Genomic DNA, 111,946 nt, shown 5'->3' with positions numbered 1-111,946 from the left:
ACATGCCGCCCGTCTTCGCCCACGGCCGACTGCGCCTCTATCTGCTCAAGCTCCTCGACGAGGCCCCCCGCCACGGGTACGAGGTGATCCGGCTCCTGGAGGAGCGCTTCCAGGGGCTCTACGCCCCCTCGGCCGGCACGGTCTATCCGCGGCTCGCCAAGCTGGAGGCCGAGGGCCTGGTCACGCACGCCACGGAGGGCGGCCGCAAGGTCTACTCGATCACCGACGCGGGCCGCGCGGAGCTGGCCGGACGCGGCGGCGAACTGGCCGATCTGGAGCTGGAGATCCGCGAGTCGGTCTCCGAGCTCGCCGCCGAGATCCGCGACGACGTGCGCGGGGCGGCGGGCAAGCTGCGCAGCGAGATGCGCGCGGCGGCGAGCGAGACCCGGCAGAAGGACTCCTCGTTCGCCGACGCCAAGGAGGAGCTGCGCCGCGCCAAGCAGGAGTGGCGGGAGCAGACCCGCCAGGCCCGCGCGGAGGCCCAGTCGGCGCGCCGCCAGGCCAAGGAGTTCCAGCGGATCGCCAAGCAGGTCCAGGACGAGGTCCAGGACCGCTTCGCGCGCGGCGACTGGCCGAAGGGCGTCTGGGAAGGCATCTCGGACATCACGGCCCAGCTGGGCGGCCTGGTCACCGGCACGACGCACCCCAAGGCGGCGGCGCCCGACCCGACGGCGCCGGCGGCCTCCGACGAGGCCGCCTCGGAGTGGGCCGCCGACACCGAGTCCACCGGCGACCCGGCCCGTGATCTCGACCGGCTCCTGGACCGCTTCCGCGACGACATCCGCGATGCGGCCCGCGACCACGGGGTGACCGCGGCGCAGCTGGCGGACTCCCGCCGCCACCTGTCCACGGCGGCGACGCACATCACCGCGCTGCTGCACCCGCACAAGGGGAAGCAGGCCGGCTGATCCGCCCCGGGGCCGGTCCGTGTCGGGTGGCCGTCCGTGCCGGGGCTGCCACCCCGCCACGGACGGCGCCGTGCGCGCCCTCAGCCCCGGGTGACGGTGACCGTCACCCGGGCTCCCGGCGCCGCCACCACCCAGGCCCGACCCGCGTCCTTGCGGAGCACGACCGCCTTCCCCCGGGCCGCCACCTGCCAGGCGCCCGGGGGAAGGGACAGCTCCGTCACCCGGGAGCCGCGCCGCCCGGAGTCGTACTCCAGGCGGTAGACCCCGGTCCCGGAGTCGTACGCGGAGGAGCGGACCGCGCCCGCGACGGCCTCCGCGTACGGCTGCGCCGTCAGCTCCTTGTTCGTACGGAAGGTCCCGGCGCCGTCCACCGCGCAGTACCCGCCGCCGTAGCACCACACATAGCCGGCCCACCCGCTGCCGTACCGGCCTAGGGAGGCCATCGCGTCCCGGTAGAAGCGGTTCATGTTCGGCAGGGAGTTGTTGAGCGGCCCCCACTCCCCCACGAGCACCGGGACCTTGTACTCCTTCGGGTACCGGGTCACGGCCTGTTCGTACGTCTCGATCCAGCCGGCCGCCGGGTCGTAGTCGGCGCCCGCCTCCATGGCGGTGTTGTAGAAGTGCGGGGCGTAGACGACCTTCGGGTCGTCGATCCGCCCGAGCCCCGTCGGCACGCCCTCGCCGACGATCGGCGTGGGCTCGACGAAGACCCAGGTGTCCCGGTCCACTGAGCGGACCGCGTCCGCGAGCCGGTTGTACATCGGCGTCAGATGGTCACGTTCGATCCGCCGGGCTGCGGTCGGCAGGTCCTCGCCCTCGCCGAGCTCGCCCATCGGTTCGTTGATCAGGTCGTAGCCGAGGACGGCCGGATGGTCCTCGAAACGGTCGGCGAGGACACGCCACATCCTCGCCTGGGCGCGCCGCAGGTCCTCGTCCTCGTAGAGATGGGTGAAGGCGCGCTGCACTGCCGGCTCGAAGTACTCGGCGAACCAGTCGTCGGGGTGCGGGGTGAAGGGCAGCCCGTCCGTCCTGGTCGCCCACTCGGGCACGCCCCGGTGGCCGAACGCCGGCCCGAAGACGTCCTGATGGGCGTCGATGAGGACGTGGACGTCGTACTTCTCCGCCCAGTCCAGGATGCGCTCGATCTTCCGCAGATAGGCCTGGCTGTACCGGCCCTGTTCCGGCTCCAGGTCGTCCCAGAAGACGAGCAGCCGGGCGAAGTTGAAGCCCTTGGCGCGCATGTCGCGGAAGTGCCGTTCGGTGACGGCGGACAGGGCCTGGTCGCCGCGGTTCGCCTTGTCCTCGACGTTCCAGCCGCGCAGGGTGAGGGCGCGGCCGCGTTCGTCGGTGAGGACGGGTATGCCGCCCGGGCTCTCGGCGTGGGCGGCGCCGGTCGGGGCGAGGAGCGCGGCGACAACGGCGCCCGCGGCAAGGGTCGTTCGCAACAAGGGAACCTCCGGCACGACGGTGTGATCGCAGTGCCGGAGATCCCATCAGCAGATCTGACGATCCATCAAGAGGTCGTCAGGACGATCTTCCCGAAGAGTTCGCCCGAGGCCATCTTCTCGAAGCCCTCACGCGCCCGGTCCAGCGGCAGCACCTCGTCGATCACCGGCCGTACGCCCGTGGCGGCGCAGAAGGACAGCAGGTCCTCCAGCTCGTCCTTCGAGCCCATGGTCGAGCCGACGACCTTGAGCTCCAGGAAGAAGATCCGGGTCAGCTCGGCGTGCGAGGGGCGGTCGCCGCTGGTGGCTCCCGAGATGACCACGGTGCCGCCGGGCCGGAGCGACTTGACCGAGTGCGACCAGGTGGCGGCGCCGACGGTCTCGATGACGGCGTCCACGCGCTTCGGGAGCCGCGCGCCCGGCTCGTACGCCTCCACGGCGCCCAGCTCGACGGCGCGCTTGCGCTTGGCCTCGTCGCGACTGGTGGCGAAGACGCGCAGGCCGGCGGCCTTGCCGAGCACGATCGCGGCGGTGGCGACGCCGCCGCCCGCGCCCTGCACGAGGATCGAGTCACCGGGGCGCACCCCGGCGTTGGTGAAGAGCATGCGGTACGCGGTGAGCCAGGCGGTCGGGAGGCAGGCGGCCTCCTCGAACGAGAGCTCCTTGGGCTTGGGGAGCACGTTCCAGGACGGCACGGTGACGCGCTCGGCGAAGGTGCCCTGGTAGCGCTCGGTCAGGATGGAGCGCGGCTCGTCGGGACCCACTCCGTGTCCGGTCTGGCCGATGACGGAGTGCAGGACGACCTCGTTGCCGTGCTCGTCGATGCCGGCGGCGTCGCAGCCGAGGATCATCGGCAGCTTCTCCTCGGGTAGCCCGACCCCGCGCAGCGACCACAGGTCGTGGTGGTTGAGGGAGGCGGCCTTGACGGTGACGGTGGTCCACCCGTCCCGCACCTCGGGCTCGGGCCGTTCCCCCAGCTCAAGGCCGTTCAACGGCTGGTCGCGGTCGATTCGGGCGGCGTAGGCAGCGAACATGACCATGAGCGTAGGGTCACCCACCCGCGCGACGGAACCAGGCGCTGCTGTGACGCACGTCCCCCCTCCTTTTTGGCGCTCGGTTCGCCTCCGGGCGCCCCGTGCGGGCGTCGACGGTCGATCGTGCTCGGTCCCTCGTTCCTCGGGACCTGCGCGTTCTCCCTTTCGACGCCCGCGGCGCCCTTCGGCTCACTCGCGAGGCCCCTGGGGGCAATGCAAGAAGGGCCCCGCCCTCGCAAGGAGGACGGGGCCCTTGTCTGCGTACCGGCGTGTCAGCGGCGCGCCACGCCCTCGGCGCGGGCCGCGGCGGCCACGGCGGCCGCGACGGCCGGGGCGACGCGCTCGTCGAACGGCGACGGGATCACGCAGTCGGCGGCGAGCTGGTCGCCCACCACGTCCGCGATCGCGTTCGCCGCGGCGATCTTCATACCCTCGGTGATCCGGGAGGCCCGGACCTGGAGGGCGCCCGCGAAGATGCCGGGGAAGGCGAGCACGTTGTTGATCTGGTTCGGGTAGTCCGAACGGCCGGTCGCCACGACGGACGCGTACTTGTGCGCGACGTCGGGGTGGACCTCCGGGTTCGGGTTGGCCATGGCGAACACGAACGCGTTCGGCGCCATGGACGCGACCGCGGCCTCCGGGACCGTACCGCCGGAGACGCCGATGAAGACGTCCGCGCCGGCCAGCGCGGTCTCCAGGGAGCCGGTGAGGCCCGCCTTGTTCGTGAGCTCGGCGATCTCGCGCTTGACCTCGGTGAGGTCCTCACGGTCGCGGCTCACGATGCCCTTGCGGTCCGCGACGGCCACGTCGCCCAGCCCCGCCTCGAGGAGGAACTTGGCGATGGCCACACCGGCCGCACCGGCGCCGGAGATGACGGCGCGCAGGTCACCGAGGGTCCGGCCGGTCAGCTTCGCCGCGTTGCGGAGGGCGGCGAGGGTGACGATCGCGGTGCCGTGCTGGTCGTCGTGGAAGACGGGGATGTCGAGGCGCTCCTGGAGCTTGCGCTCGATCTCGAAGCACCGCGGCGCCGAGATGTCCTCCAGGTTCACTCCTCCGAAGGAGGGGGCGAGCCGGACGACGGTCTCCACGATCTCGTCGGTGTCGGTGGTGGCGAGCGCGATCGGCACCGCGTCCACGCCGCCGAACTGCTTGAAGAGGATGGCTTTCCCCTCCATGACCGGAAGCGACGCCTCCGGGCCGATGTCGCCGAGTCCGAGCACCGCCGTACCGTCGGTCACGACCGCGACGACCTGGGACTTCCAGGTGTAGTCGTGGACCAGTTCCGGCTGCTCGGCAATCGCGGTGCACACCTTGGCGACGCCGGGCGTGTACGCGAGGGACAGGTCGTCCTTGTCGCGCAGCGGCACCGTGGCCGAGATGGCCATCTTGCCGCCGCGGTGCAGCGCGAAGGCCGGATCGAAGGGCTCCTGAGCCCCTTCCGTACCGCTCTCGCTGCGAGGATTGACGATCTCCGCTGCCATTGGGTTGACCCCTTAAGTCTTCTTCATTTGAGGGTGGCCACTCCTTGTTGAGGAGGGGTGGGCGGGTCCCGCAGTCGCCGTGTCTGGCAACCGCGCGGGCGCGCCGCACAACGCGCCCTGAGCCCCGGATGAGGGGTGTAAGGATCCTTCTTACCGGACGTACGTCACCGTAGACGAGTCCAATACGGAGCGGTGATGCGACTCATACAGCCGCATTGGCACCTTGCGCAGAGCAGGCGCGTCGCCGCATGTCCGGATACGTTCGGTCGTACACCGGAACGTGGAGTTCGTGTCGTCCGGATGGCGAGATCAACCGGAGATTTTCCGGTGGGATGGAGGCTTCTCGAGAGAAGGTCCGGCCTTGATCTACCGGCCTGTCGGGATTCGGGGGTCACCCGTTACCCGATTTTGACATGAGAGGCCGTCCGTTTCAGGAGGTCCGAATGGCAAGATGCGCGTAATCACACGAGGTCGCGACACCCGAAGGTGCGTGCGCGGCCTATGGCAACTCCCTCACACGCCGGAGGAACCCGACCATGACCGCACGCTCCACGCGCTGTACGACCGCCGCCAAGACCCGTACGTCCCGTCTTGCCGCGGTCGCCGCCATCGCGGTCGCCGGCTCCATGCTGCTGACCGCCTGCGGCGACCAGACCGAGGGCGGCTCCACCCCCGAGGGCGGCAAGACCGGTGCCGTCTCCAACGCTCCGCTCTTCTCCAAGCTGCCCGCCGACATCCAGAAGGCCGGCGTCATCAAGGTGGGCACGGACGCCACGTACGCCCCGATGGAGTTCAAGGAGGGCGCGAAGATCGTCGGTGTCGACCCCGACATCGCCGCGGCCCTGTCCAAGCAGCTCGGCGTGAACTTCGAGTTCACCAGCGGCACCTTCGACACCCTGCTGACCGCGCTGCCGACCGGTCGTACGGACATCGTGATGTCCTCGATGACCGACACCAAGGCCCGCCAGGAGGGTCTGGACGACAAGGGCCAGAAGACCGGTACCGGTGTCGACTTCGTCGACTACTTCACCGCCTCCACCGGCATCCTGGTGAAGAAGGGCAACCCGGAGAACATCAAGTCCCTCGACGACCTGTGCGGCAAGAAGCTCGCCGTCCAGCGGGGCACGACGTACGAGCAGGCCGCCAAGGACCAGGCCGAGAAGTGCAAGAAGGACGGCAAGCCCGCCCTCACCTTCGAGTCCTTCCCGACCGACGCCGAGGCCCAGACCCGCGTCAAGGCGGGCGGCGCCGTCGCCGACCTGAACGACTCGCCGGTCGCCGCGTACATCGCGAAGACCGCGGGCGGCGGCAACGACTTCGAGGCCATCGCCAACAAGACGGACGCCGGCCTCTTCGGCATCGCCGTCGACAAGAAGAACACCCAGCTGCGCGACGCGCTCAAGGAAGCCCTCGACGCGATCATCAAGGACGGCACCTACAAGGCCGCCCTGGACAAGTGGGGTGCCGCCGACGGCGCCATCCCCGCAGCCAAGATCAACGGCGGCTCCTGACTCCCACGTACCACTGAAGGGCAGTCGTTGTGACTGACAAGTTCGACAAGGTTCCCGCCGGGGCGTCGCCCGCCCCGGCGGGGGTCCCGCCGGAGGCCATCAAAGCCATTCCGGTCCGCCACTACGGACGCTGGGTCGCCGGCGTGGTCGTGGTCGCGTTGCTGGCACTCCTCGTCTACGCCTTCTCCCAGGGCAACGTGCGCTGGGCCACCGTGCCCGAGAAGCTGTTCGACCCCAGCATCCTGTCCGGCCTGGGCAACACCATCCTGATCAGCGTCGCCTCCATGGCGCTGGGCCTGGCGCTCGGCGTGCTCTTCGCCGTCATGCGCCTGTCGAAGAACCCGGTGACCAGCTCCGTCGCCTGGCTCTACATCTGGATCTTCCGCGGCACCCCGGTCTACGTACAGCTGCTGATCTGGTTCAACCTCGCCCTGATCTTCCCGATCTTCAACATCGGGTTCTACAAGGACGAGATGACCGACGTCATGACCCCGTTCCTGGCCGCCCTCCTCGGGCTCGGCCTGAACGAGGGCGCCTACATGGCCGAGATCGTCCGGGCCGGCATCCAGTCGGTCGACGAAGGCCAGACCGAGGCCTCCCACGCGCTGGGCATGAGCCAGGCCAAGACCATGCGGCGCGTGGTACTCCCCCAGTCGATGCGGGTGATCATCCCGCCGACCGGGAACGAGTTCATCAACATGCTCAAGACCTCCTCCCTGGTCGTGGCCGTGCAGTACCCCGACCTGCTGCGCGCCGCGCAGGACATCGCCTCGACCTCCTTCGCGGTCATGGAGATGTTCTTCCTCGCCTCGATCTGGTACCTGATCCTGACCAGCGTGTTCAGCGTCGGCCAGTTCTACCTCGAGCGGCACTACGCCCGCGGCTCGCTGCGCGCGCTGCCGCCCACGCCGTGGCAGAAGGTCAAGGCGAACCTCGCCCGATTCTCCAACCGTGAGGCGGTGGCCAAGTGACTGCCATGGTGAAGGCCGAGGGCGTCCACAAGTCCTACGGCCCCGCGCACATCCTCAAGGGCATCGACCTCGAGGTGAACAACGGCGAGGTGTTCTGCCTGATCGGCCCGTCCGGTTCCGGCAAGTCCACCTTCCTGCGGTGCATCAACCACCTCGAGAAGATCAACTCCGGACGGCTCTACGTCGACGGCGAACTCGTCGGCTACCGCCAAAAGGGCGACAAGCTCTACGAGCTGAAGGACAGCGAGGTCGCCGCCCAGCGCCGCGACATCGGCATGGTCTTCCAGCGCTTCAACCTCTTCCCCCACATGACGGCCCTGGCCAACGTCATGGAAGCCCCCATCCAGGTCAAGGGCGAGTCCCGGGCCGTCGCCCGCGAGCGGGCCGAGCGGCTCCTGGACCGGGTCGGCCTGGCCGACAAGGCCGGGAACTACCCCACCCAGCTCTCCGGCGGCCAGCAGCAGCGCGTCGCCATCGCCCGCGCACTGGCGATGGAACCCAAGCTGATGCTCTTCGACGAGCCCACCTCCGCGCTCGACCCCGAGCTCGTCGGTGACGTCCTCGACGTCATGCGCGACCTCGCCGAATCCGGCATGACCATGGTCGTCGTCACCCACGAAATGGGCTTCGCCCGCGAAGTCGGCGACAACCTCGTCTTCATGGACGGCGGCGTCGTGGTCGAGTCGGGCCACCCGCGCGACGTCCTGACCAACCCGCAGCACGACCGGACGAAGGCATTCCTGTCCAAGGTGCTGTAACAGGCAGTACGAACGCGGAGGGGCGGTACGGGACACCCGTACCGCCCCTCCGCGTACACGGGCTACTTCACCGCGAGCACCAGCGTGTCCGAGGGCGAGGCCCAGACCGGCCGCGCCTCGGCGAAGCCCGCCGCGCGGAGGATCTCGGCGTGGCTGCGGGCGGAGGGCGCGTCGCCGTCCGCGTGCTCGCCGTAGATCTCGAAGCGGCGGGCGGTCGGCTCGGCGAGGACCGGGTCCTTGGCGGCGACCGCCCACCACTCCGCCCAGTCGAGGGCGCCCTCGGCCTTGGCGCGGTCCATGGCGGCGTGGCGGTGGGCGCGCTCGGCGGCGTTGATCCGGGGGGTGGTCTCGTCGATCATGTGGTCGGCGTTCATGAAGACGCCGCCGTCGCGGACGAGGCCGGCCAGCTGCCCGTACAGCGCGGTGAGCGGCTCGGTGTGGAGCCAGTGCAGCGCGGTGGCGGTGAGGACGGCGTCGTACGAGTCGTACGGAAGCCGGCCGACCCACTTCGGGTCCTTGAGGTCGGCGGTCAAGAAGGTGACGCGCTCGTCGCCGGCGAAGTACCCCTCCGCGATGGTGAGCAGGGCCGGGTCGAGGTCGACGCCGACGCTGGTCGCCCTCGGGAACCGCTGGAGCAGCCGATCCGTAATACTCCCTGTACCGCACGCCAGGTCGAGGACGCGGGGCTCCGGCCCCACCACGGCCTCGACCATGTCGAGCATCACGCGGAACCGCTCCTCGCGGTCCGGCATGTACCACTCCTGCTGACGGTCCCAGCTCTGCTGCCAGGCCGCCCAGTCGGTTCCGGTCGTCGCCGCGTCCGTCATCTCCGCTCCTCACCACTTCGTAATACCCTCGAAGGGGAAACAGCTGTTACCCCTCCCGTCACCGACCCTAGACCGCCGGAGTAAGGACTACAAGTGGAACTGGCCTATTACTCGGATTACGCCGTACGTCTGGTCAACACCGAGGAGCCGGCCCGCAGCAAGGACTCCCTCACCTCGGTCGAGGCGGTCCGCGAGCTCTTCGGCACGGCTTCCCAGATGGCCCGGCGGGTGACGGACCACGATGTGACGCGCTTCCGCTCGGTACGGGCCCGGCTGCGGGCGGTCTTCACCGCGGCCGACGAGGGCGACCACACGCAGGCGGTGGACCTCCTGAACTCGCTGCTGCTGGAGTTCCCCGTCTCCCCGCAGATCTCGGGCCACGACTACCTGGACGACGAGGGGCACCCGCGCTGGCACATGCACCTCGCCGACCACCCGTCGAACGCGACCGCGGGGTACGCGGCGATCGCGGCGATGGGCCTCGCCTTCCACCTCACGGAGTTCGGCGCCGACCGCCTCGGCCTCTGCCAGGCCTCCCCCTGCCGCAACGCCTACCTCGACACCTCGACCAACCGGTCCCGCCGCTACTGCTCGGACCGCTGCGCGACCCGCGCCAACGTGGCCGCCTACCGCGCCCGCAAGCGCCTGGAGGCCGAACGGTCCGACCCGACCGGCCTGATGGACGAGAAGAGCCAGGAGAGCACCACACCGGCCGACCGCTGACGCCCGGGCATGACGGGCCGGTACCTCGCCCGTACCCGCCCCAGCACCAGCTCGGCCGGCACGGCGCCGAAGACCCGGCTGTCCCCCTCGGTGTCCGGGTTGTCCCCGAGCACCCACCAGCCGGCGTCCTGTCGCTCGATCAGACGCTTCACGATGAGCAGGTCCTGCTGGAGCGGGTGACGCAACACGGCGATGCCGCCGGGGCGGAGCCGTCCGCCGTAGTGCACGAGCAGCCGGTCGCCGTGGAGCAGCGTGGGCACCATGGACACCCCTGTCACCTCGGCGATCCCGAAAAGGGGCCCGGAACCCCGCCCCGACTCCCGCCCCGCGTCCGTCATCCGGCACCTCCCGGTCCGATCGTCCACTCGTACACGAGTCCCATGGTGACCCTGGACTTTTGTCCTAAGCCCCAGGGGGCGCTCGCGAAAACAGCCTTCTCGGGGAGTAATCTCCCACCTGAGAAGACGATCACGAGGAAGGACAGCTCAATGCTCTCCCGCCTGTTTGCCCCCAAGGTGAAGGTCAGCGCCCACTGCGACCTCCCCTGCGGTGTCTACGACCCGGCCCAGGCCCGGATCGAGGCCGAGTCGGTCAAGGCCGTCCAGGAGAAGTACCAGGCCAACGAGGACGCACACTTCCGCGCGCGTGCCACGGTCATCAAGGAGCAGCGCGCGGAGCTCGCCAAGCACCACATCTCGGTGCTGTGGAGCGACTACTTCAAGCCCCCGCACTTCGAGAAGTACCCCGAGCTCCACACGCTCATCAACGACACCCTGAAGGCCCTGTCGGCCGCCAAGGCGTCGACGGACCCGAAGACGGGCGAGAAGGCGCTGGAGCTCATCGCCGAGGTCGACCGGATCTTCTGGGAGACCAAGAAGGCCTGACCTTCGTCCCACAAGCACCGCCCGAAGGGGCCTGGCCGGCAACCCCGGCCGGGCCCCTTCGGTATTCCGGCTGCCGAAGGGGCGGGGTCAGTTCACCGGGAGCGAGTAGCGGAGTTTCTGCTTCGAGGTGGCGCCCAGGCGGTCGTAGAAGCGGATCGCGCCCTCGTTCCAGGTCGGGGTCTGCCACTGGATCTCGGTGAGGCCGAGCGCGCGGGCCTCCGCGCGCAGGGCGGCGATGAAGAGCGGGCCGAGGCCCAGGCCGCGTTCCGTCGCGGAGAGGTAGAGGCAGTCCATGTGGAGGTACTCGGCGCCGTCCCAGGTGGACAGCTCCGGGGCGCACGTGGCGTAGCCGACGAGGCGGCCGTCGGGGAGCTCGGCCACCAGGCAGCGCAGCCGGGGCGGTTCGGGGCCGAAGAGGAGGCGGGCGAGGCGGTCCGCGAGGCCCGGGGCCGGGGGCGCGGCCTTCTCGTACGCAGCGTGCTCGGCAGCCAGCTCCGCCACCCGGTCGAGATCCTCCGGACGGGCGTGGCGCACGCGTGCGGCGCTCGACGCCTCCCCTGTCTCCGCCTGCGCCATCAGCGCCGCCCCCTCCACACGTTCCGTCATGCCGTCATCATGCCCGGCCCCACCGACATCCCGTTCCGGCTGAGCCACTGCCGGTACGGCGCCGCCCGCAGCGCCGCCTCCCGGTAGGCCTCCGAGAGGTCGGCGTACAGGGGGTCGAGCTGCGCGCCCTCGCGGGCGTACAGCAGCAGACGTACCGCCAGGGGGTCGTCCTTCAACGGCCGGATCGCCATGTCCTCGCGTGGCAACGATGTCGGCTGGCAGGGTGCCACGGCCTCGCCGAGGACGATCAGCGAGGCGGCCGTGTGGTAGTCGCCGTGCAGCAGCGGCGGGTCGATGCCGGCCCCGCTCAGGACGCGGCGCAGCCCGTCCCACTCGCCGTCCACCGTGGGGTCGACCATCCAGCGGTCCTCGGCGAGGTCGGTGAGGTCCACCACGGGCCGCCCGGCCGCCGGATGGTCCGGGGCCATCGAGACGAACTGCGGCTCCCGTTCGACCAGGACCCGCGCCTGGAGGCCGTCGGGCACGCGCAGCGGGCATCCCTCGACCTCGTGGACGAAGGCCACGTCCAGGTGGCCCGCGGCGAGGGACCGCAGCAGGGCGTTGGCGGAGACGTCCATGTGGAGCGCGATGTCCGTGCCGGGCAGGCCCTGGCGCAGTCGGCGCAGCCAGCCCGGCAGGGCCCTGCTCGCGGTCGACCCGACGCGTAGCCGCGGCCCGTCGGTGCGCGCCGCGGCGGCCCTGGTCTCGGTGATCAGCATGGCCATCTGGTCGACGAGCGGCCGGGCCCTGCTGAGGACCGAGCGGCCGAGCGGTGTGGGCCGGCAGCCGGTGCGGCCGCGCGCGAAGAGCTCCGCGCCCAGGGAGTTCTCGATGCGGCGCAGCTGGGTCGTCAACGAGGGCTGACTCATGCCCAGTTGTCGCGCCGCCTTGTGCAGACTGCCCGTCTCCGCGATGGCGCAGAGCGCGCGCAGATGCCTCACCTCCAGCTCCATGCCCCGAGAGTAGGACGGCACCTCCCGTCGCACCAGACACCCTCGTCGCACCAATTCCCTGTGATTCGAAGGCAGTTCGGCCCGCGCGGATCGGATGGTGATGCGTTCGGGCTATCGCCTGCTGCCATCATCCGCACCCACCCCGGCTCCCCCGACACTCTCTCCAACCGACCAGGAGGAGCCCCCCCCATGAGACACCCCAAGGTCCTCACCGCCTCGCTCGCCGCGACCCTCGGCCTCGGCCTCGCCGCCGCGCTCGGCGCCGCACCCACCGCCTCGGCCGCACCCGCCGTCCCCGCGGCGCCGGCTTCCGGGTACGCGGCCTACGCCGGGTCCGCCGAGGACGCCAAGGCGACCAAGGCCTTCCACGAAGCCGTGATGAAGTCCGTGGCGAAGAAGCGGGCCGCCAACCCCGGCGCGGCCGCCGTCACCGTCGTCTACAGCGCCTCCAACGCCCCGAGCTTCCGCACCCAGATCGCCCGGAGCACCCAGATATGGAACAGCTCGGTGGTCAACGTACGGCTGGTGGAGGGCAGCAACCCGGACTTCCGCTACTACGAGGGCAATGACTCGCGCGGCTCGTACGCCAGCACCGACGGTCACGGCAACGGCTACATCTTCCTCGACTACCGGCAGAACCAGCAGTACAACTCCACCCGCGTCACCGCCCACGAGACCGGGCACGTCCTCGGCCTCCCCGACCACTACTCGGGCCCGTGCAGCGAGCTGATGTCCGGCGGCGGCCCGGGCACGTCCTGCCAGAACGCCCAGCCCAACTCCCAGGAGCGGGCCCGCGTCGACCAGCTCTGGCGCAACGGCCTCGCCTCGGCCGTCAAGAACTTCTGAGCCCACAGGGCACACCGCGGCGGGGCGGGCGGCTGCGGCCGTTCGCCCCGCCGTACGCGTTCCGCGCGCCGAGGGCGAACATCCTTGGATCCAGGCGGTGTTGTGTGAATGCTGGGAGGACACATCCCGGATCCCGGAGGCGTTCCATGACCGCCGAGCACACGAACACCCTGTACGAGGCCGTGGGCGGTGCCGACGCGCTGCGCCGGCTCTCCGACACGTTCTACGAGGCCGTCCTGGCCGACCCCCTTCTCGCACCCGTCTTCGCCGACTTCACCCCCACCCACGTCGAGCACGTCGCCGTGTGGCTGGCAGAGGTGTTGTCGGGGCCCGCCGACTTCACGGCGAAGCTGGGCGGCCATCAGGCGCTGCTCCGCGCCCACCTCGGGCTCTCCATCACCGAGGAGCAGCGCTTGCGCTGGATGGAGCTGATGACGGCGGCGGTGGAGAAGGAGCTGCCGGACGACGAGCTGCTGCGCCGCCGGGTCGTGGAGTACTTCGACTGGGGGACCCGGATCGCGAAGGACGTCTCGGCCTCGGAGCCGGGCACGGATCTCGGCGAACCCGGCCCCACCCCGCGATGGGGGTGGAACGGCCTCGTCTGACCGCCGTCGGGCCGCATGAGGACCGCCATCGGGGCCGTCCGAAGACCGCCGTAGGGGCCCGTCCGACCGCCGTCGGGCCCCGTGCGCCGGGTCACGCCCCGGGGTCGGGTCAGGCGGCCTGCAGAAGCCTCCGGCCGAACTCGGCCCCGGCCGGCAGCTGACGCCTCACCCGGGCGAGGGCCTCGTCGAAGTCACCCCCGGCGATGCCCGACTCGTAGGCGGCGCCGCCGTAGTGCAGCGTCAGGCTCAGGTCCACCCGCTCACCGAGCGTCAGCAGGCAGCTGAGGGTGGCCTGCTGCGCGGCGCCGTCCATGACGACGGGGAGCGGCAGGTCCCACTCCAGGACGCATCCGGTGAGGGCCGCGCCGCCCTCGTCCGTCGCGCGCAGGGCGGCGAAGGTCGCGCCCGTGTACTCGATTCCCCTGATGCGGGTGGACACCTGGCTCCCGCCCGCCGTGATCACGATCGCTTCCGCGCCGCTGCGGTCCCGGTACCAGCCGGTCCAGACTTCTGACGACTCCGATGACATGCGCGGACTGTAGCGGTCTGACCGGCTCCTTCGCGCGTCCGGTCACCCCGGGGCCGGACTTCTCCCGGTCTCGCCGTTCTTGCCGGTCACGTGCGCGGTCGTGGCTTCCGCACCACCCTCGGGCGCGTCGTCCCGGGCCCCCTCCGGGCCGTCGTCGTCCCGGTCGAGGCGCTCGGGGTGGACGTACCGCTCGCACCGCGGGTTGCGGCACGGCTGCACTTCCCATTCCGGCACCCAGGCCCCGAGGACCTTGTGCCGCTTCGCGACGATTTCAAGGGGCTGTCCGCAGGCCGGGCATGTGGGCGCGGCCTGCGGGTCCCGTACCGTACGCGGGGTTTCGCTGCCCATACCTCCAAGGGTAGGGCGCCCCACTGGTCACCGCTTCCTGGTGTACGTACGAACGAGCACCCCGTTGTCGAAGGTGCGCACCGCGCCCAGTTCGAAGTCGCGGGGCTCGAAGTCGGCGCCGAACATCGGCATACCGGAGCCGTAGACCTGCGGGTAGGTCTTGATGATCAGCTCGTCGATCTCGTCGATGAGCTCACCGGCGATCGTGGAGCCGCCGCAGAGCCAGATGTCGAGCGGGCCGTCCTCGGCCTTGAGCGCGCGGACACGGCCGACGAGGTCCTCGGCGATCAGCTCGACGTTGGGGTCGGGCGACTCGGCGAGCGAGCGGGTCGCGACGATCTCCCGCAGGTGGGCGTAGGGGCTGGTGATGCCGACGTCCAGGCCGACCTTGTACGAGTTCAGGCCCTGGATGACGGTGTCGAAGCGGCGGTTCTCGGTGCCGGGATCGATACCGACGATCGGCCACCCGGGGGCCGCGATGGTCTCCGGGTACTCGGCCTTCATGTACTCCAGGTATTCGCCGACCACGTAGGAGTACGTGGACGTGGCATCGCCCTTCGGGTCACCGATGAAGCCATCGATGGTGCAGGCGATGAAGTAGGTGAGCTTGCGCAAACCGGTCCTCTTTGTCTCTGGGATAGCGGCTGCGATTGCAACCACGACGGTTATAGTGCTTCACCTGTAGTGGTTGCGCAAGATCTATTGTCGACGAGAAGTGGAACCAGGAGGTCCGGTGGCAAGGAACCCCGAGCGGCGTGCGGCCCTGCTCGACGCGGCGATCGAGGTGCTCGCGGAAGAAGGTGCCCGTGGGCTCACCTTCCGGGCGGTCGACGCCCGGGCGGGCGTCCCCACGGGCACCTCGTCCAACTACTTCACCGACCGCGACCAGCTGCTCTCCGAGGTCGGGGACCGGATCTTCGTCCGGCTCACCCCGGAGCCGGGCTCCCTGGACACGGCCATGCGGCCCGAACCCAGCCGGCAGCTGGTCGTCGAGTTGATGCGCTGGCTCGCCCGGCGGATGACGGCCGAGCGCACCTGCTACCTGGGCCTGTTCGAACTCCGCCTGGAGGCCACCCGCCGCCCGGAGTTGCGCAACCAGCTCACCAAGGTGCTGCGCGCGGACCTCGACTACAACATCCGCCTGCACGTCGACTCCGGGATGCCGGGAGACGCGGACACGGTCCGGCTGCTCTACTTCGCCCTCACCGGGCTGCTCTTCGACCACTTCACGGTCCCCGGCCTGCACGAGGTCCGGGAACTGGACGACCTCATCGAGACCGTGGTCAGCCGGATCGTGCCGGAGGACTGAGCGCCGGCCCGCTCCGGGGGCCGAGCCTCAGCGGGTCCGGCGGGTGACGAACTCCGCGAGGGCCAGCAGGTCCCCCGCCGCCGCCAGATCCGGTACCGCCCGGGAGAGCTGCTGCACAGCCCGGGCCATCCGCTCGGCCGCCTGGGTCTGTGCCCAGTCCCGGCCGCCCGCCCGCTCGACCGCGTCCGCCGCCGCCCGGAGGGCCGGGGCGTCCAGTGCCGTACGGGAGTACAGCGCGGCCAGCTCCTCCCCCGCCTCGGTCCCCGAGGCGAACGCCGCCACCACCGGCAGCGACTTCTTGCGCGCGACGAGATCCGCACCGGCCGGCTTGCCCGTGCGCTCGGGGTCGCCCCAGATCCCGATCAGGTCGTCGATCAGCTGGAACGCGAGCCCGGCCTCCCGGCCGAACGCGTCCATCGCCGCGACCTCCTCCTCGCCCGCGCCCGCGTAGAGCGCGCCCAGGGCGCAGGCGCACCCGAGCAGGGCGCCCGTCTTGGCGGTGGCCATCGCCAGGCACTCGTCCAGCGAGACCTCGAGCGGTCCGCGCTGCTCGAAGGCGCAGTCCGCCTGCTGGCCGGCGCAGAGCTCGATGACACAGGCGGCGAGCCGTGCCGAGGCGGCGGCGGAGGCCGGGTGCCCGTCCTCGGCCAGCAGCCGCAGGGCGAGCGCGAGCATGGCGTCGCCGGCCATGAGCGCGTCCGGGATGCCGGAACACCGTCCAGGCCGTGGCCCGGTGCCGGCGGGTCGGGTCCTCGTCCACGATGTCGTCGTGGAGCAGCGTGAAGTTGTGGGCGAGCTCCACCGCGGCGGCAGCGCGCACCGCCGGCGCCGGGTCGCCACCGAGCGCACGCGCGGCGGCGAGCACCAGGGCGGGCCGGATCGCCTTCCCCGCCTGTCCGGCGTCCGGGGAGCCGTCCGCCCGCTCCCAGCCGAAGTGGTACATCGCCACTCTGCGTATGGAGCCCGGCAACGATTCGACGGTCGAACGCAGTTGGGGATGGACGACGGCCCGTGTCTGGTCGAGGAGCGCCCCGGCCCCCTGGTTCTCGGCCACGCCGTCCGCCCGGATGACGGTCACGTTGGTTCCCCCTCTTGCCGTGGTTCCTGGTCCTGCGGCCGGGGCGGAGGGCCGGTCGGCACGGTCCTCCGCCCCGGATCACCCGGTCACCGGGTCAGCGCCAGCGGCTGACCTCCACGTTCTCCAGGACTCCCAGCGCGTCGGGCACGAGCACCGCCGCCGAGTAGTAGGCCGTGACCAGGTACGAGATGATCGCCTGCTCGTCGATCCCCATGAAGCGGACCGACAGGCTCGGCTCGATCTCGTCCGGGAGGCCCGTCTGGTGCAGCCCGATCACGCCCTGGTCGGACTCGCCCGTACGCATACAGATGATCGACGTGGTCCGGGCGTCCGAGACCGGGATCTTGTTGCACGGATAGATCGGCACGCCGCGCCAGGTCGGGATCCGGTTGCCGTTGATCTCGATGGACTCGGGGACGAGGCCGCGCCGGTTGCACTCGCGTCCGAAGGCGGCGATGGCGCGCGGGTGGGCGAGGAACATCTTGGAGCCCCGGCGGCGCGACAGGAGCTCGTCCATGTCGTCCGGGCTGGGCACCCCGTCGTGGGGCTGGATCCGCTGCCCGTAGTCGCAGTTGGAGAGGAGCCCGAACTCGCGGTTGTTGATGAGCTCGTGCTCCTGGCGCTCGCGCAGCGCCTCGACCGTGAGCCGCAACTGCTGCTCGGTCTGGTTCATCGGCTGGTTGTAGAGATCGGCGACGCGGCTGTGGACCTTCAACACGGTCTGCGCGACGGACAGTTCGTACTCGCGCGGGGACGCGTCGTAGTCCACGTACGTGTGCGGGACGATCGCCTCGCCGACGTGGCCGGCGGAGAGGTCGATCGCGGCCTCCCCGTACTTGTTGGTGCGCTGGTGGGGCAGCGCGGCGACGCTCGCGAGGTGGTCGGCGAGCGACGGGACCCGCTCGGCGAGGTTGCGCACGTCGTCGTGGGTGAGCTCGAGGACGGTGCAGGTGGTGGCCGCGCGGGCGGTCCACTCCCGGGTGGCGTCCGGGTGGGTCAGCGCGCTGTCGCCGAAGTGCGCGCCGTCGGCGAGGACTCCGAGGATCGCCTCGTCGCCGTACGGCCCCTCGCCGATCTGCTCGACCTTTCCGTGCGCGAGGAGGTGCACGCGGTCGGTGGGCTCGCCGGCGGTGGCGATCACCTCTCCCGCCGCGTACTCGCGCTGACGGCACCGCGCCGCGAGCTCGGCGAGCGCCTCCTCGTCCTCGTAGCCCCGCAGCGCCGGGAGTTCGCCGAGCTCGGCGGGGATCACCGTGACGCGCTCTCCGGTCTGCACGAAGGTGACGCGACCGTCACCCACGGAGTAGCTGAGCCTACGGTTCACCCTGTACGTACCGCCCTGGACCTGCACCCACGGGAGCATCCGCAGCAGCCACCGGGAGGTGATCTCCTGCATCTGCGGGGCCGACTTGGTGGTGGTCGCCAGGTTCCGCGCGGCGGCGGTACCGAGACTCTGCTGCGGGCTTGCCTGTTCCGCGCGGACCTCGTCGCCAACCGAACCAACGGACATGGAACTCCCTCTCGATATGACTGACCTGCGAGAGGAAGCCTTTCAGCACGGAGAGTGCGCGCGCCATTACACAAATGAGTGGGAGTGGATCTCCTCCGACTGGGCATGTCACCCGGTTTCCACTCGAACAGCTCAGCCACGCCCGCCTCGTGGCGCAGTGTCCGGATCGGCTCGCACACGATCCGAACAGGTGGCCCGGAGCCGAGCACTCCGGTACTCCGGTACTCCGGATCCGTCCCGTTCCGCTCACCCGAAGGAGTCGGCCATGGCCCCACCCATGTCCGCGAGCAGGTTCCTCGACGCACTGCGCGACGAGGGCCTGACGGTCGTCCAGGTCGGCGACTGGCGCACCCACAACCGCAACCACAAGGGCCCCTGGGGCCCCGTCCACGGCGTGATGATCCATCACACGGTCACCCGCGGCACGGCGAACACCGTCCGGATCTGCCGGGAGGGCTACAGCGGTCTGCCCGGGCCGCTCTGTCACGGCGTGATCGGCAAGGACGGCAGGGTGCATCTGGTCGGCTACGGCCGCGCCAACCACGCCGGAGCAGGCGACGACGAGGTCCTGCGGGCGGTCATCGCCGAGCAGCACCTCCCGCCGGACAACGAGGCCACGACCGACGGCAACCGCCACTTCTACGGCTTCGAGTGCGAGAACCTCGGGGACGGGAAGGACCCGTGGCCGAAGGTCCAGCTGGAGGCGATCGAGAAGGCCGCGGCGGCGCTGTGTCGGGTGCACGGCTGGACCCAGCGTTCGGTGATCGGCCACCTGGAGTGGCAGCCGGGCAAGGTGGATCCGCGCGGCTTCACGATGGCCTCCATGCGCGAGCGGATCGGGGAACGCCTGCGCTAACGAGCGGTGGACAATGGCCGGGTGAACGCGTTCGACCTCTCCCGGCTGCGGCCCCGGCTCCCGTCCCCCCTGGAGCCGGTCGAGGACGAACGTTTCACCCGCCACGGCCTGCGGCTGCTGCTCAAGCGCGACGACCTGATCCACCCGGACCTGCCGGGCAACAAGTGGCGCAAGCTGGCGCTCAACCTGAGGGCGGCCGACGGCCGCCCGGTGCTCACCTTCGGCGGCGCGTACTCCAACCATCTGCGCGCGACGGCCGCGGCCGGCCGTCTCCTCGCCTTCGACACGATCGGGGTCGTCCGCGGGGACGAGCTGGCAGGCCGGCCGCTGAACCCCTCGCTGGCGCGGTGCGCGGCGGACGGGATGCGGCTGGTGTTCGTGGACCGGTCCACGTACCGGGCGAAGACGGATCCCGCGGTGCTGGCCGGACTGCTCGCACAGTCCCCTTCGGGGACGTACGTGGTCCCCGAGGGCGGCAGCAACGCCCTCGCCGTCGAGGGCTGTGCGGAGCTCGGGCGCGAGCTGCGCGGAGCCGCCGACGTGGTCGCCGTCGCCTGCGGCACAGGGGGCACGCTCGCGGGCCTGGCAGCCGGTCTGGACCCCGGACAACGGGCGCTCGGCGTCCCGGTCCTCAAGGGCGGTTTCCTGGGCGAGGAGATACGCGCCCTCCAGCGCGCCGCGTTCGGCGGCCCCCGCGGCGACTGGAGCCTCGACGAGCGCTTCCACGGCGGCGGTTATGCCCGTACGACCCCCGGGCTCGACGCGTTCGCCCAGGACTTCGAGGCGCGGCATGGACTCGCCATCGAGCGACTGTATGTCGCCAAAATGCTCTACGGACTTGTCGTCCTGGCCGAGGAGGGCGCGTTCGCCCCGGGGACGACGATCGCGGCGGTGGTGACGGGCGCGCCCTCCTGACCGCGGGCCGCCGGCCTCACGGCGTCTCCTCGCGGTACGCCGCCGCTTCCTCCAGGTCCAGCCGGCGCAGCAGGGTGCGCAGCATCTCGTCGTCGATCCGCCGCTCGTCGCGGAGCCGGACGAAGACCTCGCGCTCGGCGTCGATCATCTCCCGCGCGAGCCGGCGGTAGGTGTCGTCCGCCGTCTCTCCGGTGACCTCGTTGACGGCGCCGAGGCGCTCCCACACCGCGTTGCGGCGGCGCTCCAGGACCGTGCGGAGCCGGTCGGCCAGCGGCTGGGGCAGGGCGTTGCGCTCGTCGGTCAGCAGGGCGTCGAGCCGCTCCTCCGCCGCGCGGGACGCCTCGCTCTGGGCCTGGGCCTCGGCCAGGGTCTCCTTGTACGTGTCGCGCCGCGGCAGCTTGAGGAGCCTGATGAGCGGCGGCAGGGTGAGGCCCTGGACCACGAGCGTCCCGATCACGGTGGTGAAGGTGAGGAAGAGGACGAGGTTGCGCGCGGGGAACTCCACCCCGTCCGTCACGACCGGGATCGAGAAGGCGATGGCGAGGGAGACCACGCCCCGCATCCCGGCCCAGCCGACGATCAGCGGCGCCTTCCAGTCCACCCCCGGCTCGCGCTCCCTGATGCGCTCGGACATCCAGCGGGGCAGGAAGGTGGCCGGGTACACCCAGACGAACCGGACCACGACCACGGCCACGAACACGCCTACGGCGTACCCGATCGCCTCGCCGATCCCGTACCGCCCGAGGCCCTGGACGACGTACGGCAGCTGCAGTCCGATCAGGGCGAAGACGGCGGACTCCAGGATGAAGGCGACCATCTTCCACACGGCCTCCTCCTGGAGGCGGGTCGCGAAGTCCACCTGCCAGTTCCGGTGCCCGAGGAAGAGGCCGACGACGACCACGGCGAGGACTCCGGAGGCGCCGACCTCCTCCGCCGCGGCGTAGGCGGCGAAGGGGATCAGCAGCGAGAGGGTGTTCTGCAGCAGGGCTTCGCCGAGCCGGAGGCGGAGCCAGTGGATGGGGACCATGAGGACGAGGCCGACGCCGATCCCGCCGATCGCCGCGAGCGCGAACTCGCCGACGCCGCCCGCCCAGCTGATGCCCTCCCCGACCGCCGCGGCGAGGGCGACCTTGAAGGCGGTGATGGCGGTGGCGTCGTTCACCAGGGACTCGCCCTGGAGGATGGTGGTGATCCGGTTCGGCAGTCCGAGCTTGCGGGCGATCGCGGTCGCCGCGACGGCGTCCGGCGGCGCGACCACCGCGCCGAGCACGAGCGCGGCGGTCAGCGGAAGGTCGGGGACGAGCACGTACGCGAGCCAGCCGACCGCCACGGTCGCGAAGAGGACGTACCCGACGGAGAGCAGGGCGACGGGCCGGATGTTGGCGCGCAGATCGAGGTACGAGGACTCCACCGCGGCCGTGTAGAGGAGCGGGGGCAGGATGAGCGGCAGGACGATGTGCGGGTCGAGCGTGTAGTCCGGGACTCCCGGGACGTAGGAGGCGGCGAGCCCGACCGCCACCAGGAGCAGCGGCGCCGGCACCGGCGTCCGGCGGGCCAGACCCGCCACCGCGGCGCTCGCCGCGACGAGTGCCACCAGCTGCAGTGCGTCCATCCCTCGGCCCCGTCCCCGTCTCGTTCCACCACGTAACCTGGCCATCATGAGCGAGTGCCCGCACGTTGCCGAAATGCCGCGCCCCGAACCGGTGCCGCTGGCCGACACCTGTCCGGAATGCCTGGCCGACGGCACCCACCCCGTCCAGCTGCGGCTCTGCCTCACCTGTGGGCACGTCGGGTGCTGCGACTCCTCGGCGGGGCGGCACGCGACCGGGCACTTCTCGACCACCGGGCACCCCGTGATGCGGACCTTCGAGCCGAACGAACGCTGGCGCTGGTGCTTCGTGGACGGTTCGATCGTCTGAGGGCTGGGTACGACACCCCGGCAATCTGCTGCCGATCGCCGCGCAATTGGGCCCCGCAGACCCCTAGCCACTGTCCGTACTCGTGGCCTTACCATGAGTGACAGACGGGGGCGGGGTCCCGCCGGGGACCCACGGCGACACGGCAGCATGGATCGCGATAGCGTCACGGCGGATTGCGCAACCGACTGCGTACCGCCCGGTTCGGGGGGCTTTCTCCCCCCGGGCCCCGAATGAGCTTGTGCCACCTTGGAGGTGAGGGTGTCCCAGATCGCAGGCGAGCCCGGGACCCAGGACTTCGTGGAAGTCCGGCTGCCCGCTGCGGGTGCCTACCTGTCCGTGCTGCGTACGGCCACGGCCGGCCTCGCGGCGCGCTTGGACTTCACCCTCGACGAGATCGAGGACTTGCGGATCGCGGTCGACGAGGCGTGCGCCATCCTGCTCCAGCAGGCCGTCCCGGGCTCCGTCCTGAGCTGCGTCTTCCGCCTGGTCGACGACTCGCTCGACGTGACCGTGTCGGCCCCGACGACGGACGGCCGGGCGCCGGAGCGGGACACCTTCGCGTGGACCGTGCTCTCCGCGCTGGCCGGGAAGGTCGAGTCGTCCGTGGCGGACGACCGGACGGTCTCCATCAGCCTGTACAAACAGCGCGGCGCGGGGCCAGGCCCGGCGTGAGGAGCGGGGACGCGACGGCCGGCTTCCCTGAGCAGCAGGCGCGGCCGCATCCGGAGGTCGAGGTCGAGGTCGCTACGGAGCAGGCGGTCCAGATGAGCGAGCACGAGCAGCACAAGCAGGTCACCGAGGAGCAGGAGGCTCCGGATCCGCACGACCGGAGCGGGGCGCGCGCGCTCTTCATCGAGTTGCGCAAGCTTCCGGAGGGCTCTCCCGAGAAGGCGGAGCTGCGCAATCAGCTGGTACGGATGCACCTGCCGCTGGTCGAGCACCTGGCCCGGCGCTTCCGCAACCGGGGCGAGCCGCTCGACGACCTGACGCAGGTCGCGACGATCGGTCTGATCAAGTCGGTGGACCGGTTCGACCCGGAGCGGGGCGTCGAGTTCTCGACGTATGCGACGCCGACGGTCGTGGGCGAGATCAAGCGCCACTTCCGGGACAAGGGCTGGGCGGTCCGGGTGCCGCGCCGCCTGCAGGAGCTGCGGCTCTCGCTGACGACGGCGACGGCGGAGCTCTCCCAGCTGCACGGTCGCTCGCCGACGGTGCACGAGCTCGCGGAGCGGCTCGGCATCTCGGAGGAGGAGGTCCTGGAGGGCCTGGAGTCGGCGAACGCCTACTCGACGCTCTCGCTGGACGTCCCGGACACGGACGACGAGTCCCCGGCTGTCGCGGACACGCTGGGCGCGGAGGACGAGGCCCTGGAGGGCGTCGAGTACCGCGAGTCGCTCAAGCCGCTTCTGGAGGACCTGCCGCCCCGGGAGAAGCGGATCCTGCTGCTGCGCTTCTTCGGCAACATGACGCAGTCGCAGATCGCGCAGGAGGTCGGCATCTCGCAGATGCACGTCTCCCGCCTGCTGGCCCGCACGCTGGCGCAGCTCCGGGAGAAGCTCCTCGTCGAGGAGTAGACCCGGGGGCGGGTCGGGTAAAGCAGGTCGGTACGGATCCGACGCTGTCGTGACGTCACGCCTCGCCGCGACGGCCGATGCCCAGGGCCTCGGTCGTCGCCGGGTTCACCAGGAGGACCAGGCCGGTCACGGCGAGGACCGCGAGGGCGATGCCCGCCGGGATCATGGCGCTGTTCGCCTGGAGGAGCTGCCAGGCGACCGGCAGGGCCAGGATCTGGGTGATGATCGCGGGCCCGCGGCTCCATCCCCGGCGCAGCAGCAGACCGCGTGCGGCCGCTCCCGGGATCAGGCCGAGCGCGATCAGGGTCGCTCCGCCGGTGACCGCCTGGGTCAGGCTGTCGGGGTTGCCGGTGAGCCCGGTGACGAGCACGTAGACGCCCCCGATCACCAGCGCGAGGGCCTCGATCCCGGCCACCGCCGCGGCGGCGGTCAACCGGACAGGGCGGGGATTCTGCTCCGTACTGCTCATACCCGGCAGGGTAGCCGGGGCCGGGTGCGGGGCCGTCCGCCAGGTGGCCGGGACTGGGCCCGGTACCGCCATGTAGGTACGCTGGCGGTCATGCGCGCACTTCTTGTGGTCAATCCGGCAGCCACCACGACCAGTGCCCGCACGCGTGACGTCCTCATCCACGCGCTCGCGAGCGAGATGAAGCTGGAGGCCGTGACCACCGAGTACCGCGGCCACGCCCGCGATCTCGGCCGGCGGGCCGCGGACACCGACGACATCGACATGGTCGTGGCCCTGGGCGGCGACGGCACCGTGAACGAGGTCGTCAACGGACTCCTCCACGACGGGCCCGACCCCGACCGGCTGCCCCGTCTCGCGGTGGTCCCCGGCGGCTCCACGAACGTCTTCGCCCGCGCGCTCGGACTGCCCAACGACGCCGTCGAGGCGACCGGCGCGCTGCTCGACGCGCTCCGTGAGCGCCGTGCACGCACAGTGAGCCTCGGGCTCGCGTCCGGCACCCCCGGGACCGAGGACGAGGGCGTCCCGGCTCGCTGGTTCACCTTCTGCGCCGGCTTCGGATTCGACGCCAGTGTCATCGGGCGAGTCGAACAGCAACGGGAACGCGGCAAGAGATCGACGCACGCGCTGTACCTGCGCCAGGTGGTCCGCCAGTTCCTCGGGGAGCAGAACCGGCGGCGCGGCACGATCACCCTGGAGCGCCCCGGCGAGGACCCGGTCGAGGAGCTGGTCCTGTCGATAATCTGCAACACCTCCCCCTGGACCTACCTGGGCAATCGCCCGGTGTACGCGTCCCCGGAGGCATCCTTCGAGACCGCCCTGGACGTCCTCGGACTGAGCCGGCTCTCTGCTCCCGCGGTGGCCCGGTACGCCACCCAGCTGCTCACTTCGTCCCCCGAGCGGGGCCCTCACGGCAAGCACGCCCTGACTCTGCACGACCTGACCGACTTCACCTTGCATTCGAAGGTTCCGCTCCCTCTGCAGATGGACGGAGACCACCTGGGACTGCGTACGAGCGTGACGTTCACAGGCGTTCGCCGTGCACTGCGTGTGATTGTGTGAGTGGAAGGGCCGAAAGTCCTTTCACTCGAACGTTTAGGCTGCCATCCACCCCTTAGAAGTACGGCTGTGACCTAGCCGACACCGAGGAATCAAAAAAAACTTTCCGGAAGGGGTTGTATCCGCTGCTGGGGTTTGGGAGTCTCTTCTTGGCGATCGGGACGGCCCGCAAGACCGGCCTCCACTGAGAGCCAGAACCCCTCCTCAATCCAAGGACCACGCCAGTTCACCTGGCAGTCGGCCCTTCCCTTGCGGGGGGATTCGTGAAAGCGTTCACATTCACAAGCAACCCGCACGTAATACCAAGAGAGGTAGCAGCCATGGACTGGCGTCACAACGCCGTTTGTCGTGAGGAAGACCCCGAGCTGTTCTTCCCCATCGGCAACACCGGTCCTGCGCTGCTGCAGATCGAGGAAGCCAAGGCCGTCTGCCGCCGCTGCCCCGTCATGGAGCAGTGCCTGCAGTGGGCGCTCGAGTCCGGCCAGGACTCCGGCGTCTGGGGTGGCCTCAGCGAGGACGAGCGCCGTGCGATGAAGCGCCGCGCCGCTCGCAACCGGGCGCGCAACGCCAGCGCCTGAACACCCTGACAAGCCTGAGGCAAGCGGCGCGTACATCGCGTACGCAATCACCGCTCCCGAGCCGCAGCGCGCAGCAGTAACCCACAGCATTCGAGCCCCGGACCGATCTCCTCGGTCCGGGGCTCGCTGCTGTGTACGGACGCGTGCGGTCGCGTGCGATCAGGCGATCACTTCTGCGGCTGTACGGGGATGTCGAGGACGACCTTGGTCCCGCGCTCCGCGCCCGGCTGCATGTCGAAGGTGCCGCCCAGCTCCCCCTCGACCAGGGTCCGCACGATCTGCAGGCCGAGATTGCCCGCGCGCTGCGGGTCGAAACCCTCGGGCAGGCCGCGGCCGTCGTCCCGGACGGTGATCAACAGCCGGGAGTCGGCGCGGGGTTCACCGCGGACGGCGGTGACCTCGACCGTGCCCTGCTCCCCCGGCGCGAAGGCGTGCTCCAGGGCGTTCTGCAGCACTTCGGTCAGGACCATCGAGAGCGGGGTGGCGACCTCCGCGTCCAGGATGCCGAAGCGGCCGTTGCGCCGGCAGGTCACCTTGCCAGGCGAGATCTCGGCGACCATCGCGATCACGCGGTCGGCGATCTCGTCGAACTCCACGCGCTCGTCCAGGTTCTGGGAGAGCGTCTCGTGCACGATGGCGATCGAACCGACCCGGCGCACGGCCTCGTTGAGGGCCTCGCGCCCGCGGTCGGAGTCCATCCGGCGGGCCTGGAGGCGCAGCAGCGCGGCCACCGTCTGGAGGTTGTTCTTCACCCGGTGGTGGATCTCCCGGATGGTGGCGTCCTTGGTGATCAACTCGCGCTCGCGGCGGCGCAGTTCGGTGACGTCGCGGAGCAGCACGAGCGAACCGATGCGGGTGCCCTTGGGCTTGAGCGGGATCGCCCGCAGCTGGATCACACCGCCGTTGCCCTCGACCTCGGCCTCGCGGGGGGCGTAGCCGGAGGCCAGCTTGACCAGGGCCTCGTCGACGGGGCCGCGGGAGGGGGCGAGTTCGGCGGTGATCTGGCCGAGGTGCTGACCGACGAGGTCGGCGGCGAGGCCGAGCCGGTGGTACGCGGAGAGGGCGTTGGGCGAGGCGTACTGGACGATGCCGTCGGCGTCCAGGCGGATCAGGCCGTCGCCGGCGCGCGGCGAGGCGTCCATGTCGACCGCCTCCCCGGGGAAGGGGAAGGCGCCGGCGGCGATCATCTGCGCCAGGTCGGAGGCGGACTGGAGGTACGTGAGCTCCAGCCGGGACGGGGTCCGCACGGTGAGCAGATTGGTGTTGCGGGCGATGACGCCGAGGACGCGGCCCTCGCGGCGCACGGGGATGGACTCGACCCGTACCGGGACCTCCTCGCGCCACTCGGGGTCGCCCTCGCGCACGATCCGGCCCTCGTCGAGGGCGGCGTCGAGGAGCGGGCGGCGGCCGCGCGGAACGAGGTGGCCGACCATGTCGTCCTGGTAGGAGGTGGGGCCGGTGTTGGGCCGCATCTGGGCGACGGAGACGTAACGGGTGCCGTCGAGGGTGGGGACCCAGAGAACGAGGTCGGCGAAGGAGAGGTCGGAGAGCAGCTGCCACTCCGAGACCAGCAGGTGAAGCCACTCGAGGTCGGACTCACTCAGAGCGGTGTGCTGGCGGACGAGCTCGTTCATGGAGGGCACATCAGCGAGCGTACCTGCGGAATCGAGGGGCGATGAACCTGGATCTCAGGGCGTTCGTGTTGGAGGATGGACCGGGAACGCAGGCTTGCCGATGGATGGACAGACAAGAATGGTCTAGTCCACAATGGCAGAGCAGCATTCCTGTGAAGACCTCCGCCCTCCCCGCACAGGAGGGCGGACGAGGTGATCGACGCTCTCTGCCCTGACTGCGTCGAGACCTCCCCTTACGGCCGCGGGACCGCACATCCCCGGCCGGGCAACTCCGGGCTGCGGTGCCGGACGGGTTGAGGGTCCCGTCGGGCGCCGTAGCCCGCGGGTGTTTCCGGGGCCTTCAGCCCCCCGACCGGCGCCGCCGGCATCGCCGCCTCCGCCACCGCCTCCAGCTCCGCGCGGGTCGCCCCGTCGCGCGCCCGCCGGGACATGCCCTGAAGGACCGCGCCGTACAGCCTCAGCAGGCCTGGTTCCGGTGGCTGCGGAGGCCGTCCCGTTCGACCATGGGGATGGCATCGTCCAGCGGCCGGAAGGGCCTGAGCGGACGGCCTCCGCTCTGCTAGATTGAGCTTTGATTGGTCTATACCACCAGGCCCCTCACCAGCCCCTCACCAGATCGGCAGGCAAAGCGTGGAAGTTGTCATCGTCCCGGACGCCACGGCAGGCGGAGAGCTCATCGCGGACGGCATCGTCGGCCTCCTGCGCCGCAAGCCCGACGCGCTGCTCGGCGTTGCCACGGGTTCGACTCCGCTGCCCATCTACGAGGCCCTGATCGCGCAGGTCAAGGCCGGTTCCGTGGACGCCTCGCGCGCCCGGATCGCTCAGCTGGACGAGTACGTCGGGCTGCCCACGGGGCACCCGGAGTCGTACCGCTCCACCGTGCTGCGTCAGGTCGTGGAGCCGCTGGGGCTCTCCCAGGAGGCCTTCATGGGGCCCGACGGCGCGGCCGAGGACGTCCAGGCGGCCTGCGAGGCCTACGACCGGGCCCTGCGCGACGCCGGCGGGGTGGACCTGCAGATCCTCGGCATCGGGACCGACGGGCACATCGGCTTCAACGAGCCGTGCTCCTCGCTCGCCTCGCGGACGCGGATCAAGACGCTCACCGAGCAGACCCGGGTCGACAACGCGCGCTTCTTCGACAACGACATCGAGCAGGTGCCGCACCACGTCATCACCCAGGGCATCGGCACCATCCTGGAGGCCCGCCACCTGGTCCTCCTCGCCACCGGCGAGGGCAAGGCCGACGCCGTCGCCCAGACCGTCGAAGGACCGGTCGCCGCGCTCGTACCGGCCTCCGCGCTGCAGCTGCACCCGCACGCGACGGTCGTCGTGGACGAGGCCGCCGCGTCCAAGCTGAAGCTCGCGGACTACTTCCGCCACACCTTCGCCAACAAGCCCGCCTGGCAGGGCATCTAGGGCGTACGCGCGCCCGTACGACGAAGGGCCCGGTACCTGGTTCAGGTGCCGGGCCCCTCGCGTACCGGTCTCAGAGCCCGGCGATGGCCTCCGCCGCCGCCCGGCCGCACACGCGGGCGGCGCCGTGCGTGGCGATGTGCAGGGCGCCACGGGGCTCGGCCTGGTTCAGGCCCATCTCCACCACGACCGTGTCCGGTCGGGCCGCGAGCAGGGCGTCCAGGGCCTCGGTCATCCACGCGTGGCGGTGGGCGTCCCGTACGACCGCGACGATCCGTCGCTCCCCCGCGGCGGCGAGGACCGCGTCCACCGAAGGCTCGTCGTACGAGCCGGTCTGGGTGCCGGGCAGCAGCCGCTCCAGCTCCGCCGCGACGCCCCACGGCGTCTCGTCGCCGACGGCGATGTTGGCGACCGGTGTGAAGGCGGCGACATAGGGAGCACTGGTCATCGGCGTGTAGGGCCGCTCCCCCGTCGTCTGCACGGCCCGGCGGGCGGCGACCAGTCCGATGTCGGTGCCGGGCGCGGTCCCCTCCTGCACTGCCGCGCCCGGCCCCGATACAGCCCCCCTGGCCCGGTGCGCCTGGGTCCAGGCCGCCAGGGCGCGTACACGCGCCGCGGCGTCGGCCAGCCGCTCCTCGGGCAGTTCGCCGGTCCGTACCGCCTCGACCAGCGCGTCGCGCAGCCGCAGTACGGTGTCCTCGTCGGCCAGCCCGCCGCCGACGCAGATGGCGTCGGCGCCCGCGGCGATCGCGAGGACGGATCCGCGCTCGATGCCGTACGTCGACGCGATGGCCTGCATCTCCATGCCATCGGTGACGATCAGCCCGTCGAAGCCCAGCTCCTTGCGCAGCAGACCGGTCAGGATCTGCGGGCTCAGGGTCGCCGGACGGTCCGGGTCGAGCGCGGAGAGCAGGATATGCGCGCTCATCACCGCTTTGGTACCCGCGGCGATCGCGGCGCGGAAAGGCAGCAGCTCACGGGCGTGCAGTGTGTCCGGATCCACATCGATGCGGGGCAGCGCGTGGTGCGAGTCCACGTTGGTGTCGCCGTGTCCGGGGAAGTGCTTGGTGCAGGCGGCGACGCCGACGGCCTGGAGGCCCTCGACGTACGCCACGGTGTGCCGGGCGACGAGTTCGGGGCTCGGGCCGAAGGACCGGACGCCGATGACCGGGTTGTCGGCGTTGGAGTTCACGTCGGCCGAGGGCGCCCAGTTGAGGTCGACGCCACAGGCGGCGAGCCGGCGGCCGAGCTCCTCGGCGACGGCCCGGGTGAGGTGCACGTCGTCGACCGAGCCCAGCGCGTAGTTGCCGGGGAAGGACGATCCGCGCCGGACCTCCAGGCGGGTGACGTCTCCGCCCTCCTCGTCGATGGCGACGAGGACGTCGTCCCGCTCGGCCCGCAGCCGCGCGGTGAGCGCGGCGAGCTGCTCGGGAGAGGAGATGTTCCGGCCGAACAGGCCGACGGAGGAGAGCCCCTGACCGATCCTGCGGAGCAGCCAGTCGGGCGCCGTCGTGCCCACGAAGCCGGGCTGGAGGACGGTGAGCGCGTCACGGGTCAGGGTGTCCGAGGCGCTGACGAGTGTGGTCATGATGCGGCGTTATCCCTTCACCGCGCCGGCCGTCAGGCCGGCGGCCATCTTGCGCTGGACGAGGAGGAAGAGGATCACGATGGGAACGGCCATCATGGTGGAGCCCGCCATCATCGGGGCGTACTCCGTGCCGTTCTTCGTGATGAAGTTGCCGAGCCAGACGGTGGCCGTCTGGTTCTGCTGGCTCATCAGCATCAGCGCGTACAGGTACTCGTTCCACGCCTGGATGAAGCCGTAGACGGAGGTGGCGACCATGCCCGGGGCGAGCAGCGGGAAGACGACCCGGATGAACGCGCCGGTGCGGGTGCAGCCGTCGACCTGGGCTGCCTCCTCCAGCTCCTTGGGGATGTTGACGATGAAGCCACGCAGCGTCCACACCGTGAAGGGCAGGATGAAGGTCAGGTAGGTGATGATCAGGCCGGTGATCTTGTCGTACTGGCCGAGGTCGTTCAGCATCAGGAAGACCGGAATGATCATCGCGACGAGCGGGACCATCTGGACCGCGAGGATGCCGACGATCACGATCTTGCGGCCGCGGAAGGCGAAGCGGGAGATGGCGAGCGCCGCCAGCATGCCGACCACGATGCCGATGACGACGACCACCGACGAGACGATGAGGCTGCGGGTGACCGGTCCCCAGAAGTCCGCGATCTCCAGTGCGCGCTTGAAGTTCTCCACCGTGAACGTGGTGGGGAAGAAGTGCGGGTTGGGGTCGATGGCGTCCTTCGCCGGCTTGAACGCCGTGTTCACCATCCAGTAGACGGGGAAGCCGACGACGACGAAGACGAGGAGCCCGAGCAGGTTCCAGCCGAGCTTGGACTTGCGGCGGCGGGTGACGGCGGGGGCCGCGGTGGTCGTGGTCACTCCACCTCTCCGATCTTGAGCATCTGACGCATGTACACGGCGACCACTCCGAGCAGCAGGAGGACCGTGACGAGAGCGATCGCGGAGCCGGTGCCGTAGTCGTTGACGACGAACGCCTTGTCGAACGAGTACGTGGTGAGCAGCTGGAACTCCGCCTCGGGGTGGCCGTTGCGCATCACGTAGACCTGCGGGAAGACGCCCATGTCCCAGATCACCGAGAGCGTCGTCAGCATGACGATGATCGGCTTGAGGATCGGCAGGGTGACGAAGCGGAACACGCCCCAGGCGCCGGCGCCGTCGAGGCGGGCGGCCTCTTCCAGCTCCTTGGGGACCTGGGTCAGACCGGCGCTCAGGGTGATGACGACGAAGGGCACGGCGCCCCAGACGACGAGCAGCATGATGACGGCGAGGCCCTGCGGGCCGCTGGCGAACCAGTTGTGGCCGATCATGTCGACGCCGGGCAGCTTGCTCAGCAGCCAGTTGAGGACGCCGTAGTCGGCGTCGAAGAGCCACTTGAAGATGGCGGTGGCGACGATGATGGGCATGCCCCAGCTCGCCACGAGCACGATGTTGATGAGGGCCTTGACCCAGCCGGAGACCCGCTGGAGCAGCAGGGCGATCAGCATGCCGAGGACCATCGTGAGGACCACGGCGCCGCCCGCGAAGATCACGGTGCGCAGGACGACGGCCCAGAACTCGCTGTCACCGAGGATCTTGGTGAAGTTGGCGAAGCCGGCCGACTCCGCCTCCTGGAAGCCCCAGAGCTGCGGCTGTCCGAAGTGCTGGAAGGAGAGGGTGACCAGCCGCACCAGCGGATAGCCGAGCACCAGGAGCAGGACGAGCAGGCACGGCGCGAGCAGGAGCCAGGGGACTCCTCCTCCGCCGTTGGTGGGCTTCTTCCCCGGCTTCGGGGCACCGGCCCCCGGGCCGGATGGTGGCGATTGCCGCACCGGCGGCACCTTCGCGGTGGTTGTGTCTGCGGCACTCATCCCGTGCTCCTCAGCGATCCCTCTCGTGGTACGGGAAGCAGGGCCCCGTCGCCCCTATTTGAGGCTCGGCTCACTCGCCGGGGTGACGGGGCCCTGCCCATAGGTCACTTGGTGTTGATGACCTTGTCGATCGCGGTGTCCGCGTCCTTGGCGGCGGCCTCGACCGACTTCTTGCCGTTGGCGATGTCGATCAGCATCGTCTTGAGGATCTGGGCCTTCTCGACCTGGCCCCAGCCCGGAGCGGTCGGGACGAACCAGCTGGACTCGGCGGCGGTGGCCGCGACGGTGGTGGCCGGGTCGGACTTCAGCGGGGCGAGGTCCGCCTTGTTGTTGGGCAGGTTGCCCTTGGCGACGAGGCCCTTCTGGCCCTCGGCGCCGGTGTAGGCGTTGATCCACTCGGCCGCGAGGCCCTGCGCCTTGGACTTGACCGGGATGGCCAGGTCCGAGCCGCCCAGGAAGACGGGGAGGTTCTTGCCGGACGGGCCGGGCATCACGAAGTTCTCGAGCTTGTCCAGCAGCCCGCCGACCTTGTCGCTCTTCGGGTCGGCGGCGGTGGCGCCCTCCCAGCCGGCGGCGAACATCGTGGCGGCGTTGCCCTGGCCGAAGACGACCGGGCGGTCGGCCTCGTCCTTGGTCTTGTCGCCGTGCATGTACGTGTCGAGGATGCTCTTGTACTCGTTCAGGCCCTTGACGGACTCCGGCGAGGAGAGGTTCGACTTCCAGGTCTCGCCCTCCTGCTTGGCGATGGAGCCGCCGGCGTCGAAGACGAAGGACATCGCGGCGTACCAGTCCGGCGACGGCTGGTACCAGGCGCTGAACTTGTCGCCCTTCTTCTTCTGGATGGCGTCGAGCGCGGCGGTCAGCTCGGCCCAGGTCTTCGGGGCGGCCTTGACGCCGACCTCGGCGGCGATGTCCTTGCGCCAGGTGCCCACACGGCCACCGGCGTAGTAGGGGACACCGTAGGTCTTGCCGTTGTAGGTGACCGAGTCCTTGAGGGCGTCGAGCCACTTGTCCGAGTTGTCGAACTTCGAGGCGTCGACCTCGGCGAAGGCGCCCTTGGCCATGTAGCTGATCATCTCGGAGTTGCCCATCTCGACAACGTCCGGGGCCTTGTCCGTGGCGAGCACCGCGTCGAGCTTGGTGTTCTTGTCCGGCCAGCCGTAGTACTCGTGCTTGATCTTGACGCCCGGGTGCTTCTTGGTCACCGCGTCGTCGGCGGCCTTGACCAGCTCGGGCCAGTTGTTCTGGGCGTCGACCGTCAGCCAGACGGTGAGCTCCTTGGCGTCGCCGCCGGCGTTGTCCCCGCTCTTGTCGGAACCGCACGCGGCGATGCTGACCATGATGCCCGCGACGCCGATCGCCGCGATGAGCTTGCGCTTCACGCCACCCTCCTCAGGGATGCCTGCAACCCCCCCACCGCGCGAAGACATACGTCGAGTAGTGCTCGTGGGGCTGGGACCTGGTCTTTAATGGTTTAGACCAGTACCCGGAGCTTGGCCTAGACCTTTAGGGGTGTCAAGGGTGTATAAGAAGGGCAGTCGCGTCCGTTATCGGACCGACACCTGAGGGAGGGCGACGACCCGTGACCGGTCCGTGCCACCATGTGAGCCGCGACAGACGGAGGAGCCGGTGACGGCAGCAGCACAGGAGTCGGGAAGGCAGGCCATGGCCACGGACGCGGGCGGCACGGAGAAGGACAGCGGGGTCACCACCCGCACCGCGCGCGTGCCCAAGTACTACCGACTGAAGCGGCACTTGCTCGACATGACGGAGACCCTGCCGCCCGGCACACCGGTCCCGCCGGAGCGCACGCTCGCCGCCGAGTTCGACACCTCGCGCACCACCGTGCGCCAGGCCCTGCAGGAGCTGGTCGTCGAGGGCCGGCTGGAACGGATCCAGGGCAAGGGCACGTTCGTGGCCAAGCCCAAGGTCTCGCAGGCGCTCCAGCTCACCTCGTACACCGAGGACATGCGGGCCCAGGGCCTGGAGCCCACCTCGCAACTGCTCGACATCGGGTACGTCACCGCCGACGACACGCTCGCCGGCCTGCTCGACATCTCGCCCGGCGGGCGCGTGCTGCGGATCGAGCGACTGCGGCTCGCGAGCGGCGAGCCGATGGCCATCGAGACCACGCACCTGTCGGCCAAGCGCTTCCCCGCGCTGCGCCGTTCACTGGTGAAGTACACCTCGCTCTACACGGCGCTCGCCGAGGTGTACGACGTGCACCTCGCCGAGGCGGAGGAGACCATCGAGACCTCCCTCGCCACCCCGCGCGAGGCCGGCCTGCTCGGTACGGACGTGGGCCTGCCGATGCTGATGCTCTCCCGCCACTCGCTGGACGCGCAGGGCGAGCCGGTCGAATGGGTGCGCTCGGTGTACCGCGGCGACCGATACAAGTTCGTTGCGCGACTCAAGCGGCCCAACGGCTGACAAAAGGCCCATCACGTCCGTCCGTTATTCGGACGGGGGTTCCATAGAGCGGAACCGTCCCCTAGATTTCCTGCGCATTACACAGGTGATCAGCGAGGGGACGGTTCCGTCGTATGTCGGAAGAAACGCAGGGAAGACAACCAACCGTCACACCCGTGCGGGTCGTGGTGGCGCTCTGCCTGATCGCGCCGTTCGTGGCGATGCTCTGGGTGAGTTCCTACGCCAAGGTCGAGCCGACCTTCATCGGCATCCCGTTCTTCTACTGGTACCAGATGGCCTGGGTCGTGATCTCGACCGCGCTCACCATGGTCGCCTATCAGCTGTGGCAGCGTGACCAGCGCGCCCGCAAGGGGGGTGCGTCGAAGTGAAGGACGGCGTGAACGGCGTCGCACTCGCCGTCTTCATCTTCTTCTTCCTGGCCGTCACGGTCATGGGCTTCCTCGCCTCGCGCTGGCGCAGGGCCGAGAACGAGAACAGCCTCGACGAATGGGGCCTGGGCGGCCGGTCGTTCGGCACCTGGGTGACCTGGTTCCTGCTCGGCGGCGACCTCTACACCGCGTACACCTTCGTCGCCGTCCCGGCGGCCATCTACGCGGCGGGCGCGGCCGGCTTCTTCGCCGTCCCGTACACGATCCTCGTGTACCCGCTGATCTTCACCTTCCTGCCCCGCCTCTGGTCGGTGTCGCACAAGCACGGCTACGTCACCACCTCCGACTTCGTCCGCGGCCGCTTCGGCTCCAAGGGCCTGTCGCTGGCGGTCGCCGTCACCGGCATCCTCGCCACCATGCCGTACATCGCGCTCCAGCTGGTCGGCATCCAGGCCGTCCTGGACGTGATGGGCGTGGGCGGCGGCGAGAACACGCACTGGTTCATCAAGGACCTGCCGCTGCTGATCGCCTTCGGTGTCCTCGCGGCGTACACCTACTCCTCGGGTCTGCGCGCACCGGCGCTCATCGCCTTCGTCAAGGACACGCTGATCTACATCGTCATCGCGGTGGCGATCATCTACATCCCGATCAAGCTGGGCGGCTTCGACGAGATCTTCGCCAAGGCCGGCGAGGCGTACGCGACGATCAACCCGGCGACCGACAAGCCGCGCGGCGCGCTGGTGCCGGGCGAGATGGGCCAGTGGGGTTATGCGACGCTCGCGCTCGGCTCGGCGCTGGCGCTCTTCATGTACCCGCACTCGATCACGGCGACGCTCTCCTCGCGCAGCCGTGACGTGATCCGCCGCAACACCACGATCCTGCCGCTGTACTCGCTGATGCTGGGCCTGCTGGCGCTGCTCGGCTTCATGGCGATCGCCGCCGGCGTGAAGGTGACCAACGGCCAGCTCGCGATCCCGCAGCTGTTCGAGAACATGTTCCCGGACTGGTTCGCGGGCGTGGCCTTCGCCGCCATCGGCATCGGCGCGCTGGTGCCCGCCGCGATCATGTCGATCGCCGCCGCCAACCTCTTCACCCGCAACATCTACAAGGACTTCCTGAAGCCGGACGCCACTCCGGAGCAGGAGACCAAGGTGTCCAAGCTGGTGTCGCTCCTGGTGAAGGTCGGCGCGCTCGCCTTCGTCCTCACCATGGACAAGACGGTCGCGATCAACTTCCAGCTGCTCGGCGGCATCTGGATCCTGCAGACCCTCCCGGCGCTGGTCGGCGGTCTGTTCACCCGCTGGTTCCACCGCTGGGCGCTGCTCGCCGGCTGGGCCGTCGGCATGGTCTACGGCACGGCGGCGGCGTACGGCGTGGCCAGCCCGACCCAGAAGCACTTCGGCGGCTCGTCCGCCGAGATCCCGGGCATCGGCGAGATCGGCTACATCGGCCTCACCGCCTTCGTCATCAACGTGGTCGTCACCGTCGTCCTGACCTTCGTCCTGAAGGCCGTGAAGGCGCCGGACGGTGTGGACGAGACCTCGCCGTCGGACTACACGGCGGACGCGGGCGACGCGGGAGTCCGGACCGAGCTGCCGAAGGTCGGCGCCGGCTCGCACTGACGCCGAGGAGCACAGCGCGGGGCCCGGGATTCCGAACGGAAATCCCGGGCCCTTCGCCGTACCCCTGGGGCAGACTGCGCCGCATGGACTTCACCATCAGGACGGTACGACCCGAGGAGTACGAGGCCCTCGGCGACCTCACCGCACGCGCCTATCTGGACGACGGACACCTCGACTTCGGCGAGGACGACGACTATCTGCATCTGCTGCGGGACGTGGCCCGGCGGGTCGCCGAGGCGGAGGTGCTGGTGGCGGTGGACCGCGCCGGCACCGTGCTCGGCGGGGTCACCTTCGCCCTGGGCGACGAGGAGTGGGCCGACATCGCGCGCGAGGGCGAGGCCGAGTTCCGGATGCTCGCCGTGGCGAAGGACGCGCGGGGGCGGGGCGTCGGCGAGGCGCTCGTACGGGCCTGTGTGGAGCAGGCGCGGGAGATCGAGGGGTGCCGGCGCATGGTGCTGTCGACCCAGCCCCGCATGGCCTCGGCGCACCGGATCTACGAGCGGATGGGCTTCGTCCGCACCCCCGAAAGGGACTGGAAGCCGATTCCGGACATGGATCCGCTACTCACCTACAGCATGGAACTCTGAACCCAACGACACAACATGTGGGGGGTGCTTCGAGGAGCGCCCCCCACATGTATGCTCGTGCTCGCTGTCCTTGCAGGGGAATCCGGTGGAAATCCGGAACTGTCCCGCAACGGTGTGGTTTCGGCGTGCTTGTGCGCCGGCCGAGTCCGAAGACCTGCGGACAGCGCACCCGGTCCGTCCGTTCCGGGTGCCACAGACGTCCGGGCCTCGCGGAGTGGGCCGTGGCGCGGCGCACCCCTGCGTACGGGTGCCCGCTGCCCGCCTCCCCCGCCGGCCCCGAGCCGAGCGAGGGAGAGCCCCCACGTGACCATCGCGCCCGCCGATCCGGCCGCAGCGATCGAGAGCGACGGTAACGAGAGCGACGGACCCGGGACCGTGCTTCTGCGGACCCTGACCGACCTCACCGCCGACCTCACCGACACCGACCCCGGCAAGGTCGCCGCGGCGGCGCTCCGCGGCCGCAACGCCGGTTCGGACGAGGCCGAGCTGCGCGAGCTGGCCACCGAGGCGGCCGCCGGTCTGATCGCCGAGGACCCCGCGTACTCCCGGCTCGCCGCCCGGCTCCTGACGATCACCATCGCCGACGAGGCGGCCGACCAGGGCGCGGTGTGCTTCTCCGCCTCGGTCGCCGTGGGCCACCACGAGGGCCTGATCGCCGACCGCACGGCCGAGTTCGTCGCCCTGCACGCCGACCGGCTCGACTCGCTGATCGACGCCGCGGGCGACGACCGCTTCGGCTACTTCGGTCTGCGCACCCTCTACTCGCGCTATCTGCTGCGCCACCCGATCACCCGCAAGGTGATCGAGACCCCGCAGCACTTCATGCTGCGCGTCGCCTGCGGCCTCGCCGAGGACGACAGCGTGCGCGCGCTGGACGAGGTCGCGGCGCTGTACGGGCTGATGAGCCGGCTCGACTACCTGCCCTCCTCCCCCACGCTCTTCAACTCCGGCACCCGCCACCCGCAGATGTCGTCCTGCTACCTGCTGGACTCCCCGCTCGACGAGCTGGACTCGATCTACGACCGCTACCACCAGGTCGCGCGCCTGTCGAAGCACGCCGGCGGCATCGGGCTCTCGTACTCCCGTATCCGCGCCCGCGGTTCCCTGATCCGGGGCACCAACGGGCACTCCAACGGCATCGTGCCGTTCCTGAAGACCCTGGACGCCTCGGTGGCGGCCGTGAACCAGGGCGGCCGGCGCAAGGGCGCGGCCGCGGTCTACCTGGAGACCTGGCACGCGGACATCGAGGAGTTCCTGGAGCTGCGCGACAACACCGGTGAGGACGCCCGGCGTACGCACAACCTGAACCTCGCGCACTGGATCCCGGACGAGTTCATGCGCCGGGTCAACGCCGACGCCGAGTGGTCGCTGTTCTCCCCGGCCGACGTGCCCGAGCTGGTCGACCTGTGGGGCGAGGAGTTCGACGCCGCGTACCGCAAGGCGGAGGCTGCCGGCCTGGCCCGCAAGAGCATGCCGGCCCGTGACCTGTACGGCCGGATGATGCGGACGCTGGCCCAGACCGGCAACGGCTGGATGACCTTCAAGGACGCCTCCAACCGCACGGCCAACCAGACCGCCGAGCCGGGCCACACGGTCCACTCCTCCAACCTCTGCACGGAGATCCTGGAGGTCACGGACGACGGCGAGACCGCGGTCTGTAACCTGGGCTCGGTCAACCTCGGGGCGTTCGTCGTCGGTTCGGACATCGACTGGGAGCGGCTCGACGCGACCGTCCGTACGGCCGTCACGTTCCTCGACCGGGTCGTGGACATCAACTTCTACCCGACCGAGCAGGCCGGGCGCTCCAACGCCCGCTGGCGCCCGGTGGGCCTGGGCGCGATGGGCCTCCAGGACGTCTTCTTCCAGCTGAAGCTGCCCTTCGACTCCCCCGAGGCGCGCGCGCTGTCCACCCGGATCGCCGAGCGGATCATGCTCGCCGCGTACGAGGCGTCCGCCGACCTCGCCGAGCGCAACGGCCCGGTGCCGGCCTGGGACAAGACCCGCGCCGCGCGCGGTGTCCTGCACCCCGACCACTACGACGTCGAGCTGAACTGGCCGGAGCGCTGGGCCGCGCTGCGCGAGCGGATCGCCGCCGTCGGCATGCGCAACAGCCTGCTCCTCGCCATCGCGCCGACGGCGACCATCGCCTCGATCGCGGGCGTGTACGAGTGCATCGAGCCGCAGGTCTCCAACCTGTTCAAGCGCGAGACGCTCTCCGGCGAGTTCCTCCAGGTCAACTCGTACCTGGTCGACGAGCTGAAGAAGCTCGGCGTGTGGGACGCGCAGACCCGTGAGGCGCTGCGCGAGTCCAACGGCTCGGTGGCCGGCTTCACCTGGGTCCCGGCCGAGGTGCGCGAGCTGTACCGCACGGCGTGGGAGATCCCGCAGCGCGGCCTGATCGACATGGCCGCCGCCCGCACCCCGTTCCTCGACCAGTCGCAGTCGCTGAACCTGTTCCTGGAGACGCCGACGATCGGCAAGCTGTCGTCGATGTACGCGTACGCCTGGAAGCAGGGCCTGAAGACGACGTACTACCTGCGCTCCCGTCCGGCGACGCGGATCGCCCGCGCGGCCCAGGCGTCGACGACCGCCGCCGCGCCGATTCCCGTACAGGCGACTCCCGAAGAGGCCGTCGCCTGTTCCCTTGAGAACCCCGAGTCCTGCGAGGCCTGCCAGTAATGAGCTCCAACGAACAGAAGAACCTCCTCGACCCGGGCTTCGAGCTGACCCTCCGCCCCATGCGCTACCCGGACTTCTACGAGCGCTACCGGGACGCGATCAAGAACACCTGGACGGTGGAGGAGGTCGACCTCCACTCGGACGTCGCCGACCTCGCCAAGCTGACGCCGGGTGAGCAGCACATGATCGGCCGGCTTGTCGCGTTCTTCGCGACCGGTGACTCGATCGTCGCCAACAACCTCGTGCTGACGCTGTACAAGCACATCAACTCCCCCGAGGCGCGGCTGTACCTCTCGCGCCAGCTGTTCGAGGAGGCCGTGCACGTCCAGTTCTATCTGACGCTGCTCGACACCTACCTGCCCGACCCGGAGGACCGCGCCGCCGCGTTCGCCGCGGTCGAGAACATCCCCTCCATCCGCGAGAAGGCGCAGTTCTGCTTCAAGTGGATGGACTCGGTCGAGAAGATCGACCGGCTGGAGACCCAGGCCGACCGCCGTCGCTTCCTGCTGAACCTGATCTGCTTCGCCGCGTGCATCGAGGGCCTGTTCTTCTACGGCGCCTTCGCGTACGTGTACTGGTTCCGGTCCCGCGGTCTGCTGCACGGGCTCGCGACCGGCACCAACTGGGTGTTCCGCGACGAGACGATGCACATGAACTTCGCCTTCGAGGTCGTGGACACCGTCCGCAAGGAGGAGCCGGAGCTCTTCGACGACGCGCTCCAGCAGCAGGTCACCGACATGCTGAAGGAGGCCGTCGAGGCGGAGCTGCAGTTCGGCCGGGACCTGTGCGGCGACGGACTGCCGGGCATGAACACCGAGTCGATGCGCGAGTACCTCCAGTGCGTCGCCGACCAGCGCCTCCAGCGCCTGGGCTTCGCCCCGGTGTACGGCTCCGAGAACCCGTTCGCGTTCATGGAGCTCCAGGGCGTTCAGGAGCTGACGAACTTCTTCGAGCGCCGGCCGTCCGCCTACCAGGTGGCGGTCGAGGGCTCGGTGGATCTGGACGAGGACTTCTAGACCTCTCCGTACGACGAAGGGCCCCGCTCCGGGGGGAGCGGGGCCCTTCGTCATGCGCGGGTACGGGGATCAGTCGTTCGGGACCGTCTCGTAGCGCGGCGTGCCCTCTTCCATCTGCCGGAGCGCGTCCTTGCGGTCGCGCTTGGAGAGCTTGTCGATGTACAGGAAGCCGTACAGGTGGTCCGTCTCGTGCTGGAGGCAGCGGGCGAAGTAGCCGGTGCCGCGGACCTTGATCGGGTTGCCCTGGGCGTCCTGGCCGTGCACCTCGGCGTAGTCCGGGCGGGCCAGCGAGGCGTACGCGGTCGGGACCGAGAGGCAGCCCTCGTTGGAGTCGTCCAGGCTGCGGCGGTCGGCGGGCAGCTCCTGGAGCACCGGGTTGATCACGACGCCGGTGTGGCGCACGCCCTCGTCGTCGGGGCAGTCGTAGACGAAGACCTTGAGGTCGACACCGATCTGGTTCGCGGCCAGGCCCACGCCCTCGGCGGCCTTCTGGCTGGCGAACATGTCGTCGATCAGCGACGCGAGCTTGTCGTCGAACTCGGTGACGTCCTTGCACTCCCGGTGGAGCACCGGGTTGCCGACGACGGTGATCGGGCGCACCGTGCCGCGCTCGCGGTACGCGAGCTCACGCGCCTCGCAGTCCTCCGTGTCGACGACGAACCCGTCGTTGATCTGCTCGTCAGTCTCCTGCTGCGCCATTCCGCCGCACGCCTTCCTCAGAACCCCAGTCGATGGTCCCGTACAGCCTAAGGGCAGGATCCGGGCAGTTCAGCAGACCTCTTCGAGATCCCGCCACTCACGGCTGTCGGGGCTGTCCGCCACCCAGCCGTCGAGCAGGCCCCGGACCAGACCCACGGGCGCGGCGATCCCGCACTCCCGTTCGGGGACCCAGAGCTCGCCGGGCGAGCGGTGGCCGAGGGGGCCGGGGTGGCCCGGTTCGCTGTGGTCGTGCGGGTCGAGGTGCTCGCCCTCGCCCTCGGCGCTGGGCATGGTCGACTCGGAGCAGGCGCGACAGAGCAGCCGGACCGAGGAGGACCAGTCCTCGGCGGCGAATCCGGCGTCGGCGGCGAGCTGCTCAAGGGCGTCGCGGTCGGCCTCGGTGGCGGCCTCCAGGAGCACCACCCAGGTGGGGACGGGCGACGGGGCCCACAACTCGATCTCGTCGAAGACGGGGTAGGACGGGCCCGCGGAGGTCGTGCGCTCGCCGTTGGGCACCCCGTCGTGGAGGACGACCTCGCCCCAGCGCCGGCCCGAGGACGGCAGCGGGATGGACAGCACCTCGATACGGGCCGGGTCGAGCCTGCGGCCCCACACCACCTCGGCCTCGCCCTCCGGCGAGAGCCGGACCGCGGCGCTGCCCAGCTCCATCCCGGCGGGCTCACCCGTGCCGGCGGAGGCCCCGGGCACCTTCAGCCCGTACGCCTGCCAGGCGCGGCGGGCCAGCGGCCAGTCCTGGAGGGCGGTGGCGGCGATGCCGACGTTCCACCAGTCCGGGGCGCCGGTCTCCTTGTCGAGAAGCGCGACGGCGCGCAGCCCGGCCGCCCGCGCCTGCTCCCAGTCGTGCCGGAACTTGTGCAGCAGCGCCAGGTTGAACCAGGACTCCGAGAGCCAGGGCTCCAGATCCGCCGCGCGCGTGAGCAGCGCGCCCGCGTCCTCGTACCGGCCGTCGCCGATCAGCGTGAATGCGCGGTCGGTGGCCTGCCGCCACGAGGCGGAGGGCCGATGCCGTACCTTCCCGAAGATCCTCACGATTCCCGCCTGCCGGTCGCTTCACCCTCTTGTTCGCATCCAACCATGCCCGGTTGGACGCGCGCTCATTACCCATGGGTTACCCAGGAGGAGCAGGGGTGACGCCGCCCCTCGCCAGGACTCTGGCAAGGGATTCCACGACCTCCGGGTGGTGGTCGCGGGCGGTGGAGAGCCGGAGCCGTTCGAGGGCGGTGAGCGCCCCACCGGCGCTGTCGCCCGCGAGGTCGTCGTAGGCGTTGACGGTACGGACGATCCGCGCGGGCAGGGGTTGGTCGCGGTACGGATCGGCCTGCCGTTCCACGACGACGGCCACGGCCGCGGGGACGCCGGTCTGGCGGACGACGGCGCCGCCGAGGAGCGCTATGCGGCGCTGCTCCTCGGGCGGGAGCAGCGCCGTGGCGCCCTCGGGGACAGGGTCGACGAGGGAGAGCTGTCCGATGTCGTGCATGAGCGCCGCGTACTCGAGGACGGTCAGCTCGGCCCCGGAGAGCCCCAGCTCGCGCCCGACGGCGCCGCTGAGCGCGGCGACGCGGTGGGCGTGCCCGGGCGCGGTGTAGCCGGCGATCTCGGTGGCCCGGGCGAGAGAGGCGATGGTCTGCCGGTTGGTGGTGCGCACGGCCGCGTACCGGCGGAACGAGACCTGGGCGAGCAGCAGCGGTACGCAGAAGACGGGCAGCGCCCAGAGCCCGGCGGCGGCCGCGCCGAGGGCCATCACGGCCCCGGTGGCGCAGACCGCCGAGCCGATGCCCAGCAGGGCGCGCAGCTCGTCGCGGAGAAGGGGGCCGTACGGGTAGAGGGTGCGGGCCCGGAGCATCAGGGCGGCGAGCACCGCGTCGCACAGGGCGGTGAGGAGGAGCAGAAGCAGCAGGTAGAGGGCGTAGGAGGGGCCCTGGCCGAGATAGAGGGTGAGCTCGCCGGAGTTGTACAGCGGCTGGAAGCAGAGGGCGGCGAAGCCGACGGTGAGGATGCGCCGCGCCAGGTGGTCCAGGTCGGGGCCTTTGCCGCGGGCGATGTGCGGGACGATCCCGACGAGCCCGCCCGCGACGACGACGGCGACGATCTGGAGGACGCCGTGGGTGGTGGTGCGGCCCGCGTTCTCGCCGAGCAGGGCGTACGCGAGGGCTCCCGCGGAGGCGAGCGGTGCGGGCTCCCTCTCTCCCGGCAGGGCGCCCCAGCGGGCGAGCTCGCCGAAGGCGATGAGCACGCCGAACGCGAGGGCGTTGCCGGGGTCGTCGACCCCGTACCAGAGCGTGGAGGCGAACCCGGCGGCGGTGAAGACGAGCGCGGCCCCGTGGACCGCGCCGACGGTGACGGCCCCGGGCCTCATGCACGGCCCTGCGGGCGGGCGGGGGGCAGCGCGGCGCCGGGTGCTGAGCCCGCGGGGGCCGGCTCCGCACCCGGCGGGCCGGCGGCCCGGTCGTCGGCCTGCGGCGGGCCGGTGAGCCGGGCGGTCGGCGCCGCCGCGCCGTCCGGGGGCGCATCCGCCCTGCTCGCCGCGGAGGGCGTGCCGGCGGGCACGGGCGGCCCGGCGTCCGCGTCGCGCCGCGCGGGCGCCCGCGGAGGCGGGACGTCGCCGGCCGCGGGGGGAGCCTCGTCCGCGGTGACCGCCGTCTGCCAGCCGTGGCGGTCGAGCGCCCGTACCAGCGCCCGCACCATCCGTTGGTCGAAGTGCGTGCCCGCGCACCGCTCCAGCTCCGCCACCGCCGTCTCCACCGGCCGCGCCCTGCTGTAGCACCGGGTCGACGTCATCGCGTCGAAGGCGTCGGCGACCGCGACCACCCGGGCGAACTCCGGGATCTGGCCGCCGCTGAGCCCGTACGGGTAGCCGCTGCCGTCCATCTTCTCGTGGTGGTGCAGGATCGCCGCCCGTGCCTCGCCCAGGAAGCCGATCCCCCGGACCATCTCGTGTCCGTACTCCGGGTGCAGTTCGATGATCCGGCGCTCCTCCGGTGTCAGCGGCCCGTCCTTCCTCAGCACCCGCGTCGGCACGCCGAGCTTGCCCACGTCGTGGAGGATCCCCGCGAAGCGGAGGATCTCCAGGCGCTCCTCCTCCATCCCGAGCTCACGGGCGATCAGCACCGACGCCTGCCCGACCCGTTCGCTGTGCCCCCGGGTGTACTTGTCCTTGATGTCGACGGCCTGGACCAGGGCGCGGATCGTCGCCTGATGCGCGGCGCGTTCGCGGTGGTACTGGGCGAAGATCCAGCAGGAGATGTACATCGGCAGGAGGACGAAGAGCGCGGCGACGGGACCGTACGTACTGCGCCACAGCACCGCCATCATCAGCCCGGCGAGCCCGTGCACCGCGTGCGGGGCGAGGGCGCGGACGAGCAGGCCGCGCCACGCGGTGCGCGGGGCGAGCCCCTCGGCCGTCGTCCGGATCCCGCCGTCGAGGGCGGTCAGGACCAGGCAGAAGGTGAGCGCGGAGGCCCCGGCGGGCAGCAGGACGTACGGGAAGTCGGGCGTGTGCACCCCGAGCCCGAGGGCGTCGTCGCAGCTCAGGGCGGCGGCGACATGTGCGGCGGCCCAGACGGCGAGCACGAGCTGACCGGCGCGCCATGCCCGGCGGACCCCCGCAGGCCGCTGCTCGACGCGGGCGAGCAGCGCACCGGGCACCGCCGTGAGCGCGGCGGCGGACGGCGGCAGGAGCAGCGCCGAGGTGAGCAGGACAGGAAAGAACGATCCGGCGCCCATGGGCACCGAGCTGCCCGACGCCCGGCCGAGCAGCCTGCAGCGGCCGGGCAGCTCGCACACGGCGTACAGGGCGGCGAGCAGCGCGACAGTGCCCCAGGGGGTCTGTGCGCCGGGGCGCAGCGCGGGCAGGAGGCACCCGGCGGCGCCGATGAGGGCGCAGCCGATGTACACACGTGCCGCTCGCGGAATCGCCATCACGCCCATCACGCCTGTCACGCTAGCGAGTTGGGCGGCGCGTGCGGGCGGTCGTCGACCGATTCGCACCATCGGGTGATACAAGCTGATGTATGCATGAGGGCCGCCGCGATCACGTCGCGGCGGCCCTTTCACTCAGGTCCGGCGGTCACTCCTGGGCGGTCGCCGTGATGTCCTGCTCGGGCACCAGCTGGCCCGAGCGGATGAGGTCGATCCGGCCCATCACCTTGGCCCGCAGATCGGTGGGCACGTCGTCACTGCCGCAGCAGCGCTTCACGAGCTTCTTCACCGCCTGCTCCAGGCCGTACTTCTCCAGGCACGGGGAGCACTCCTCGAAGTGCACCTCGAACTTGGTGCAGTCACTGTCGGGCATCTCATGGTCGAGGAACTCGTAGAGATGATCCAGGACCTCTGAGCAATCCGTCTCGTGCGGCTCTCCGCAGCTCATGAGCCCGAGCCTTTCAGATCGTTCGACGACTCTCCGGCGCCCGCGGGAACGAGCCCGCGGTCGCGAGCGTAGTCCTCGAGCATGCCGCGCAACTGGCGGCGGCCCCGGTGCAGTCGGGACATCACCGTACCGATGGGTGTACCCATGATGTCCGCGATCTCCTTGTACGCAAAGCCCTCGACATCCGCGAGATAGACCGCGATACGGAATTCCTCGGGGATCGCCTGAAGGGCTTCCTTCACGTCGGAGTCCGGCAGGTGGTCCAGGGCCTGCGACTCGGCGGAACGCAGCCCGGTCGACATGTGCGACTCGGCGCGCGCGAGCTGCCAGTCCTCGATCTCCTCAGCGGCGCTGCGCTGGGGTTCGCGCTGCTTCTTGCGGTACGAGTTGATGAAGGTGTTGGTGAGGATGCGGTACAGCCACGCCTTCAGATTCGTACCCTCGCGGAACTGGTGGAACGAGCCGTACGCCTTGGCATACGTCTCCTGCACCAGGTCCTCGGCGTCTGCGGGGTTGCGCGTCATGCGCAGCGCGGCGGAGTACATCTGGTCGAGGTATCCGAGGGCGTCCCGCTCGAAGCGCGCGTTGCGCTCCTCGGTCGTCTCCTCGGGGCCGTCGTCGGTCCCTGTGTCGGTCCCAGTGACCGGACCCACCTCCTCCAGCGCTGCGGCGAACCCGAATGCGGACCCGCTCGATTCGGAGGATAGACGAGGAACCGCTCCGCCCGCCGCCCGAATAGGGGCGGTCTTGGGCGCGGGCAGCACTGTCCAGTCGAGGTCAGCGGCCTGCGCACGCTCGGGGCAGATGGTCGAACCCATGCGACGGACTCCCTCTTCCTTGCTCTCACACCGACATGGGTCACAACCGTGGTCGCACGCTCGACATTCCCGGCCTCAGCTCCGGAGTGACGCGGCCCACGTGGTGACTTCCCCGGCGATGAGCGCGAGGGTCTGTTCCGGTGTGACGGGGGCGCGCTTGGCGACGGCGAAGCTGTGATCGCCGTACGGCACCTCGACGAGGCCGTACTCCCACCCGTCTCCCGCCACCACCCTTGCACCGACGCGCTGCGCGCGATCCCTTTTCATTCCGGGGAACTCCTCGGGCTTTCCGAAGGCGTCGTTGCCGCCCTGGACGACGAGGGTGGGCAGGCCCGTGGAGAGCAGTTCGTCGGCCCGGGACTTCTCGGGCTTGCCCGGCGGGTGGAGCGGGAAGCTCAGCGCGAGCACGGCGGCGGCGCCGAGCTCCTTCCCGGTCCGGCAGGCCACCCGGGCGCCGGCGCTCCGGCCCCCGGCGATCACGGGGAGGCCGGGCTTCGCGAGGGCGGGCCAGAGCCCGCGCCACCCGGTGTCCAGGGTCTTCGGCGCGGGCGCCACCTTCTTCCCGGCGACCCGCCACGGCTGCTCGACGAGCGCCACGGTCACCCCGTGCGCGGGCAGCGTCCCGGCCAGGGCCTGGAGGTCCCGCGCCTCGATCCCGCCCCCGGCCCCGTGCCCGAGGGCCAGGACCGCCCACGCCTTCGTCCCGGGGTACCAGGTGATCCGGGCGTCCCCGGTGTCCGTCGCTACGTTTTCGGTACGGCTCATACCGCCCATGGTGCAGGGCGCTCACCGCGGCGCGAAGCTGCCGCGCTCGGCTCGGGGCGAAGCCCCACAGGCGTGGGGGAACTCCCGCCGTCAGAACAGCGTGCCGACCTCCGGCCCCGCCAGCTCCGTCAGCAGCTCCGGCCCGTTGTTGCGGACGTTGCTCACCGCCGTCGCCACCGGATACGCCCGCATCAGGCCCCCGGGCGGCGCCTCCAGCAGGCCCTGGAGCTCGTCCACGTCCGTGCGTCCCGGGTCCAGCCACGCGTCCCAGCGGTCCGGGGTCAGCATCAGCGGCATCCGGGGGTGGATGTCCGCGAGCGACAGGGGGCCCTCCGCCGGGGACACGCCCAGCGGCCCGGTCTCCGCCTCCGTCGTGATCACGGAGCAGGTCACCCACCACGACGACGGGTGGTCGTCCGGGAGCGTGCGGTCACGCCAGAACTCGTACAGTCCGGCCATCGCGAAGACCGAGCCGTCCGCCGGGGTCACGAAGTACGGCTGCTTCCGCGGCCGCTTCTTCTTCCCCTCGACCTCCAGGTCCCGCTCCCCCGACCCGGTCACCCACTCGTAATAACCGTCGGCCGGCAGGATGCACCGCCGCGTGGAGAAGGCCCGCTTGAACGACGGCTTCTCGGCGACCGTCTCCGCCCGCGCGTTGATCATCCTGGCCGCGCCCTCCGGCGACTTCGACCAGGACGGCACCAGACCCCACTTCAGTGAGCGCAGCTGGCGAACCGGACGCGGCGAATCCGCGTCTTTCAGTGGGCGTTCCAGGATCGCGTAGACCTCCTTGGTCGGGGCCACGTTCCAGTCGGGAGCCAGGGTCTCCTCGGGCTCCCACTTCTCGACCTCGAAGACACCCACCAGGTCCTCGGGCCGACGACTCGCTGCATACCGTCCGCACATACGTGCCACACTGCCACGATCCACGACGACCCCGGGGAGTTAGTCCACAACATGACCGAAGTCCTCGGTACCCAGCCCGCCCCCGAAGAGTGGCTCGTGATCGCGACGGCGATAGCCGCACTCGCCGTCACGGTCCCCCGCGCGATATGGCGGCTGTCCCGCAACGCCATCACCATCGCCCACGAGGGCGGCCACGGTCTGATCGCCCTCATCACCGGCCGTCGGCTCGAATCCATCCGGCTCCACTCGGACACCAGCGGGCTCACCGTCTCCCGAGGCCGCCCGAGCGGCATCGGCATGATCCTCACCGCCGCCGCCGGCTACACCGCCGCCCCGCTGCTCGGCCTCGGCGGCGCCTGGCTGCTCGCGAACCACCGGATCACCCTCCTGCTCTGGCTGGCGACCGCCCTCCTCGTCGCCATGCTCGTGATGGTCCGCAACGCGTACGGGATCTTCACCGTGCTCGTCACGGGCGCCGCGTTCCTCCTGGTCTCCTGGCTGACGGGCCCCGACGTGCAGTCGGCCTTCGCGTACTCCGTCGTCTGGTTCCTGCTCGTCGGCGGGGTCCGGCCGGTCTTCGAGCTCCAGCGCAAGAGGCGCCACGGAGGGGCACCGGACTCGGACGCGGACCAGCTCGCCCGCCTCACCCATGTGCACCCGGCGCTCTGGCTCTTCCTCTTCCACGCCGTGTCGATCTGTTCCCTGATCGGCGGAGGCCGCTGGCTGCTGGGGCTGTAGTCGGTGCGGGCCCCACTAAAGTGAGGGCATGACCGAAACCTCCGCGCACACCGACCTGCAGACCGACCCCTGGCCCGCCCCGTATGCGAGCGGTCCCGTCGACGCGACCGTCACCGTGCCCGGATCGAAGTCGGTCACCAACCGCGGCCTGGTCCTCGCCGCGCTCGCCGCCGAGCCGGGCTGGCTGCGCCGCCCGCTGCGCTCCCGCGACACGCTGCTGATGGCCGAGGCGCTGCGCACGCTGGGCGTCCGGATCGAGGAGGGCGTGGGCCCGGACGGTACGGGCGAGGCGTGGCGGATCATCCCGGCCGGGCTGCGCGGCCCGGCGACCGTGGACGTCGGCAACGCCGGAACGGTCATGCGCTTCCTGCCGCCGGTCGCGGCCCTCGCCGACGGCCCGGTGCACTTCGACGGCGACGCCCGGTCCCACGAGCGTCCGCTGCACGGCGTGATCGACGCACTGCGCGTGCTCGGCGCCCGGATCGACGACGACGGGCGCGGCGCGCTGCCGATGACCGTGCACGGCGGCGGGGCGCTCGACGGCGGCCCGGTGGAGATCGACGCCTCCTCGTCCTCGCAGTTCGTCAGCGCGCTGCTGCTCTCCGCGCCCCGCTTCAACCAGGGCGTGGAGGTGCGTCACGTCGGCGCGACCCTGCCCTCCCTCCCCCACATCCGGATGACCGTCGACATGCTCCGCGTGGTCGGCGCCCAGGTCGACGAGCCGGAGACGGGTGGCGAGCCGAACGTCTGGCGGGTCTCTCCCTCCGCCCTGCTCGGCCGGGACCTGACCGTCGAGCCCGACCTGTCCAACGCCCAGCCGTTCCTGGCCGCGGCCCTGGTCACCGGTGGCCGGGTCACGGTTCCGGACTGGCCGGCCAGGACCACTCAGCCCGGTGACGCGCTGCGCGAGATCTTCACCGAGATGGGTGGCTCCTGCGAGCTGACCGAGGCGGGCCTCACCTTCACCGGCACCGGCCGGATCCACGGCATCGACGTCGACCTGAGCGAGGTCGGCGAGCTGACGCCCGGCATCGCGGCGGTCGCGGCGCTGGCCGACTCCCCCTCCACCCTGCGCGGCGTCGCCCATCTGCGGCTCCACGAGACGGACCGCCTGGCGGCCCTGACCAAGGAGATCAGCGAGCTCGGCGGCGACGTGACGGAGACCGAGGACGGGCTGCACATCCGTCCCCGCCCGCTGCACGGCGGTGTCTTCCACACGTACCACGACCACCGCATGGCGACGGCGGGCGCGATCATCGGCCTCGCGGTCGAGGGCGTGGAGATCGAGAACGTGGCGACGACCGCCAAGACCTTGCCGGACTTCCCCAGGATGTGGACCGAAATGCTCGGAGCCTGAGCCATGCGGCGTTACGGGAAGCACACCGACGAGGACGACATCCGCCAGCGGCCCAACCGCAAGGGCAACCGTCCCCGTACCAACATCCGCCCCAAGCACGAGGACGCGGTCGAGGGCATGGTCCTCACCGTGGACCGGGGCCGGCTGACGTGTCTCGTCGACGACCGGATCATCCTGGCGATGAAGGCGCGCGAGCTGGGCCGCAAGGCCGCGGTGGTCGGCGACCGGGTCTCCCTCGTGGGCGATCTGTCCGGCGAGAAGGACACGCTGGCCCGGATCGTCCGCATCGGTGAACGCAGCTCCGTACTGCGCCGTACGGCCGACGACGACGATCCGTTCGAGCGTGTCGTCGTCGCCAACGCCGACCAACTGGCGATCGTCACCGCGCTCGCCGACCCCGAGCCGCGCCCGCGGCTGATCGACCGCTGTCTGGTCGCCGCGTACGACGGCGGGCTCACCCCGCTCCTCGTCCTGACGAAGTCGGACCTGGCCCCGCCGGACGAGCTCCTGGAGATGTACGGCGCGCTCGGTGTGCCGCACGTGGTCACCACGCGCGACGAGTTCGTGGACGGGGTCGCCGCCGAGCGGGTCCACGAGCACCTCAAGGGCCGGACGACCGCGTTCGTCGGCCACTCCGGTGTCGGCAAGACGACCCTGGTCAACGCCCTGGTGCCGGCGGACCGTCGGCGGAGCACCGGACTTGTCAACGCGGTCACGGGCCGCGGCCGGCACACCACTACTTCGGCGCTCGCCCTCCCCCTCAACGACAAGGAGGGCGGCTGGGTGATCGACACCCCGGGCGTCCGCTCCTTCGGGCTGAACCACGTCGACCCGTCCCGGGTGATCCTCGCCTTCCCCGATCTCGTGGCCGGCACCGAGAACTGTCCGCGGGCCTGCAGCCACGACGAGCCGGACTGCGCGCTGGACGCGTGGGTGGCCGAGGGTCACGCCGACCCGGCACGGCTCTATTCACTGCGTCGGCTGCTCGCCACGCGGGAACGACGCGAAGGCGACTGAGTCGCGCACGTTTGCGGTCGGCTGCTGTTGGTAAGTGCATAATCGCACCAAGTGAGACGAAGCAGTCACCGACGGCGTGGAGGCACTGACGATGGCGTGGCTGCTGGTGGTGGTCGCGGGGCTCCTCGAAACGGGGTTCGCGGTCTGCCTGAAGCTCTCGCACGGTTTCACCCGGCTCTGGCCGACGGTCGCCTTCGCCTGTTTCGCCCTCGGCAGCTTCGGACTGCTGACGCTCGCCCTGCGCAAGCTCGACGTTGGTCCCGCGTACGCGGTGTGGACCGGCATCGGCGCGGCGGGGACCGCGATCTACGGGATGGTCTTCCTCGGCGACATCGTGTCCACGCTGAAGATCGTCTCGATCACGCTGGTGATCGTCGGCGTCATCGGCCTCCAGCTCTCCGGTTCGGCCCACTGACCGTCCGCCACGGACGGCCCGGGGGCGACGACGTACGAGAGCGCGAGACGCAGGACGGCCTCGCACGACCCCACCACGTCGCCGTCGTGGTGCCCCAGCGCCGTCGCGGCCCGGTCCCGCGCGAGTCCGAGCAGGTCCGCGGGCGAGGGCACCCCGGCGTCGGCGCGACGCTGGGCGGGTACGGCGGAGGCGCGGGCACCGGCCCGTGCCGGGCGTGGCGTCGGAAGCCGCTCGCCCCAGCAGCCGGTGAGCAGGGCGCGCAGCACCGGGCGGGCGCCGGCCTCGGCCACGGTCCACTCGGCGACGGCGGCGAGGTTGCGGACGGGCGGGACGGGCCGGGCGAGGACCTGGTCCACGCCCTGGAGGTAGGCGTCGGCCTCGCGTCGTACGAGCGCGCGGGCCAGTCCCTCCTTGCTGCCGAACTCGTTGTAGAGGGTCTGCCGGGAGACCCCCGCGGCGGAGGCGACGTCGACCATCCGGACCGCGGACCAGGGCAGCCCCCTGAGGGCCGCCAGCGCGGCATTCAGCAGGGCCTCACGGGCAGTAGGCATCGTCGCCTCCCGGCCAGAACGGTTCTGCGCTCAGAGTTGACGGGCCGCCACGCACTGTCAAGGGCTCTCGTGGGCCCACGTCCCTTCGAGGGATAGAGTTTCGACCATGGCCGATTACCACGATGATCTGCGTCTCGCCCATGTCCTCGCGGATGCCGCCGACGCGGCCACCATGGACCGGTTCAAGGCGCTCGACCTGAAGGTCGAGACCAAGCCGGACATGACGCCGGTGAGCGAGGCGGACAAGGCCGCCGAGGAGCTGATCCGCGGCCAGCTCCAACGGGCGCGGCCGCGCGACGCGATCCTCGGCGAGGAGTACGGCGTCGAGGGAACCGGCCCGCGCCGCTGGGTGATCGACCCGATCGACGGCACCAAGAACTACGTGCGCGGCGTGCCGGTCTGGGCGACGCTCATCGCGCTGATGGAGGCCGGCGACACGGGCTTCCAGCCGGTGGTCGGCGTGGTCTCGGCACCGGCGCTCGGGCGGCGCTGGTGGGCGGCGAAGGGCGCGGGCGCGTACACGGGCCGCAGCCTGACCTCGGCGACGCGGATCCAGGTGTCGAAGGTCTCGGAGCTGTCCGACGCCTCCTTCGCGTACTCCTCGCTCAGCGGCTGGGAGGAGCGGGGCCGCCTCGACGGCTTCCTCGACCTCACGCGCGCGTGCTGGCGGACGCGGGCGTACGGCGACTTCTGGCCGTACATGATGGTCGCCGAGGGTGCGGTGGACGTCTGCGCGGAGCCGGAGCTGTCCCTCTGGGACATGGCGGCGACCGCGATCGTCGTCCAGGAGGCGGGCGGCACGTTCACCGGCCTCGACGGCCGGCACGGTCCGCACAGCGGCAACGCGGCGGCGTCGAACGGCCTGCTCCACGGCGAACTGCTGAGCTACCTGAACCAGAAGGGCTGACGCCACCCCGCGGGGGGTGCCTCGCGCGCCCCTCGGGCGGACGCCTCGCGCGCCCCCTTGTCGGGCCCCTCACATCGCTGCCACTCTGAGAGTCCCCCCACTTGTGAACTTGTGAATTCGTTCTCGTTGAAGGCGGGAACGGTTCACGAAGGAGGTGGCTCCTTTCATGCTCGTCCGTGACGCCATGAGCACGGTGGTCCTCACCATCGGTCCCGCCCACACCCTCCGCCAGGCCGCCCGGCTGATGTCGGCGCGCCGCGTCGGCGCGGCCGTCGTCCACGACACCGACGCCGGTGGCTTCGGGATCCTCACCGAACGCGACATCCTCAACTCGATCGGCGCCGACCAGAACCCCGACCACGAGACCGCGGGCTCCCACACCACCACCGACGTCGTCTTCGCCGCCCCCACCTGGACCCTGGAGGAGGCGGCCTCTGCCATGACCCACGGCGGCTTCCGCCATCTCGTCGTCCTCGACGGACACGGGCCCGTCGGCATCGTGTCCGTACGCGACATCATCCGCTGCTGGACCCCGGCCCACCGCCACGCGACGACCATGGCGAGCTGACACGGCCGATACGGCCGATTCGGCTGAGACGAGAGCGGGCCGGACTCCCGTACGGAAGTCCGGCCCGCTCCTTTTCTACGACAAGCGTCCTCAGCCGCGCAGGGCCTGGACCGCGGCCTCGAGCCGCTTGCCGAAGTCACCGTCCGCCTTGCGGAAGTTGTCGATCGCCCGCTCGGCGATGTCGTCGCGCGACACCTTGGCGATGAAGCCCGCCAGGTTGTCGACGAGACGGCCCTTCTCGTCCTCCGACATCAGGCGGTAGAGGTTGCCCGCCTGCACGAAGTCGTCGTCCTCGGAGTGCACCGGGGCGGCGTGGTTGCCCGTACCGCCGGTGACCGGGGCGGACTGCCACAGCGGGCGGTCGGTCTGGAACGGGCCGCCGAAGCTGTTCGGCTCGTAGTTCTTCGCGCCCTTGTGGCGGCCGTCGTAGAGGAAGCCGTCACGGGAGTTGGTGCGCGCCTCGGTGGCGTGCGGGCGGTTCACCGGCAGGTGGTCGGCGTTGATGCCGACCCGGTAGCGGTGGGCGTCGCCGTAGGCGAAGAGACGCCCCTGGAGCATCTTGTCGGGAGACGGGCCGATGCCCGGCACGAAGTGCGCGGGACTGAAGATCGACTGCTCGACCTCGGCGAAGATGTTCTCCGGGTTGCGGTTGAGCTCCAGCTTGCCGATCTCGATCGGCGGGTAGTCCTCGTGCGGCCACACCTTGGTGAGGTCGAACGGGTTGAAGCGGTAGGTCGCCGCGTCGGCCGCCGGCATGATCTGGACCTGCACGGTCCAGGTCGGGAAGTCGCCGCGCTCGATGGACTCGCGCAGATCGCGCTGGTGGGAGTCGGGGTCCTCGCCGGCGAGCTTGTTGGCCTCGTCCTGGGTGAGGTTCTTGATGCCCTGGTCGGTCTTGAAGTGGTACTTGACCCAGAAGACCTCGCCGGCCTCGTTGTTCCACTGGAACGTGTGCGAGCCGTACCCGTTCATGTGGCGGTACGAGGCGGGGATGCCGCGGTCGCCGAAGAGCCAGGTCACCTGGTGGGTCGACTCCGGGGAGAGGCCCCAGAAGTCCCAGACGTTGTCCGCCTCCTGAGAGCCCGTGTACGGGTCGCGCTTCTGGGTGTGGATGAAGTCGGGGAACTTGATGGCGTCCTTGATGAAGAACACCGGGGTGTTGTTGCCGACGAGGTCGTAGTTGCCCTCTTCGGTGTAGAACTTCAGCGCCCAGCCCCGCGGGTCGCGCACCGCGTCGGCCGCACCGAGGTTGCCCGCGACGGTGGAGAAGCGCAGGAACGTCTCGGTCTGCTTGCCGATCTCGGAGAGGAACGCGGCCCGGGTGTACCGCGTGACGTCCGCGGTCACGGTGAACGTGCCGTACGCACCGGCGCCGCGCGCGTGGACCACGCGCTCCGGGATGCGCTCGCGGTTGAAATGGGCGAGCTTCTCGAGGAGGAGCTGGTCCTGGACGAGGACGGGACCGCCGACGCCCGCCGTCTCGCTGTTCTGGTTGTCGGCCACCGGCGCGCCGGCCTCCGTGGTGAGCGGTCCCTGCGTCACGTGCGCCTCCTGCGTTGCTTCCTGCAAGCCCTGTCCTGGCAAGCCCTGTCCTGGCCTTTGCCGAACTCGATCCTACGATAGACATTGTCTAAGTCAAGCCGCCATCCAAACTCACACCGGTTCGGGACCTTGGTCCCCCCACTGTTAGGCTGGTCCTTATGAGTGACCTGTTGGAACGACTGCGCGGCCGCGGCTGGCGAATGACCGCGCAGCGGCGCGTCGTGGCCGAGGTCCTGGACGGGGATCACGTCCACCTGACCGCCGACGAGGTCCACGCGCGCGCCGTGGAGCGGCTGCCCGAGATCTCCCGGGCGACCGTCTACAACACGCTGGGCGAGATGGTCACGCTCGGTGAGGTCATGGAAGTGGCGACGGACGGCCGTGCCAAGCGGTACGACCCGAACGCCCACCGCCCGCACCAGCACCTGGTCTGCGGGCGTTGCGGTGCCATCCGCGACGTCCACCCCTCCGGCAACCCGCTGGCGGACCTCCCGGACACGGAGCGCTTCGGCTTCACGATCTCGAACGTCGAGGTCACGTACCGCGGCATCTGCCCGAACTGCGCCGCGACGGCCTGAGACGGCGCGTGGACGACGCGAGCCCCCACCGGACGGTGGGGGCTTTTCCGTGTCCTCACGGAGACGGGGACTCGGGAACACGGGAACACGACGAAGGCCCGGATCCAGTGACTGGATCCGGGCCTTCGTTGCTACTGAGTAGCGGGGACAGGATTTGAACCTGCGACCTCTGGGTTATGAGCCCAGCGAGCTACCGAGCTGCTCCACCCCGCGTCGGTGAACCCAACCTTACGGGACGCCCACGACCAGCGCAAATCCGTTCCCCACCGCCCGCCAGGACTACGCGGTGAGCTCCTGGTGCAGCGCCTCGCTCAGCCGCGCCGCCCGCTCGGCCACCTCCGCCGGACCCAGCTCCACGGCCCTCGCGCACCAGCGCCGCCCCTCCGACAGCTCGCCCCGCCGGGCCGCCAGCAGCGCGAGCCGAAGCGCGGCCCGCCCGTGGCCGGCACGGGCGGCGCGGGTCCACCACAGGGCGGCCTCGCGCTCGCTGCCCTCGCGGGCGAGGAGCAGGCCGAGGTTGAAGGCGCCGTTACGGCTGCCGGCCTCGGCCGCCTCGCGGTACCAGTGGGCCGCCTCCGCCACGTCACCGCGCGCGGCGGCGAGCATCCCCACCCGCACCTGGGCGCGCCGGTGGCCCTGCTGGGCGGCCCGCTCGTACCACTCCTCGCACTCGGTCTTCTCCTCGCGCGGGGCCCCGAGCGCGGGCGGGCCGGGGTCCGGCCGGCGCGCGTCGAGGACGGTGGCGAGCCGGAACGCGGCCTCGGGGCTGCCGCCGCCCGCCGCGCACCGCAGGTGACGCTCGGCGGTCTGCTCGTCGCCGTCGCGCAGGCTGGCGATGCCGACCTGGAGCGCGGCCTCGGTGTGGCCCGCGGCGGCCGCGCGCTCGTACCAGCTCAGCGCCGTACGGTCGTCGTCGCGACCCGCGTAGAGGATGCCGAGGTTGAAGGCGGCATCGACACTGCCGGCCTCCGCGGCCTTGGAGAACCAGGGCTCGGCGCCGCCCGTGTCCCCGGCCTGGAGGAGGAGCACGGCCAGCGCGTTGGCGGCCTCGCGGTGGCCCGCGTAGGCGGCGCGGCGGTACCACTGCTCGGCGTGCTGGACGCGGTCCTGGGCAGCGCAGAGCAGCCCGAGGTTGTACGCCCCGTTGACATCGCCCGCGTCCATGGCGGCGCGGTACCAGCGCTCGGCGGTCTGCTGCTCGCCCCGGGCGGCGTGCAGGGCGCCCAGCGCGTTGGCGGCGTTGCCGTCGCCGTCCTGGGCGGCGCGCAGCCACCACACGGCGGCGCTCTCCTCGTCACCGGCGTCGCGCAGCAGGAAGCCGAGCGCGCAGGCGGCCTTGGCCTCGCCCTCCTTGGCCGAGCTCAGGTACCAGCGGCCGGCCTCCTTGAGCTCGCCCCGCTTCTCCAGGATCGCCCCGAGGTGCAGCGCGGCACGCCGGTGCCCCCGTGCGGCGGCCTGCCGGAACCACTGCTCGGCCTCGGCGAGTTCACCGGTGGGCGCCGCGGTAGCGGCGGCGGCCGCACGCGCCGGTGCGAGCCCCTTGGGCCGGTCCCCGGCTGCCCCTGGGGCGTCGGTCTCGTCAGCCTGCGCCTCGCGCGCGGAGCGGCGGCCTGCGCCTGTGCCAGTGCCTGCGTTTGCGCACGTGCCGTACGCCGAGGCGTCACCGGCGCCGGGACGCCCTGCGGGGCCGCCCTGCGCGGACCGGCCCACGCCGGTCTCGTACAGCGAGGCGCGTCCGCGCTCCGACTCCGAGGCACGGTTCTCCAGGGCGAGCGCCAAGCGGTACGCGGCCTCGCGGTGACCCCGCTCCGCGGCGGCCCGCAGCCAGCGCTCGGCGCCGACATCGCTGCGGTGCTCCAGGAGGTCGGCGAGCGCGTAGGCACCCAGGGCGTGGCCCTGCTCGGCGGACTGGCGCAGCCAGTACTCGGCGGCGGGCTCGTCGCCGCGCTCGCGGTGGTGGCGGCCGAGCGCGTGGGCGGCGGGCGCGGAGCCCGCGACGGCGGCGACCCGCCACCAGCCGGCGGCCTCGTCGGCGTAGCCGCGCTGGTGCAGCAGGACACCCAGGTTGTTGGCGGCCGCGCGGTCCCCCTCCGCGGTGGCGCCGCGCAGGTACGGCTCGGCGCCGTCCAGGTCACCGCGGCGCAGCAGGAGCGCGCCGAGCACGCTCATCGATGCGGCGTCGCCGCTCTCGGCGGCACGCCGGTGGCGCGCCTCGGTCTCGGTCTCGTTCTCGGCGGTGGTGTCATCGGCCGCATCGACGGCCTCCGCAGCCTCGATGACGTCGTCTGCGGCACGCTTCCCGTGCCGCTGCACAAACCGCCCTGTCTCCAACAGAGTTGCCCTGTCCCCCATAAATTCCATCGTCGCACCACCCGCAACGCGCGTACACCTGGTATACCGCAGCCAGTGAGGTCACTTCAGCGTTTTGTCGACATGCCCACAGAGAGATAAGTCAAACACGTCTCACCCCAACTCGCCCCATCCCCACCGCGCTTCGCGAGCCCGACGCTCCCCTCCGCACACGACAAAGGCCCGGATCCTCATGGATCCGGGCCTTTGCCTTCAGTAGCGGGGACAGGATTTGAACCTGCGACCTCTGGGTTATGAGCCCAGCGAGCTACCGAGCTGCTCCACCCCGCGTCGTTGTTCCGTAAAGGTATCACGACGCGGGGTGGTGCCCGACCAGTCGGTCAGCCGCTCGGCGGGCTCGCGCTGGTCGACGGTGTCGCTCCCGGCTTCTGCTCGCCCGGCTTCTGCTCACCGGGCTTCTGCTCACCGGGCTTCTGGTCGCCCGAGTTCAGCTTCCCGCCGGCGTCAGCGGCCCGTACGAGCGCGTCCTGCAGCGCCTCCTGGGCCTTGCCGTAGGCGGTCCAGTCGCCCTTCTGGAGGGCGGCCTGGCCGTCGTCGTACGCCTTCTGCGCGTCCGCGATGGCCTGCTTCAGCGCCGCGTCGTTCGTCGTCGGCGTCGTCGGCGGCTTGGTGCCCGGCTGCTCCGGCTGCTGGGGCGGCGTCGCACCGTCCACCCCGAAGACCGCGTTCAGCGCCTCGGTGAGGTTGTCCTCGAACACCGTGGTGTCCTTGGTCGTGTCACCGTCCGGCTGGTCCGCGTCCACGTACGACACCGCGACCTTCTTCAGCAGCGGATAGTGCGCGTTACGGCCTTGGGCGTACACGGGCTCGACGTACAGGAAGCCGCCGTCGAGCGGCACCGTCAGCAGGTTGCCGTACTGGATGTCGGAGTCGGCACCCTTCATGTCGCGGACGAAGGTCGCCACCGACGGAAGGCTGTTGAGCTTGTTCTGCACCTGCTCCGGTCCCGGGACCTCGGAGGTGACCCGCAACAGCCTTATGCGGCCGTAGTCCTTGCTGCCCGCGTCGGCGTCGACCGCCATGAAGCCGCCCAGGTTGGGCCGCCCGTTCGGGGTGAACGTCGTCGTCAGCGAGAACTGCTGCTGCTTGTCCCCGGGCATCTTCATGCTCAGGTAGTACGGCGGGACCGCGTTGCCGTCCTTGTTGGTCGGGTCGTTCGGCACCTGCCAGGCGTCCGAGCCGCTGTAGAACTGCGCCGGGTCCTTCACGTGGTACCGGGTGAGCAGCTCGCGCTGGACCTTGAACATGTCCTGCGGGTACCGCAGGTGCGCCATGAGGTCGCCCTTGATCGCCTCACGCGGCTGCACCGTGTCCGGGAACGCCTTCATCCACGTCTTGAGGACCGGGTCTTCCTTGTCCCACTCGTAGAGGGTCACCGTGCCGTCGTAGGCGTCGACGGTGGCCTTCACCGAGTTGCGGATGTAGTTGACCTGGTTCTGCTGGGCGACCACCGCGCGCTGCTGGTTGCCGACCGTCAGAGCGTCGGCCGTGGTCTCGCCCAGCGTGGTGCGCGAGGCGTACGGGTAGCCGTTGGTGGTCGTGTACGCGTCGACGATCCACTGGATCTTGCCGCCGACGACCGCCGGGTAGGCGTCGCCGTCGATGGTCAGCCAGGGTGCGACCGCCTCGACGCGCTCCTTGGGCGTGCGGTTGTAGAGGATCCGCGAGCCCTCGCCGATGGCCCCCGAGTAGAGGATCTGCGGCTCGCTGAACGCGACCGCGTAGGCGGCGCGGTTGAAGGTGTTGGAGAGGTTGACCCCGCTCTTGCCCTCGTAGCTGGTGGTCTTCTCGCCGTTCTCCTCGTAGTCCAGCTCCTTCTGCGGGCCGCCGACGATCGAGTACTGATCGGTCTTCTCGCCGTAGTAGATCCGCTGCTGGTACGGGCCGAGCTTCCCCGTGGTCGGCAGGCCGGCCTCGGTGAAGACCGGAGAGCCGTTGGCGTCCGTCTGCGTACCCGCCGCCATGATCGCGCCATAGCCGTGGGTGTACGTGAAGTGGTCGTTGATCCAGTTCCGCTTCGGGATGCCCTTGATGTTGAGCTCACGCAGGCCGACGACGGTGTCCTGGCCCTCGTAGCGGTCGACGTCGAGGGTCGTCGGGAACTGGTAGTACTTCCGCTTCTGCTCCAGCTGCTGGAACGTCGGCGAGACGATGTTCGGGTCGATCAGCCGGTAGCTGGCCGCCGTGTCGGAGTCCGCCCGGAGCTGGTCCTTGGCCTTGACCGTGGACTTGCCCGAGTAGTTCTCCGGCTCCGTCGCATCGATGTCGTACGCCTTGCGCGTCGCGTCGATGTTCTTCTGGATGTACGGCGCTTCCTTGGCCTGCTCGTTCGGCTGGACCTGGAACTTCTGCACGATGGCCGGGTACAGGCCGCCGATCAGGATCGCCGACAGGACCATGAGCCCGAAGCCGATCACCGGCAGCTGCCAGGTGCGGCGCCACAGCGTCGCGAAGAACAGCACGGCGCAGATCACGGCGATGCAGAAGAGGATCGTCTTCGCGGGGAGATAGGCGTTGGCGTCGACGTACCGCAGACCCGTCCAGTTGCCGGCCGCCTTGAAGTCGCTGGACTTCACGGCGAGGCCGTACCGGTCGAGCCAGTACGCCACGGCCTTCAGCGAGACGAAGACGCCGAGCAGCACCGACAGGTGGCCCGTCGCCGCGGCGGTGGCGCGCGCACCGGGGCTGGTGACGCGCAGTCCGCCGTACAGGTAGTGCGTCAGCGCGGCGGCGATCAGCGACAGGACGGTGGCGGCGAAGCCGAAGGCGAGCAGGAAGCGGTACCAGGGCAGGTCGAAGGCGTAGAACGACACGTCCAGCTGGAACTGCGGGTCCTTCTGGCCGAAGGCGACGCCGTTCACCCACATCAGCCAGGTCCGCCACTGGCCGGAGGCCGAGGCGCCGGCGATCAGGCCCACCAGAGCGGTGATCGCGAGGAGCACCCACTTCTTGTAGGGGGCCAGACCCATCCGGTACCGGTCGAGGCTCTGCTGCTCGAGCGACATCGCGCTCAGCGGCGGCCGCAGCCGGTGCGCCAGCCAGATGTTGAACCCGACGGCGAGCCCCATGAGCAGGCCGAAGACGGCGAACAGGCCGATCTTGGTCCACAGGGTGGTGGTGAACACGGACGAGTAATTGACCGAGCGGTACCAGAGCCAGTCCGTCCAGAACCCGGCGAACATGACGAACGCCATGGCCAGGACGGCCAGCACGCCCAGCGTCATGAGCAGCGTGCGGGCCCGCCGGGACGGCCGGCCGACTCTGATCCTTGGCCCGGACGGGCCTCCGCCGCCTCCGCGGTCCGGCATCTGGAAAGCCAACGTGCGCCCCTCGAGGTTGATGCGTCGATAAGCAGGCCCCGCGATCGTAGAGCCCACTGGTGCAACTTACTGAGGCTTTACCTAGTTCCCGTCTTCGGGGGCGAAGGAGGCAGGATATGGGTCATGTCCAACGTTTCCCCCTCCGGCACCCCCATGGCCGCCAGCCCCCTCACCCGCGCGGTGCTCGAGATCGACGAGTACGCCTCCGGTCTCGGCTGGGACCGTCCGGCCCGGCTCTTCGCCCTCGTCGACACCGCCAAACTGCGCGCCCAGGAGCCGGGACTGGCCTCCCAGCTCGGCCTCGAAGGCGCCGAAGCCGCCGCCTTCACCCCCATCGAGCAGGAGGAGCTGCCCAAGGGGAAGGCCCTCGACGAGTTCCTCGGCACGATCGCGTGGCCCGACGCGGTGGCCGGCTGCGCGCTGACGGTGGAGCGGCTGATGCTGCCTCCGTCGGCCGAGGCCTCCGTGCCGGAGGGTCTGAACGAGGCCGCTCTGGCGAAGTGGGTGGCCCGGCACCCCGATCGCCAGGAGGTCCGGATGACCGTGGCCGTGCTCCGTAACGGCGCCCGCGAGGCGGCCATCCGGCTGCGCGAGAAGGACTCCCCGAACGAGGTGCTGACCGGGGCGGACCTGGTGCCGGGTCTCGCAGACGCCCTGGCGGCGACCTTCGAGTCCTGAGGACGTCCGCGTCCTGAGGAGTACGCGGAAGGGGGCGCCCCGGTCGGTGACCGGAGCGCCCCCTTTCGTGCGCGCGTCGTCCTAGCTCTTCGAGCAGCTGGGCAGGCTCTTCGTGTCGCCCTTGCGGATCTTCTCCAGCGACTTCGTCGCGTCGTCGATGGTGTCGACCTTGATGAGGGTGAGGCCGTCGGGGATGTCGGAGGCGGCGGCCTCACAGTTGTCGGCCGGGGTGAGGAAGTACTCGGCGCCCGCGTCGCGCGCGCCGACCAGCTTCATCTCGATGCCGCCGATCGGGCCGACCTTGCCCTTGTCGTCGATGGTTCCGGTACCGGCGATGAACTTGCCGTCGGTGAGGCTCTCGGGCGTCAGCTTGTCCACGATGCCGAGCGCGAACATCAGGCCGGCGCTGGGTCCGCCGACGTCGGCGAGCTTGATGTCGATGGTGAACGGGAAGACGTGGTCGGTGCCGGCCTGGATGCCGACGATCGCCCGGTCGCCCTCCTGGGACTTGACCGTGGTGATCGTGACCTTCTCGGTGGCGGTGGGCTCCTTGCCGGCCTTCTCGGCCGCGGCCGCCTCCTTGGCGGGGACGATCGTGAACTCGACCGTCTCGCCCGGCTTGCGCTTGGTCACCTGCTTGGCGACGCTCCCCGGCTCCTTCACGGGGACGCCGTCGACGGACTTGATGACGTCCCCGGCGTGCAGCTTGCCCTGGGCGGGGCTGTCCTTCACGACGGTGGCGATGACGACCCGGGTGGTCACCGGGATCTTCAGCTCGTTGAGGGCGGCGACCTTCGCGCTCTCCTGGGACTGGCTGAACTCCTCGGCGTTCTCCTGGCTCGACTCCTCCTCCGTCTTGCCGTCCGGGTAGAGGGTCTCCTTGGGGACGACGACGTTGTCGTGGGCGAGCCAGCCGTAGACGGCCTCGACCAGGTTCATCCGGTAGTCCGCGCTGGTGACGCGGACCGTCGTCATGTTGAGGTGCCCGTCGGTGGGATACGTCTGGTGACCCGAGATCTGGAGGACGGGCTCTCCATCGGCCTCACCGAGGGTGTTGACCGTCGGGCCGGGGCTCATCTCCGCGTACGGCACCGGAACCAGGACGCCCACACAGAGCAGAGTGATCAGGACCAGGGTGGAGGCGAGCATCGTCGCAGTGCGGCGTGGCATGGAACGACAGTACGGGACCGGTCTGTGAGTGCACCTGTGGGGCGGGTCCGTACGAGGCGGCCCGCGGGCGGGAAGTCAGCCGGAGACTTGGCTGCTGCCAACGGTGGACGGCGAGGTCGCGGGGGTCATCTGGGGATCAGTACCGTCGATACCGTCGATACCGTCGACACCGGAATGCGAACGCTCCATCGCGTCCCGGAACCGTGCGTAGCCGGCGAGCTCGGCCACGTCCCCGATGGTCTTGTTCCTCTGGGCCCAGCTTCCCCATATCGCCGCGCCGATGACTGCGAAAAGCGGAATCAGCAACCAGGCAAGCGCTGCCATCCCGACCTCCCATCCCCAATGAGCGACCGCAACCGGCCGGAACCCGGCCGATCAGCAGATTAACGATCTGCAGCATCAACGCTGCTGCCGGGGGCCCGGTTACGCAAATCGGGGCGTTCGACTACAGGACGTCGGCGCGGCCACTTGCCACCCGTCTGTCCTAAGGCTCAGCAGGCGCCCACCCACTCCTCTGTGCCGTCGGAGAAGGTCTGGTGCTTCCAGATCGGGACCTCGTGCTTGAGGTCGTCGATGAGCTTGCGGCAGGCCTCGAAGGCCTCGCCGCGGTGGGGGCAGGAGACCGCGACGACGACCGCGAGGTCGCCGACCTGCAGATCGCCCACCCGGTGGACGGCCGCCAGCGCACGGACCGGGTAGTCGGCGACGACCTTCTCGGCGACCCGGCGCAGCTCGGCCTCGGCGGACGGGTGGCAGGAGTACCCGAGCGCGTCGACGTCCGCGCCACCGTCGTGGTTGCGCACGGTGCCCACGAAGAGGGTCGTGCCCCCGGCAGCGTCGTCGCCGACGGCCCGGAAGACCTCGTCGATCGACAGCGGGGTGTCACGGATCGCGAGCAGCTTGATCGGGTCGGCTGCGACCTGCTCGCCGGGGTGGTCATGGGTGCGTGCCATGCGCCCATGGTGCCGCACCGCACTGACAGGTGGAATAGCGTTTTCGACCGGTGGACCCGACCCTCCGTAGGAGGGTCCTACAGGACCCCCGGTCTACATGCCGCGCCGCTTCCGCATCTGGCGCACCAGCGCCGCCGTGCCGAGCAGTGCCACCGTCGCGCCCGCCGCGCCCGCCGCCGTCGCGTCCTTGCGGCCGAGCCGGCGGCCCGCGACCGTGTGCCGGCCCTCGACCTCCTCCAGGAGCGCGGCGAGCACCTCCTCGTTGGTCCACTGCGGCCGCCAGCCCGCGTCGTGCAGCCGTCCGACGCTGACCACCCAGGGGTGCATCGTGTACGCCAGGTCGCCCGCCGGGGACGGTGTGAGCCCGATCCGGTGCAGCCGGGCCGCCGCGCCGAGGGCGACCGCGGAGGGCAGCTCCATGCGCCGGATCCCGGACAGCTCCTCGACCTCCTCCTGCTCGAGCCAGCCGTCGCAGCCGACCGCGAACTCCCCGTCGACCTTCTCCAGGGCCGCGTACTCCAGCGCGCTGACCAGGTCGTCGACGTGGCAGAACTGCCAGGTGGGGCGGGAGCCGGCGACGACGAGCAGCCGCGGCGACTCGAAGTAGCGGGTCAGGGCCGTGTCCGTACCGCCGACCAGGACCGCGGGCCTGACCACGGTGACGTGCAGGCCGGGGTGGGCGCGGGGCGCGCGGCGGCCGAGCCGCTCGATCTCCAGCAGGTCGCCGACGCCGGTGGCCTCCGCGGTCGCCCGCAGTTCGGCGTCCTCGGAGAGCGGGATGTCGTTGTCGGGCAGCGCGCCGTAGACCATCGCGGAGGTGCAGAGCACCACCCGGTGCACCCCGGCCGCCGCGGCGGCGGTGAGGACGGTCTGCGCGCCGCGCACGTTGTAGGCCGTTCGGGCGGCGGCGTCCGACTCCAGGTCGAGGTCGACGGCGAGGTGCACGACCACGTCGGCGCCCCGCAGCTTCTCGGCGATCGCCGGGTCGCGGACGTCGAGGATGTGCCACTGCGCCTCCGAGACCTCGCCGCGGCGCTCGTCGATCGCGATGACCTGCTTGATCTCCTCGGACGCCGCGAGGCGCCTGGTCAGCAGGTCACCGACGCCGGAGGCGGCGCCGGTGACCGCGACCACGGGGCCGCGCCCGGCTGACCGGGTTGAGATGTTTCGCGCTGCGCGAACCTGAGGATCTGGGGAACTCACCGGGCGTCTCCAGCGGTTGTCTTCAGTACGTACCCGAATGACGCGTACGTACCAGGTGGCGTCCATCCTGCCGCAGGCCACGGCCCGGCGGAGCACCGAGCCCATATCCGGCCCGGATGTCTACGCTGGTGGTGTGTAGCGGGCAGTCGCCGTCGGCAGGAAGCCGGCGGCCCTACGAGCCGAGGAAACCTGTGAGTGACACCCCATTCGGATTCGGCCTTCCGCCGGAGGAGCCGGAGAACGGCGACGAGGGCAAGAAGAAGGACCCCGCCGGAGGTGGCCAGGGGTCCGGTGGCCAGGGCGGCAACCCGTTCGGCGCCAATCCGTTCGGCTTCGGCGGTCTGCCGGGCATGGGCGGCCCCGGCGGTGCGGACAATCCCTTCGCCGCGATGTTCGGCTCGCTGAACCCCAACGATCTGGGCGCGGCCTTCCAGCAGCTCGGCCAGATGCTCTCCTACGAGGGCGGTCCCGTGAACTGGGACATGGCCAAGCAGATCGCCCGCCAGGTGGTCGCGCAGGGCACGTCCGACGGCACCAAGGACGCCAGTGTGGGTCCGGCGGAGAAGGCCGCGGTCGAGGAGGCCGTGCGCCTGGCCGACCTGTGGCTGGACGGCGTGACCTCGCTGCCCTCCGGGGCGAGCACCGCCGTGGCGTGGAGTCGCGCGGAGTGGGTCGAGGCGACGCTGCCGGCCTGGCAGCAGCTGGTCGACCCGGTCGCCGAGCGGGTGGGCGCGGCGATGGGCGACGTGCTGCCCGAGGAGATGCAGGCCATGGCGGGCCCGCTGATCGGCATGATGCGCTCCATGGGTGGTGCCATGTTCGGTCAGCAGATCGGGCAGGCCGTCGGCGCGCTCGCGGGCGAGGTCGTCGGTTCGACCGATGTCGGTCTGCCGCTCGGCCCGGCCGGCAAGGCGGCGCTGCTTCCGCTGAACATCGAGACCTTCGGCAAGGACCTGGGTGTCCCGAAGGACGAGGTGCGGCTGTACCTGGCCCTGCGCGAGGCCGCCCACCAGCGGCTCTTCGCCCATGTGCCGTGGCTGCGCTCGCATCTGTTCGGCGCGGTCGAGGGCTACGCCCGAGGGATCAAGGTCGACACCTCGAAGCTGGAGGAAGCGGTGGGTCAGCTCGACCCGACGCACCCGGAGCAGCTGCAGGAGGCGCTCCAGCAGGGCATGTTCCAGCCCGAGGACACGCCGGAGCAGAAGGCCGCTCTGGCCCGGCTCGAGACGGCGCTCGCGCTGGTCGAGGGCTGGGTGGACGCAGTGGTCCACGAGGCCGCGAAGTCCCGGCTGACCTCGGCGGACGCGCTGCGCGAGACGCTGCGCAGGCGCCGGGCGAGCGGCGGTCCCGCCGAGCAGACCTTCGCGACGCTGATCGGTCTCGAACTGCGTCCGCGCCGGCTGCGGGACGCCTCGCGGCTGTGGGCCTCGCTCACGGACGCGCGCGGTGTCGACGGCCGCGACGACCTGTGGGAGCACCCCGACATGCTGCCGACGGCGTCCGACCTGGACGACCCGGACGGCTTCGTCCACCGCGAGCACCTCGACTTCTCCGAGATCGACAAGATGCTCGGCGAGGCGGCCGGGGGAACGAAGCAGGACGGCGACGACGAGGGCAAGGACGACACCGCCAAGTGAGCCTGCACGACGACGCCGTTCTCGTACTGAAGGCGTACGAGTCGAACGGGGCGCAGGGAGAGTTGCGCCAGACGTATCTGGACCACCTCGCGGCGCACGAGGACGGGATGTGGAAGGCCTGCGAGGCCGGGCATCTGACGGCCAGTGCGCTGGTGGTGGATCCGCAGCGCGGGCGCGTTCTTCTCACGCTGCACAAGAAGCTCGGCATGTGGCTGCAGATGGGCGGCCACTGCGAGCCGGGTGACGGGACGCTGGCGGAGGCGGCGCTCCGGGAGGCGACGGAGGAGTCCGGCATCCCGGGCCTGACGCTGCTGCCGGGTGGCCCCGTGCGGCTCGACCGGCATCCGATCCCGGCGCCGTGCCACTGGCATCTGGACGTGCAGTACGCGGCGCTGGCACCGGCCGGCGCGGTGGAGGCGATCAGCGAGGAGTCGCTGGACCTGCGCTGGTTCGCGTACGACGAGGTGGCGGGCGTGGCCGACACCTCGGTGGTGCGGCTGATGGAGGGCACGCGGGCCCGGCTGGGCTGAGCACCGAACTTGTAAGGGGCGGTCGCCATGGGCGACCGCCCCTTACTTCTGGTCTTTCCCCGTACGTCAGTTCCAGGCGTTGTTCTGGTTCTGGGCGTGCGAGCCGTGCTGCCCGGCACCGAACTGGGCGGCGATGCCCTGCCCGATGGCCGCGTTCTGCGGCGGCATGACCTCGCTGGGCTGGACGAGGGCGAAGCCCTGTCCGAGGAAGCTGAGCTCCCAGCCCTCGCCCGTGTCGCCGCGGCGGCGGCGGATGCTGGAGTTCGTCGTCTGCGCCTGCATCTGCACCCGCAGCCCGGTGGACCAGGCGACGATCGCGTCCGCGTCGACGTTGACGTACTTGTCCGGGGTGACGTGCATCATCAGCGGCTGACCGGAGGTCATCAGGGCGACCTTGCCGCGACCGGAGATGTTGAGCTGGTACTTGCCGGAGCCGGAGATGCCGTACTGGCTGTCCACGGCGATGACCTCGGTGTGCAGGGTCGAGTCCAGCGCCAGGACGTAGGCGCTGTCGACGGTCATGCCCTCCTGCTCGACCTCCACGACGTGGATGTACTGGGCGAGGTTGGCGAAGTAGACCGTGCCCTGGCCGGAGCAGCGCATGAGGTCGAGACCCTCACCGGTCCGGGCCTGGGCGCGGCGCTGGCTGGGCGTCTGGTACTCGCCGTCGAAGTCGACGAGGCCCTGGTACGCGACCATGGCGCCCTTGCGGGCGAGGATGTCGTCCGAGCCGTTCAGGGCGACCCGCAGCATCTGCGGGTTCTGGATGACGTACCGTTCCTGGCTCTGCTGCTCGGCGTAGTTGAAAAGCGGGCTCTGCATGGTGTGTTCTCGCTCCCCCTCAGCCCCGGATCCGCAGGCGGTCGGTGCTGTCCTCGCTCGGCTGTACGACGACGATGCCCTGGCCGGAGAAGGCCATCTGGTACGCCTCGCCGCTGCCCCGCCCGATCAGGGAGGAGGCCTTGAAGCTGCGCTTGCCCTTGACCTTGAGCGCCGGCGACCAGGCGACGAGCGCGTCGGGGTCGACGTACGTCTCGTCCTCGCCGCGGCCGCAGTCGACGACGATCGGCGTGCCGCGCGAGGTCAGGGCGACCCAGCCGGTGCCGGCGATCTCGACGTTGAACAGGCCCTGACCGGCGAACTTGGCGAGGCCCTTGACCTTCTCGACGCCCCACTGGAGGTGGGCGTCGAAGGCCAGCAGGTTGGTGCCGTTGACCGACAGCGAGTCGTTGTTGAGGTTGATCACGACGACGTCCGCGCCGTAGTCGGCGAGGTAGAGCAGGCCGTCGCCGGAGCACTTCATGATGGGCGCGCCCTCGCCGGTGACCCACTGCTGGGCGACCTGACGGGCGGCCGGCGGGTTGGGCTCGTAGGTGACGAAGCCCTCGTAGGCGACCATCGAGCCGGTGCGCGCGTAGAGGTCCTGGCCGGAGGCCATGGCGACCTTGAGCATCGTGCGGCCGTGGTTCTCCATCCGGGCCGCCATCGGGGTCGGGGCGAAGCCCGCGAGTTGCTGGTTCATTCTTCGGGCTCCCTCAGACCTCGTACGGCTGGACGACGATGAAGTTGCCGGGGGCGCCCCGGAACTGGAGGTTGACCGTCTCACCGCTGTGTCCGGGGTACGCGTTGCGGCGCAGTCGGACCTGGCTTGAGAGGATCACCTGCGAGGCGGACGACCAGGCGACGACGGCGTTGCAGTCGGCGAAGGTGGTCGGCGTGACGGGCAGGACGACCGGGATGCCGTGCGTCTTGACGACGACCGTGCCGGTGCCCTGGAACTGCATGGTGAACAGGGCGCCGCCGGGGATGCCGTGGCCCTCGATCCTCCGTACTTCGTACTGAAGGGACTCGTCGAAGGCGAGCACGTTCTCGGCGGAGACGCAGATGCCGTCGCCCTGGAGCTCGATCGAGTGGAGGTGGGCGCCTTCCTCGGCGAGGAAGACCTGGCCGCGGCCGGTGCAGCGCATCAGCTGCATCTCCTGGCCGGTGGCGTTGCCGACGATACGGCCGGTGAAGCCGGCGCCCTTGTGGCTGAAGTCGACCTTGCCCTGGTACATGACCATGCTGCCCTGGCGGGCGAGGACGGGCACGCCGCCCATCTGCAGGTCGACCCGCATGAGCTGCTGGTTCTGCGGGGTCCAGCGGGCGCCGGTCGCGGTCTCCTTGTACGGCTGGAGCGCGGCGGCGAGCCCGGCGCCGGTGGCCGGAGCGCCCTGGGGGGCGCCCATCTGGCCCGGGGGCATGCCCGGAGGCATGCCCTGGGGCGCGCCGGGGGGCTGCTGGCCGAACTGGGGCTGCCCGTACGGGGCCGGGGCCGGCTGACCGTACGCGGGCTGGCCGTACGGCGGCTGGGCCTGGCCCGGGACCTGCCCGAACTGCGGCTGCTGCGGGGGCTGCTGCGGCTGGCCGTAGGGCGCCGGGGCCGGAGCGGGAGCCGGAGGCGCCATGGGCGCGGCCATGGTGGGCGCCGCGTGCACCGGCTGGACCGGGGCCTGCGGTGCGGGCGCCGGAGCGGGCGCGGCGGGCGCACCGAACGCGGGCGGTGCCGCGGCCTGCGGGGGCGGGGCGAAGCCTGGCGCTCCCTGCTGTGCCTGCGGGGCCTGGGTCGCGGGCTGTTCCTCGGCGACCTCGCCGCCGAAGTTCTTCAGCAGCGCGTCGAGGCCGCCGTCGAAGCCCTGTCCGATGGCCGCGAACCGCCAGACGTCCTTGAGGTAGAAGTCACCGAGCATCACGGCGCGCTCGGTGGAGAACTCGGCGCCCGTGAACGGGTAGCGGACGACCTCTTCCCCGCCCGCCACGATGCGGATGTAGCCGGGGCCGATCTGCGACATCTGGCCTGCGCCGTCGATGGTCGCGGTGAACGACAGCTTGTGGATGTTCGCCGGGATGCGGTCCAGCGTGACGCGGAAGGACTCGGTGTCGCCCGACTGCGCGCCGAGAAGCTGGATGGACTCCTCCGGCGACTTCGGCTGGTTGAAGAAGATGAAGTACCGGTCGTCCGAGAGCTGCTCGTTGGCGTCGAGGCCGAAGCAGCTGATGTCGAAGGTCAATCCGGGCGCGGCGATCTGCACGCCCACGTACAGATCGGTCCCCGGTGTCAGATCACTGATCTTGGCCTTGTGGCCGCGTTGGAATTCCCTGGCCATGCGTAACGACCGTCCCCCATCCCGAAATGTGAATGCGTCGCGCCAGGCTAACGGCTGCGGGTGACATTGAGCCAAGCTGGTACGCATTCGGTACAGGATTGACGAGTGGGGTGCTACTCGCCGCGTGCGGCGGGGAGATGCGGCAGACGGTCCGCGGCGACCACACCCTCGAGGTACCCGCGGGCCCGTTCGGTGCGCGGGTACGCCTCCAGGAGCCGCCAGAACCTGGGGCCGTGCCCCGGCACCAGGAGATGGGCGAGCTCGTGGACGAGGACGTAGTCGACGACGTACTCGGGCATTCCCTGGAGCCGGTGCGAGAGGCGGATGCTGCCCTCCGACGGAGTGCACGAGCCCCAGCGGGTGTTCTGGTTGGTCACCCAGCGCACGGAAGTCGGCCGCGCCCGGCCGCCGAAGTACTGCTCCGACAACCGCTCGGCGCGCTCGGTGAGTTCGCTGTCGCCGAGGAGCCGCTTGCTCTCCTGGGCGGCCAGTTTGTCCAGCATGACCGTCACCCAGCGCTGCTCCTCCGCCTCGGACATCCGGGCCGGGATGAGCACGATGGTCCGGTCGCCCTCGCGGTAGGCGGAGACGGTTCTGCTCCGCCGGGAGCTTCTGCGGACCTCGACCGCACTCGTCCCCGAACCGCGGGGCGGTTTGCTTGTCACGCTGCGCTGTGGGTCGGCGGGCACGGGCCCGACGTTACCCGCTGTCAGCACGGGAAGTCCCGCCTCCGGGACGGTTCGGCCGTGATCCCGTCACACCGTGCACCATTTGAATGATTAATACCCCACCCCTGTGGACAACTTTCCGCGCCCGCGTCGGCTCCCGGGCAATCTGACAACGGCCGGAGGGGAACGGCCGTGCGCGAAGAAGACGGAAGAAGACGACCGATCAAGATCACGGGGGCGGAAATGCATCCGATGCTGAAACCGGCGCTGCGGCGCGCCTGGCTGAATCTGCAGAGCGTGCAGTTCGGGGCCACTCCTGCGCATGCGGTGGTGGTGGGCCCGGTCGACACGGCCACCGGCAGCCTGCTGGGTCTGCTCGACGGCACCCATGGCCTCGAACGGCTGCGGGGCGAGGCCCGTGCGCTGGGGCTTCCGGACGGTCTGCTCGAGCGACTGCTGGGCCGGCTGGCGGAGGCGGGGCTGATCGCGGACGGCTCGGCCGGACGCCCCGGGAAGGCCGGTGCCGACACGCCCGGGGAGAGCGCGCTCGATCCGCTCCGCGCCGATCTCGCCTCACTCTCCGTGATCCACCGGGAACCTGACGGGGCGTTGCGTCGGCTGGCCGCCCGGCGCGCTCTGCGCGTCCAGGTCCGGGGCGCGGGGCGGGTCGGCTCGGCGGTCGCCGCCCTGCTCTCGGCGTCCGGAGTGGGTCGGGTGGAGGTGCTGGACTCCGGTGCGGTGGAGCCGTGGGAGGTGTCGCCCGGCGGGCTGCCGGCCGAGGCGGTGGGCGAACGGCGAGCCGTGGCGGCACGCGGACTCGTCGGCCGGTCGGCCCCGGGCGGGCGCGCTCCACGGGCGGCACGGCGCGGCCCGGGTGAGAGCGGGCACGAGCCCGGACTCTCACTCGTCGTGGTGACACCGAGGGACGGCCTCGCCGCCTACGTCCCCGATCCGATCCCCGCCGGGAACTGGATCACCACGGGCACTCCCCATCTCTACGCGGGGGTGCTGGAGGCCACCGGGGTCGTCGGACCGCTGGTGCTGCCGGGCGGGACGGCCTGCGCGGGGTGCATACAGGAGACGCGGACGGACCGGGAGCCGATGTGGCCCCGGAAGCTGGCGCAGTGGCGCTCGGGCGCGCCCCCCGCCGTCCCGGCCTGTGATCTTGGTCTCGCGACGGCGGTGGCCGGGTTGGCCGCGGCCCATGCGCTGGCCTTCCTGGACGGCGAGTTGCCCGCCAGTGCGGGGGCCCGCTTCGAGGCCTCGCTGCCGCTGCTGGAGTGGCGGGCGGAGCGGATGAGGCCACACCCGGCGTGTCCGTGCGGCGCGCGACCTCACGCAGAAGGGGAGCATGACTCAGAGGCCCCGACCCCGCACGACACAATGGCGGGGTAACGGCCCTGTGCGGCACGGCAGTCTGGGATTTGGAGGGGCATATGTCTGATCTTCCCCGGAAGGCGGTCACCCGGACCGCCAGGTTGGCCGCGTTGCCCCTGGGCTTCGCCGGACGGGCCACCTGGGGCCTGGGCAAGCGCATCGGCGGCAAGTCCGCCGAGATCGTCGCCCGCGAGCTGCAACAGCGCACGGCCGAGCAGCTGTTCAAGGTGCTCGGGGAACTCAAGGGCGGGGCGATGAAGTTCGGGCAGGCCATGTCCGTCTTCGAGTCGGCGCTGCCCGAGGAGGTGGCAGGCCCCTACCGGGCGGCGCTCACCAAGCTCCAGGAGGCGGCGCCCCCGATGCCGACGCGCACGGTGCACGGGGTGCTTCAGGAGCGGCTCGGCGAGGAGTGGCGCGAGCTGTTCCTGGAGTTCGAGGACAAGCCCGCGGCGGCGGCCTCCATCGGCCAGGTGCACCGGGCGGTGTGGCACGACGGCCGCGAGGTCGCGGTGAAGGTGCAGTACCCGGGGGCGGGCGAGGCGCTCCTGTCGGATCTGACGCAGCTCAGCCGGTTCGCCCGGCTGCTCGGCCCGCTGATTCCCGGCATGGACATCAAGCCGCTGATCACCGAGTTGCGCGACCGCGTCTCGGAGGAGCTGGACTACGGCCTGGAGGCCCAGGCCCAGCGCGAGCACGCCGAGGAGTTCGCGGACGATCCCGATGTGCTGGTGCCGCAGGTCGTGCACCAGTGCGAGCAGGTGCTGGTGACGGAGTGGATCGACGGGATCCCGCTGTCCGAGGTGATCGCGGACGGCACCGAGGAGCAGCGGAACCGGGCGGGCCAGCTCCTTGCGCGCTTCCTCTTCTCCGGCCCGGCGCGCACGGGACTGCTCCACGCCGATCCGCACCCGGGCAACTTCCGGCTGCTGCCGGGCGATGACGACGAGGAGGGTCCGGAGAGCTGGCGGCTCGGAGTCCTGGACTTCGGCACCGTGGACCGGCTGCCGGGCGGGCTGCCGGAGACGATCGGCACCTGTCTGCGGCTGACCCTGGAGGGCGACGCCGAGACGGTCTACGAGCTGCTGCGCGAGGAGGGGTTCGTCAAGGACTCCATCGATCTCGACCCGGACGCGGTGCTCGAGTACCTGCTGCCGATCATCGAGCCCGCCGAGGCCGAGGCCTTCGGCTTCGCCCGGGGGTGGATGCGGACCCAGGCCGCCCGGATCGCCGACCCCCGCTCCCCCGCGCACCAGCTGGGCAAGCAGCTCAATCTGCCGCCCTCGTATCTGCTGATACACCGGGTGACCCTGAGCACGATCGGTGTGCTCTGTCAGCTGAACGCGACCGTCCGGCTCCGGGACGAACTGGAGGAGTGGCTGCCGGGCTTCGTCGCCGCGGACGGCGCGGAGTGAGGGGACGAGGGCGCCGTCACCACCAGGAGGAGTCGAGGCGGCCCTCGATGGACCGGATGTTCTCGCGGGCGCAGGACTCGCAGAGGTAGCGGCGGGCGCCGTTCTCGATCGAGCAGGTCCACGTCACCGGGAGCTCCTCGGCGGTCCTGCCGCAGCGGGCGCAGACGATGGGCTCCTCGGGGGGCCGGGCGTCGTTCACCCCCCTGACGATAGTCCCGCCGCGCCCGGGCCGCGCCGCAACGCACCGCGGGGGCCGGTCCGTTCGGACCGGCCCCCGCGGGGTCGTTCAGGTCAGTGCATGACGGCCATGGCCAGCGCGCGGCGGGCGCGCAGGGACACGCGCTCGGCGCGCCGCTGCATCCGCCGGGCGGCGACCAGGCGCACGGCCTGGCGTTCCGCGTCGGCTTCCCGTCGGCGGTCGTGCATATGAGCACGTGCCAGGGCTTCTGGGATGAGTTGCATCTCACGGGTCCTGTTCTGACGCGAGGCGTTCGCGCCGGTGATGGAAACGTCTGGGGTCGCGGAGCCTGAGGGCTCGCTCGTGGAAGAGGTCATCGGGGCCTGCTTCTGGGGATCGTGCGTGAGGGGTCGGTCGATGGTTCCGGTGACGTTCATGCCGCGACCGGGTTCTTGCGCGGGCGACCACGCGGCCGCTTGCGGGCGACGACCACGCCCTGGACGAACAGCTCGCCGCCCCAGACGCCCCACGGCTCACGCCGCTCCTGTGCACCGGCGAGGCAGGCAGCCATCAGCGGGCAGGTACGGCAGAGGGACTTGGCGTACTCGACATCGGCCGGGGACTCGGCGAAGAAGACCTCCGGGTCGTACGAGCGGCAGGGGACGGGTACGCCGAGGTTCTCGATGGCGTCGTCGAGCGCGGTGAGCGTGGTGAGGGGGGTCAAGGTGGAGTCCTCCGTGAGGCCGGGCGGCGGGATCGTTTCGGAAGGCGGTACGGACGGGGCGTGCGCTTCGAGTTGCACGGTGGTTATTCCTCGTCTGGTCGTTCCGGCTGTTGGCCGGGGTTTCGGCTGGTACCGGGTGTTGCTGGTCCCGAGGCCCCTTCGCTCCGTCATCCCCGTTCGGGGACAAACAGAAGGGCCGCGGATCCCGGGTGGGGTTCCGCGGCCCTGAAGGCGCCGGCCTGATCAGATCAGGCTGGATCACTCCAGGGTTCGAGCCCACGGAAGGCCCACATCGTGTGGTGCTGCGTCGTCTGCTGCTTGGTTTCGGCACCGGTCGCCGCGAAGCCATAGGCCGTGGCCTTGACTGCTGCTACTCCTGCTTCCAGTGCCTTGGTCGGTCGCTCATTGCGCTCCATGACGGGAAGACCCGCCAGGTCGGCAGCCGGCCGCAGGGCGACGCCGGCCATACCGGCGCCGGACAGACCGGTGCCAGGAAGACCGCTGCCAATGAACGCCGAGCCGGAGAGGCCGAGCGAGCAGGCGGAGACGACCGAGCGATCGGTCATTTTGTCGGTGCTGACGAAGCTGACGTTGATGCTGCTGATGTTGCTGATCACTGGAATCGCCTCCTCTCGGCGTCTCGGAGGGCTCGGGGTGAGCCGGACCCTCATGTTCATTTGGACAAGTACAGCACGAAGACAGGGCTTCTTAGAAGCCGCTGTTTCCGTGGTTAAGAACCTATGGGGCTTGACGGGGGGTGCGCAAACTATTTTTTCGACGAGTTTTCGTCAGTCCTCCTCGTCGTCTCCTCCAGGCTCCCCACCCGGCTCTACGCCCGGCTCTTCGCCCGCGCAGATGGCGAGGACGTCGGCGCCGAAGCGGCCGAGCTTACGGGCTCCGACCCCGGAGATGCCGACGAGTTCCCCGTCGCCGGACGGCACGCGCTCGGCGATCGCCATCAGCGTCTTGTCGGTGAACACGCAGTACGCGGGCTGCCCGAGCTGCTTGGCCTGCTCGGAGCGCCACTCGCGCAGCCTCTCGTAGAGCGCCTCGTCCATGTCGGACGGGCAGTCCTCGCAGCGCATCAGCTTCATCTCACCGGCTTCGGTGAGCGTGGCCCCGCAGACCCGGCAGCGCACCGGACCGCGGTGCTTGCGCCGGCCGCCACCGCCGACGCCGCGCTCGACGGAGCCACCGCCGCCCGCCCCGCTCGCGCCGAGGGCGCCGGATCCGGGGCGCAGCCCCTTGAGGAAGCGGGTGGGACGCCGGGAGGCGCGGCCGCCCGGGGAGCGGGAGAGCGCCCAGGAGAGCGAGAGGTGGAGCCGGGCGCGGGTGACCCCGACGTACAGCAGGCGCCGCTCCTCCTCGACCTGCTCGTCGGTCTTGGCGTAGGTGATCGGCATCATGCCCTCGGTGAGGCCGACCAGGAAGACGGCGTCCCACTCCAGGCCCTTGGCCGCGTGCAGGGAGGCGAGGGTGACGCCCTGGACGGTCGGGGCGTGCTGGGCGGCGGCCCGCTCGTCGAGCTCGGCGACCAGGTCGGAGAGGCCGGCACCGGGCTTGGCCCGGGCGAAGTCCTCGGCGAGGCGGACCAGCGCGGCGAGGGACTCCCAGCGGTCGCGGACGGCGCCCGAGCCGGCGGGCGGCTCGGTGGTCCAGCCCTTGGTGGAGAGCACGGCGCGGACCTGGGCGGGCAGGTCGTCGACATCGTCGAGCAGGGAGTCGTTCCCCCCGGCGCGGGCGGCGCCGCGCAGGGCGATGCCGGCCTCCCGTACCTCCTGGCGCTCGAAGAAGCGCTCGGCGCCTCGCAGCTGGTAGGGCACACCGGCATCGGCGAGGGCCTGCTCGTAGACCTCGGACTGGGCGTTGATCCGGTAGAGCACGGCGATCTCGCCGGCCGGGACGCCGGCGGCGATCAGGTCGCGGATGCGGCGGGCGGTGCCCTCGGCCTCGGCGGGCTCGTCGGCGTACTCGCTGTAGGCGGGCTCGGGGCCCGGGTCGCGCTGGGAGATCAGCTCCAGGCGGTGCTCGGCGGCCCGGCCGCGGGCCTGGCTGAGCAGTCCGTTGGCGAGGTGGACGACCTGGGGGGTGGAGCGGTAGTCGCGGACGAGCTTGACCACCGTGGCGTTCGGGTGCCGCGTGCGGAAGTTCAGCAGGTGGTCGGGGGTGGCGCCGGTGAAGGAGTAGATCGTCTGGCTGGCGTCGCCGACGACGCAGAGGCTGTCGCGGTCGCCGAGCCAGAGATCGAGGAGCCGCTGCTGGAGCGGGGAGACGTCCTGGTACTCGTCCACCACGAAGTGCTGGTACTGGCGGCGGATCTGGTCGGCGATGTCGTGCCGGTCCTGGAGGATGCCCACCGTGAGCAGCAGCACGTCCTCGAAGTCGATCACCGAGCGGTCGCGCTTGAGCTGCTCGTACATCGCGTAGATCTGGCCGATCTCGGCCGGATCGCGGGGGGCGTCCCTGACGGACTTGGCGACGACCGCCGGATAGTCGGCGGGGACGGTCTGGGTGACCTTGGCCCACTCGATCTCGCCGGTGACGTCCCGCAGCTCGTTGCGGTCGAGCCGGACGCGGCAGCGCGCGGCGGCCTCGGCGACGAGCTGGATCTTGCGCTCCAGGAGCCGGGGAAGATCGCCACCGACGACTTTCGGCCAGAAGTACTGGAGCTGACGGAGGGCCGCGGAGTGGAAGGTACGGGCCTGGACACCGCCCGCGCCGAGCTCCCGCAGACGGCCGCGCATCTCTCCGGCGGCCCGGTTGGTGAACGTGACGGCGAGGACGCTGCCGGGCTGGAGTATGCCCGCCCGCACTCCGTACGCGATGCGGTGCGTGATGGCCCGCGTCTTGCCCGTGCCGGCTCCCGCCAGCACGCACACCGGCCCGTGCAGGGCGAGGGCGACCTCGCGCTGCTCGGGGTCGAGCCCGTCGAGCACCGCGTCGGCCGACTCGGGGACCTGCGGGAAGAGAGTGGAGTGCGTTGCTGCTGTCACCCCGCCATGCTGCCAGGTTCACGGGGGTCGGTGCGGCGGCTTGTCCACAGGGCGGGGCCCCCGGTCATACGAATACGGGAATGGTGGCGGCGGCGCGTACGTTCTCTCCCTCGGCACCCATCCGCGAACAGAGGAGCGCCAGGTCATGCAGGGCACTGTGACGATGTACAGCACCACGTGGTGCGGCTACTGCCGTCGGCTGAAGAGCCAGATGGACCGCGAGGGCATCGCGTACACGGAGATCAACATCGAGCAGGACCCGGAGTCGGCCGCGTTCGTGGAGAAGGCCAACGGGGGCAACCAGACCGTGCCGACCGTGCTCTTCGCCGACGGCACGACGCTGACGAACCCGTCGCTCGCCCAGGTCAAGCAGAAGGTCGGCGTCTGAGGACGCCTGGCCGAAAACAGCCCCCGTCCGGCGATGCCGGGCGGGGGCTGTTCCGTGCTGCTGCGTGGCTGGTCCGTGTCAGACGACGTCGCCCGGCTTCGGCAGCGGCTTGCCGTACCAGAGCTCGATCAGCCGGGAGGCGATCGAGATGCCGTACGGGGGCAGCACCTCGCCCGACTCGAACGCGGCGGCCAGCTCCTCGCGGGAGAACCAGCGCGCCTCGTGGATCTCCTCACCGTCCACGTTTATCTCCGAGGAGGTGGCGTGCGCGACGAAGCCCAGCATCAGGCTGGAGGGGAAGGGCCAGGGCTGGCTGGCGACGTACTCGACCTCGCCGACCGTGACACCGGCCTCCTCGAAGACCTCGCGGACCACCGCCTGCTCGATCGACTCACCGGGCTCGACGAAGCCGGCCAGGGTCGAGAAGCGGCCCTCGGGCCAGTGGACCTGCCGGCCGAGCAGGATGCGGTCCTCCTCGTCCGTGACGGCCATGATGACCGCCGGGTCGGTCCGCGGGTAGTGCTCGGCGCCACACGCCTGGCAGCGGCGGATGTGGCCGGCCGCCGCGATCACCGTGCGCTCGCCGCAGCGGGAACAGAAGCGGTGCAGCCGCTGCCAGTTCTCCAGGGCGACCGCGTGCACCATGAGGCCCGCGTCCCGGGGCGAGAGCAACAGGCCCGCCTCGCGCAGCCCCGCCGGCCGGGCCGACTGGTCCATGCGGCCGGGCAGCGCATCCTTCTGGAGGGCGAAGTAGGAGACACCGTCGGCGTCCGTGCCCAGGAAGTAGCGGTGGGTCTCGGTGACCGGGGCCTCGAAGGCCGGGGTCATCACGAGTTCGGTCCGGCCGTCAGCGGTGTCGTCGATCAGCACCTGACCTCCGGAGACCACGAACACGCGGGTCGTGGGGTGGCTCCAGGCCGCCGCGAGCCAGGCCTCGTCGAGACGGTGGTGGGCGGCCCGGTCGATACCGCTCGGGGCGGTGAGCGAGATCGGCCGGTCCGCGAACTGGCTGTTCAAGGTGGACACAGGTACTTCCAACTCCCCCGGATCGTTGTGTGGGTTCATCGCGCTGCTGCGTGGAGGGCGGCGGGCAGGTCGCTCCACAGATGGGCGGTGGTCTCGACGCCCTTGAGGAGGAGATCGAGCTCGATCTTCTCGTTGGGGGCGTGCCAGCCGTCGGAAGGCACCGAGATGCCGAGGAACAGCACCGGTGCGCCCAGGACGTCCTGGAGGTCGGCGGCGGGGCCCGAGCCGCCCTCACGGGTGTAGCGGACCGTGGCGCCGTCGAAGGCGCGGCTCATCGCCCCCGCGACCGCCTTGAGGGCCGGGTGGTCGAGCGGGGTGAGGCAGGGCCGGGTCGGGGCGCCGAAGACGATCTCGTACCGGATGCCCGCCGGGACCCTGGCCGCGAGCCAGTCCCGTACAGCGAGTTCGATCTTGCCCGGGTCCTGTCCCGCCACCAGCCGGAAGGAGAGCTTCAGCTGGGCGGAGGCGGGGACGATCGTCTTGCCCCCGGGGCCCTGGTAGCCGCCGCCGATCCCGTTGACCTCGGCGGTCGGGCGGGCCCAGACGCGCTCGAGGGTGGAGAAGCCGGCCTCGCCGAGAGTGCCGTGGGACTTCGCGGTGCTCAGCCAGGCCGCCTCGTCGAAGGGCAGCTCGGCGATGAGGGCGCGCTCGGCGTCGGAGAGCTCGGTGACGCCCTCGTAGAAACCGGGGATGGCGACGTGCTCGTTCTCGTCGTGCAGGGCGGCGACCAGACGACCGGCGACGGTGGCCGGATTGGGCACGGCGCCGCCGAAGGAACCGGAGTGGATGTCCTGGTCGGGGCCGTACAGCTCGATCTCGCAGTCCGCCACGCCGCGCATGCCCGTGCAGACCGTCGGAGTGTGCTCGGACCACATGCCGGTGTCGGAGACGATCACGGCGTCGGCGGCGAGCCGGTCCGCGTGGGCCTCGACGAGGGCCCGGAAGTGCGCGGATCCGGACTCCTCCTCGCCCTCGACGATCAGCTTGAGGTTGACCGCGGGCGCGGAGCGTCCCGTCGCGGCGAGGTGGGCGCGGACACCGAGGGTGTGGAAGAACACCTGGCCCTTGTCGTCGGCGGCACCGCGCGCGTACATCCGGCCGTCGGTGACCTGCGGCTCGAACGGGTCCGTGTGCCAGCCGTCCTCGCGGGCGGCGGGCTGGACGTCGTGGTGGCCGTAGACGAGCACGGTCGGGGCGTCCGGGTCGCCGGACGGCCACTCGGCGAACACCGCGGGCGCGCCGTCCGTCTCCCAGATCTCGACCGTCGTGAACCCCGTGTCGGACAGCTTGTCGGCGAGCCACCGGGCACTGCGCCGTACGTCCTCCGCGTGGGCGGGCTGCGCCGACACGGAGGGGATGCGCAGCCACTGGGCGAGGTCGCCGAGGAAGGCGGCGCGGTGCTGCTCGATGTACGTGCGCACGGCCTGGGTACGTACGGTCTGGACGGCGTTGTCCGGGGTCTCGCTCATGCTCCTGAGCCTATCCGGCGTCCGGAGTGCCTCCGCCCAGCAGGATCCCCTCCAGCTCGGCACGGCCGGGGAGGGCCCGGGGACGTACGACGTCACCCGTGCGGACGTAGACGAAGGCGGCCGCGACCTCGTCGGGGTCGAGGCCGTGCTGCTCGGCCCAGGCGAGGCGGTAGATCGCGAGCTGGAGGGGGTCGGCGGTGCGCAGGTGGCTGGTCTTCCAGTCGACGATCTCGTACGCGCCGGTGTCCGGGTCCCGGTAGACGGCGTCGATCCTGCCGCGGACGACCCGCCCCGCGAGCGAGAGGTGGACGGGGACCTCGACCCGGTACGGGGTGCGGTGGGCGTACGGGGTGAGGGCGAAGGCGTCCTTGAGCGCGTCGAGGTCACGCTCGTCGACGATCTCCGGTTCGCCGACGAAGTCCTCGCCACCGGGGAGCTCGTCGGGTCCGAGCATGGGGAGCGGCAGCTCCTCGAACCGTGACTCCACCCACGCGTGGAACCGGGTGCCGCGCCGGGCGGCGGGCTGCGGGGGGCGGGGCATGGGACGGGCCAGGTCCTTGGCGAAGCCGTCGGGGTCGGCGGCGAGGCGGAGGACCTGGGAGGCGGAGAGGTAGGCGGGCAGGAGGACGTCGCGGGTGGTGGCGCGGGCGCGACGGAGTTCGGTGGTGAGGGTGGTGAGGTCGCGGTCCCAGGAGGCGAGGGTTTTTTGATCTTCCAAGGTGAGCACCCGCTCGGGGGCCCGGGGGGCGGGGATCTCGTCAGCCAGGGGCTCGTCGTCCCAGAAGGGGTCCTCTTCCCACGGAGGTTCCTCGTCGGGCCAGAGGTCCTCGGGGTCCTGGGGTGCGATCCCTTGCGCGGGCAGCGCGTCCGTGGCGTTGTGCCCACCCTCCCCCAGACTTCGTCCGGGGGGACCCCCATCGCCCTGCGGGACGATTGCCCACAACTGGGACCGGACTTGCTCCGCCGCCTTCCTGCGGCGCTGAAGGGACGTCTCGTCCAGGGGGAGCGGCCAGGCTCGGTCCTGGGTGGGGTCCTGGAGGGACGGGTTCTCCGCGTCCTTCTCCGGTTCGTCGGCCCATGCCTCGATCTCGCCGTAGCCCGTCGCGCAGTGGTCGTACAGCGCGTGGAGGAACGCCGAGGGGCCGCGGGGCTTCTTCTGGGCCGGGCCCCACCAGTGGGCGGAGCCCAGGAGGAGGGAGCGGGGGCGGGTGAAGGTCACGTAGCCGAGGCGGAGCTCCTCCGTGTGCTGGTGGTCGCGCATCGCCTCCTTGAAGTTCTTCAAGGACGCGGCGTCCCAGGTGTCGATCCCCGGCAGCGTCGCCGCGTCGCCGCGCAGCGCGTGCGGCAGTACCTGGGGCTGGGAGGTCCACGACTCGCGGGACCTGGTGCTCGGGAACTGCGCGGCGACGAGCCCGGGCACCGCCACGACGTCCCACTCAAGGCCCTTGGACTTGTGGGCGGTCAGGACCTTGACCGTGTTCTCGCCGCCCGGGAGCGCGTTGTCGAGGCCCTTCTCGTACTGAGCGGCCGTGCGCAGGAAGCCGAGGAAGGCCAGCAGGGTCGCCTCGCCGTCCAGGGAGGCGAAGCCGGCCGCGATGTCGAGGAAGTTCGACAGCGTCTCGCGGCGCCGGGCGGCGAGCGCGTGCGGGGAGGCGGAGAGTTCGACCTCGAGGCCGGTCGTGGAGAGGACGCGGTGCAGGACGTCCATCAGCGGGTCGGCGAGCGAGGAGCGCAGGCTGCGCAGCTCGGCGGCGAGCCGGGCGAAGCGGACCCGGGCCTCGGCGGAGAACGGCAGGCCGTCGTCCTCGCCGCCGGAGTCGAGGAACGTGTCGAGCGCGTCGGCCAGCGAGATGACCTCGGCCGGGTCGACGCCCTCGACCGCCGCCGCGAGCCGCTGGTCGGCGTCGGCGTCGCCGCCCCGCTCCCGGTGGACGAGCAGCCGGGCGCGGCGGCCCAGGAGGGCCAGGTCGCGTGGGCCGATGCGCCAGCGGGGTCCGGTCAGGAGGCGGACCAGAGCGGCGTTGGCGCCCGGGTCCTGGAGGACCTCGCAGACCGCGACCAGGTCGGCGATCTCGGGCAGGTGCAGGAGCCCCGAGAGGCCGACGACCTCGACGGGCACGTCACGGGCGACAAGGGCGGCCTGGATGGCGGGGAAGTCGGTCGCCGTCCGGCACAGGACCGCGATCTCGCCGGGCTCCTTGCCCGTGCGGACCAGGTGGGCGAGGGAGTCGGCGAGCCAGTCGATCTCCTCGGCGTGGGTGGGGAGGAGCGCGATCCGCACCGAGCCGTCCCGCTCCGCGCCCGGCGCCGGGCGCAGCGCCTCCACGCCCGCGTGCATGGCCCGCAGGGGCGTGGCGAGCCCGTTGGCCAGGTCGAGGAGGCGGCCGCCGCTGCGGCGGTTCTCGGAGAGCGCGTAACGGGTGGCGGGGCTGCCGTCCTCGTACGGGAAGTGGGTGGGGAAGTCGTCCAGGTTGGCGACGGACGCGCCGCGCCAGCCGTAGATCGCCTGGCAGGGGTCGCCGACCGCGGTGACGGCGTGTCCCGTACCCCCGCCGAACAGGCCGGAGAGGAGCAGGCGCTGGGCGACGGAGGTGTCCTGGTACTCGTCGAGCAGGACCACCCGGAACTCGTCGCGGAGGATGGCGCCGACCTCCGCGCGCGTGGTGGCGAGTTCGGCGGAGAGGGCGATCTGGTCGCCGAAGTCGAGCAGATCGCGGGAGCGCTTGGCCGCGCGGTAGCGGACGACGAGGTCGAGCAGTTCGCGGCGGGCCGCGGCCGTCTCGGGGACCTTGCGCAGATCGGCGTTGGAGAGCTTGGCGCGGGAGAGCGTGTCGAGGAGGTCGGAGTCGTACGCCTTCAGGTCCTCGGGCCGTACGAGATGTTCGGCGAGCTCCGCGTCGAGCGCGAGGAGGTCGCTGACCAGGGTCGGGAACGACTTGGTCAGGGCGGGGTACGGTCCGGGCGCCTCCCGCAGGACGCGTGCGGCGAGCTGGTAGCGGGTGGCGTCGGCGAGGAGGCGGGAGGTGGGCTCCAGGCCGATGCGCAGACCGTGGTCGGTCAGCAGCTGTCCGGCGAAGGCGTGGTACGTCGAGATGCGGGGCTCGCCCGGAGGGTTGTCCGGGTCGATGACGTCGGGGTCGGTGACCCCGGCGCGGACGAGGGCGGTGCGGACGCGTTCGGCGAGCTCGCCGGCGGCCTTGTTGGTGAAGGTGAGACCGAGGACCTGTTCGGGCGCGACCTGGCCCGTGCCGACCAGCCAGACCACCCGGGCGGCCATCACCGTCGTCTTGCCGGAACCGGCTCCGGCCACGATGACCTGCGGGGCGGGCGGCGCGATGATGCAGGCCGTCTGCTCCGGGGTGAACGGGATGCCGAGGAGCTCCTTGAGCTGCTCGGGGTCGGTGATGCGTGCGGTCACCCGAAAGAGGCTAACCGCGCCCACTGACAGAGCCGACCACGCCGACCACAGGGGCCGTGGCCCTCAGGCCGGGGTGCCCGGGTCCAGTTTCGTGAGGTCCACCGTCTCGTCCGCGGGCGGTACGACGACCTTGACCGGCTTGTCGTAGTCGGAGAAGACGATCGTCCCGGGCTCGTCGCCGCCCGTCTTGACCATCTTGAGGATGTACGGCTTGCCCTCCCGGGAGACCGACACCGTGGTCGTCTCGCCGCCGGGCTTCTTCTTCACCAGGGTGGCGACGGGCGTTCCCTCGACCTCGGCGTCCGGTCCCCTGGTCAGGCCCTTGCGTTCGTCCTCGTCCTCGTCCAGGTCGGCGAGGAGTTCCTTCAGGTTGCAGACCCCGCTCAGGTCGCTGCTGCCCGCCTGACCGGGCGTGATCTTCAACCAGCGGCCCTTGATGAGCTCGATGGTGGCGTCGATCTGGGGCTCCGGCACCCCCTGGGAGGTCATGGAGACCCGCCAGAAACGCTCGTCGCCCTTCATGTACGTGATCTCGTCGATCCGTCGCAGCTCCGCCGTGCCGCCGCGGATGGTCATCCGCCCGGTGCACTCGCCCTTGTCGTTGACGGCGAAGTCGATGCCCAGCGGCTGTCCGTCCGACGTGACCCGGCCGGTCATCCGGAGGGATGTCGCGGACTGGGTGGCGGTGACGGCGCGGTCGCCGATCTGGTCGGCGGTCAGGTCCTCGAAGGGGTCGGGCGAGGGGCTGGGGGCGGCGGCCTGTACGTACGCCGGTGGAGGAGGGGCCTGGGACCAGGCCGCCGGAGCGGACCCGACGATCGCGGCCGTGCAGATCGCTGTCGCCGTGGCCGTCGCGGTGGCCGTCGCGGTGCGGAGCATTCGTCGCTGGGACGCCATGCGAGCCTCCTCGCGGATTCCCCTGTCCACCAGCGTCTCCCCTGGGACGTGCGCCCGCTACTTCGCTGCGGCGGGCGCACGCCGGAGGCGGTGTCGTCAGCCGCCGAGCTTCGCCAGGTCCATCACCTGGTCGGCCGGGGGCGTGGTGGCCGTGACCGGCTTGTTGTAGTCGGAGTAGACGGTGGTGCCCGGCTCGTCGCCGCCCGCCTCGACCGTCTTGAGGATGTAGGGCTCGCCCTCCTTCGCGACGTACATGGTGAGGGTCTCGCCGGTGGTCCTCTTCTTGGTGAGGGTGACGGCGGGCTTGCCGTCGACGTCGGCGTCGGCGCCCTTGGTCATGCCCTTCCGGTCCGCGCGGTCCTTGTCCATGTCCTTCATGAGGGCGCTGAGGTCGCACAGCTCGGCCAGTTCGCCCGCGTTCCCGCCGGACATCTTCACCCAGCGACCCTTGAGCATCTCCGCCATGGCGTTCCCCTCCTCGGCGGGGGAGCCCTCCTCCTTGGCGGTGGCCTTCCAGAACTTCTCGTCGCCCTTCATGTACATGACCTTCTCGGCCTGAAGGAGGTCCGCGGTGGCACCGTCGACACCGATCTTGCCGATGCAAGCGCCCTTGCTGTCCAGAGCGAGGTCGATCGTCATCTTCTGGCCGTCGGCCTCGACGTCGCCGACGATGCGCAGCGACGTCGCACCCTTCGTGGCCTGCACGGCCCGGTCGGCGATCGCGTCGGCGTCGAGGCCCTTGAAGGGGTCGACCGGGGCCTGCGTGGTGGTGGCGGAGGCCGCGGGCTTCTTCTTGTCGCCCTTGGCCTTGGTGTCGTCGCCCTTGGAACAGCCCGTCACACCGACGACGGTGGCCGCGCAGACCATCGCCGCGACCCAGATCTTCCGGTTGGCCGCCATGTTTTCGCACTCCTCAGAATTGGCTCTGTTTACCCCCGGGACTGTCCGACTCCTGTGCGGTCCCTATGGATGCACGGCCCAAACGTGACCTCGGTCACGGCACACGACGACACGGCCGACGCGTCACTCCACGATGTGGCGACCCTCCGGCTGCGCGCTGCACGAGGCCCGGAAGGTGCAGTGGGTGCAGTGCTGGCCGGTGGTGGGGGTGAAGCGCTCGTCGAGGACCCGGCCGGCCGCGGTCGCGAGCAGGTCGCCGACCCACTCCCCCGCCAGGGGTTCCTGGGCCTGGACCTTCGGCAGGGCCTCGCCGCCCTCCTTCTTGGGCGCGGGCTGGCGCAGTTGTACGAGTTCGGCGCCGCCGGGGTCGGGGCGGCGGCCGTCGAAGACCTCGTCCAGGGCCCCTTCGCGTACCGCGAGCTGATAGACGGCGAGCTGGGGGTGGTGGGCGACCTCGTCCTTGGTGGGGGCGGACTTGCCGGTCTTGAAGTCGACGACGTAGGCGCGGCCGTGTTCGTCGGTCTCGACGCGGTCCATGGAGCCGCGGATCCGGACCTCGTACGCACCCGCCTCGAGGGTCACGTCGAAGTCGTGCTCGGTGGCGGCGGGGGCGCGGCCGCCGCGGTCCATGACGTGCCAGCGCAGGAAGCGTTCCAGCGCCACGCGCGCGTGCTCCTTCTCCTGGGCGGACTTCCAGGGGGCGTCGAAGGCGAGCGCGTCCCAGACCGAGTCCAGGCGGGCCATGAGGACGTCGAGGTCGGCGGGGGTACGGCCGGAGGCGACCTCGTCGGCGAGGACGTGGACGACGTTGCCGAAGCCCTGGGCGGCGGTGGCGGGGGCGTCGGCCTTGACCTCGCGGCCGAGGAACCACTGGAGGGCGCAGGTGTTGGCGAGCTGGTCGAGGGCGGAGCCGGAGAGGGCGACGGGGTGGTCGCGGTCCCGGAGCGGGACCTGGCTGCGGGTGGGCTCGAACAGGCCCCACCAGCGGTCCGGGTGGGCGGCCGGGACCAGTGGTTGGCCCTCGTCGTCGGTGAGGGCGGCGAGCTGGGCGAGACGTTCGGCGGCGGCGGCGCGCAGCGCGTCGGAGGCGGCCGGGTCGACGGTGGTGGCGCGCAGTTCGGCGACGAGGGCGGCGACGGCGAGGGGGCGGCGGGGGCGGCCGGAGACGTCCTTGGGCTCGGTGCCGAGTTCGGTGAGGAAGCGGGAGGGCTGGTCGCCGTCGTCGGCGGGGGCCTTCACGGCGGTCACGACGAGCCGGTCGCGGGCGCGGGTGGCGGCGACGTAGAAGAGCCGGCGCTCCTCGGCGAGGAGGGCGCCGGGGGTGAGGGGTTCGGCGAGGCCGTCGCGGCCGATGCGGTCGGCTTCGAGGAGGGAGCCGCGGCGGCGCAGGTCGGGCCAGAGGCCCTCCTGGACGCCGGCGACGACGACGAGGCTCCACTCGAGGCCCTTGGCACGGTGGGCGGTCATGAGGCGGACGGCGTCGGGGCGGGTCTGGCGCTTGGAGAGGGTGTCGGCGGCGATGTCCTGGGCGTCGAGCTCTTCGAGGAAGTTCAGGGCGCCGCGACCGCCGACGCGGTCCTCGGCGCGGGCGGCGGCCTCGAAGAGCGCGCAGACGGCGTCGAGGTCCCGGTCCGCGTTGCGACCGGCCGGGCCGCCGCGAAGGGCCGCGCGCTCCAGCCGGCCGGGCCAGGGCGTGCCGTTCCAGAGCAGCCAGAGGGCCTCTTCGGCGGTGCCGCCGGCGGCGAGGCGGTTGCGGGCCTGCAGGAGCAGCTCGCCGAGTCGCTTGGCGCCGCGGGCGTACGACTGGTCGTGCGCGACGAGCCGCTCGGGCTCGGCGAGCGCGCGGGCGAGGAGCACGTCGGAGGGCGGCGGCACGTGATTCCCCCCGGCCCGTTCCTCGTCGCGCAGCGCGCGGCCGAGGCGACGCAGATCGGCGGGGTCCATACCGGCGAGGGGCGAGGCGAGCAGGGTGAGCGCGGTCTCGGTGTCGAGCCAGGAACCGTTCTCCGCCTGCCCGTCCCCTCCGGGGGCGGTGTCCGCGCCGCCCCGGGCGGCACCGGGGTCGACATCCCGGTCCTCCGACCCGTGGGCCTCCGCCGCACGTGCCGCCGTGTCGGCGGGCGCCGGCTCCTCCGACGCCGCCTGTGCCGCGGCGTCCGACTGCGCCGGGCCGTCGGCCTCGGGACCGCCCGCTGCCTTCTCCGAAGCGGGGACCCGCGCGGGCGCCGCCGCGTCGGCGGCGCCCGGGGGCTCATCGGTGGCCCGGGGCTCGGGCGAACCGGCTCCCGGGGTCGCCGCCGCGCGTAGGGCGAGGAGGAGCGGGGAGACCGCCGGTTCGTGGCGGAGGGGGGTGTCGGCGGTGTCCGTCTCGAGGGGGACGCCGGCGGAGGTGAGGGCGCGGCGGAGGGCCGGGACGGTCGTGGCCGCGCGGACCAGGACCGCCATCTCGTGCCACGGGACACCGTCCTCCAGGTGCGCGCGGCGCAGGAGGTCGGCGATGTTGTCGGACTCGGTGGAGGCCGTGGGGTACGTGTACACCTCGACCCGGCCACCGGCGCGCGTCGCCACCGGCTCGCGGTGGGCGCGCACCGTGTCGCCGGGCAGCCGCGGCAGCGGCATGCGCCGCGTGAGCTCCCGCGTCGCGGCGAGCAGCCCCGCGCCCGAGCGGCGGGAGCCCGTCAGGACCCGGACGCCCGCCGGCCGCCCGTCGGGCCGCCGGAAGGTGTCGGGGAAGTCGAGGATGCCGTTCACGTCCGCGCCGCGGAAGGCGTAGATCGACTGGTCCGGGTCGCCGAAGGCGACCACCGTCCGCCCGCCCCCCGCCAGCGCCCGCAGCAACCGCACCTGCGCCGGGTCCGTGTCCTGGTACTCGTCCACGAAGACCACGTCGTAGTCGGGCAGCGTCACGCTCTCCGACAGCAGCACCGCCCGGTGCACCAGCTCCGTGTAGTCGAGGACCCCTTGCAGGTCCAGGACGTCCAGGTACTCCGCGAGGAACCCCGCCGCCGCCTTCCAGTCCGGCCGCCCCACCCGTTGGGCGAACTCCGCGAGCGCCCGCGGCCCGAGCCCCAGCTCCCGGGAGCGCGCGAGGACGGCCCGTACCTCGTCGGCGAAGCCGCGGGTCGTCAGACAGGCCCGCAGCTCGTCGGGCCACCGCACCCGCGCGAGCCCCGCCCGCTCCAGGTCGAGCTGGCCCGCGAGCAGCTCCCGTACCGCGAGGTCCTGCTCCGGTCCGGACAGCAGCCGCAGCGGCTCGGCGAACAGGTCGGCGTCCTGGTGCGCGCGGATCAGGGCGTAGCAGTACGAGTGGAAGGTCGTCGCCTGCGGCGGCCGCGATCCTCCCAGCCGGCGCCCACCACCGCCCGTGCCGGGGAGCGCTCCGCGCTCGCCCCCTCCGATGCGCGCCGCCATCCGGTCGCGCAGTTCCACGGCCGCCTTGCGGCTGAAGGTGAGGACGAGGATCCGCTCCGGGTCCGTCCCCTTCTCGACGCGGGCCGCGACGGCCTCCACCAGCGTCGTCGTCTTTCCGGTGCCCGGTCCGGCGAGGACGAGCAGCGGTCCGCCCTCGTGGTCAACCACTTCCCTCTGCGCTGCGTCCAGCAGAGGGGGATCCACCTGGGTCGGGGGGGTGCGCACCAGGCGGTACGCGCCCGTGGTCCGCCCCTGGTACGGCGTACGCCGGGTGGTGGAGGAGGAACTCACGTGGATCGACCGGTCCTGAGCGAAGTGGTGGAGAGGCGGAGATGTGTACGGGGCGAACGACGACGTTACGGGAAACGGAGGGCACCCGTGCCGAACTCCGCACGGGCCTCCGTACCGTCATCGGGCCGCCCGGCCCGTCCTGCCTCGGGCAGAGCTGTCACGTGTGAGTTCCGGCACGCGGACCCTGGTCCGCGCCGCCGGCGCCGGGCGCACCGTCCGCGCCGCCTGCACCGTCAGCGCCGCCCGCACCTTCCACGCCGTCCCACCGCGCCCGCCGCATGTCGAGCTTCGGTATGTGCCCCTCTGCGCTGCGCCCGGCCTGGCGCAGTGGGGTGCCCTCGTCCCGGTAGTGGCCGAGGGCGCGCAGCTCGTGGCCGGGCAGCAGCGCGCCGTCGGCGCGCACCACGCGCCACCACGGCACGGCCCCGCCGTACAGGGCCATCACCCGGCCGACCTGACGCGGACCGCCCTCGCCCAGCCACTCCGCCACGTCTCCGTAGGTCATCACCCGGCCCGGCGGGATCAGCTCCGCGACCTCAAGGACCCGCTCCGCGTACTCCGGAAGCTCCTCCACGCTCATCCGCCCCATCCTGCCTCACCCCACCGACAACGCCCTGATGCCTCCCTCGGGCGCCGCTTCGTGCCACCATCGTCCGGGCGGTGACTGGTGATACGAGATCAAGAGCGACAAGACGACCAAGAAGAACAACAATTCGACATGCAGGACGCGTCGCACGACGAGCACGCGGCACGAACAGAGACGGACACGGTGATGGGGTACGACGCTCGGCCTCCTGAGGAGGGGGCTCACCCCGACCTGCCCGCGCCCGACGGGGAACCAAGCGAGCGCGTCTCGCAGGACGAGCCGCTGCTCGCGGCCCGCGTGCACCGCCCTTCCGACCTGATGCGGCTGCTGGTCGGCGTCCTCGCGATCGCCCTCGTCATCGCCATCGCCGCCTTCGCCCACGGCACCACCTCCGGCCTCGAGCAGGACATCAACAAGGGCGCCGGCGGAGCGCCCGACGTCTTCGTCAAGATCGCCGGCCTGGTCTCCAGCATCGCCGTCCTGCTCGTACCCGTCGCCTTCGCCATCGAGCGGCTGATCAAACGCGACGGACTGCGGATCGCCGACGGCGTCCTCGCCGCCGTGCTCGCCCACGGCGTCACCCTCGCCACCGACCTCTGGGTCGCCAAGGCCGCGCCCGGCACCATCCAGGACGCGCTGACCCAGCCGGCGTCCGGTGGTGGTCTCACCGACCCGGTGCACAACTACCTCGCACCCGTCATCGCGTACATGACCGCCGTCGGCATGGCCCGTCGGCCGCGCTGGCGGCTGGGCCTGTGGACGGTGCTGCTGCTCGACGCCTTCACGATGCTGGTCGCCGGGTACACCACCGCGTTCTCGATCATCCTGACCGTGCTGATCGGCTGGACCGTGGCGTACGGAACGCTGTACGCGGTCGGCTCCCCCAACGTCCGCCCCACCGGGCAGACGCTCCTCGCCGGTCTGCGCCGGGTCGGCTTCAAACCGGTCACGGCGCTGCGCGCCGAGGGCGCGGGCGTGCCCGACTCCGCCGACAGCGGGGACCGCGGCCGCCGCTACATCGTCACGCTGGAGGACGGGCCGCCGCTCGACGTCACCGTCGTGGACCGCGAGCAGCAGGCGCACGGCTTCTTCTACCGCGTGTGGCGCAGGATCACCCTGCGCGCGATCACCACCCGCCGCTCGATCGTCTCGCTGCGCCAGGCGCTGGAGCAGGAGGCGCTCCTCGCGTACGCGGCGATCGCCGCCGGGGCCAACGCGCCGAAGCTGATCGCCACCTCCGAGCTCGGCCCGGACGCCGTGATGCTCGTGTACGAGCACCTGGGCGGCCGGACCCTGGACTCGCTGGACGACAAGGAGATCACCGACGAGCTGGTGCGCAGCGCCTGGCGACAGGTGAAGGCGCTCCAGTCGCGCCGGATCGCGCACCGCAGGCTCGCGGGAGACGCGATTCTGGTGGATCGTTCCGGCAAGGTGATCCTGACCGACCTGCGGGGCGGTGAGATCGCCGCGGGCGACCTGATCCTTCGGATGGACATCGCCCAGCTGCTCACCACCCTCGGTCTGCGCGTGGGCGCCGAGCGGGCGGTGGCCGGTGCCGTGGAGGTACTCGGCCCGGACGCGATCGCCGACTGTCTCCCCCTCCTCCAGCCGATCGCGCTGAGCCGGTCCACGCGCGCGACGCTGCGGAAACTGGCGCGGGAGCGTTCGAAGCGGGAGCGCGAGGCGGTCCTCGAGGCGTCGGAGGCGGCGAAGCGGGCGAGGGCCGAGGCCCATGCCCATGCCGGCACCACGGACCTCAAGCCCGACCGGAAGTCCGACCGGAAGATCGAGAAGGCGGAGAAGCAGGCCGAGAAGCGGGCCATCGACGAAGCGCTGGACGACGCCCGCGAGGAGGATCTGCTGGCCCAGATCCGCCAACAGGTGCTGCTCATCCGGCCCCAGGCACCGGTCGAGCCGGTCCGTCTGGAGCGGATCAAACCGCGCACGCTCATCAGCCTGATCGCCGGCGCCGTCGCCGCGTACTTCCTGCTCTCGCAGATCGCGCGGACGCCCCTGTCCACCATCAGCTCGGCGGACTGGCGGTGGGTGGCGGCCGCCGTGCTGTTCTCGGCGCTGAGCTACATCGCCGCCGCGATGAGCCTGCTCGGCTTCGTACCGGAGCGGGTCGGGTTCTGGCGGACGGTGGTCGCGCAGGTGGCCGGCTCGTTCGTGAAGATCGTCGCCCCGGCGGCGGTCGGTGGTGTCGCGCTGAACACCCGCTTCCTCCAGCGCTCGGGGGTGCGGCCGGGGCTCGCGGTGGCGAGCGTCGGCGCGTCGCAGCTCTTCGGTCTGGGGGCGCACATCCTGCTGCTGCTCGCCTTCGGCTATCTGACGGGTACGGAGAAGTCGCAGTCGTTCACCCCGTCGAGGACGGTCATCGCCGGTCTGTTGACGGTGGCGGTGCTGGTCCTCGTGGTGACGGCGATCCCGTTCATGCGGAAGTTCGTCTCGACGCGGCTGCGCTCGCTCTTCGCGGGGGTCGTGCCGCGCATGCTGGACGTGCTCCAGCGGCCGATGAAGCTGCTCACCGGGATCGGCGGCATGCTGCTCCTGACCGGGTTGTTCGTGCTCTGCCTGGACGCGTCGATCCGCGCGTTCGGACACGACGCCCAGGGGCTCAGTTACGCGAGCGTGGCCGTCGTCTTCCTCGCGGGCAACGCGCTCGGCTCGGCGGCGCCGACTCCGGGCGGCGTCGGCGCGGTCGAGGGCGCGCTGACCTTCGGTCTGGTGGCGGTCGGCCTCCCGCTGGAGGTCGCGACCCCGGCGGTGCTGCTGTACCGGCTCCTGACGCTGTGGCTACCGGTGCTGCCGGGCTGGCTCTGCTTCAACTGGCTGACGAAGCGCGGCGCGCTCTAGCCTCCGGCGGGCGGGGGCGGGAGGGCCGTACGAAACCTGCGGCCCGGCGGGGCTGGTCGCGCAGTTCCCCGCGCCCCTACGGGGCGCGCGGCCCGTACCGGTCGCTCCCCCGGCTGGCCCACTCGCCCGCGCGGGGGCCACCCGTGCGGCAGACCATGGCTCTATGCCGATCTCCGCCGCGCAGCGCGCCGCCCTGCTCACCGCGACCACCGTGTTGCTCGCCGTCGGATGTTCGGACAACGGCGGCAACGACGGGGCTTCCGACGCGCCAACCGATCTCGCCGGGCTCGCCGCGCAGGAGCTGGAGTGGGCCCCCTGCCCGCCCCCGTCCGCCGCCGAGGGCGGCGGTCCCGCGCCCTCCCCACTGCCCGGCGGGGCCACCTGGGAGTGCTCCTTCATGGACGCGCCGCTCGACTACGCCAAGCCGGACGGCCAGACCATCGAGCTGGCCCTGATCCGCGCCCGTGCCACCGACCAGAACCGGCGGATCGGCTCCATGATCTACAACTTCGGCGGTCCCGGCGCCTCCGGCGTCACCGCTCTGCCTTCCTTCGCCCCCTCCTACGAGAAGCTCAGGACCCGCTACGACCTCGTCTCCTTCGACCCCCGGGGCGTCGGCCGCAGCGAGGACGTCCAGTGCCTGACCGACAAGGAACTGGACGCGTACTACGCCCTGGACTTCAGCCCGGACGACACGGCCGAGGAGCGGACCCTCTCCGACGCGCAGAAGAAGTACGCCAACGGCTGCGAGAAGGACTCCGGCACCGCGCTCCCCCACGTCGGCACCGAGAACGCCGCCCGCGACATGGACCTGATGCGCCAGGTCCTCGGCGACGACAAGCTGCACTACTTCGGCGTCTCCTACGGCACGGAGCTCGGCGGCGTGTACGCCCACATGTTCCCGAAGAACGTCGGCCGCGCCCTCTTCGACGCGGTCGTCGACCCGAACTCCGGCACGGAGGCCGGCGCCCTCGGCCAGGCCAGGGGCTTCCAGCTCGCCCTCGACAACTTCGCCGAGGACTGCCTGGCCCGCGGCGACGCGTGCACACTGCCCGGCTCGACGGTCGCCGAGATCGAGTCGTTCATCGTCGACCTCCAGGCCGAGCTCGACGAGAAACCGATCGCCGGCATCGGGGACCGCAAGCTCACCCAGACCCAGGCCACGAACGGCATCGCGCAGGCTCTGTACTCCAGGAACTTCTGGCAGTACCTGGAGCAGGGCCTCGACTCGGCCGCCGGCGGCGACGGCGCTCTGCTGCTCGCCCTGTCCGACTCCATGAACGGGCGGGACCAGAGCGGAAGTTACAGCAACATCCAGGCGGCGAACGCGGCCATCAACTGCGTGGACTACAAGGAGCGGTACACCCTCGGCCAGGCCAAGGAGCGGCTCCCGGAGTTCCGGAAGACCTCCGCCGTCTTCGGGGATTACATGGGCTGGGCGCTGTCGGGCTGCTCCCAGTGGCCGGTCCCGGGCACCTGGGAGCACCCCGACGTCTCCGCGCCCGGCTCCGCCCCGATCCTCGTCCTCGGCACGACGGGCGACCCGGCGACCCCGTACGAGGGGGCCCGGGCGATGGTGGACGCGCTGGGCGAGGGCGTCGGCGTGGAGCTGACGTACGAGGGCGAGGGCCACGGCGCGTACAACAGCGGCAACGCGTGCGTGCAGAACTTGGTCAACACGTACTTCCTGGAGGGGAAGGTGCCGGCCTCGGGGACCGTCTGCAAGTAGTGCGCACCGCGCGCTCTAGGATGGCGGCTTTCCGGTCCGGATCACGGGGGTTGTCTTGTCCATACGGATACGGGTGGCGGTCCTTGCCGTCACCGGGCTGCTGGTCACCGGCTGCACGAGCACCGGGACGCCCGCCGACACCCCCCGCGCCGACCGTACGACCCCGCCGACCTCGGACGCCAAGGCGCCGCCCGCCCTCCCCGCCTCGCTCACCGGGCAGCGGCCGGAGTGGAAGCCCTGCGAGGCGCCCGAGGGCGGCGAGAAGCCCGGCGCCGACTGGCGGTGCGCGAGCGTCCGGGTCCCGCTCGACCACGCGAAGCCCGACGGCGAGACGATCCCGATCGCGCTGATCCGCAAGGAGGCCCGCGACAAGAACGGGCGGCTCGGCTCCCTGCTCTTCAACTTCGGCGGCCCGGGCGCCTCCGGGGTCGACATCCTCCCCCGCGCGGCCCAGGAGTACGGGGGGCTGAACCGCCGCTACGACCTGGTCGGCTTCGACCCGCGCGGTGTGCGGCGGAGCGCCGGCGTCGTGTGCCGGGACGACAAGGAGCTGGCCGACGCCGAGGCCCGTACGGATCAGACACCGGACACCGCGGCCGAGGAGGCCGCGTTCTTCGAGGACGGCGCCGACTTCGGCGCCGGGTGCGCCCGCCGCTCGGGCAAGGTCATCCCGCACACCACGACCAGCAACACCGCCCGCGACCTGGATCTGGTCCGGCACGTCCTCGGCGACGACAAGCTGAACTACTTCGGCATCTCCTACGGGACCCAACTCGGTGCCGCCTACGCCCATCTGTTCCCGACGCACGTCGGCCGGACCGTCCTCGACGCGGTCGTCGACCCGACCGCCGACGGCACCGGTCATGCCCGCAACCAGACGATCGGTTTCCAGCGGGCCCTGGACAACTACTCGAAGAGCACCGGTGGTGACGCGAAGAAGGGGACGGCCAGGATCGTCCGCCTCCTCGAGAAGCTGGACCGGGAGCCGCTGCGTGTCGGCGAGCGGAAGCTGACCGACGGACTGGCTCTCACCGGCATCGCGATCACGCTCTACTCGCAGAGCAACTGGCCCCTGCTGACCTCGGCCCTGGAGCAGGCGGAGCGGGGCAACGGCGCGGAGCTGCTGCGGCTCGCCGACTGGTACAACGACCGGGACGAGTCCGGGCACTACTCCACCCAGTCCCACTCGCAGCGGGCGATCTCCTGCGCCGACTCCACCGAACGGCCCACGCTCGCGCAGGCGAAGGCTCTGCTGCCGGAGTTCCGTAAGCTCTCGCCGGTCTTCGGCGCCTTCCTGGCCTGGGACACGGCCGGCTGGTGCGCGCAGTGGCCGGTGAAGGGCGAGCGGGCCGACCCGGACGTGAGCGCGCCGGGCTCGGGCCCGATCCTGGTGGTCGGTACGACGGGCGACCCGGCGACCCCGTACGAGGGCGCCGAGCGGATGGCGAAGGAGCTCGGCAAGGGCGTCGGCGTCCTGGTCAGCAACGAGGGCGAGGGCCACGGCGCGTACGGCACGTCGTCCTGCGTGACGAAGACGGTCGACGCCTATCTCCTGGACGGCAAGGTCCCGGCGTACGGCACGACCTGCTCCAGTGGGACCGCGCGAAGCGGGGCATGAGAAAGGGCCGGACCTGATGCCAGGTCCGGCCCTTCGTCGTACGCCTAGTAGACCGGCTTCTCGGGCTCGATCTGGTGCACCCAGCCGATGACGCCGCCGCCGACGTGCACCGCGTCCGCGAAGCCCGCGGACTTGAGCACGGCGAGGACTTCCGCACTGCGGACACCCGTCTTGCAGTGCAGGACGATCCGCTTGTCCTGCGGGAGGTCCTGGAGGGCGGTGCCCATCAGGAACTCGTTCTTCGGGATCAGCCGCGCGCCGGGGATCGAGACGATCTCGTACTCGTTGATCTCCCGGACGTCGATGATGTCGATGTTCTCGCCCTCGTCGATCCACTCCTTGAGCTGCTTGGGAGTGATCGTCGAGCCGAGCGCCGCCTCCTGGGCCTCCTCGGACACGACGCCGCAGAAGGCCTCGTAGTCGATGAGCTCGGTGACGGTCGGGTTCTCGCCGCAGACCGCGCAGTTCGGGTCCTTGCGAACCTTCACCTGGCGGTACTGCATCTCCAGGGCGTCGTAGATCATCAGCCGGCCGACCAGCGGGTCGCCCACGCCGGCCAGGACCTTGATCGCCTCGGTGACCTGGATGGAGCCGATGGACGCGCAGAGCACGCCCAGGACGCCGCCCTCGGCGCAGGACGGGACCATGCCCGGCGGCGGGGGCTCCGGGTAGAGGCAGCGGTAGCAGGGGCCGTACTCGGACCAGAAGACGGAGGCCTGACCGTCGAAGCGGTAGATCGAGCCCCAGACGTACGGCTTGTTCAGCAGCACGCACGCGTCGTTGACGAGGTAACGCGTGGCGAAGTTGTCCGTGCCGTCGACGATCAGGTCGTACTGGCTGAAGATGTCCATCACGTTCTCGGCCTCGAGCCGCTCTTCGTGGAGGATCACGTTCACGTACGGGTTGATGCCGAGGACCGAGTCCTTGGCGGACTCCGCCTTGGAGCGGCCGATGTCCGCCTGGCTGTGGATGATCTGGCGCTGCAGGTTCGACTCGTCGACCTCGTCGAACTCCACGATGCCGAGCGTGCCCACACCGGCCGCGGCCAGGTACATGAGGGCCGGCGAACCGAGGCCACCGGCGCCCACACACAGCACCTTGGCGTTCTTCAGCCGCTTCTGCCCGTCCATCCCGACATCCGGGATGATCAGGTGGCGGGAGTACCTGCGGACCTCGTCTACGGTGAGCTCGGCAGCCGGCTCGACCAGGGGTGGCAGCGACACGGGGGCTCCGTTGGTCGGTATGTCAGTACGGTTGTTCTCCCCGTAACACTGCCACGGCCCTTCTCATTCCGAGACACCCGGTCCAATGCGCGAGACGATTTCGTCCCAGTAGCCGGGCAGAGTTTGGAATGGGTCGATATGTCCGGTGCGGTCCGCGTGGTCCGTGAAGAAGATCGTTCCCGCGCCCTGCCAGCGGGCGATCCGCATCGCCTCGTCGAGATGACTGCGCGGCACCCCGTGGACGAGATGGACGAACTTCTCCGGCGGGTACTCGGCGGTCCACTCGGCCACCTGTGACCAGCGGTAGTCCGTCCACGGCCCGGAGAAGGTGACCAGCTGGTCGGCGGTCTCGGCGTACCCGGGATACGGGTGGGTGCCATGCCCGAGGACGAGATGGGCCTCGCCGCCGAGGACCGCCTCCAGGGTGGCCGTGACGCGCCTCACTTCGGGCAGGTCGGCCCGGTCGGTGGGGCACCGGTCCAGATAGAAGCCGTCGACCCTGTACCAGTCGAGGAAGCGGTGGGCGTCCGAGACGATCTCGCCGAACTCGCGCGAGCCGTGACACAGGTCCAGGTGCCCGAGCACCCGGACCCCGGCGTTCCGCAGCCTTCCGGACGCCTCCAGACAGTGCGGGTCGGGGCGGTCCCCCGGCCCCTCGGCAACGTTGAGCACGGCCCAGTGCAGGGGGGTGCCGGGGCGGGTCAGTTCGGCCCATTCGACGGGGGCGAGCAGCGGGTGGGCGTAGCCGGGGACCCCGAAGCCCATCTCCTTCTCCTGGACGGCCCCGGCCGTGCTCGCGGTCAGATGCGACATGCCGCCTCCATCCAGATGTCGGCGAGCGACTCCTCCAGGTTGATCCGGGGGCGCCAGCCGAGCCGGTCGCGGGCGGTGCGGACGTCGGCCTGCTGCCAGCTGCCGCAGCCGTCGGGGTACGGGTAGGGCGCGGCGGCCAGCTGTTCGGCGATCGTCTCGGTGCGGGGGGCGCCGATGACGGGTCGCGGGGACGCGCCGTGCGGGCCGTGAGCCCCGTGCGGGCCGTGCTGACCGTGCGGACCGTCGAGTTCGTGCAGGGTCCCGGCGTAGCCGGCGACGCGGGCCAGGACGGCGGCGGCGTCGCGCAGCCTGACCGCGCGGCCGGTGCCGATGTTGACGACGCCCTGGGCGGCGGAGAGCGAGGCCGCGTGGACGGCGCGGGCCACGTCCCGTACGTCGACGAAGTCGCGCTGCACGCCGAGGCCGCTGAGCTTGAGCTCGCCGTCGCCGGCCTGCATGGCCCGGCGCATGGCCTCGGCGAGGCGGCCGAGCGGGGAGCCGGCCGGGGTGCCGGGGCCCACCGGGGAGAAGACCCGGAGGACCACGGCGTCGAGTCCGGAGCCGAGGACGAGTTCGGTCGCGGCGAGCTTGGAGACCCCGTACGGGCCCCCGGGGCGGGGCACGGCGTCCTCGGCGGTGGAGGAGCCGGGCTGGGAGGGCCCGTACTCGGAGGCGCAGCCGACCTGCACGAGCCGGGCGCCGCAGCCGCTGCGGCGCAGGGCCTCGCAGACGGTGGCGACGGCGACGGTGTTGTGGCGGGTCAGTTCGCGGGCACCGCCGCGAGTGGCGCCGGCGCAGTTGACGACGACACCGGGGTGGACGGCGTCCAGGAACCGGGTCAGCGCGCCGGGGCTGCCGCCGGCGAGGTCGAACCGTACGTCGGCGTCGTCGCCCCGCCCGAGGGCGGTGAGGTGCACGGCCGGGTCGGCGAGCAGCCGGTCGGCGACGAAGCGACCGAGGAATCCGTTGGCTCCGAGCAGCAGCACCCTCATCGTGCGGCCCCTTCGTGCCGACCGGCCGTTGCTGGGGGTTGGGAGGTCATGTCTCTTTCGTCTCCTTGAGATGGGTCCTGCGCGGTGGGCACGCCCGCGGCGTCGGCTCCGCGGGTGCGCCGGGGTTCATGGGGTTCGAGGGGTGGCGCGCCGATCGGGCCGCCGTGGGGCGAGCGGGCTCCGGCGCGTGCGGAGGCGCCGGGGTGACGCGAGCCCGGCCTGATCGGCATGGGACCCCCCTAGGGGTTGGCGTGGGCCGAGGCCCGGGAGAGGGCGGCGGTGGCGTGGGCCAGCAGGCCGAGCGCCGCGGTGCCGCAGACGAGGGTGGGTACGGCGCCGGGGCCCCAGGTGTCGACGAGGGCGCGGACCGGGGCGGCGAGGAGATCGCAGCCGGGGACCCGGCCCGCGAGGACGCTCGCGAGGGCGAGGGCCTCGGCGGCGCAGGCGGCGGCGAGGCCGCTCGCGGCGGTCTCGGGGAACCCGTGGACGGTGAGGAGCCGGGCGAGCAGGAGGAGGGCGCCGAGGGCGAGGGCGCCGGGCGCGAAGCCCGTCAGGCCCAACAGGCCCGCGAGGGCGACCAGATGGAGGGTCACGGTGGCGAGGAGCAGGGGGCGGGTGCCGGCGGCGAAGTCCTCCAGGCCGCGGCTGGCGGCGAGCTTGCGGCGGGCCCTGGTGGCGAAGAGCCGGGCGCACCAGGCGGCGGGGGCGACGGCGAGCGCGAGACCCAGGAGCGGCTGGGGCGTGATGCCCCAGGCCCCGTCGGGTCCGCCGGCGAGCACCTGTGTCAGGAGACCGTCCCCGCCGACCGCGTACGCGAGGAGCCAGAGGGTCCAGACGCGGGCGGCGGGGACGGTGCGGCCGGCGGCGCGCAGGGGGCCGCGCCGGACGGCGACGGCGAGTGCGGCGGCCAGGCCGAGGGCCCCGGCCGCGCCGACGGCGAGGCGCACGGGCCCTTCGGTGAGCGCGAGTCCGGTGACGGTGAGGGCGGCGACGGCGCCGGGCGCCAGGGCGGCGAGCGTCCACCCGGCCCACCCGGCGCGTGCGCCGTCCTCGCCGGCGGGACGCACGGGCGCCCGGTTCTGCCGCGGCACGCGCGCGTAGAGCTCCTCGGCGAGCGAGAACACGTCCCGATGCCGGAACCGCGCCGCGGTACGGTCGGTGACCCCGTGGGCCTCGAGCCCGGCGGCGATCTCCAGGGGATCGACGGCCCGCTCGCACAGATCCCGGTGCCGGTGAATGAGCGCCTTGACGGGATCGGCGGGCCCTCGCCGGGACGGCGGCTTGGGCACGCCGTCCCCCTCCGGAGGCACAGGGCTGCCCATCCCGGCCGCCTCGGCCCGCGGCCCGAAGTCCCCGGCGGCCTCCGCGCCGGGTCCCGGCGCGGGCCGCACCGGTGGGGCGTCGGCGGCCTCCGGCCCTGACGGCACCGAGGCCGCCCCGGCGCGCTCCGGCGCGGTGGGGGCCTGCGGCAGCACCTCGGACTCGGGTCCGGCGTCCGCGCGGCCTTCCCGCGCAGCAGGCGGTGCGTCGCCGGGCTCCGGCCGCGACCACGGGAACGGGTCCTCGCCAGTCGGCGCGGCCTGTCCCTGAACGATGTCCCTGGCCCGGGGGCCGCCCGCCGACCGCAGGTCGAGGTCCGCGCCGCTCTGCGCGGGGGACGTCTGTCGTGGTTCCGCGCGCTCCGGCCGAGCGCCGGCACCTGTGCCGGCCGCCGTGCCGGGCCTCGCACGACCCGCCCCATCGGCGCAGTCCACGGGCGCACCGTCCGTCGTCACGGAGACCGTCACGGCCACCGTCAGCGCCGTCGTCTCGAGGAGCGCCTCGGAGTGGGAGTCCCAGAGGCCGGGGCTCGTGGGGGCGGCGGAGCCGCGCATGGGGGTGCCTCCTTCAGGCATCGGGGTCTCCCGCTCCGGCAGCGGCGCTCACGGGCTGGTCCGCCCAGGTGCCGGGTACGTACGCCTCGGCCGGGTGGGCGAAGGGGACGCCCTCGGCGGCCCGTCGGCGCACCGGCGAGTGGGAGAGAAGTTCCAGGTAAATGCCGCGAAATGCCGCGAGGTTCTGCTCGACGGTGAAGAGTTCGAGCGCACGGGCGCGGGCCGCGGCGCCCAGGCGGTAGCGGCGCTCCGGGTCGCGCAACAGCGCGAGGCACGCGTCCGCGAGCGCCCGCGGATTGCGCGGGGGCACGACGAGCCCCGTGCCGCCGATGACCTCGACGACCGCGCCCACGTCCGTCGAGACCGTCGCCCGGGCGCAGAACATCGCCTCGACGAGGCTGATCGGGAAGCCCTCGACGACACTCGAGAGGACCACGACCGCGCCCGCCGCGTACGCCTCGGCGAGCGTCGGCGCCTCGGGTCCGCCGATCTCCTCGAAGGTGACCGGGTTCTCGCCGACCGCGTGCGCGCCGACGGCCTCGTCCGGGAAGAGCTGCGCCGCGAGCGCCCTGCAGTGCGCGAGGTACGCGTCGGCGCCGGGTTCCCGCACCGGGGCCGCGACGATCCGCAGTCGGACGTCGGGCTGCGCCTTGCGCACCTCCGCGAAGGCGTGCAGCAGCGCGATCAGGTCCTTGGCGGGTTCGACGCGGCCGACCCAGACGAGGGTGGCCGGGTCACCGCTCTCCTCGTCCTCGCCGACCTCGGTGAACCGCTCGGACTCCATGCCGGGGTAGACCGTGCGCAGCTTGGCCCGGTCGGCCCCGCACTTCTCCTGCCAGCGGCGCGCGTGCGTGTTGCCGGGGGTGAGCAGCGCGGCCTGTCGGTAGGCCTCGGCGGCGAGCCGGCCGTGGAAGCCGGCGAGCAGGGCGCGCACGGGCGCGGACAGCGGCGCCTCGGTGGCCGCGAGGTAGTGCGCGCGCAGCTGTACGCCGTACTCGGTGACCAGCAGCGGAGTGCCGAAGAAGCGTTTGGCCAACAGGCCGGGGAGCGCCGCCGATCCACCGGACGCGGCGTGGCAGAGGTCGACCGCGCCGAGCCCGTCCTCGCCGTACCAGTCGAGCGACAGCGGGCGCAGGGCGCGCTCCAGCTGGTCGACGAAGGCGAGGTAGTCGGGCACGGTGGCGTCGGCCACGCCCCGGCGTGCGCCGGGGGCGTGGCAGGCGGACTCCAGGGTGCGGACGGCGAGTTCGGAGCGGAGGGCGGCGTAGAGACCGCCGTGCTCGCGGGCCAGTTCGGCCAGCCCGTACAGCCCGTCGGCGAAGGAGCGGGCGGCGGCCGCGTCGTCCTCGGCGCACACGCCGGTCACCAGCGCACCGAAGTGGCCCGCGAAGCGTCGCCGTTCGCGCCGCCCATGGCTGCGGCCGTCGTCCTCCGGCGCCCAGAGCGGGGCCGTACGGACGCGCTGGACCTGCGGGGGCAGGTCGACCCAGCCGGCGTCCTCCTGGCGGGCGCTGCGGCTGAGGGCGTACAGGTCGAACTCGTGCGGCGCGAGCCCGCGCACGAGCCGGTCGCACCAGAGCCTGGACTCACCCGTGGCGTACGGGTAGCCACCCTCGGTAAGCAGTCCGATCCGCATGAGCACACCCCCGATCTCCCTTGCCTGGCGGGCGCCGTGGCTCGGCGACTCGCAGCGGGAAGAACGTAAGCGGATATGCCGGTGGCGCGATGGACGGTTGTCCGTCGCGCCACCAGAAGGGGTGAATGCACGTAACTTTCCCACCCCGGTCGCGTTCCGTCGCGCTACGGGGCGATCCGACTACGTTGAGTCAGGCTGCGGCCAGGGGGAAAGCCGCCTCAATTCCCGGGATGCACCCAGGGATTGGGACGGCACTTGATGCCGTCGATGTCCAGGGACTTGGTCTGCTGCTGCATCACGGGGGCGAGGGCGCCGGGCGTGCGGCAGCTCACGTGGCTGTGCCCGAGACGGTGTCCGACCTCGTGGTTGATGAGCATCTGACGGTAGGCGAACATCGCCTTGTCGCCGAAGGTCTCCGAGCCCTGCGCCCAGCGGAACGCGTTGATCATCACGCGCGAGGTGGAGGCGGAGTCGCAGGAGACGTTGTCGATGGTGGTGTCCAGACCGGACTTCGCGCACCAGGTGCCGGTGGTGCCGGGGCTGGCGAGCGTGATCACGAACTCCGGGTCGCCACTGGAAATCCGCTCGAAGGTCATCTCGCCCCGACCGGCCCAGCTCCGCTCGTCGTTGAGCGTCTTCTGCACGGCCTGCGCGAAGAGGGCCGCGTCGAGTCCGAGCCCCTTCTCGACGTCGACCCGGTAGCGGACCTTGCGCCCCTTGCCGGGCGCCTTCTCGAAGCCGGCCACGGCCTCGAACTCGCCCGAGCCCTTGAGCTTGGGGTCGATGGGGAACTGGCGGCTCATCAGCTGCTCGTAGGTGGGCGGCGCGGCGGGTGCTGCGGGCGCCGCGGTCGCGGGGCGCGAGGGTGTCGGCCGGCTGTCGGAGCGCGAGGCCCCGTCTTCGAGGGCCCGGTCGGCCGAGCCGTCGGCCGAGTGGGCCAGAGGGTTTCGGGTGTCCCGCTCGGCCACCTGGCCGGCCACGACGACGGCGAGGACGGTGGTGACGGCGGCGGCCGCGATGCCGGTGAAGGCCCGGCCCTTGCCGCCGGTGCGGGCCGGAGGCTCCTCGGGGAGCTCCTCGGGAACGGTCTCGCGCCGCTGGCCCGGGATGAACGGGGCCTGAGGTGCCGCCTCGTCCGGATCCGGCCGGCGCGTCTCCGGCCGGCCTCCGGGATGCTCGGGCCGCCGCGGCGGCTGAGGCTGCGTCTCGGCGTGTTCGGGATGCCCGCCCCGTACGGCCGTGTCGGCGGGGGCGGTGTACATCGGCGTGCCGTGCATCGGCGTGTCCCAGACCGGCCGGCCGCCGCTCTGCCCGTATCCGCCTTGTCCGTACCCGCCCTGCGTGGGGCCGCTCTGCGTGGGACCGCTCTGCCCGTACGAGCTCTCCGTGCGCGGGCCCTGCCCGTACGTGCCCTGGGCGTATCCGGTCTGCCCGGCCCCGTGCCTCGGCTGTCCGTACCCGCCTCGTCCGTAGGCGTCCTGCCCGTACGAACCCTGTCCGTACGCGTCCCGCCCGTACGCCGCCTGCGCGTACCCGTCGTCGGTGTACCCGTCCTCGGCGTACCCGTCCTGGCCCGGCGCGCGCCTGCGGCGTCCCGTCCCCGGCTCGGCCGCCTCGCGCTGCCCCGTATCGGCGGGGGGAGCGGGCGCCGGGCCCTTGCGACTATGTCGTCCCACGCCCCGGATCAGCTCCCGCCGCTGTTGTCTGTGCCGTCTTCGTCGCCGGCTTCGATCAGTTCCCGGACGGCCGTGGCGACCGTCTCGGGGTACTCCATCATCGCCACATGTCCGGCGTCGGGAAGCGTCAGGAGGCGCGAGCCGCGGAACGCGGCGGCCGCCCTGCGTGCCATCCGGTACGAAACGAGCTGGTCACGGCCACCGTAGACGAGCAGCGTCGGCGCGAGGACCCGTTCCGCCTGCCGCCACAGACCGTGTTGACCGCCGAGCGTGTACGCGTCGACGATGCCGCGCGAGGAGCGGGCCATGACGTCCCAGAAGTACGGGAGTTCCAGGCGCCGCTCCATCTCCTCCACCGCGTGTCGCAGCCCCTCGTCGGTGACCTTGCGGGGGTCTCCGTAACAGAGGGAGAGCATCCCGCGGACCCGCTGCTCCGGCGTCCAGTCCTTGGTCAGCTTCGCGAAGAGGGGCGCGACGCCCGGCAGGGCGAGCATCACCGTCGGCCAGGCGGTGCGCTGGGCGCGGAGCTCGGGCAGGGCCGGGGAGATCAGCGTGAGGGTGCGGACGAGGTCGGGGCGGACGGCGGCCACACGGGTGGAGACGGCTCCGCCGAGGGAGTTGCCGATCAGGTGGACCGGTCCGCGTCCGGCGGCGTCGAGCAGGCGGATGACCGCCCGGGCGTGTCCGGTGACCGAGTAGTTGCCGTCGTCGGGTGGTGGGGAGTCGCCGAAGCCGGGCAGGTCGACGGCCTCGCCGTCGACCTGGTCCGCGAGCAGCGGCATCAGCGCCGACCAGTTCTGCGAGGAGCCGCCGAGCCCGTGGACGTAGAGCGCGGGGGCGAGGCCGGGCCTGTTGCCGGGCCGGGCGCGAACGGTCAGCGTGAGCCCGGGCAGCGCGACGGAGCGCAACTGCTCGCCGTCCGCCACCCGTACGGCGCGGGTTCGCGACGCGGGCGGTGCGGCGGCGGTCCGGGTTTCCGGCAGCTCGGTCGACGACATGGCCGCAATATTACGAGACGATCACGCGGCAGCGCGTGTGTGTGGCGTCACAGGTACGGGTGCGCCGCGCGGAGTGTGCTCCTACGCTCGAAGAGAGGGCCATCGGAGAGGACCCGCATGCCGGAAGGAATCGCATGACTGTCGATCCGACCGAGCCGGACACATTCGCCGAGGAAGAGGTCGCAGTGCTCGACGAGGAAATCCCGGAGGCCGACGCCGCCGAGCAGCACACGGAAGTCCAGCAGCAGGAGGACGAGCATCCCACCCATCTCGAGCAGGAGTCCGCCAACCCGGCGGACGCGTCCGAACAGGCACGGGTCGTGTCTCTGGACGAAGACGACTACCGCTGATTTGTTCGGTTTAATGTTGAATCGCCTATCGCCGCGGGCGTCCGGTCCGTGAAATTCTGCGTCCGCACCGCGCACAGCCGGGTTACCCAAAAGTACGATGGCGGGCGCGACGCCACAGCGCGCATGGATCGATTTTTGGGAGGCGGCGTGACAGCCATCGAGCAGACAGAGGCAGCACGCCCTCGGGGCACGCGCCTGCCGCGCCGAGCCCGACGGAACCAGCTTCTGGGTGCGGCCCAGGAGGTGTTCGTCGCTCAGGGGTACCACTCCGCCGCGATGGACGACATCGCCGAACGGGCGGGCGTCAGCAAGCCGGTGCTCTACCAGCACTTCCCGGGCAAGCTCGAGCTCTACCTGGCCCTGCTCGACCAGCACTGCGAGGCGCTCCTCCAGGCCGTGCGCACGGCGCTGGCGTCCACGACGGACAACAAGCTCCGGGTCGCGGCGACGATGGACGCGTACTTCGCGTACGTGGAGGACGAGGGCGGCGCGTTCCGTCTCGTCTTCGAGTCCGATCTGACCAACGAGCCGGCCGTGCGCGAGCGCGTGGACCGGGTCAGCCTGCAGTGCGCCGAGGCGATCTCGGACGTGATCGCCGAGGACACCGGTCTGTCCAAGGACGAGTCGATGCTGCTGGCCGTGGGCCTGGGCGGGGTCTCCCAGGTCGTGGCGCGCTACTGGCTCTCCAGCGAGTCCGCCATCCCCCGCGACAAGGCGGTGGCGCTCCTGACCTCGCTGGCCTGGCGCGGTATCGCCGGGTTCCCGCTGCACCCCACGGACGGTCAGCCGATCGCCGAGGGCCACTGAGCCGTCCGTCCGCACTCCCGGCTGTTCGCTCCTGGCGTTCCGCAGGTGCGCCGTGCGGGTCCCCTCACCGGGCTAATGTGTGCAGCGTACGGCGCGGGAGACGCGCAACGCTGACCGTTCGGAGGGACATAGCCGTGGAGGTCAAGATCGGCGTGCAGCACGCACCCCGGGAGATCGTTCTGGAGAGCGGGCAGTCCGCCGAGGAGGTCGAGCGCGCCGTGGCCGACGCGCTGGCCGGCAAGGCGCAGCTGCTCAGCCTCACGGACGAGAAGGGCCGCAAGGTCCTGGTCCCGGCCGAGAAGATCGCGTACGTGGAGATCGGCGAGCCCGCGGTTCGCCGGGTGGGCTTCGGCGCGCTCTGAGAACGCGCTCCGACACGTACGACCGAACAGGGGAAGGCCCGGCGGATCCGATCCGCCGGGCCTTCCGCGCGTCCTGACGCCCACTGCTCCTGTGCCCTGGGCGAAAGTCCTGGTGAGGGGCGCCGAGGAGGATTGCGCGGGTGGCGGCCCGGGTAGTACGGCCTACGACCGAATTGCCCGCCCCGCACCGCACGCGAGGTGATCCCGTGTTCCTGGAAGCCCTCGGCTCCGCCCTGCTCGGACTCGCCCTGGCCTGGGCCGCCGTGCACCGGCTGCCCGACCGCCTCCCCGCACGTGGGGTCGTCCTCACCACGGGCTCTCTGGGTGCCGTGTTCGGCGCCCTGGTGACGCATGGGGCCCTGGGCCCCGGGCACGGCCTGGCCACACTGCTCGGAGCGCTCGCCGTCTCGACGGTCCTGCTCTCGCTGCTGATCCGCCCGGCGTCCCGGCTGCGCCGATCAGCGGCGGCGTGAACAGCGCCTCGACGACAACCACGGACGATGGGCTCTCAGCCCACCCCGCGCCCCTTCACGCGGTCGGAGGCGCACCCTCGACGCCGTCGGCGCGTGTCCCGGGACGCACCCGGGAGACGCGCCGCGCCTGAGGCGTTACGCGGCCAGACCCAGCGCGGCCATGCGCTTGGTGTGGGCCTCGGTGATGCGGGAGAACATGCGGCCGACCTCCGCCAGGTCGAAGCCGTCCGCGACACCGCCGACGAGCATCGTGGAGAGCGCGTCGCGCTCGGCGACGACCCGCTGGGCCTGGGAGAGCGCCTCGCCCATCAGACGGCGCGCCCACAGCGCGAGCCGCCCGCCGACGCGCGGGTCGGCCTCGATCGCGGCCCGGACCTTCTCCACGGCGAAGTTGCCGTGGCCGGTGTCGTCGAGCACCGAGAGCACGAGCCCACGCGTGTCGGAGTCGAGGCGGGCCGCGACCTCACGGTAGAAGTCACTGGCGATCGAGTCACCGACGTACGCCTTGACCAGGCCCTCCAGCCAGTCCGAGGGAGCGGTCTGCCGGTGGAAGTCGTCCAGCGCCTTGGCGAAGGGCTCCATCGCGGCCGTCGGCTCGGCGTCCACGGCGGTCAGCCGGTTCCGCAGCTGCTCGAAGTGGTGGAACTCCGCGGAGGCCATCTTCGCCAGCTCCGCCTTGTCCGCGAGCGTCGGCGCGAGCTTGGCGTCCTCGGCGAGCCGCTCGAAGGCCGCCAGCTCGCCGTAGGCCAGTGCGCCGAGCAGGTCGACGACCGCGGCACGGTACTGCGGCTCGGCGGATGCCGTGGCCCAGTCCTGGGCGGCGATCCCGGTGAGCTCTTCGGCGTTCTCCGAGGCGGACTCCCCGGCGGTCGCTCCGGCGGGCGTGGCGTTGTCAGGCGTCTCCATGAAGCGCACAATAGCCCGCTCTCCGACCCGCGTAAGGCCCTGGTCAGTCACTGTGACCGCGCCCTCATCACGAATTCTCCCAACACACATGCGCGAATCCGGGGTACAGTGGTAAAGCGCCTGCTGAGTATGCGGACATGCTTTCGCACGTTCGGACGTACCCGGTGGGCCGACTCATGAATGAGGATGCCCGGTCGGTGGCCCGACTGGCTCCGACCCGACAACCCTCCCCGCGCACCCGCAGGAGGGAACCTCAGCGGCACGACGCTCGAGCGACGGCAGTGGTCCCGCGCCACCCGGCTGTGATCCATTCGTCGATCCGGCCGGAAGCGAATCGGCACGGTACGACCCCCAGCGTTCGCCTCGCGCCGCGTCTCACAGAAGAGGCAGCACCCTGACTACGACTTTCCGAGAGCTCGGGATCCTTCCCGAGACGGCCGAGGCGCTCGAAGCCGTCGGCATCGTGTCCCCCTTTCCCATCCAGGAGATGACCCTTCCGGTCGCCCTCTCCGGCACCGACGTCATCGGCCAGGCCAAGACCGGCACCGGCAAGACCCTCGGTTTCGGTCTGCCGATCCTGGAGCGCGTCACCGTCCCCGCGGACGTCGAGGCCGGCCGGGCGAAGCCCGAGCAGCTGACCGACGCCCCGCAGGCACTGGTCGTCGTCCCCACGCGTGAGCTGTGCACCCAGGTCACCAACGACCTGCTGACCGCCGGCAAGGTCCGTAACGTCCGCGTGCTCGCCATCTACGGCGGCCGGGCGTACGAGCCGCAGGTCGAGGCGCTCAAGAAGGGCGTCGACGTCATCGTCGGCACCCCGGGCCGCCTGCTCGACCTGGCCGGTCAGCGCAAGCTCGACCTGTCCCACGTCAAGGCCCTCGTGCTCGACGAGGCCGACGAGATGCTCGACCTGGGCTTCCTGCCCGACGTCGAGAAGATCATCAACATGCTTCCGGCGAAGCGTCAGACCATGCTGTTCTCGGCGACCATGCCGGGCGCCGTCATCGGTCTGGCCCGCCGCTACATGTCGCAGCCCACGCACATCCGCGCCACCGCGCCGGACGACGAGGGCGCGACCGTCGCCAACATCACGCAGCGCGTCTACCGCGCGCACTCCATGGACAAGCCGGAGCTGGTCTCCCGCATCCTGCAGGCCAACGGCCGCGGGCTCGCGATGATCTTCTGCCGTACGAAGCGCACGGCGGCCGACATCGCCGAGCAGCTGGAGCGGCGCGGCTTCGCGTCCGGCGCGGTCCACGGCGACCTCGGCCAGGGCGCCCGCGAGCAGGCTCTGCGCGCGTTCCGCAACGGCAAGGTCGACGTGCTCGTCTGCACCGACGTCGCCGCGCGCGGTATCGACGTCGAGGGCGTCACGCACGTCATCAACTACCAGTCGCCGGAGGACGAGAAGACGTTCCTCCACCGCGTGGGCCGCACCGGCCGCGCGGGCAACAAGGGCACGGCCGTGACCCTGGTCGACTGGGACGACATCCCGCGCTGGCAGCTCATCAACAAGGCGCTGGAGCTGGACTTCCACGACCCGGTCGAGACGTACTCCACGTCCCCGCACCTCTTCGAGGAGCTGGACATCCCTGCGGGCACCAAGGGTGTCCTGCCCCGCGCCGAGCGGACCCGTGCGGGTCTGGGCGCGGAGGAGCTCGAGGACCTGGGCGAGCCGGGCGGTCGTGGTGGCCGTGGCCGCAAGCAGGCCGCCCCGGCGGTCGAGGAGCGTCCGGAGCGTACGCGCACCCCGCGCCAGCGTCGCCGTACGCGTGGTGGATCCGCTCTGGACGAGGCGGCCGCGGTCGCCACTCCGGCCGCCGCTCCGGTGGCGGAGGACGCCCCCGCGGAGCCGCGCACCCCGCGCCGCCGTCGCCGCACCCGTACGGGCGGCGCGTCGAGCGCGCCGGTCGTGGAGGCCGCTGTCGCCCCGGTGACGGAGGCCCCTGTGGCTCCCGCCGCTCGGGTCGCCCCGGCCCCCCGGGTCGCTCCCGTCGTCGCGCAGGCCACGCCGGTCGACGAGGCCCCCAAGGCCCCGCGCCGTCGCCGTGCGCGCGTCCTGAAGCCCGAGGCCGAGACCGTGTCCTTCCAGACCGTGGAGACGGCTGCCGCCGCGCTCGCGTCGGTCGCGCCGGTCGAGACGGTCGCCCCGGTGGAGACGGTCGAGGAGCCGAAGAAGGCTCCCCGCCGCCGCACGGTGAAGAAGGCCGCCACCACGGTCGTCGAGACGGCCCCCGTGGCCGCCGAGATCGTCGAGGAAGCCCCCAAGGCCCCTCGTCGCCGCACGACGAAGAAGGCCGTCGCCGCCGAGGCACCGGCCGTCGAGGTCGCCGAGGCACCGGCCGCCGAGGTCGCCGAGGAGGCCCCCAAGGCTCCCCGTCGCCGCACGGTGAAGAAGGCCGCCACCACGGTCCTCGAGACGGCCCCCGTGGCCGCCGAGGTCGCCGAGGAGGCCCCCAAGGCTCCCCGTCGCCGTACGACGAAGAAGGCCGTCGCCGCCGAGGCCCCCGACGCCTCGGAGCCGAAGGCGGCCCCGCGCCGCCGCACGGTGAAGAAGGCGGCCGCCGCTCCGGCGGAGGCCACCGCGACGACCGAGCCGGCCGAGGCTCCCAAGGCCCCGCGTCGCCGCACGACGAAGAAGGCCGCGGCCGCGCAGCCCGAGAGCTGACGCGCCCCGCACCACGACAGGGCGGCCCGCTCCCTTCCCGGGGAGCGGGCCGCCCGGTCGTTTGGCCCCCCGCCGGGGAGTGCCCGCAC

At 71.4% G+C, this 111,946-nt stretch carries 103 protein-coding genes, 2 tRNA genes, 1 pseudogene and 1 riboswitch (1 of these 107 cut by a window edge); of the genes and pseudogenes, 45 read left to right on the top strand and 61 right to left on the bottom strand.

The annotated features are described in order from the left end of the window. Together ACFV9D_RS02490 and ACFV9D_RS02485 are read left to right on the top strand one after the other, a co-directional pair. A protein-coding gene (locus ACFV9D_RS02490; protein WP_385139686.1) for a DUF4097 domain-containing protein crosses the window boundary here: on the top strand, window position 1 shows a 1-nt sliver of it. Its footprint begins 863 nt before the window's first position; only 1 of the gene's 864 nt is visible here; the start codon falls outside the window, past its left edge; the stop codon is cut by the window's left edge — 1 of its three bases falls inside, at window position 1. 1 nt (window position 2) lies between these two features. Further along, a complete protein-coding gene (locus ACFV9D_RS02485) occupies window positions 3–908 on the top strand; it encodes a helix-turn-helix transcriptional regulator (RefSeq protein WP_385139683.1) in 906 nt (301 codons plus the stop codon). Window positions 909–988: 80 nt separating this feature from the next. Here the strand turns inward: ACFV9D_RS02485 and ACFV9D_RS02480 are convergent, their stop codons facing one another. From ACFV9D_RS02480 to ACFV9D_RS02470, 3 genes are all read right to left on the bottom strand, one after another. Continuing rightward, window positions 989–2,356, bottom strand: a complete 1,368-nt coding sequence (locus tag ACFV9D_RS02480; RefSeq protein WP_385139680.1) for a cellulase family glycosylhydrolase — start codon at window positions 2,354–2,356, stop codon at window positions 989–991. A gap of 65 nt (window positions 2,357–2,421) precedes the next feature. After that, window positions 2,422–3,387, bottom strand: coding sequence for a zinc-binding dehydrogenase (locus ACFV9D_RS02475; protein WP_385139678.1), 966 nt, complete (start codon window positions 3,385–3,387; stop codon window positions 2,422–2,424). 272 nt (window positions 3,388–3,659) lie between these two features. After that, window positions 3,660–4,868, bottom strand: a complete 1,209-nt coding sequence (locus tag ACFV9D_RS02470; protein WP_385139676.1) for an NADP-dependent malic enzyme — start codon at window positions 4,866–4,868, stop codon at window positions 3,660–3,662. A 536-nt stretch (window positions 4,869–5,404) separates the two neighbouring features. Here ACFV9D_RS02470 and ACFV9D_RS02465 point away from each other — a divergent pair. The 3 genes from ACFV9D_RS02465 to ACFV9D_RS02455 are packed head-to-tail and all read left to right on the top strand — an operon-like array spanning window position 5,405 to window position 8,108. Further along, window positions 5,405–6,379, top strand: coding sequence for an ABC transporter substrate-binding protein (locus tag ACFV9D_RS02465; RefSeq protein ID WP_385139673.1), 975 nt, complete (start codon window positions 5,405–5,407; stop codon window positions 6,377–6,379). Window positions 6,380–6,408: 29 nt separating this feature from the next. Continuing rightward, window positions 6,409–7,350 carry an amino acid ABC transporter permease gene (locus ACFV9D_RS02460; protein ID WP_385139670.1) on the top strand — a complete coding sequence of 314 codons (942 nt, stop codon included), beginning with the start codon at window positions 6,409–6,411 and terminating at the stop codon, window positions 7,348–7,350. Then, entirely contained in the window at window positions 7,347–8,108 is a 762-nt protein-coding gene (locus ACFV9D_RS02455) for an amino acid ABC transporter ATP-binding protein (protein WP_385139667.1), read from the top strand. The genes ACFV9D_RS02460 and ACFV9D_RS02455 overlap by 4 nt, the downstream gene beginning before the upstream one ends. A gap of 62 nt (window positions 8,109–8,170) precedes the next feature. On the opposite strand, the gene ACFV9D_RS02450 is transcribed toward ACFV9D_RS02455, so the two are convergent. Further along, complete coding sequence (locus ACFV9D_RS02450) at window positions 8,171–8,935, bottom strand: class I SAM-dependent methyltransferase (protein WP_385139665.1); 765 nt, start codon at window positions 8,933–8,935, stop codon at window positions 8,171–8,173. A 93-nt stretch (window positions 8,936–9,028) separates the two neighbouring features. Here ACFV9D_RS02450 and ACFV9D_RS02445 point away from each other — a divergent pair, with 93 nt between their 5' ends. After that, the gene (locus tag ACFV9D_RS02445; RefSeq protein ID WP_385139662.1) at window positions 9,029–9,658 is read left to right on the top strand and encodes a CGNR zinc finger domain-containing protein; all 630 of its coding nucleotides are present in this window, start codon (window positions 9,029–9,031) and stop codon (window positions 9,656–9,658) included. Here ACFV9D_RS02445 and sodX read toward each other — a convergent pair. After that, window positions 9,562–9,996, bottom strand: coding sequence for a nickel-type superoxide dismutase maturation protease (sodX, locus tag ACFV9D_RS02440; protein WP_385139660.1), 435 nt, complete (start codon window positions 9,994–9,996; stop codon window positions 9,562–9,564). The two genes, ACFV9D_RS02445 and sodX, sit on opposite strands and share 97 nt — an antisense overlap. 150 nt (window positions 9,997–10,146) lie before the next feature. Between sodX and sodN the strand changes: the two genes are divergently transcribed. Next, window positions 10,147–10,542 carry a superoxide dismutase, Ni gene (gene sodN / locus ACFV9D_RS02435; RefSeq protein WP_361850540.1) on the top strand — a complete coding sequence of 132 codons (396 nt, stop codon included), beginning with the start codon at window positions 10,147–10,149 and terminating at the stop codon, window positions 10,540–10,542. 87 nt (window positions 10,543–10,629) lie between these two features. Here the strand turns inward: sodN and ACFV9D_RS02430 are convergent, their stop codons facing one another. Both ACFV9D_RS02430 and ACFV9D_RS02425 read right to left on the bottom strand, forming a co-directional pair. Continuing rightward, the gene (locus tag ACFV9D_RS02430) at window positions 10,630–11,118 is read right to left on the bottom strand and encodes a GNAT family N-acetyltransferase (RefSeq protein WP_385140438.1); all 489 of its coding nucleotides are present in this window, start codon (window positions 11,116–11,118) and stop codon (window positions 10,630–10,632) included. 26 nt (window positions 11,119–11,144) lie between these two features. Further along, window positions 11,145–12,101: a LysR family transcriptional regulator gene (locus ACFV9D_RS02425; RefSeq protein WP_385139656.1), complete on the bottom strand. Its 957-nt coding sequence runs from the start codon at window positions 12,099–12,101 to the stop codon at window positions 11,145–11,147. Window positions 12,102–12,290: 189 nt separating this feature from the next. On the opposite strand from ACFV9D_RS02425, the gene snpA reads away from it, so the two are divergent. Next, complete coding sequence (gene snpA / locus ACFV9D_RS02420) at window positions 12,291–12,947, top strand: snapalysin (RefSeq protein ID WP_385139653.1); 657 nt, start codon at window positions 12,291–12,293, stop codon at window positions 12,945–12,947. A gap of 146 nt (window positions 12,948–13,093) precedes the next feature. Continuing rightward, the gene (locus ACFV9D_RS02415) at window positions 13,094–13,552 is read left to right on the top strand and encodes a group II truncated hemoglobin (RefSeq protein WP_385139650.1); all 459 of its coding nucleotides are present in this window, start codon (window positions 13,094–13,096) and stop codon (window positions 13,550–13,552) included. Window positions 13,553–13,661: 109 nt separating this feature from the next. Here ACFV9D_RS02415 and ACFV9D_RS02410 read toward each other — a convergent pair whose 3' ends face one another. The 3 genes from ACFV9D_RS02410 to ACFV9D_RS02400 are packed head-to-tail and all read right to left on the bottom strand — an operon-like array spanning window position 13,662 to window position 15,044. Next, window positions 13,662–14,081 carry a DUF6304 family protein gene (locus ACFV9D_RS02410; protein ID WP_385139647.1) on the bottom strand — a complete coding sequence of 140 codons (420 nt, stop codon included), beginning with the start codon at window positions 14,079–14,081 and terminating at the stop codon, window positions 13,662–13,664. A 42-nt stretch (window positions 14,082–14,123) separates the two neighbouring features. Beyond that, window positions 14,124–14,429: a hypothetical protein gene (locus ACFV9D_RS02405; protein WP_385139644.1), complete on the bottom strand. Its 306-nt coding sequence runs from the start codon at window positions 14,427–14,429 to the stop codon at window positions 14,124–14,126. A gap of 27 nt (window positions 14,430–14,456) precedes the next feature. Then, entirely contained in the window at window positions 14,457–15,044 is a 588-nt protein-coding gene (locus ACFV9D_RS02400; RefSeq protein WP_385139641.1) for a dihydrofolate reductase family protein, read from the bottom strand. A gap of 118 nt (window positions 15,045–15,162) precedes the next feature. Between ACFV9D_RS02400 and ACFV9D_RS02395 the strand changes: the two genes are divergently transcribed. Then, window positions 15,163–15,738 carry a TetR/AcrR family transcriptional regulator gene (locus ACFV9D_RS02395; RefSeq protein ID WP_385139638.1) on the top strand — a complete coding sequence of 192 codons (576 nt, stop codon included), beginning with the start codon at window positions 15,163–15,165 and terminating at the stop codon, window positions 15,736–15,738. A 27-nt stretch (window positions 15,739–15,765) separates the two neighbouring features. On the opposite strand, the pseudogene ACFV9D_RS02390 reads toward ACFV9D_RS02395, so the two are convergent. Together ACFV9D_RS02390 and ACFV9D_RS02385 are read right to left on the bottom strand one after the other, a co-directional pair. Continuing rightward, window positions 15,766–16,816, bottom strand: a pseudogene (locus tag ACFV9D_RS02390) (family 2 encapsulin nanocompartment cargo protein polyprenyl transferase). A 94-nt stretch (window positions 16,817–16,910) separates the two neighbouring features. Beyond that, window positions 16,911–18,326, bottom strand: coding sequence for a family 2B encapsulin nanocompartment shell protein (locus tag ACFV9D_RS02385; protein ID WP_385139635.1), 1,416 nt, complete (start codon window positions 18,324–18,326; stop codon window positions 16,911–16,913). Window positions 18,327–18,591: 265 nt separating this feature from the next. On the opposite strand from ACFV9D_RS02385, the gene ACFV9D_RS02380 reads away from it, so the two are divergent. Together ACFV9D_RS02380 and ACFV9D_RS02375 are read left to right on the top strand one after the other, a co-directional pair. Then, window positions 18,592–19,182 (top strand): N-acetylmuramoyl-L-alanine amidase, encoded by a 591-nt coding sequence (locus tag ACFV9D_RS02380; RefSeq protein WP_385139632.1) that lies wholly within the window; start codon window positions 18,592–18,594, stop codon window positions 19,180–19,182. Between the two features lie 21 nt (window positions 19,183–19,203). After that, a complete protein-coding gene (locus tag ACFV9D_RS02375; protein ID WP_385139629.1) occupies window positions 19,204–20,097 on the top strand; it encodes a 1-aminocyclopropane-1-carboxylate deaminase/D-cysteine desulfhydrase in 894 nt (297 codons plus the stop codon). A gap of 16 nt (window positions 20,098–20,113) precedes the next feature. Here ACFV9D_RS02375 and ACFV9D_RS02370 read toward each other — a convergent pair whose 3' ends face one another. Beyond that, window positions 20,114–21,709, bottom strand: a complete 1,596-nt coding sequence (locus tag ACFV9D_RS02370) for a Na+/H+ antiporter (protein WP_385139626.1) — start codon at window positions 21,707–21,709, stop codon at window positions 20,114–20,116. A gap of 46 nt (window positions 21,710–21,755) precedes the next feature. Here ACFV9D_RS02370 and ACFV9D_RS02365 point away from each other — a divergent pair, with 46 nt between their 5' ends. The 3 genes from ACFV9D_RS02365 (at window position 21,756) to ACFV9D_RS02355 (ending at window position 23,590) form a co-directional block, all read left to right on the top strand. After that, the gene (locus ACFV9D_RS02365; protein ID WP_385139623.1) at window positions 21,756–22,016 is read left to right on the top strand and encodes a UBP-type zinc finger domain-containing protein; all 261 of its coding nucleotides are present in this window, start codon (window positions 21,756–21,758) and stop codon (window positions 22,014–22,016) included. A gap of 258 nt (window positions 22,017–22,274) precedes the next feature. After that, window positions 22,275–22,688: an anti-sigma regulatory factor gene (locus ACFV9D_RS02360; RefSeq protein ID WP_019889334.1), complete on the top strand. Its 414-nt coding sequence runs from the start codon at window positions 22,275–22,277 to the stop codon at window positions 22,686–22,688. Further along, window positions 22,685–23,590, top strand: a complete 906-nt coding sequence (locus ACFV9D_RS02355) for an RNA polymerase sigma factor SigF (protein WP_385139620.1) — start codon at window positions 22,685–22,687, stop codon at window positions 23,588–23,590. The genes ACFV9D_RS02360 and ACFV9D_RS02355 overlap by 4 nt, the downstream gene beginning before the upstream one ends. 55 nt (window positions 23,591–23,645) lie before the next feature. Here ACFV9D_RS02355 and ACFV9D_RS02350 read toward each other — a convergent pair whose 3' ends face one another. Further along, entirely contained in the window at window positions 23,646–24,059 is a 414-nt protein-coding gene (locus ACFV9D_RS02350; RefSeq protein ID WP_362368446.1) for a hypothetical protein, read from the bottom strand. Between the two features lie 90 nt (window positions 24,060–24,149). Here ACFV9D_RS02350 and ACFV9D_RS02345 point away from each other — a divergent pair, with 90 nt between their 5' ends. Beyond that, window positions 24,150–25,118 (top strand): diacylglycerol/lipid kinase family protein, encoded by a 969-nt coding sequence (locus ACFV9D_RS02345; RefSeq protein ID WP_385139617.1) that lies wholly within the window; start codon window positions 24,150–24,152, stop codon window positions 25,116–25,118. A gap of 317 nt (window positions 25,119–25,435) precedes the next feature. Then, on the top strand, window positions 25,436–25,693 hold the full coding sequence (locus ACFV9D_RS02340) for a WhiB family transcriptional regulator (RefSeq protein WP_003953983.1): 258 nt from the start codon (window positions 25,436–25,438) through the stop codon (window positions 25,691–25,693). A gap of 167 nt (window positions 25,694–25,860) precedes the next feature. On the opposite strand, the gene ACFV9D_RS02335 is transcribed toward ACFV9D_RS02340, so the two are convergent. Further along, on the bottom strand, window positions 25,861–27,327 hold the full coding sequence (locus ACFV9D_RS02335; RefSeq protein ID WP_385140435.1) for a sensor histidine kinase: 1,467 nt from the start codon (window positions 27,325–27,327) through the stop codon (window positions 25,861–25,863). Between the two features lie 630 nt (window positions 27,328–27,957). On the opposite strand from ACFV9D_RS02335, the gene nagB reads away from it, so the two are divergent. After that, the gene (nagB, locus tag ACFV9D_RS02330) at window positions 27,958–28,743 is read left to right on the top strand and encodes a glucosamine-6-phosphate deaminase (RefSeq protein WP_385139614.1); all 786 of its coding nucleotides are present in this window, start codon (window positions 27,958–27,960) and stop codon (window positions 28,741–28,743) included. Window positions 28,744–28,813: 70 nt separating this feature from the next. Here the strand turns inward: nagB and ACFV9D_RS02325 are convergent, their stop codons facing one another. From ACFV9D_RS02325 to ACFV9D_RS02310, 4 genes are all read right to left on the bottom strand, one after another. Then, entirely contained in the window at window positions 28,814–30,328 is a 1,515-nt protein-coding gene (locus ACFV9D_RS02325; protein ID WP_385139611.1) for a glycoside hydrolase family 3 protein, read from the bottom strand. A 9-nt stretch (window positions 30,329–30,337) separates the two neighbouring features. Next, window positions 30,338–31,192: a carbohydrate ABC transporter permease gene (locus tag ACFV9D_RS02320; protein WP_385139608.1), complete on the bottom strand. Its 855-nt coding sequence runs from the start codon at window positions 31,190–31,192 to the stop codon at window positions 30,338–30,340. After that, a complete protein-coding gene (locus ACFV9D_RS02315; protein ID WP_385139605.1) occupies window positions 31,189–32,181 on the bottom strand; it encodes a carbohydrate ABC transporter permease in 993 nt (330 codons plus the stop codon). The genes ACFV9D_RS02320 and ACFV9D_RS02315 overlap by 4 nt, the downstream gene beginning before the upstream one ends. A gap of 104 nt (window positions 32,182–32,285) precedes the next feature. Then, window positions 32,286–33,563, bottom strand: a complete 1,278-nt coding sequence (locus ACFV9D_RS02310; protein ID WP_385139602.1) for an extracellular solute-binding protein — start codon at window positions 33,561–33,563, stop codon at window positions 32,286–32,288. A gap of 283 nt (window positions 33,564–33,846) precedes the next feature. Here ACFV9D_RS02310 and ACFV9D_RS02305 point away from each other — a divergent pair, with 283 nt between their 5' ends. The 6 genes from ACFV9D_RS02305 (at window position 33,847) to ACFV9D_RS02280 (ending at window position 40,883) form a co-directional block, all read left to right on the top strand. Beyond that, window positions 33,847–34,611, top strand: coding sequence for a GntR family transcriptional regulator (locus tag ACFV9D_RS02305; protein ID WP_385140432.1), 765 nt, complete (start codon window positions 33,847–33,849; stop codon window positions 34,609–34,611). 113 nt (window positions 34,612–34,724) lie between these two features. Next, window positions 34,725–34,979 carry a DUF3311 domain-containing protein gene (locus tag ACFV9D_RS02300; RefSeq protein WP_385139599.1) on the top strand — a complete coding sequence of 85 codons (255 nt, stop codon included), beginning with the start codon at window positions 34,725–34,727 and terminating at the stop codon, window positions 34,977–34,979. After that, complete coding sequence (gene mctP, locus ACFV9D_RS02295) at window positions 34,976–36,601, top strand: monocarboxylate uptake permease MctP (RefSeq protein WP_385139596.1); 1,626 nt, start codon at window positions 34,976–34,978, stop codon at window positions 36,599–36,601. The genes ACFV9D_RS02300 and mctP overlap by 4 nt, the downstream gene beginning before the upstream one ends. 83 nt (window positions 36,602–36,684) lie before the next feature. Further along, entirely contained in the window at window positions 36,685–37,188 is a 504-nt protein-coding gene (locus ACFV9D_RS02290) for a GNAT family N-acetyltransferase (protein ID WP_385139593.1), read from the top strand. Window positions 37,189–37,232: 44 nt separating this feature from the next. Then, window positions 37,233–37,365: riboswitch (cobalamin riboswitch) on the top strand. 126 nt (window positions 37,366–37,491) lie between these two features. Further along, window positions 37,492–39,867 carry a ribonucleoside-diphosphate reductase subunit alpha gene (locus ACFV9D_RS02285; RefSeq protein WP_385139590.1) on the top strand — a complete coding sequence of 792 codons (2,376 nt, stop codon included), beginning with the start codon at window positions 37,492–37,494 and terminating at the stop codon, window positions 39,865–39,867. Then, complete coding sequence (locus ACFV9D_RS02280; protein WP_385139587.1) at window positions 39,867–40,883, top strand: ribonucleotide-diphosphate reductase subunit beta; 1,017 nt, start codon at window positions 39,867–39,869, stop codon at window positions 40,881–40,883. Before ACFV9D_RS02285 ends, ACFV9D_RS02280 begins: the two co-directional genes overlap by 1 nt. Before the next feature lie 69 nt (window positions 40,884–40,952). Here ACFV9D_RS02280 and def read toward each other — a convergent pair whose 3' ends face one another. From def to ACFV9D_RS02240, 8 genes are all read right to left on the bottom strand, one after another. Continuing rightward, the gene (gene def, locus ACFV9D_RS02275) at window positions 40,953–41,582 is read right to left on the bottom strand and encodes a peptide deformylase (protein WP_385139584.1); all 630 of its coding nucleotides are present in this window, start codon (window positions 41,580–41,582) and stop codon (window positions 40,953–40,955) included. 69 nt (window positions 41,583–41,651) lie between these two features. Beyond that, the gene (locus ACFV9D_RS02270; protein WP_260228954.1) at window positions 41,652–42,632 is read right to left on the bottom strand and encodes a hypothetical protein; all 981 of its coding nucleotides are present in this window, start codon (window positions 42,630–42,632) and stop codon (window positions 41,652–41,654) included. A gap of 79 nt (window positions 42,633–42,711) precedes the next feature. Continuing rightward, a complete protein-coding gene (locus tag ACFV9D_RS02265) occupies window positions 42,712–43,959 on the bottom strand; it encodes an HD-GYP domain-containing protein (RefSeq protein WP_385139581.1) in 1,248 nt (415 codons plus the stop codon). Then, window positions 43,956–45,524 carry an HD domain-containing phosphohydrolase gene (locus ACFV9D_RS02260; RefSeq protein ID WP_385140429.1) on the bottom strand — a complete coding sequence of 523 codons (1,569 nt, stop codon included), beginning with the start codon at window positions 45,522–45,524 and terminating at the stop codon, window positions 43,956–43,958. Before ACFV9D_RS02260 ends, ACFV9D_RS02265 begins: the two co-directional genes overlap by 4 nt. 145 nt (window positions 45,525–45,669) lie before the next feature. Further along, the gene (gene rsrA / locus ACFV9D_RS02255) at window positions 45,670–45,969 is read right to left on the bottom strand and encodes a mycothiol system anti-sigma-R factor (protein ID WP_361850602.1); all 300 of its coding nucleotides are present in this window, start codon (window positions 45,967–45,969) and stop codon (window positions 45,670–45,672) included. Then, window positions 45,966–46,622, bottom strand: coding sequence for a sigma-70 family RNA polymerase sigma factor (locus tag ACFV9D_RS02250; RefSeq protein WP_030207302.1), 657 nt, complete (start codon window positions 46,620–46,622; stop codon window positions 45,966–45,968). Before ACFV9D_RS02250 ends, rsrA begins: the two co-directional genes overlap by 4 nt. A gap of 240 nt (window positions 46,623–46,862) precedes the next feature. Continuing rightward, the gene (locus ACFV9D_RS02245) at window positions 46,863–47,561 is read right to left on the bottom strand and encodes an alpha/beta family hydrolase (RefSeq protein ID WP_385139577.1); all 699 of its coding nucleotides are present in this window, start codon (window positions 47,559–47,561) and stop codon (window positions 46,863–46,865) included. Between the two features lie 81 nt (window positions 47,562–47,642). Further along, entirely contained in the window at window positions 47,643–48,458 is an 816-nt protein-coding gene (locus tag ACFV9D_RS02240; protein WP_385139574.1) for an SOS response-associated peptidase, read from the bottom strand. Between the two features lie 51 nt (window positions 48,459–48,509). Between ACFV9D_RS02240 and ACFV9D_RS02235 the strand changes: the two genes are divergently transcribed. The 4 genes from ACFV9D_RS02235 to ACFV9D_RS02220 all read left to right on the top strand — a co-directional run bounded on the left by ACFV9D_RS02235 (window position 48,510) and on the right by ACFV9D_RS02220 (window position 51,985). Next, window positions 48,510–49,196, top strand: coding sequence for a M50 family metallopeptidase (locus ACFV9D_RS02235; protein WP_385139570.1), 687 nt, complete (start codon window positions 48,510–48,512; stop codon window positions 49,194–49,196). A gap of 28 nt (window positions 49,197–49,224) precedes the next feature. Beyond that, window positions 49,225–50,553, top strand: coding sequence for a 3-phosphoshikimate 1-carboxyvinyltransferase (gene aroA, locus ACFV9D_RS02230; RefSeq protein WP_385139567.1), 1,329 nt, complete (start codon window positions 49,225–49,227; stop codon window positions 50,551–50,553). 3 nt (window positions 50,554–50,556) lie between these two features. Further along, window positions 50,557–51,570: a ribosome small subunit-dependent GTPase A gene (rsgA, locus tag ACFV9D_RS02225; protein ID WP_385139564.1), complete on the top strand. Its 1,014-nt coding sequence runs from the start codon at window positions 50,557–50,559 to the stop codon at window positions 51,568–51,570. Window positions 51,571–51,661: 91 nt separating this feature from the next. Continuing rightward, window positions 51,662–51,985 carry a DMT family transporter gene (locus tag ACFV9D_RS02220; RefSeq protein WP_385140426.1) on the top strand — a complete coding sequence of 108 codons (324 nt, stop codon included), beginning with the start codon at window positions 51,662–51,664 and terminating at the stop codon, window positions 51,983–51,985. On the opposite strand, the gene ACFV9D_RS02215 is transcribed toward ACFV9D_RS02220, so the two are convergent. Continuing rightward, window positions 51,877–52,536, bottom strand: coding sequence for a TetR/AcrR family transcriptional regulator (locus ACFV9D_RS02215; RefSeq protein ID WP_385139561.1), 660 nt, complete (start codon window positions 52,534–52,536; stop codon window positions 51,877–51,879). The two genes, ACFV9D_RS02220 and ACFV9D_RS02215, sit on opposite strands and share 109 nt — an antisense overlap. A gap of 106 nt (window positions 52,537–52,642) precedes the next feature. On the opposite strand from ACFV9D_RS02215, the gene hisN reads away from it, so the two are divergent. Then, complete coding sequence (gene hisN, locus ACFV9D_RS02210; protein WP_385139558.1) at window positions 52,643–53,443, top strand: histidinol-phosphatase; 801 nt, start codon at window positions 52,643–52,645, stop codon at window positions 53,441–53,443. A 166-nt stretch (window positions 53,444–53,609) separates the two neighbouring features. After that, window positions 53,610–54,011 (top strand): cyclic nucleotide-binding/CBS domain-containing protein, encoded by a 402-nt coding sequence (locus ACFV9D_RS02205; protein ID WP_385139555.1) that lies wholly within the window; start codon window positions 53,610–53,612, stop codon window positions 54,009–54,011. 90 nt (window positions 54,012–54,101) lie between these two features. Here the strand turns inward: ACFV9D_RS02205 and ACFV9D_RS02200 are convergent, their stop codons facing one another. Further along, a complete protein-coding gene (locus tag ACFV9D_RS02200) occupies window positions 54,102–55,553 on the bottom strand; it encodes a catalase (RefSeq protein ID WP_385139552.1) in 1,452 nt (483 codons plus the stop codon). Window positions 55,554–55,711: 158 nt separating this feature from the next. Here ACFV9D_RS02200 and ACFV9D_RS02195 point away from each other — a divergent pair, with 158 nt between their 5' ends. Then, the gene (locus tag ACFV9D_RS02195) at window positions 55,712–56,131 is read left to right on the top strand and encodes a Fur family transcriptional regulator (protein ID WP_385139549.1); all 420 of its coding nucleotides are present in this window, start codon (window positions 55,712–55,714) and stop codon (window positions 56,129–56,131) included. A 139-nt stretch (window positions 56,132–56,270) separates the two neighbouring features. Here ACFV9D_RS02195 and ACFV9D_RS02190 read toward each other — a convergent pair. The 4 genes from ACFV9D_RS02190 to ACFV9D_RS02175 all read right to left on the bottom strand — a co-directional run bounded on the left by ACFV9D_RS02190 (window position 56,271) and on the right by ACFV9D_RS02175 (window position 61,809). Beyond that, a tRNA-Met gene (locus ACFV9D_RS02190) sits at window positions 56,271–56,344 on the bottom strand. Window positions 56,345–56,410: 66 nt separating this feature from the next. Next, window positions 56,411–58,492 carry a tetratricopeptide repeat protein gene (locus ACFV9D_RS02185; protein WP_385139546.1) on the bottom strand — a complete coding sequence of 694 codons (2,082 nt, stop codon included), beginning with the start codon at window positions 58,490–58,492 and terminating at the stop codon, window positions 56,411–56,413. 205 nt (window positions 58,493–58,697) lie between these two features. Next, a tRNA-Met gene (locus ACFV9D_RS02180) sits at window positions 58,698–58,771 on the bottom strand. Window positions 58,772–58,821: 50 nt separating this feature from the next. Next, window positions 58,822–61,809 (bottom strand): UPF0182 family protein, encoded by a 2,988-nt coding sequence (locus ACFV9D_RS02175; protein ID WP_385139543.1) that lies wholly within the window; start codon window positions 61,807–61,809, stop codon window positions 58,822–58,824. A 135-nt stretch (window positions 61,810–61,944) separates the two neighbouring features. On the opposite strand from ACFV9D_RS02175, the gene ACFV9D_RS02170 reads away from it, so the two are divergent. Next, complete coding sequence (locus ACFV9D_RS02170; RefSeq protein ID WP_385139540.1) at window positions 61,945–62,499, top strand: PPA1309 family protein; 555 nt, start codon at window positions 61,945–61,947, stop codon at window positions 62,497–62,499. Between the two features lie 81 nt (window positions 62,500–62,580). Here ACFV9D_RS02170 and ACFV9D_RS02165 read toward each other — a convergent pair whose 3' ends face one another. From ACFV9D_RS02165 to ACFV9D_RS02150, 4 genes are all read right to left on the bottom strand, one after another. Next, entirely contained in the window at window positions 62,581–63,669 is a 1,089-nt protein-coding gene (locus ACFV9D_RS02165; RefSeq protein ID WP_385139537.1) for a PDZ domain-containing protein, read from the bottom strand. A gap of 75 nt (window positions 63,670–63,744) precedes the next feature. Then, window positions 63,745–63,993 (bottom strand): hypothetical protein, encoded by a 249-nt coding sequence (locus tag ACFV9D_RS02160; RefSeq protein ID WP_385140473.1) that lies wholly within the window; start codon window positions 63,991–63,993, stop codon window positions 63,745–63,747. 167 nt (window positions 63,994–64,160) lie between these two features. Continuing rightward, window positions 64,161–64,622: a molybdenum cofactor biosynthesis protein MoaE gene (locus ACFV9D_RS02155; protein WP_385139534.1), complete on the bottom strand. Its 462-nt coding sequence runs from the start codon at window positions 64,620–64,622 to the stop codon at window positions 64,161–64,163. 93 nt (window positions 64,623–64,715) lie between these two features. After that, the gene (locus ACFV9D_RS02150) at window positions 64,716–65,825 is read right to left on the bottom strand and encodes an SDR family oxidoreductase (RefSeq protein WP_385139531.1); all 1,110 of its coding nucleotides are present in this window, start codon (window positions 65,823–65,825) and stop codon (window positions 64,716–64,718) included. Window positions 65,826–66,016: 191 nt separating this feature from the next. Here ACFV9D_RS02150 and ACFV9D_RS02145 point away from each other — a divergent pair, with 191 nt between their 5' ends. After that, window positions 66,017–67,462, top strand: coding sequence for a zinc-dependent metalloprotease (locus ACFV9D_RS02145; protein WP_385139528.1), 1,446 nt, complete (start codon window positions 66,017–66,019; stop codon window positions 67,460–67,462). Continuing rightward, window positions 67,459–67,992 (top strand): NUDIX hydrolase, encoded by a 534-nt coding sequence (locus ACFV9D_RS02140; protein WP_385139525.1) that lies wholly within the window; start codon window positions 67,459–67,461, stop codon window positions 67,990–67,992. Before ACFV9D_RS02145 ends, ACFV9D_RS02140 begins: the two co-directional genes overlap by 4 nt. Before the next feature lie 66 nt (window positions 67,993–68,058). On the opposite strand, the gene ACFV9D_RS02135 is transcribed toward ACFV9D_RS02140, so the two are convergent. The 4 genes from ACFV9D_RS02135 to ACFV9D_RS02120 all read right to left on the bottom strand — a co-directional run bounded on the left by ACFV9D_RS02135 (window position 68,059) and on the right by ACFV9D_RS02120 (window position 71,827). After that, window positions 68,059–68,814 carry an AIM24 family protein gene (locus tag ACFV9D_RS02135; RefSeq protein WP_385139522.1) on the bottom strand — a complete coding sequence of 252 codons (756 nt, stop codon included), beginning with the start codon at window positions 68,812–68,814 and terminating at the stop codon, window positions 68,059–68,061. A 19-nt stretch (window positions 68,815–68,833) separates the two neighbouring features. Beyond that, window positions 68,834–69,514, bottom strand: coding sequence for an AIM24 family protein (locus tag ACFV9D_RS02130; RefSeq protein ID WP_329116257.1), 681 nt, complete (start codon window positions 69,512–69,514; stop codon window positions 68,834–68,836). A gap of 13 nt (window positions 69,515–69,527) precedes the next feature. Then, window positions 69,528–71,138, bottom strand: a complete 1,611-nt coding sequence (locus ACFV9D_RS02125; protein ID WP_385139519.1) for a TerD family protein — start codon at window positions 71,136–71,138, stop codon at window positions 69,528–69,530. A 113-nt stretch (window positions 71,139–71,251) separates the two neighbouring features. Then, complete coding sequence (locus ACFV9D_RS02120; RefSeq protein ID WP_385139516.1) at window positions 71,252–71,827, bottom strand: M48 family metallopeptidase; 576 nt, start codon at window positions 71,825–71,827, stop codon at window positions 71,252–71,254. 222 nt (window positions 71,828–72,049) lie between these two features. Between ACFV9D_RS02120 and ACFV9D_RS02115 the strand changes: the two genes are divergently transcribed. Further along, on the top strand, window positions 72,050–73,201 hold the full coding sequence (locus tag ACFV9D_RS02115) for a ThiF family adenylyltransferase (protein WP_385139513.1): 1,152 nt from the start codon (window positions 72,050–72,052) through the stop codon (window positions 73,199–73,201). Between the two features lie 41 nt (window positions 73,202–73,242). Continuing rightward, window positions 73,243–74,595: an ABC1 kinase family protein gene (locus ACFV9D_RS02110; RefSeq protein ID WP_385139511.1), complete on the top strand. Its 1,353-nt coding sequence runs from the start codon at window positions 73,243–73,245 to the stop codon at window positions 74,593–74,595. Window positions 74,596–74,611: 16 nt separating this feature from the next. Here ACFV9D_RS02110 and ACFV9D_RS02105 read toward each other — a convergent pair whose 3' ends face one another. From ACFV9D_RS02105 to ACFV9D_RS02085, 5 genes are all read right to left on the bottom strand, one after another. Further along, complete coding sequence (locus ACFV9D_RS02105) at window positions 74,612–74,794, bottom strand: hypothetical protein (RefSeq protein WP_385139509.1); 183 nt, start codon at window positions 74,792–74,794, stop codon at window positions 74,612–74,614. A 92-nt stretch (window positions 74,795–74,886) separates the two neighbouring features. Beyond that, complete coding sequence (locus ACFV9D_RS02100; RefSeq protein WP_385139507.1) at window positions 74,887–75,210, bottom strand: hypothetical protein; 324 nt, start codon at window positions 75,208–75,210, stop codon at window positions 74,887–74,889. Then, window positions 75,207–75,575 carry a WhiB family transcriptional regulator gene (locus tag ACFV9D_RS02095; protein ID WP_147981118.1) on the bottom strand — a complete coding sequence of 123 codons (369 nt, stop codon included), beginning with the start codon at window positions 75,573–75,575 and terminating at the stop codon, window positions 75,207–75,209. Before ACFV9D_RS02095 ends, ACFV9D_RS02100 begins: the two co-directional genes overlap by 4 nt. Window positions 75,576–75,745: 170 nt before the next feature. Next, window positions 75,746–76,102, bottom strand: a complete 357-nt coding sequence (locus tag ACFV9D_RS02090; RefSeq protein ID WP_385140423.1) for a hypothetical protein — start codon at window positions 76,100–76,102, stop codon at window positions 75,746–75,748. 183 nt (window positions 76,103–76,285) lie between these two features. Then, window positions 76,286–78,490 carry an ATP-dependent DNA helicase UvrD2 gene (locus ACFV9D_RS02085; RefSeq protein WP_385139503.1) on the bottom strand — a complete coding sequence of 735 codons (2,205 nt, stop codon included), beginning with the start codon at window positions 78,488–78,490 and terminating at the stop codon, window positions 76,286–76,288. Between the two features lie 145 nt (window positions 78,491–78,635). Here ACFV9D_RS02085 and ACFV9D_RS02080 point away from each other — a divergent pair, with 145 nt between their 5' ends. Beyond that, window positions 78,636–78,878 (top strand): mycoredoxin, encoded by a 243-nt coding sequence (locus ACFV9D_RS02080; protein ID WP_355108293.1) that lies wholly within the window; start codon window positions 78,636–78,638, stop codon window positions 78,876–78,878. A 78-nt stretch (window positions 78,879–78,956) separates the two neighbouring features. On the opposite strand, the gene nudC is transcribed toward ACFV9D_RS02080, so the two are convergent. From nudC to ACFV9D_RS02045, 7 genes are all read right to left on the bottom strand, one after another. Then, window positions 78,957–79,943, bottom strand: coding sequence for an NAD(+) diphosphatase (gene nudC, locus ACFV9D_RS02075; RefSeq protein WP_385139498.1), 987 nt, complete (start codon window positions 79,941–79,943; stop codon window positions 78,957–78,959). After that, window positions 79,940–81,373 (bottom strand): dipeptidase, encoded by a 1,434-nt coding sequence (locus ACFV9D_RS02070; protein ID WP_385139495.1) that lies wholly within the window; start codon window positions 81,371–81,373, stop codon window positions 79,940–79,942. Before ACFV9D_RS02070 ends, nudC begins: the two co-directional genes overlap by 4 nt. A 10-nt stretch (window positions 81,374–81,383) precedes the next feature. Then, window positions 81,384–84,791: a UvrD-helicase domain-containing protein gene (locus ACFV9D_RS02065; RefSeq protein WP_385139492.1), complete on the bottom strand. Its 3,408-nt coding sequence runs from the start codon at window positions 84,789–84,791 to the stop codon at window positions 81,384–81,386. 63 nt (window positions 84,792–84,854) lie between these two features. Further along, window positions 84,855–85,688, bottom strand: coding sequence for a hypothetical protein (locus tag ACFV9D_RS02060; RefSeq protein ID WP_385139490.1), 834 nt, complete (start codon window positions 85,686–85,688; stop codon window positions 84,855–84,857). Between the two features lie 96 nt (window positions 85,689–85,784). After that, complete coding sequence (locus ACFV9D_RS02055; protein WP_385139487.1) at window positions 85,785–86,588, bottom strand: hypothetical protein; 804 nt, start codon at window positions 86,586–86,588, stop codon at window positions 85,785–85,787. A gap of 123 nt (window positions 86,589–86,711) precedes the next feature. Next, on the bottom strand, window positions 86,712–90,290 hold the full coding sequence (locus ACFV9D_RS02050; protein WP_385139484.1) for an ATP-dependent helicase: 3,579 nt from the start codon (window positions 90,288–90,290) through the stop codon (window positions 86,712–86,714). 157 nt (window positions 90,291–90,447) lie between these two features. After that, complete coding sequence (locus ACFV9D_RS02045) at window positions 90,448–90,879, bottom strand: MGMT family protein (protein ID WP_385139481.1); 432 nt, start codon at window positions 90,877–90,879, stop codon at window positions 90,448–90,450. A 129-nt stretch (window positions 90,880–91,008) separates the two neighbouring features. On the opposite strand from ACFV9D_RS02045, the gene ACFV9D_RS02040 reads away from it, so the two are divergent. The 3 genes from ACFV9D_RS02040 to ACFV9D_RS02030 all read left to right on the top strand — a co-directional run bounded on the left by ACFV9D_RS02040 (window position 91,009) and on the right by ACFV9D_RS02030 (window position 97,079). Continuing rightward, window positions 91,009–93,732 carry a lysylphosphatidylglycerol synthase domain-containing protein gene (locus tag ACFV9D_RS02040; RefSeq protein WP_385139478.1) on the top strand — a complete coding sequence of 908 codons (2,724 nt, stop codon included), beginning with the start codon at window positions 91,009–91,011 and terminating at the stop codon, window positions 93,730–93,732. A gap of 163 nt (window positions 93,733–93,895) precedes the next feature. After that, the gene (locus tag ACFV9D_RS02035; protein ID WP_385139475.1) at window positions 93,896–95,461 is read left to right on the top strand and encodes an alpha/beta hydrolase; all 1,566 of its coding nucleotides are present in this window, start codon (window positions 93,896–93,898) and stop codon (window positions 95,459–95,461) included. A gap of 55 nt (window positions 95,462–95,516) precedes the next feature. Beyond that, window positions 95,517–97,079: an alpha/beta hydrolase gene (locus tag ACFV9D_RS02030; RefSeq protein ID WP_385139473.1), complete on the top strand. Its 1,563-nt coding sequence runs from the start codon at window positions 95,517–95,519 to the stop codon at window positions 97,077–97,079. Between the two features lie 44 nt (window positions 97,080–97,123). On the opposite strand, the gene moeZ is transcribed toward ACFV9D_RS02030, so the two are convergent. From moeZ to ACFV9D_RS01995, 7 genes are all read right to left on the bottom strand, one after another. Further along, entirely contained in the window at window positions 97,124–98,302 is a 1,179-nt protein-coding gene (moeZ, locus tag ACFV9D_RS02025) for an adenylyltransferase/sulfurtransferase MoeZ (RefSeq protein ID WP_189600485.1), read from the bottom strand. A 63-nt stretch (window positions 98,303–98,365) separates the two neighbouring features. Further along, complete coding sequence (locus ACFV9D_RS02020) at window positions 98,366–99,115, bottom strand: spherulation-specific family 4 protein (RefSeq protein ID WP_385139470.1); 750 nt, start codon at window positions 99,113–99,115, stop codon at window positions 98,366–98,368. Beyond that, window positions 99,103–100,107 carry an NAD-dependent epimerase/dehydratase family protein gene (locus tag ACFV9D_RS02015; protein WP_385139467.1) on the bottom strand — a complete coding sequence of 335 codons (1,005 nt, stop codon included), beginning with the start codon at window positions 100,105–100,107 and terminating at the stop codon, window positions 99,103–99,105. Before ACFV9D_RS02015 ends, ACFV9D_RS02020 begins: the two co-directional genes overlap by 13 nt. Before the next feature lie 239 nt (window positions 100,108–100,346). After that, window positions 100,347–101,582 carry a hypothetical protein gene (locus tag ACFV9D_RS02010; RefSeq protein WP_385140421.1) on the bottom strand — a complete coding sequence of 412 codons (1,236 nt, stop codon included), beginning with the start codon at window positions 101,580–101,582 and terminating at the stop codon, window positions 100,347–100,349. Window positions 101,583–101,994: 412 nt separating this feature from the next. Further along, a complete protein-coding gene (locus ACFV9D_RS02005) occupies window positions 101,995–103,617 on the bottom strand; it encodes a DUF3492 domain-containing protein (RefSeq protein ID WP_385139464.1) in 1,623 nt (540 codons plus the stop codon). A gap of 218 nt (window positions 103,618–103,835) precedes the next feature. Continuing rightward, window positions 103,836–105,293 carry a DUF3152 domain-containing protein gene (locus ACFV9D_RS02000; RefSeq protein WP_385139461.1) on the bottom strand — a complete coding sequence of 486 codons (1,458 nt, stop codon included), beginning with the start codon at window positions 105,291–105,293 and terminating at the stop codon, window positions 103,836–103,838. Window positions 105,294–105,301: 8 nt separating this feature from the next. Further along, complete coding sequence (locus tag ACFV9D_RS01995) at window positions 105,302–106,291, bottom strand: alpha/beta fold hydrolase (protein ID WP_385139458.1); 990 nt, start codon at window positions 106,289–106,291, stop codon at window positions 105,302–105,304. A gap of 134 nt (window positions 106,292–106,425) precedes the next feature. Between ACFV9D_RS01995 and ACFV9D_RS01990 the strand changes: the two genes are divergently transcribed. The 4 genes from ACFV9D_RS01990 to ACFV9D_RS01975 all read left to right on the top strand — a co-directional run bounded on the left by ACFV9D_RS01990 (window position 106,426) and on the right by ACFV9D_RS01975 (window position 108,283). Continuing rightward, window positions 106,426–106,641, top strand: coding sequence for a hypothetical protein (locus tag ACFV9D_RS01990; RefSeq protein ID WP_385139455.1), 216 nt, complete (start codon window positions 106,426–106,428; stop codon window positions 106,639–106,641). Window positions 106,642–106,788: 147 nt separating this feature from the next. Further along, a complete protein-coding gene (locus ACFV9D_RS01985; RefSeq protein ID WP_385139452.1) occupies window positions 106,789–107,448 on the top strand; it encodes a TetR/AcrR family transcriptional regulator in 660 nt (219 codons plus the stop codon). Between the two features lie 134 nt (window positions 107,449–107,582). Further along, window positions 107,583–107,810 (top strand): DUF3107 domain-containing protein, encoded by a 228-nt coding sequence (locus tag ACFV9D_RS01980; RefSeq protein ID WP_217510274.1) that lies wholly within the window; start codon window positions 107,583–107,585, stop codon window positions 107,808–107,810. Between the two features lie 206 nt (window positions 107,811–108,016). Next, on the top strand, window positions 108,017–108,283 hold the full coding sequence (locus ACFV9D_RS01975; protein WP_385139450.1) for a hypothetical protein: 267 nt from the start codon (window positions 108,017–108,019) through the stop codon (window positions 108,281–108,283). 135 nt (window positions 108,284–108,418) lie between these two features. On the opposite strand, the gene ACFV9D_RS01970 is transcribed toward ACFV9D_RS01975, so the two are convergent. Then, a complete protein-coding gene (locus tag ACFV9D_RS01970; RefSeq protein WP_385139447.1) occupies window positions 108,419–109,189 on the bottom strand; it encodes a ferritin-like fold-containing protein in 771 nt (256 codons plus the stop codon). 487 nt (window positions 109,190–109,676) lie between these two features. Between ACFV9D_RS01970 and ACFV9D_RS01965 the strand changes: the two genes are divergently transcribed. Then, window positions 109,677–111,857 carry a DEAD/DEAH box helicase gene (locus ACFV9D_RS01965; protein WP_385139445.1) on the top strand — a complete coding sequence of 727 codons (2,181 nt, stop codon included), beginning with the start codon at window positions 109,677–109,679 and terminating at the stop codon, window positions 111,855–111,857. Window positions 111,858–111,946: the final 89 nt, after the last annotated feature.

Source organism: Streptomyces sp. NPDC059875, assembly GCF_042731085.1.
In the GTDB taxonomy this organism is placed as follows: domain Bacteria; phylum Actinomycetota; class Actinomycetes; order Streptomycetales; family Streptomycetaceae; genus Streptomyces.
Note: the sequence above shows the minus strand (reverse complement) of the source record. Positions and strands in the feature narration are given on the sequence as shown.

What these genes read in the sequence shown, in the direction of transcription:
- ACFV9D_RS02055 (WP_385139487.1), bottom strand. Translation starts at nt 86,588, where the DNA reads ATGGCGGCCAACCGGAAGATCTGGGTCGCGGCGATGGTCTGCGCGGCC.
- ACFV9D_RS02325 (WP_385139611.1), bottom strand. Translation starts at nt 30,328, where the DNA reads ATGACCACACTCGTCAGCGCCTCGGACACCCTGACCCGTGACGCGCTC.
- ACFV9D_RS02170 (WP_385139540.1), top strand. Translation starts at nt 61,945, where the DNA reads ATGTCCAACGTTTCCCCCTCCGGCACCCCCATGGCCGCCAGCCCCCTC.
- ACFV9D_RS02305 (WP_385140432.1), top strand. Translation starts at nt 33,847, where the DNA reads ATGGCCACGGACGCGGGCGGCACGGAGAAGGACAGCGGGGTCACCACC.
- ACFV9D_RS02410 (WP_385139647.1), bottom strand. Translation starts at nt 14,081, where the DNA reads ATGTCATCGGAGTCGTCAGAAGTCTGGACCGGCTGGTACCGGGACCGC.
- ACFV9D_RS02100 (WP_385139507.1), bottom strand. Translation starts at nt 75,210, where the DNA reads ATGAACGTCACCGGAACCATCGACCGACCCCTCACGCACGATCCCCAG.
- hisN (WP_385139558.1), top strand. Translation starts at nt 52,643, where the DNA reads ATGGCCGATTACCACGATGATCTGCGTCTCGCCCATGTCCTCGCGGAT.
- ACFV9D_RS02475 (WP_385139678.1), bottom strand. Translation starts at nt 3,387, where the DNA reads ATGTTCGCTGCCTACGCCGCCCGAATCGACCGCGACCAGCCGTTGAAC.
- ACFV9D_RS02340 (WP_003953983.1), top strand. Translation starts at nt 25,436, where the DNA reads ATGGACTGGCGTCACAACGCCGTTTGTCGTGAGGAAGACCCCGAGCTG.
- ACFV9D_RS02370 (WP_385139626.1), bottom strand. Translation starts at nt 21,709, where the DNA reads ATGGACGCACTGCAGCTGGTGGCACTCGTCGCGGCGAGCGCCGCGGTG.
- ACFV9D_RS02300 (WP_385139599.1), top strand. Translation starts at nt 34,725, where the DNA reads ATGTCGGAAGAAACGCAGGGAAGACAACCAACCGTCACACCCGTGCGG.
- ACFV9D_RS02035 (WP_385139475.1), top strand. Translation starts at nt 93,896, where the DNA reads ATGCCGATCTCCGCCGCGCAGCGCGCCGCCCTGCTCACCGCGACCACC.
- snpA (WP_385139653.1), top strand. Translation starts at nt 12,291, where the DNA reads ATGAGACACCCCAAGGTCCTCACCGCCTCGCTCGCCGCGACCCTCGGC.
- ACFV9D_RS02265 (WP_385139581.1), bottom strand. Translation starts at nt 43,959, where the DNA reads ATGAGGCCCGGGGCCGTCACCGTCGGCGCGGTCCACGGGGCCGCGCTC.
- ACFV9D_RS01995 (WP_385139458.1), bottom strand. Translation starts at nt 106,291, where the DNA reads ATGTCGTCGACCGAGCTGCCGGAAACCCGGACCGCCGCCGCACCGCCC.
- ACFV9D_RS02195 (WP_385139549.1), top strand. Translation starts at nt 55,712, where the DNA reads ATGAGTGACCTGTTGGAACGACTGCGCGGCCGCGGCTGGCGAATGACC.
- ACFV9D_RS02245 (WP_385139577.1), bottom strand. Translation starts at nt 47,561, where the DNA reads ATGGGCGGTATGAGCCGTACCGAAAACGTAGCGACGGACACCGGGGAC.
- ACFV9D_RS02215 (WP_385139561.1), bottom strand. Translation starts at nt 52,536, where the DNA reads ATGCCTACTGCCCGTGAGGCCCTGCTGAATGCCGCGCTGGCGGCCCTC.
- ACFV9D_RS02080 (WP_355108293.1), top strand. Translation starts at nt 78,636, where the DNA reads ATGCAGGGCACTGTGACGATGTACAGCACCACGTGGTGCGGCTACTGC.
- ACFV9D_RS02160 (WP_385140473.1), bottom strand. Translation starts at nt 63,993, where the DNA reads ATGGCAGCGCTTGCCTGGTTGCTGATTCCGCTTTTCGCAGTCATCGGC.
- ACFV9D_RS02315 (WP_385139605.1), bottom strand. Translation starts at nt 32,181, where the DNA reads ATGAGTGCCGCAGACACAACCACCGCGAAGGTGCCGCCGGTGCGGCAA.
- nudC (WP_385139498.1), bottom strand. Translation starts at nt 79,943, where the DNA reads ATGAACCCACACAACGATCCGGGGGAGTTGGAAGTACCTGTGTCCACC.
- ACFV9D_RS02345 (WP_385139617.1), top strand. Translation starts at nt 24,150, where the DNA reads ATGCGCGCACTTCTTGTGGTCAATCCGGCAGCCACCACGACCAGTGCC.
- ACFV9D_RS02470 (WP_385139676.1), bottom strand. Translation starts at nt 4,868, where the DNA reads ATGGCAGCGGAGATCGTCAATCCTCGCAGCGAGAGCGGTACGGAAGGG.
- ACFV9D_RS02110 (WP_385139511.1), top strand. Translation starts at nt 73,243, where the DNA reads ATGTCTGATCTTCCCCGGAAGGCGGTCACCCGGACCGCCAGGTTGGCC.
- ACFV9D_RS02280 (WP_385139587.1), top strand. Translation starts at nt 39,867, where the DNA reads ATGAGCTCCAACGAACAGAAGAACCTCCTCGACCCGGGCTTCGAGCTG.
- ACFV9D_RS02045 (WP_385139481.1), bottom strand. Translation starts at nt 90,879, where the DNA reads ATGGGGCGGATGAGCGTGGAGGAGCTTCCGGAGTACGCGGAGCGGGTC.
- ACFV9D_RS02185 (WP_385139546.1), bottom strand. Translation starts at nt 58,492, where the DNA reads ATGGAATTTATGGGGGACAGGGCAACTCTGTTGGAGACAGGGCGGTTT.
- ACFV9D_RS02135 (WP_385139522.1), bottom strand. Translation starts at nt 68,814, where the DNA reads ATGCAGAGCCCGCTTTTCAACTACGCCGAGCAGCAGAGCCAGGAACGG.
- ACFV9D_RS02235 (WP_385139570.1), top strand. Translation starts at nt 48,510, where the DNA reads ATGACCGAAGTCCTCGGTACCCAGCCCGCCCCCGAAGAGTGGCTCGTG.
- ACFV9D_RS02385 (WP_385139635.1), bottom strand. Translation starts at nt 18,326, where the DNA reads ATGTCCGTTGGTTCGGTTGGCGACGAGGTCCGCGCGGAACAGGCAAGC.
- ACFV9D_RS01990 (WP_385139455.1), top strand. Translation starts at nt 106,426, where the DNA reads ATGACTGTCGATCCGACCGAGCCGGACACATTCGCCGAGGAAGAGGTC.
- ACFV9D_RS02205 (WP_385139555.1), top strand. Translation starts at nt 53,610, where the DNA reads ATGCTCGTCCGTGACGCCATGAGCACGGTGGTCCTCACCATCGGTCCC.
- ACFV9D_RS02380 (WP_385139632.1), top strand. Translation starts at nt 18,592, where the DNA reads ATGGCCCCACCCATGTCCGCGAGCAGGTTCCTCGACGCACTGCGCGAC.
- ACFV9D_RS02290 (WP_385139593.1), top strand. Translation starts at nt 36,685, where the DNA reads ATGGACTTCACCATCAGGACGGTACGACCCGAGGAGTACGAGGCCCTC.
- ACFV9D_RS02415 (WP_385139650.1), top strand. Translation starts at nt 13,094, where the DNA reads ATGACCGCCGAGCACACGAACACCCTGTACGAGGCCGTGGGCGGTGCC.
- ACFV9D_RS02350 (WP_362368446.1), bottom strand. Translation starts at nt 24,059, where the DNA reads ATGAGCAGTACGGAGCAGAATCCCCGCCCTGTCCGGTTGACCGCCGCC.
- ACFV9D_RS02240 (WP_385139574.1), bottom strand. Translation starts at nt 48,458, where the DNA reads ATGTGCGGACGGTATGCAGCGAGTCGTCGGCCCGAGGACCTGGTGGGT.
- ACFV9D_RS02070 (WP_385139495.1), bottom strand. Translation starts at nt 81,373, where the DNA reads ATGAGCGAGACCCCGGACAACGCCGTCCAGACCGTACGTACCCAGGCC.
- ACFV9D_RS01965 (WP_385139445.1), top strand. Translation starts at nt 109,677, where the DNA reads ATGACCCTTCCGGTCGCCCTCTCCGGCACCGACGTCATCGGCCAGGCC.
- ACFV9D_RS02220 (WP_385140426.1), top strand. Translation starts at nt 51,662, where the DNA reads ATGGCGTGGCTGCTGGTGGTGGTCGCGGGGCTCCTCGAAACGGGGTTC.
- sodX (WP_385139660.1), bottom strand. Translation starts at nt 9,996, where the DNA reads ATGACGGACGCGGGGCGGGAGTCGGGGCGGGGTTCCGGGCCCCTTTTC.
- ACFV9D_RS02425 (WP_385139656.1), bottom strand. Translation starts at nt 12,101, where the DNA reads ATGGAGCTGGAGGTGAGGCATCTGCGCGCGCTCTGCGCCATCGCGGAG.
- ACFV9D_RS02005 (WP_385139464.1), bottom strand. Translation starts at nt 103,617, where the DNA reads ATGCGGATCGGACTGCTTACCGAGGGTGGCTACCCGTACGCCACGGGT.
- ACFV9D_RS02405 (WP_385139644.1), bottom strand. Translation starts at nt 14,429, where the DNA reads ATGGGCAGCGAAACCCCGCGTACGGTACGGGACCCGCAGGCCGCGCCC.
- ACFV9D_RS02165 (WP_385139537.1), bottom strand. Translation starts at nt 63,669, where the DNA reads ATGCCACGCCGCACTGCGACGATGCTCGCCTCCACCCTGGTCCTGATC.
- ACFV9D_RS02060 (WP_385139490.1), bottom strand. Translation starts at nt 85,688, where the DNA reads ATGGCGTCCCAGCGACGAATGCTCCGCACCGCGACGGCCACCGCGACG.
- rsrA (WP_361850602.1), bottom strand. Translation starts at nt 45,969, where the DNA reads ATGAGCTGCGGAGAGCCGCACGAGACGGATTGCTCAGAGGTCCTGGAT.
- ACFV9D_RS02365 (WP_385139623.1), top strand. Translation starts at nt 21,756, where the DNA reads ATGAGCGAGTGCCCGCACGTTGCCGAAATGCCGCGCCCCGAACCGGTG.
- aroA (WP_385139567.1), top strand. Translation starts at nt 49,225, where the DNA reads ATGACCGAAACCTCCGCGCACACCGACCTGCAGACCGACCCCTGGCCC.
- ACFV9D_RS02015 (WP_385139467.1), bottom strand. Translation starts at nt 100,107, where the DNA reads ATGAGGGTGCTGCTGCTCGGAGCCAACGGATTCCTCGGTCGCTTCGTC.
- def (WP_385139584.1), bottom strand. Translation starts at nt 41,582, where the DNA reads ATGGCGCAGCAGGAGACTGACGAGCAGATCAACGACGGGTTCGTCGTC.
- ACFV9D_RS02040 (WP_385139478.1), top strand. Translation starts at nt 91,009, where the DNA reads ATGCAGGACGCGTCGCACGACGAGCACGCGGCACGAACAGAGACGGAC.
- ACFV9D_RS02175 (WP_385139543.1), bottom strand. Translation starts at nt 61,809, where the DNA reads ATGCCGGACCGCGGAGGCGGCGGAGGCCCGTCCGGGCCAAGGATCAGA.
- ACFV9D_RS02485 (WP_385139683.1), top strand. Translation starts at nt 3, where the DNA reads ATGCCGCCCGTCTTCGCCCACGGCCGACTGCGCCTCTATCTGCTCAAG.
- ACFV9D_RS02155 (WP_385139534.1), bottom strand. Translation starts at nt 64,622, where the DNA reads ATGGCACGCACCCATGACCACCCCGGCGAGCAGGTCGCAGCCGACCCG.
- ACFV9D_RS02450 (WP_385139665.1), bottom strand. Translation starts at nt 8,935, where the DNA reads ATGACGGACGCGGCGACGACCGGAACCGACTGGGCGGCCTGGCAGCAG.
- ACFV9D_RS02130 (WP_329116257.1), bottom strand. Translation starts at nt 69,514, where the DNA reads ATGAACCAGCAACTCGCGGGCTTCGCCCCGACCCCGATGGCGGCCCGG.
- ACFV9D_RS02430 (WP_385140438.1), bottom strand. Translation starts at nt 11,118, where the DNA reads ATGGCGCAGGCGGAGACAGGGGAGGCGTCGAGCGCCGCACGCGTGCGC.
- ACFV9D_RS02020 (WP_385139470.1), bottom strand. Translation starts at nt 99,115, where the DNA reads ATGTCGCATCTGACCGCGAGCACGGCCGGGGCCGTCCAGGAGAAGGAG.
- ACFV9D_RS02115 (WP_385139513.1), top strand. Translation starts at nt 72,050, where the DNA reads ATGCATCCGATGCTGAAACCGGCGCTGCGGCGCGCCTGGCTGAATCTG.
- ACFV9D_RS01970 (WP_385139447.1), bottom strand. Translation starts at nt 109,189, where the DNA reads ATGGAGACGCCTGACAACGCCACGCCCGCCGGAGCGACCGCCGGGGAG.
- ACFV9D_RS02125 (WP_385139519.1), bottom strand. Translation starts at nt 71,138, where the DNA reads ATGGCCAGGGAATTCCAACGCGGCCACAAGGCCAAGATCAGTGATCTG.
- rsgA (WP_385139564.1), top strand. Translation starts at nt 50,557, where the DNA reads ATGCGGCGTTACGGGAAGCACACCGACGAGGACGACATCCGCCAGCGG.
- ACFV9D_RS02465 (WP_385139673.1), top strand. Translation starts at nt 5,405, where the DNA reads ATGACCGCACGCTCCACGCGCTGTACGACCGCCGCCAAGACCCGTACG.
- sodN (WP_361850540.1), top strand. Translation starts at nt 10,147, where the DNA reads ATGCTCTCCCGCCTGTTTGCCCCCAAGGTGAAGGTCAGCGCCCACTGC.
- ACFV9D_RS02335 (WP_385140435.1), bottom strand. Translation starts at nt 27,327, where the DNA reads ATGAACGAGCTCGTCCGCCAGCACACCGCTCTGAGTGAGTCCGACCTC.